Source organism: Amycolatopsis sp. NPDC054798 (assembly GCF_053611505.1).
Genome location: NZ_JBSHAM010000005.1, coordinates 1 through 115,343, shown reverse-complemented (window position 1 = coordinate 115,343; position 115,343 = coordinate 1). Strand labels below are relative to the sequence as shown.

Annotated in this window: 101 protein-coding genes and 1 tRNA gene (1 of these 102 running past the window's edge); 53 read left to right on the top strand and 49 right to left on the bottom strand. The window is 69.1% G+C overall.

Features of this window, described 5'->3' with window-relative positions:
- Window positions 1–146, bottom strand: partial view of a hypothetical protein gene (locus ACWGIC_RS05270; protein WP_452074639.1) — the beginning only. Its footprint begins 340 nt before the window's first position; the window shows 146 of its 486 coding nt (coding positions 1–146); the start codon lies at window positions 144–146; the stop codon falls past the left edge of the window.
- A 146-nt stretch (window positions 147–292) separates the two neighbouring features.
- Here ACWGIC_RS05270 and ACWGIC_RS05265 point away from each other — a divergent pair, with 146 nt between their 5' ends.
- Window positions 293–2,182, top strand: a complete 1,890-nt coding sequence (locus ACWGIC_RS05265; RefSeq protein ID WP_452074638.1) for an ATP-dependent helicase — start codon at window positions 293–295, stop codon at window positions 2,180–2,182.
- Window positions 2,183–2,612: 430 nt separating this feature from the next.
- The gene (locus ACWGIC_RS05260; protein WP_452074637.1) at window positions 2,613–3,008 is read left to right on the top strand and encodes a hypothetical protein; all 396 of its coding nucleotides are present in this window, start codon (window positions 2,613–2,615) and stop codon (window positions 3,006–3,008) included.
- A 515-nt stretch (window positions 3,009–3,523) separates the two neighbouring features.
- Here ACWGIC_RS05260 and ACWGIC_RS05255 read toward each other — a convergent pair.
- Entirely contained in the window at window positions 3,524–4,144 is a 621-nt protein-coding gene (locus ACWGIC_RS05255; protein WP_452074636.1) for a DUF3159 domain-containing protein, read from the bottom strand.
- On the bottom strand, window positions 4,141–5,193 hold the full coding sequence (locus ACWGIC_RS05250) for an FAD-dependent oxidoreductase (RefSeq protein WP_452074635.1): 1,053 nt from the start codon (window positions 5,191–5,193) through the stop codon (window positions 4,141–4,143). Before ACWGIC_RS05250 ends, ACWGIC_RS05255 begins: the two co-directional genes overlap by 4 nt.
- A gap of 103 nt (window positions 5,194–5,296) precedes the next feature.
- Between ACWGIC_RS05250 and ACWGIC_RS05245 the strand changes: the two genes are divergently transcribed.
- Window positions 5,297–5,884 (top strand): TetR/AcrR family transcriptional regulator, encoded by a 588-nt coding sequence (locus ACWGIC_RS05245; RefSeq protein ID WP_452074634.1) that lies wholly within the window; start codon window positions 5,297–5,299, stop codon window positions 5,882–5,884.
- Between the two features lie 4 nt (window positions 5,885–5,888).
- On the opposite strand, the gene ACWGIC_RS05240 is transcribed toward ACWGIC_RS05245, so the two are convergent.
- From ACWGIC_RS05240 to ACWGIC_RS05210, 7 genes are all read right to left on the bottom strand, one after another.
- Window positions 5,889–7,805 carry an acetoacetate--CoA ligase gene (locus tag ACWGIC_RS05240; protein ID WP_452074633.1) on the bottom strand — a complete coding sequence of 639 codons (1,917 nt, stop codon included), beginning with the start codon at window positions 7,803–7,805 and terminating at the stop codon, window positions 5,889–5,891.
- Window positions 7,802–8,617 (bottom strand): SMP-30/gluconolactonase/LRE family protein, encoded by an 816-nt coding sequence (locus tag ACWGIC_RS05235; protein WP_452074632.1) that lies wholly within the window; start codon window positions 8,615–8,617, stop codon window positions 7,802–7,804. Before ACWGIC_RS05235 ends, ACWGIC_RS05240 begins: the two co-directional genes overlap by 4 nt.
- Window positions 8,614–10,077 carry a bifunctional 3-(3-hydroxy-phenyl)propionate/3-hydroxycinnamic acid hydroxylase gene (locus tag ACWGIC_RS05230; protein WP_452074631.1) on the bottom strand — a complete coding sequence of 488 codons (1,464 nt, stop codon included), beginning with the start codon at window positions 10,075–10,077 and terminating at the stop codon, window positions 8,614–8,616. Before ACWGIC_RS05230 ends, ACWGIC_RS05235 begins: the two co-directional genes overlap by 4 nt.
- A 14-nt stretch (window positions 10,078–10,091) precedes the next feature.
- On the bottom strand, window positions 10,092–11,297 hold the full coding sequence (locus ACWGIC_RS05225) for an MFS transporter (RefSeq protein WP_452074721.1): 1,206 nt from the start codon (window positions 11,295–11,297) through the stop codon (window positions 10,092–10,094).
- A gap of 5 nt (window positions 11,298–11,302) precedes the next feature.
- Window positions 11,303–12,217 carry an amidohydrolase family protein gene (locus tag ACWGIC_RS05220; protein ID WP_452074630.1) on the bottom strand — a complete coding sequence of 305 codons (915 nt, stop codon included), beginning with the start codon at window positions 12,215–12,217 and terminating at the stop codon, window positions 11,303–11,305.
- Window positions 12,218–12,294: 77 nt separating this feature from the next.
- Window positions 12,295–13,221 (bottom strand): VOC family protein, encoded by a 927-nt coding sequence (locus tag ACWGIC_RS05215; protein ID WP_452074629.1) that lies wholly within the window; start codon window positions 13,219–13,221, stop codon window positions 12,295–12,297.
- A gap of 13 nt (window positions 13,222–13,234) precedes the next feature.
- Window positions 13,235–14,068: a fumarylacetoacetate hydrolase family protein gene (locus ACWGIC_RS05210; RefSeq protein WP_452074628.1), complete on the bottom strand. Its 834-nt coding sequence runs from the start codon at window positions 14,066–14,068 to the stop codon at window positions 13,235–13,237.
- A gap of 109 nt (window positions 14,069–14,177) precedes the next feature.
- Between ACWGIC_RS05210 and ACWGIC_RS05205 the strand changes: the two genes are divergently transcribed.
- A complete protein-coding gene (locus ACWGIC_RS05205; RefSeq protein ID WP_452074627.1) occupies window positions 14,178–14,855 on the top strand; it encodes a GntR family transcriptional regulator in 678 nt (225 codons plus the stop codon).
- A 100-nt stretch (window positions 14,856–14,955) separates the two neighbouring features.
- On the opposite strand, the gene ACWGIC_RS05200 is transcribed toward ACWGIC_RS05205, so the two are convergent.
- Window positions 14,956–15,186 carry a hypothetical protein gene (locus ACWGIC_RS05200; RefSeq protein ID WP_452074626.1) on the bottom strand — a complete coding sequence of 77 codons (231 nt, stop codon included), beginning with the start codon at window positions 15,184–15,186 and terminating at the stop codon, window positions 14,956–14,958.
- Between the two features lie 148 nt (window positions 15,187–15,334).
- Between ACWGIC_RS05200 and ACWGIC_RS05195 the strand changes: the two genes are divergently transcribed.
- The 8 genes from ACWGIC_RS05195 (at window position 15,335) to ACWGIC_RS05160 (ending at window position 23,153) form a co-directional block, all read left to right on the top strand.
- The gene (locus tag ACWGIC_RS05195; protein WP_452074625.1) at window positions 15,335–15,616 is read left to right on the top strand and encodes a TetR/AcrR family transcriptional regulator; all 282 of its coding nucleotides are present in this window, start codon (window positions 15,335–15,337) and stop codon (window positions 15,614–15,616) included.
- Window positions 15,617–15,929: 313 nt separating this feature from the next.
- A complete protein-coding gene (locus tag ACWGIC_RS05190) occupies window positions 15,930–16,583 on the top strand; it encodes a response regulator (RefSeq protein ID WP_009083595.1) in 654 nt (217 codons plus the stop codon).
- 9 nt (window positions 16,584–16,592) lie between these two features.
- A complete protein-coding gene (locus ACWGIC_RS05185) occupies window positions 16,593–17,213 on the top strand; it encodes a trimeric intracellular cation channel family protein (protein WP_452074624.1) in 621 nt (206 codons plus the stop codon).
- A 131-nt stretch (window positions 17,214–17,344) separates the two neighbouring features.
- Window positions 17,345–18,037, top strand: coding sequence for a response regulator transcription factor (locus ACWGIC_RS05180; protein WP_452074623.1), 693 nt, complete (start codon window positions 17,345–17,347; stop codon window positions 18,035–18,037).
- On the top strand, window positions 18,034–19,473 hold the full coding sequence (locus ACWGIC_RS05175) for a HAMP domain-containing sensor histidine kinase (protein WP_452074622.1): 1,440 nt from the start codon (window positions 18,034–18,036) through the stop codon (window positions 19,471–19,473). The genes ACWGIC_RS05180 and ACWGIC_RS05175 overlap by 4 nt, the downstream gene beginning before the upstream one ends.
- 119 nt (window positions 19,474–19,592) lie before the next feature.
- Window positions 19,593–20,393: a DeoR/GlpR family DNA-binding transcription regulator gene (locus ACWGIC_RS05170; protein ID WP_452074720.1), complete on the top strand. Its 801-nt coding sequence runs from the start codon at window positions 19,593–19,595 to the stop codon at window positions 20,391–20,393.
- Window positions 20,390–21,460 (top strand): galactose-1-phosphate uridylyltransferase, encoded by a 1,071-nt coding sequence (gene galT / locus ACWGIC_RS05165; protein WP_452074621.1) that lies wholly within the window; start codon window positions 20,390–20,392, stop codon window positions 21,458–21,460. Before ACWGIC_RS05170 ends, galT begins: the two co-directional genes overlap by 4 nt.
- Window positions 21,461–21,539: 79 nt before the next feature.
- Entirely contained in the window at window positions 21,540–23,153 is a 1,614-nt protein-coding gene (locus ACWGIC_RS05160) for a trypsin-like peptidase domain-containing protein (protein WP_452074620.1), read from the top strand.
- Between the two features lie 296 nt (window positions 23,154–23,449).
- Here ACWGIC_RS05160 and ACWGIC_RS05155 read toward each other — a convergent pair whose 3' ends face one another.
- From ACWGIC_RS05155 to ACWGIC_RS05135, 5 genes are all read right to left on the bottom strand, one after another.
- Window positions 23,450–23,902: a hypothetical protein gene (locus ACWGIC_RS05155; RefSeq protein WP_452074619.1), complete on the bottom strand. Its 453-nt coding sequence runs from the start codon at window positions 23,900–23,902 to the stop codon at window positions 23,450–23,452.
- The gene (locus ACWGIC_RS05150; protein WP_452074719.1) at window positions 23,899–25,026 is read right to left on the bottom strand and encodes a molybdopterin-dependent oxidoreductase; all 1,128 of its coding nucleotides are present in this window, start codon (window positions 25,024–25,026) and stop codon (window positions 23,899–23,901) included. The genes ACWGIC_RS05155 and ACWGIC_RS05150 overlap by 4 nt, the downstream gene beginning before the upstream one ends.
- A gap of 65 nt (window positions 25,027–25,091) precedes the next feature.
- Window positions 25,092–25,721 carry a methyltransferase domain-containing protein gene (locus ACWGIC_RS05145; protein WP_452074618.1) on the bottom strand — a complete coding sequence of 210 codons (630 nt, stop codon included), beginning with the start codon at window positions 25,719–25,721 and terminating at the stop codon, window positions 25,092–25,094.
- On the bottom strand, window positions 25,718–26,389 hold the full coding sequence (locus ACWGIC_RS05140) for a TIGR04282 family arsenosugar biosynthesis glycosyltransferase (protein ID WP_452074617.1): 672 nt from the start codon (window positions 26,387–26,389) through the stop codon (window positions 25,718–25,720). The genes ACWGIC_RS05145 and ACWGIC_RS05140 overlap by 4 nt, the downstream gene beginning before the upstream one ends.
- Window positions 26,386–27,030 (bottom strand): glycosyltransferase family 2 protein, encoded by a 645-nt coding sequence (locus ACWGIC_RS05135; RefSeq protein WP_452074718.1) that lies wholly within the window; start codon window positions 27,028–27,030, stop codon window positions 26,386–26,388. Before ACWGIC_RS05135 ends, ACWGIC_RS05140 begins: the two co-directional genes overlap by 4 nt.
- A gap of 159 nt (window positions 27,031–27,189) precedes the next feature.
- Between ACWGIC_RS05135 and ACWGIC_RS05130 the strand changes: the two genes are divergently transcribed.
- The 3 genes from ACWGIC_RS05130 to ACWGIC_RS05120 are packed head-to-tail and all read left to right on the top strand — an operon-like array spanning window position 27,190 to window position 30,349.
- Window positions 27,190–28,593: a hypothetical protein gene (locus ACWGIC_RS05130; RefSeq protein ID WP_452074616.1), complete on the top strand. Its 1,404-nt coding sequence runs from the start codon at window positions 27,190–27,192 to the stop codon at window positions 28,591–28,593.
- An 8-nt stretch (window positions 28,594–28,601) separates the two neighbouring features.
- Window positions 28,602–29,303 carry a response regulator transcription factor gene (locus ACWGIC_RS05125; RefSeq protein ID WP_452074615.1) on the top strand — a complete coding sequence of 234 codons (702 nt, stop codon included), beginning with the start codon at window positions 28,602–28,604 and terminating at the stop codon, window positions 29,301–29,303.
- A complete protein-coding gene (locus ACWGIC_RS05120) occupies window positions 29,300–30,349 on the top strand; it encodes a sensor histidine kinase (protein WP_452074614.1) in 1,050 nt (349 codons plus the stop codon). Before ACWGIC_RS05125 ends, ACWGIC_RS05120 begins: the two co-directional genes overlap by 4 nt.
- 18 nt (window positions 30,350–30,367) lie before the next feature.
- On the opposite strand, the gene ACWGIC_RS05115 is transcribed toward ACWGIC_RS05120, so the two are convergent.
- Window positions 30,368–31,249, bottom strand: a complete 882-nt coding sequence (locus tag ACWGIC_RS05115; protein WP_452074613.1) for an MBL fold metallo-hydrolase — start codon at window positions 31,247–31,249, stop codon at window positions 30,368–30,370.
- A 20-nt stretch (window positions 31,250–31,269) separates the two neighbouring features.
- Window positions 31,270–32,331, bottom strand: coding sequence for an NAD-dependent epimerase/dehydratase family protein (locus tag ACWGIC_RS05110; protein WP_452074612.1), 1,062 nt, complete (start codon window positions 32,329–32,331; stop codon window positions 31,270–31,272).
- Window positions 32,332–32,454: 123 nt separating this feature from the next.
- On the opposite strand from ACWGIC_RS05110, the gene ACWGIC_RS05105 reads away from it, so the two are divergent.
- Complete coding sequence (locus ACWGIC_RS05105) at window positions 32,455–32,955, top strand: MogA/MoaB family molybdenum cofactor biosynthesis protein (RefSeq protein WP_037369357.1); 501 nt, start codon at window positions 32,455–32,457, stop codon at window positions 32,953–32,955.
- Window positions 32,956–33,020: 65 nt separating this feature from the next.
- Entirely contained in the window at window positions 33,021–33,194 is a 174-nt protein-coding gene (locus ACWGIC_RS05100; protein ID WP_452074611.1) for a hypothetical protein, read from the top strand.
- Between the two features lie 4 nt (window positions 33,195–33,198).
- Here the strand turns inward: ACWGIC_RS05100 and mscL are convergent, their stop codons facing one another.
- The 4 genes from mscL to ACWGIC_RS05080 all read right to left on the bottom strand — a co-directional run bounded on the left by mscL (window position 33,199) and on the right by ACWGIC_RS05080 (window position 36,198).
- Window positions 33,199–33,618, bottom strand: a complete 420-nt coding sequence (gene mscL / locus ACWGIC_RS05095) for a large-conductance mechanosensitive channel protein MscL (RefSeq protein WP_452074610.1) — start codon at window positions 33,616–33,618, stop codon at window positions 33,199–33,201.
- Between the two features lie 74 nt (window positions 33,619–33,692).
- Window positions 33,693–34,352, bottom strand: coding sequence for an SAF domain-containing protein (locus ACWGIC_RS05090; RefSeq protein ID WP_452074609.1), 660 nt, complete (start codon window positions 34,350–34,352; stop codon window positions 33,693–33,695).
- 129 nt (window positions 34,353–34,481) lie between these two features.
- Window positions 34,482–34,811 carry an FmdB family zinc ribbon protein gene (locus tag ACWGIC_RS05085; RefSeq protein WP_452074608.1) on the bottom strand — a complete coding sequence of 110 codons (330 nt, stop codon included), beginning with the start codon at window positions 34,809–34,811 and terminating at the stop codon, window positions 34,482–34,484.
- Window positions 34,812–35,598: 787 nt separating this feature from the next.
- Complete coding sequence (locus ACWGIC_RS05080) at window positions 35,599–36,198, bottom strand: 5-formyltetrahydrofolate cyclo-ligase (RefSeq protein WP_452074607.1); 600 nt, start codon at window positions 36,196–36,198, stop codon at window positions 35,599–35,601.
- A gap of 24 nt (window positions 36,199–36,222) precedes the next feature.
- Here ACWGIC_RS05080 and ACWGIC_RS05075 point away from each other — a divergent pair, with 24 nt between their 5' ends.
- The 7 genes from ACWGIC_RS05075 (at window position 36,223) to ACWGIC_RS05045 (ending at window position 42,368) form a co-directional block, all read left to right on the top strand.
- Window positions 36,223–37,128, top strand: coding sequence for a UTP--glucose-1-phosphate uridylyltransferase (locus ACWGIC_RS05075; protein ID WP_406638728.1), 906 nt, complete (start codon window positions 36,223–36,225; stop codon window positions 37,126–37,128).
- Window positions 37,125–38,486 carry a molybdotransferase-like divisome protein Glp gene (gene glp / locus ACWGIC_RS05070; protein WP_452074606.1) on the top strand — a complete coding sequence of 454 codons (1,362 nt, stop codon included), beginning with the start codon at window positions 37,125–37,127 and terminating at the stop codon, window positions 38,484–38,486. Before ACWGIC_RS05075 ends, glp begins: the two co-directional genes overlap by 4 nt.
- 3 nt (window positions 38,487–38,489) lie before the next feature.
- Window positions 38,490–39,149: a GNAT family N-acetyltransferase gene (locus tag ACWGIC_RS05065; RefSeq protein WP_452074605.1), complete on the top strand. Its 660-nt coding sequence runs from the start codon at window positions 38,490–38,492 to the stop codon at window positions 39,147–39,149.
- 161 nt (window positions 39,150–39,310) lie between these two features.
- A complete protein-coding gene (gene sepX, locus ACWGIC_RS05060) occupies window positions 39,311–40,132 on the top strand; it encodes a divisome protein SepX/GlpR (RefSeq protein ID WP_452074604.1) in 822 nt (273 codons plus the stop codon).
- Between the two features lie 73 nt (window positions 40,133–40,205).
- Window positions 40,206–40,278: transfer RNA gene (locus ACWGIC_RS05055), tRNA-Ala, on the top strand.
- 458 nt (window positions 40,279–40,736) lie between these two features.
- A complete protein-coding gene (locus tag ACWGIC_RS05050) occupies window positions 40,737–41,303 on the top strand; it encodes a hypothetical protein (protein WP_452074603.1) in 567 nt (188 codons plus the stop codon).
- A gap of 135 nt (window positions 41,304–41,438) precedes the next feature.
- Complete coding sequence (locus ACWGIC_RS05045; RefSeq protein ID WP_452074602.1) at window positions 41,439–42,368, top strand: hypothetical protein; 930 nt, start codon at window positions 41,439–41,441, stop codon at window positions 42,366–42,368.
- 87 nt (window positions 42,369–42,455) lie between these two features.
- On the opposite strand, the gene ACWGIC_RS05040 is transcribed toward ACWGIC_RS05045, so the two are convergent.
- The 5 genes from ACWGIC_RS05040 to ACWGIC_RS05020 all read right to left on the bottom strand — a co-directional run bounded on the left by ACWGIC_RS05040 (window position 42,456) and on the right by ACWGIC_RS05020 (window position 47,992).
- Window positions 42,456–42,968: a DUF1707 SHOCT-like domain-containing protein gene (locus ACWGIC_RS05040; RefSeq protein ID WP_452074601.1), complete on the bottom strand. Its 513-nt coding sequence runs from the start codon at window positions 42,966–42,968 to the stop codon at window positions 42,456–42,458.
- Between the two features lie 139 nt (window positions 42,969–43,107).
- Window positions 43,108–44,868, bottom strand: coding sequence for a chitinase (locus ACWGIC_RS05035; protein ID WP_452074600.1), 1,761 nt, complete (start codon window positions 44,866–44,868; stop codon window positions 43,108–43,110).
- Between the two features lie 112 nt (window positions 44,869–44,980).
- Entirely contained in the window at window positions 44,981–45,793 is an 813-nt protein-coding gene (locus ACWGIC_RS05030) for an ABC transporter ATP-binding protein (RefSeq protein WP_452074599.1), read from the bottom strand.
- A gap of 38 nt (window positions 45,794–45,831) precedes the next feature.
- Window positions 45,832–46,941: a FecCD family ABC transporter permease gene (locus tag ACWGIC_RS05025; RefSeq protein WP_452074598.1), complete on the bottom strand. Its 1,110-nt coding sequence runs from the start codon at window positions 46,939–46,941 to the stop codon at window positions 45,832–45,834.
- Between the two features lie 7 nt (window positions 46,942–46,948).
- Entirely contained in the window at window positions 46,949–47,992 is a 1,044-nt protein-coding gene (locus tag ACWGIC_RS05020) for an ABC transporter substrate-binding protein (protein ID WP_452074597.1), read from the bottom strand.
- An 86-nt stretch (window positions 47,993–48,078) separates the two neighbouring features.
- Here ACWGIC_RS05020 and ACWGIC_RS05015 point away from each other — a divergent pair, with 86 nt between their 5' ends.
- Together ACWGIC_RS05015 and ACWGIC_RS05010 are read left to right on the top strand one after the other, a co-directional pair.
- On the top strand, window positions 48,079–49,842 hold the full coding sequence (locus ACWGIC_RS05015; protein ID WP_452074596.1) for an ABC transporter ATP-binding protein: 1,764 nt from the start codon (window positions 48,079–48,081) through the stop codon (window positions 49,840–49,842).
- Window positions 49,839–51,581: an ABC transporter ATP-binding protein gene (locus ACWGIC_RS05010; protein ID WP_452074595.1), complete on the top strand. Its 1,743-nt coding sequence runs from the start codon at window positions 49,839–49,841 to the stop codon at window positions 51,579–51,581. The genes ACWGIC_RS05015 and ACWGIC_RS05010 overlap by 4 nt, the downstream gene beginning before the upstream one ends.
- A gap of 45 nt (window positions 51,582–51,626) precedes the next feature.
- Here the strand turns inward: ACWGIC_RS05010 and ACWGIC_RS05005 are convergent, their stop codons facing one another.
- Both ACWGIC_RS05005 and ACWGIC_RS05000 read right to left on the bottom strand, forming a co-directional pair.
- Complete coding sequence (locus tag ACWGIC_RS05005) at window positions 51,627–52,250, bottom strand: TetR/AcrR family transcriptional regulator (protein WP_452074594.1); 624 nt, start codon at window positions 52,248–52,250, stop codon at window positions 51,627–51,629.
- Between the two features lie 92 nt (window positions 52,251–52,342).
- A complete protein-coding gene (locus tag ACWGIC_RS05000; protein WP_452074593.1) occupies window positions 52,343–53,842 on the bottom strand; it encodes a BBE domain-containing protein in 1,500 nt (499 codons plus the stop codon).
- 195 nt (window positions 53,843–54,037) lie between these two features.
- Between ACWGIC_RS05000 and ACWGIC_RS04995 the strand changes: the two genes are divergently transcribed.
- Window positions 54,038–55,606, top strand: coding sequence for an aminotransferase class III-fold pyridoxal phosphate-dependent enzyme (locus tag ACWGIC_RS04995; protein ID WP_452074592.1), 1,569 nt, complete (start codon window positions 54,038–54,040; stop codon window positions 55,604–55,606).
- A gap of 27 nt (window positions 55,607–55,633) precedes the next feature.
- On the top strand, window positions 55,634–56,668 hold the full coding sequence (locus ACWGIC_RS04990) for a methyltransferase (RefSeq protein WP_452074591.1): 1,035 nt from the start codon (window positions 55,634–55,636) through the stop codon (window positions 56,666–56,668).
- Between the two features lie 26 nt (window positions 56,669–56,694).
- On the opposite strand, the gene ACWGIC_RS04985 is transcribed toward ACWGIC_RS04990, so the two are convergent.
- Genes ACWGIC_RS04985 through ACWGIC_RS04975 form a run of 3 tightly spaced genes read right to left on the bottom strand, consistent with a single transcriptional unit; the run spans window position 56,695 to window position 60,848 of the window.
- Window positions 56,695–58,314, bottom strand: a complete 1,620-nt coding sequence (locus ACWGIC_RS04985; RefSeq protein ID WP_452074590.1) for an FAD-dependent monooxygenase — start codon at window positions 58,312–58,314, stop codon at window positions 56,695–56,697.
- Between the two features lie 34 nt (window positions 58,315–58,348).
- Window positions 58,349–59,737, bottom strand: a complete 1,389-nt coding sequence (locus ACWGIC_RS04980) for an aldehyde dehydrogenase family protein (RefSeq protein WP_452074589.1) — start codon at window positions 59,735–59,737, stop codon at window positions 58,349–58,351.
- Between the two features lies 1 nt (window position 59,738).
- Complete coding sequence (locus ACWGIC_RS04975) at window positions 59,739–60,848, bottom strand: phenazine antibiotic biosynthesis protein (protein ID WP_452074588.1); 1,110 nt, start codon at window positions 60,846–60,848, stop codon at window positions 59,739–59,741.
- A 274-nt stretch (window positions 60,849–61,122) separates the two neighbouring features.
- On the opposite strand from ACWGIC_RS04975, the gene ACWGIC_RS04970 reads away from it, so the two are divergent.
- On the top strand, window positions 61,123–62,334 hold the full coding sequence (locus tag ACWGIC_RS04970; RefSeq protein WP_452074587.1) for an NAD(P)/FAD-dependent oxidoreductase: 1,212 nt from the start codon (window positions 61,123–61,125) through the stop codon (window positions 62,332–62,334).
- Between the two features lie 184 nt (window positions 62,335–62,518).
- On the opposite strand, the gene ACWGIC_RS04965 is transcribed toward ACWGIC_RS04970, so the two are convergent.
- Genes ACWGIC_RS04965 through ACWGIC_RS04955 form a run of 3 tightly spaced genes read right to left on the bottom strand, consistent with a single transcriptional unit; the run spans window position 62,519 to window position 65,667 of the window.
- Window positions 62,519–63,757, bottom strand: a complete 1,239-nt coding sequence (locus tag ACWGIC_RS04965; RefSeq protein ID WP_452074586.1) for an amidohydrolase family protein — start codon at window positions 63,755–63,757, stop codon at window positions 62,519–62,521.
- Window positions 63,758–63,760: 3 nt separating this feature from the next.
- A complete protein-coding gene (locus ACWGIC_RS04960; protein ID WP_452074585.1) occupies window positions 63,761–65,437 on the bottom strand; it encodes a (2,3-dihydroxybenzoyl)adenylate synthase in 1,677 nt (558 codons plus the stop codon).
- Window positions 65,434–65,667, bottom strand: coding sequence for an acyl carrier protein (locus ACWGIC_RS04955; protein ID WP_452074584.1), 234 nt, complete (start codon window positions 65,665–65,667; stop codon window positions 65,434–65,436). Before ACWGIC_RS04955 ends, ACWGIC_RS04960 begins: the two co-directional genes overlap by 4 nt.
- Before the next feature lie 376 nt (window positions 65,668–66,043).
- On the opposite strand from ACWGIC_RS04955, the gene ACWGIC_RS04950 reads away from it, so the two are divergent.
- The 13 genes from ACWGIC_RS04950 (at window position 66,044) to ACWGIC_RS04890 (ending at window position 90,136) form a co-directional block, all read left to right on the top strand.
- Complete coding sequence (locus tag ACWGIC_RS04950) at window positions 66,044–67,309, top strand: DegT/DnrJ/EryC1/StrS aminotransferase family protein (RefSeq protein ID WP_452074583.1); 1,266 nt, start codon at window positions 66,044–66,046, stop codon at window positions 67,307–67,309.
- Window positions 67,310–67,313: 4 nt separating this feature from the next.
- Window positions 67,314–68,495, top strand: a complete 1,182-nt coding sequence (locus ACWGIC_RS04945; protein ID WP_452074582.1) for an NAD(P)/FAD-dependent oxidoreductase — start codon at window positions 67,314–67,316, stop codon at window positions 68,493–68,495.
- Window positions 68,496–68,527: 32 nt separating this feature from the next.
- The gene (locus ACWGIC_RS04940; RefSeq protein ID WP_452074581.1) at window positions 68,528–75,970 is read left to right on the top strand and encodes an amino acid adenylation domain-containing protein; all 7,443 of its coding nucleotides are present in this window, start codon (window positions 68,528–68,530) and stop codon (window positions 75,968–75,970) included.
- A 46-nt stretch (window positions 75,971–76,016) separates the two neighbouring features.
- On the top strand, window positions 76,017–79,196 hold the full coding sequence (locus ACWGIC_RS04935) for a non-ribosomal peptide synthetase (protein WP_452074580.1): 3,180 nt from the start codon (window positions 76,017–76,019) through the stop codon (window positions 79,194–79,196).
- Window positions 79,193–80,350 carry an acyl-CoA dehydrogenase family protein gene (locus tag ACWGIC_RS04930; RefSeq protein WP_452074579.1) on the top strand — a complete coding sequence of 386 codons (1,158 nt, stop codon included), beginning with the start codon at window positions 79,193–79,195 and terminating at the stop codon, window positions 80,348–80,350. The genes ACWGIC_RS04935 and ACWGIC_RS04930 overlap by 4 nt, the downstream gene beginning before the upstream one ends.
- Window positions 80,343–81,059, top strand: coding sequence for a thioesterase II family protein (locus ACWGIC_RS04925; RefSeq protein ID WP_452074578.1), 717 nt, complete (start codon window positions 80,343–80,345; stop codon window positions 81,057–81,059). Before ACWGIC_RS04930 ends, ACWGIC_RS04925 begins: the two co-directional genes overlap by 8 nt.
- Before the next feature lie 710 nt (window positions 81,060–81,769).
- Window positions 81,770–82,243 carry a response regulator transcription factor gene (locus tag ACWGIC_RS04920; RefSeq protein ID WP_452074577.1) on the top strand — a complete coding sequence of 158 codons (474 nt, stop codon included), beginning with the start codon at window positions 81,770–81,772 and terminating at the stop codon, window positions 82,241–82,243.
- 137 nt (window positions 82,244–82,380) lie between these two features.
- Window positions 82,381–83,058 (top strand): MerR family transcriptional regulator, encoded by a 678-nt coding sequence (locus ACWGIC_RS04915; protein WP_452074576.1) that lies wholly within the window; start codon window positions 82,381–82,383, stop codon window positions 83,056–83,058.
- A gap of 309 nt (window positions 83,059–83,367) precedes the next feature.
- Window positions 83,368–83,904, top strand: a complete 537-nt coding sequence (locus ACWGIC_RS04910) for a YbaB/EbfC family nucleoid-associated protein (RefSeq protein WP_452074575.1) — start codon at window positions 83,368–83,370, stop codon at window positions 83,902–83,904.
- A 15-nt stretch (window positions 83,905–83,919) separates the two neighbouring features.
- Window positions 83,920–84,252, top strand: coding sequence for a type VII secretion target (locus ACWGIC_RS04905; protein ID WP_452074574.1), 333 nt, complete (start codon window positions 83,920–83,922; stop codon window positions 84,250–84,252).
- Window positions 84,249–88,649, top strand: a complete 4,401-nt coding sequence (locus tag ACWGIC_RS04900) for an RHS repeat-associated core domain-containing protein (RefSeq protein WP_452074573.1) — start codon at window positions 84,249–84,251, stop codon at window positions 88,647–88,649. Before ACWGIC_RS04905 ends, ACWGIC_RS04900 begins: the two co-directional genes overlap by 4 nt.
- Window positions 88,650–88,651: 2 nt before the next feature.
- On the top strand, window positions 88,652–89,089 hold the full coding sequence (locus ACWGIC_RS04895) for a hypothetical protein (protein ID WP_452074572.1): 438 nt from the start codon (window positions 88,652–88,654) through the stop codon (window positions 89,087–89,089).
- A 90-nt stretch (window positions 89,090–89,179) separates the two neighbouring features.
- Window positions 89,180–90,136, top strand: coding sequence for a LysR family transcriptional regulator (locus ACWGIC_RS04890; RefSeq protein WP_452074571.1), 957 nt, complete (start codon window positions 89,180–89,182; stop codon window positions 90,134–90,136).
- Here ACWGIC_RS04890 and ACWGIC_RS04885 read toward each other — a convergent pair.
- Both ACWGIC_RS04885 and ACWGIC_RS04880 read right to left on the bottom strand, forming a co-directional pair.
- Window positions 90,133–91,020 (bottom strand): carbohydrate-binding protein, encoded by an 888-nt coding sequence (locus ACWGIC_RS04885; RefSeq protein ID WP_452074570.1) that lies wholly within the window; start codon window positions 91,018–91,020, stop codon window positions 90,133–90,135. The genes ACWGIC_RS04890 and ACWGIC_RS04885 overlap by 4 nt on opposite strands.
- 188 nt (window positions 91,021–91,208) lie before the next feature.
- On the bottom strand, window positions 91,209–91,748 hold the full coding sequence (locus tag ACWGIC_RS04880) for a helix-turn-helix domain-containing protein (RefSeq protein ID WP_452074569.1): 540 nt from the start codon (window positions 91,746–91,748) through the stop codon (window positions 91,209–91,211).
- Between the two features lie 114 nt (window positions 91,749–91,862).
- Here ACWGIC_RS04880 and ACWGIC_RS04875 point away from each other — a divergent pair, with 114 nt between their 5' ends.
- Window positions 91,863–92,843, top strand: a complete 981-nt coding sequence (locus tag ACWGIC_RS04875; RefSeq protein ID WP_452074568.1) for a hypothetical protein — start codon at window positions 91,863–91,865, stop codon at window positions 92,841–92,843.
- Here the strand turns inward: ACWGIC_RS04875 and ACWGIC_RS04870 are convergent.
- Window positions 92,808–93,641, bottom strand: coding sequence for a LysR family transcriptional regulator (locus tag ACWGIC_RS04870; RefSeq protein ID WP_452074567.1), 834 nt, complete (start codon window positions 93,639–93,641; stop codon window positions 92,808–92,810). The genes ACWGIC_RS04875 and ACWGIC_RS04870 overlap by 36 nt on opposite strands.
- 70 nt (window positions 93,642–93,711) lie before the next feature.
- Between ACWGIC_RS04870 and ACWGIC_RS04865 the strand changes: the two genes are divergently transcribed.
- Window positions 93,712–94,029 (top strand): hypothetical protein, encoded by a 318-nt coding sequence (locus ACWGIC_RS04865; protein ID WP_452074566.1) that lies wholly within the window; start codon window positions 93,712–93,714, stop codon window positions 94,027–94,029.
- A complete protein-coding gene (locus tag ACWGIC_RS04860) occupies window positions 94,026–94,760 on the top strand; it encodes an SDR family NAD(P)-dependent oxidoreductase (RefSeq protein ID WP_452074565.1) in 735 nt (244 codons plus the stop codon). Before ACWGIC_RS04865 ends, ACWGIC_RS04860 begins: the two co-directional genes overlap by 4 nt.
- 120 nt (window positions 94,761–94,880) lie before the next feature.
- Here ACWGIC_RS04860 and ACWGIC_RS04855 read toward each other — a convergent pair whose 3' ends face one another.
- Window positions 94,881–96,083 carry an MFS transporter gene (locus ACWGIC_RS04855; RefSeq protein WP_452074564.1) on the bottom strand — a complete coding sequence of 401 codons (1,203 nt, stop codon included), beginning with the start codon at window positions 96,081–96,083 and terminating at the stop codon, window positions 94,881–94,883.
- 23 nt (window positions 96,084–96,106) lie between these two features.
- Window positions 96,107–96,673, bottom strand: a complete 567-nt coding sequence (locus tag ACWGIC_RS04850; protein ID WP_452074563.1) for a TetR/AcrR family transcriptional regulator — start codon at window positions 96,671–96,673, stop codon at window positions 96,107–96,109.
- Between the two features lie 84 nt (window positions 96,674–96,757).
- Here ACWGIC_RS04850 and ACWGIC_RS04845 point away from each other — a divergent pair, with 84 nt between their 5' ends.
- The 4 genes from ACWGIC_RS04845 (at window position 96,758) to ACWGIC_RS04830 (ending at window position 100,181) form a co-directional block, all read left to right on the top strand.
- On the top strand, window positions 96,758–97,906 hold the full coding sequence (locus tag ACWGIC_RS04845) for an FAD-dependent oxidoreductase (RefSeq protein ID WP_452074562.1): 1,149 nt from the start codon (window positions 96,758–96,760) through the stop codon (window positions 97,904–97,906).
- 65 nt (window positions 97,907–97,971) lie between these two features.
- Window positions 97,972–99,303, top strand: a complete 1,332-nt coding sequence (locus tag ACWGIC_RS04840) for a sensor histidine kinase (protein WP_452074561.1) — start codon at window positions 97,972–97,974, stop codon at window positions 99,301–99,303.
- An 11-nt stretch (window positions 99,304–99,314) separates the two neighbouring features.
- Window positions 99,315–99,962, top strand: coding sequence for a response regulator (locus ACWGIC_RS04835; protein WP_452074717.1), 648 nt, complete (start codon window positions 99,315–99,317; stop codon window positions 99,960–99,962).
- Between the two features lie 78 nt (window positions 99,963–100,040).
- Window positions 100,041–100,181: a LuxR C-terminal-related transcriptional regulator gene (locus ACWGIC_RS04830; RefSeq protein WP_452074560.1), complete on the top strand. Its 141-nt coding sequence runs from the start codon at window positions 100,041–100,043 to the stop codon at window positions 100,179–100,181.
- Between the two features lie 41 nt (window positions 100,182–100,222).
- On the opposite strand, the gene ACWGIC_RS04825 is transcribed toward ACWGIC_RS04830, so the two are convergent.
- Both ACWGIC_RS04825 and ACWGIC_RS04820 read right to left on the bottom strand, forming a co-directional pair.
- Window positions 100,223–100,903: a response regulator gene (locus ACWGIC_RS04825; RefSeq protein WP_452074716.1), complete on the bottom strand. Its 681-nt coding sequence runs from the start codon at window positions 100,901–100,903 to the stop codon at window positions 100,223–100,225.
- Window positions 100,900–102,105 (bottom strand): sensor histidine kinase, encoded by a 1,206-nt coding sequence (locus ACWGIC_RS04820; RefSeq protein ID WP_452074559.1) that lies wholly within the window; start codon window positions 102,103–102,105, stop codon window positions 100,900–100,902. The genes ACWGIC_RS04825 and ACWGIC_RS04820 overlap by 4 nt, the downstream gene beginning before the upstream one ends.
- Before the next feature lie 221 nt (window positions 102,106–102,326).
- Here ACWGIC_RS04820 and ACWGIC_RS04815 point away from each other — a divergent pair, with 221 nt between their 5' ends.
- On the top strand, window positions 102,327–104,519 hold the full coding sequence (locus tag ACWGIC_RS04815) for an MMPL family transporter (RefSeq protein ID WP_452074558.1): 2,193 nt from the start codon (window positions 102,327–102,329) through the stop codon (window positions 104,517–104,519).
- A 108-nt stretch (window positions 104,520–104,627) separates the two neighbouring features.
- Here ACWGIC_RS04815 and ACWGIC_RS04810 read toward each other — a convergent pair whose 3' ends face one another.
- Entirely contained in the window at window positions 104,628–106,322 is a 1,695-nt protein-coding gene (locus ACWGIC_RS04810) for a 2-isopropylmalate synthase (protein ID WP_452074557.1), read from the bottom strand.
- A 205-nt stretch (window positions 106,323–106,527) separates the two neighbouring features.
- Between ACWGIC_RS04810 and ACWGIC_RS04805 the strand changes: the two genes are divergently transcribed.
- Window positions 106,528–107,457, top strand: a complete 930-nt coding sequence (locus ACWGIC_RS04805; RefSeq protein WP_452074556.1) for a LysR family transcriptional regulator — start codon at window positions 106,528–106,530, stop codon at window positions 107,455–107,457.
- Here the strand turns inward: ACWGIC_RS04805 and ACWGIC_RS04800 are convergent, their stop codons facing one another.
- The gene (locus tag ACWGIC_RS04800) at window positions 107,458–108,171 is read right to left on the bottom strand and encodes a GNAT family N-acetyltransferase (RefSeq protein ID WP_452074555.1); all 714 of its coding nucleotides are present in this window, start codon (window positions 108,169–108,171) and stop codon (window positions 107,458–107,460) included. It lies immediately after the preceding gene.
- A 102-nt stretch (window positions 108,172–108,273) separates the two neighbouring features.
- Window positions 108,274–109,005, bottom strand: coding sequence for a DUF2786 domain-containing protein (locus ACWGIC_RS04795; protein ID WP_452074554.1), 732 nt, complete (start codon window positions 109,003–109,005; stop codon window positions 108,274–108,276).
- A 135-nt stretch (window positions 109,006–109,140) separates the two neighbouring features.
- Here ACWGIC_RS04795 and ACWGIC_RS04790 point away from each other — a divergent pair, with 135 nt between their 5' ends.
- Window positions 109,141–110,574, top strand: a complete 1,434-nt coding sequence (locus tag ACWGIC_RS04790; protein ID WP_452074553.1) for a phytoene desaturase family protein — start codon at window positions 109,141–109,143, stop codon at window positions 110,572–110,574.
- Window positions 110,575–110,910: 336 nt separating this feature from the next.
- On the opposite strand, the gene ACWGIC_RS04785 is transcribed toward ACWGIC_RS04790, so the two are convergent.
- From ACWGIC_RS04785 to ACWGIC_RS04770, 4 genes are all read right to left on the bottom strand, one after another.
- On the bottom strand, window positions 110,911–111,561 hold the full coding sequence (locus tag ACWGIC_RS04785; protein ID WP_452074552.1) for a response regulator: 651 nt from the start codon (window positions 111,559–111,561) through the stop codon (window positions 110,911–110,913).
- The gene (locus tag ACWGIC_RS04780; protein WP_452074715.1) at window positions 111,558–112,700 is read right to left on the bottom strand and encodes a sensor histidine kinase; all 1,143 of its coding nucleotides are present in this window, start codon (window positions 112,698–112,700) and stop codon (window positions 111,558–111,560) included. Before ACWGIC_RS04780 ends, ACWGIC_RS04785 begins: the two co-directional genes overlap by 4 nt.
- 212 nt (window positions 112,701–112,912) lie before the next feature.
- Complete coding sequence (locus ACWGIC_RS04775; RefSeq protein WP_452074551.1) at window positions 112,913–113,482, bottom strand: TetR/AcrR family transcriptional regulator; 570 nt, start codon at window positions 113,480–113,482, stop codon at window positions 112,913–112,915.
- Window positions 113,479–114,264 carry an SGNH/GDSL hydrolase family protein gene (locus tag ACWGIC_RS04770; RefSeq protein ID WP_452074550.1) on the bottom strand — a complete coding sequence of 262 codons (786 nt, stop codon included), beginning with the start codon at window positions 114,262–114,264 and terminating at the stop codon, window positions 113,479–113,481. Before ACWGIC_RS04770 ends, ACWGIC_RS04775 begins: the two co-directional genes overlap by 4 nt.
- An 84-nt stretch (window positions 114,265–114,348) precedes the next feature.
- Between ACWGIC_RS04770 and ACWGIC_RS04765 the strand changes: the two genes are divergently transcribed.
- On the top strand, window positions 114,349–115,260 hold the full coding sequence (locus ACWGIC_RS04765) for an NAD-dependent epimerase/dehydratase family protein (RefSeq protein WP_452074549.1): 912 nt from the start codon (window positions 114,349–114,351) through the stop codon (window positions 115,258–115,260).
- Window positions 115,261–115,343: the final 83 nt, after the last annotated feature.

The following is a 115,343-nucleotide window of genomic DNA, read 5'->3' as shown; positions in this document are numbered from 1 at the left end:
AGGTCGACCAGGCAACCGTGGCCTCCACCCCGAGCACCCTTGGGACGGAATATCGTGGCGAGATCGTTTTTCAGCGCGGAGTAAAGGCTAGCGGCGCACTCGCTGCCGTTGTAACAGCCAACCGTGGCCCCGGCCAGAGAGTCCATTAACGGGTACTTCGAGCGGCTTCACCCGCCGAACTTAGAAGGAGGCGGCCGATGCCTGCGATGGTGGGTGGGCGTGATCCCTAACCGCTCGGCAACGTCGTAGGGTCTTGATCCGAACAACGCGTGCCAAACCGGGGAGGGTTCAGATGGCTGACGATGTTCAGCAGCAGGTGCTCGACGGGCTGGATCCTGAGCAGCGTGCAGCCGTGCTGGCACCGCCGGGCCCGGTACGCATTCTGGCCGGAGCCGGTACCGGCAAGACCCGGACCATCACTCGCAGGATTGCTTATCTGGCCGTGACCAAGCAAGTCAAGGTCTCCGAGATCCTTGCTGTGACCCACTCCGGCCAAGCCGCGGGCGAGCTGCGAGACCGCATCCGATCGTTGGGAGTGTCCGTGCAGGCTCGGACGTTCCACAGCGCGGCGATGTTCCAGTTGAAACATTTCTGGGCGAGGACCGGCCTTCCCGGACACGAACTGAGGATGATTCAGGACGTCCAGGGCGGGCAGGGATCATTTCTCCGGAAGGCGCTGGAAGCCGAGGTGCGGTCCGTCGCGACCACGGATGTCCGTGACCTCAGGGAGGAAGTTGACTGGGCGAGGCGGAGCCGGATCACGCCGGACCAGTACGCGCAGGCGGCGAACGAGAACGGGCGAAAGCGAAACCTGTCTGCCGCAGTGCTGGCAGCCGGCTACAAACGGTACGAGCAGGCGAAGCGGTCTCAGGCCGTGCTGGACTTCGGCGACACCATCGAGCAGTGCGCACTTCTCCTCGAAAACGACCATGAGGCGGCAGCGCAGTTCCGAGACAGGTGCCGATGTTTCGTAGTGGACGAATACCAGGACACCGACCCTGCTCAGGAGCGCCTGCTGGCCGCCTGGTTGGGGCCAGGCCACAACGTCACCGTCGTGGGCGATCCCAACCAGACCATCTTCTCGTTCAAAGGAGCGGACCCCTCCTTGCTCGTCGGGTTCGCCGATCGTTTTCCCGGCGCGGTCAGCATCTCGCTGGACCGGGACTACCGGTCGACACCTCAGATCGTCGGCTACGCCAACCGGCTCATGGGGCAAGCGTCGCCGGGCGTGGTGCTCAAGGGACAGCGACCCGACGGATCCGAACCGATTCGCCGGACCTTCGACACCGAAGCAGCCGAAGCCGCGGCGCTGGCAGAACGGGCGAATGAACTCGTCTCCGAAGGCGTGGCCGCATCCGAGATCGCCATCCTGGTCCGGACGAGAGCCCAGATCTTGTTCTATCGAAGCGCGCTGCAGGACGCGGGGATCACCACCGAGGTTTTCGACGACGACAAGTTCTTCGCAAGGCAGGAGATCCGCCAGGCAATGACAGAGCTGGCCGATCTCGCCGGACGGTCGCCGACCTTGGCCGGCCTGGACGGGCTGCGTGCGGTTCTCAAGAGCATCGGCTTCGACCCGAACGTTCCGCCAGCAGGTCAGGGCGCTGCGCGTGATCGATGGGAGTCACTAGCGGCACTGCTGCGGCTTGTTGAACGGGCACCGGACGACACGCGGGTAACCGTCGGCATCCTCCTTCGCGATCTGGAACAACGGGCCGCTGCGGAGCACGCACCTCGCGGCGGTGGTGGAGTCACACTGGCCACCATGCACAAGGCGAAGGGCCTGGAGTGGGATGCCGTCCTGCTCCCTGGCCTCGCTGAAGGCTTCCTCCCCATTGCCTATGCGACTTCGGCGAAGGAGATCGACGAAGAACGCCGGCTGTTCTACGTCGCCGTTACACGAGCCAGGGAGCGGCTGGAACTTTCGTACGCCCTGGTAAGCGAAAAGGGGTACTCCAGGAAGCCCTCCCGGTTCCTCGACCAGATCGTTCCGGTCCGACGGGCGGTCCCAGAGACTCCCGCGAGGGCGAAAAATCCGTACTCGGTCGGCGACCGGGTAGTGAGCACGGCGTTCGGCATGGGCAAGGTGACCGCGACGACCAAAACAGCCGTAACGGCCGATTTTGGCAGCCCCTACGGTGTCAAGACGGTGATGGCGGACCACAAGCTGAGCAAGCTGTAACCCGCAGCACTGCACACCATTGGTCGTGTCCACATCACCTATGCGACCCGAAGTCGGTCCAACCCCCCCGCGACTCCCCATGAAGCGATGCGGCCAGCAGAAAGACGAAGCCGCGTCGACCACAACCGGCAACGTTGCCCGGCCAGTCAAGGCATTCATCAACCCGCCATAGCGGCGACGGCTTGCGCTCGCGCCTGTTCAGACAGGGACGAAACTTTCAATTAGCTGATCGGCTCGCGCTATGAAGACCTGGCAGGTGTCGGCGACTTTTTCGGGCTGCGAGACCACGGTTCGTTCTCGCTGCTTCCTTGGCCTTACGTCGAGGGCGCACCGCAGGGCGGCAGCAGTGAGTCCAGTGGGGCGAAGCGTCCTTGCGTCGCTCGGCGGGTGGATGCTACTATTTCCTCAACAAGGAGAGAGGATACGAGTCTTGAAACAGTTAAATCTTGCGGACAGCGACTACAACCGGGTCATGCTGCTCGCACGCGCCTGGAAGATCTCCGGCGGGGAAGCCGTGCGACGCCTGCTCGACGACTTCGTCAGCGTGGACGGAACGGCTGCGGCTGGAAGTGAGCAGCCTGCTGATGACGGCGTGCCTATCTACGCCGACTACGGAGGTGTCCGCGTCGAGGCGATTTACCACAAAGCCACGAAGCGTGTTGACATCACGAGCGGTGTGCTCGCTGGGCACTCGTACAAGAGCCCGAGCGGTGCTGCCATGGGGGTTGTTCAAGCGCTCAACCCCAACGTTCACAACAACCGCAACGGATGGTCGTTCTGGTTCATCGCTAAGAATGGGGAGGCGCTGCAAACTATTCGACCGTAAACGGCGGCCTGGTGGACCGGTGCTCGGCGAAGCATGGCTATCTGTGCGAGCGACCGGTCTCCGCCTAAGTTCTCCGCTGTCTCGACGGTGTTGAGCATCGCGAGTAACAGTCGTTGCCTGCGCTCGCAACCGGGGCGGGGCGCAAGTAGGTAAACAGTTTTATGACAACTGCCAGGTCAAGTGCATCTGGTGATAGCTGCGTTGCAGGCCAGTGCAACGCAGTTTGGTTGTTCGCGTCGTGCCAGCCGCGTCTCGTGTCGGGGCGGGGGCGGTCGTTGTCGACCGCCCTGCGCTGGTGCACCCCGTCGATGCGTGAGCGGCTTCCGTAGCTGAGCGTTCTCACTTTTGCTATTTCTTGCTATTGGAGGCGCTGCCGTAGAACGCGACTGGACCGTAGCTCGTCTGGAAACCTTGCATGGGGGCCGTGATCGTCAAGAGTCGACGGGTCCGTAGCGCTTGCCTGAAGTAGGTGCGACCCTCTCTGCACCGTCCGTGGACCGCGGGGCTCGGACAGTTCAGCGAACCACCACACCCCGAGCCCGCAACACCCGCCAACACAAATACCCGCACGCCCCCACTGCAGGCGCCCCGCCCAGCAACACCGCAGCAATCCCCAGCGGCACCACCCGCTCGCCCAGATACAACGGCACCAACACCGCCGTAGCAACCACATACTTCGCCAAAAAGATCCCCGTACACAGCTGATACCCCCGCCGCCGCGAAGGATCACGACGCCACCCGAACCGTTCCCCGCGCGCGGCCCCCAGCACGACCCCAATCACCGGCACCCGCACCAGAATCGACAGCAGGAACACCCCACCCCCAGCCGCCTGCATCAGCACTCCCGGCAAATAGAAGTCCACCGCCTTCCCAGTGCTCCCAGCCAGCAACGCCGAAGCCCCCACGATCACCAACCCGATCCCTGCCTGCCAGTACTTCCGGTCGGTGAACGCTCGAACCGCCGCGAACACCACCACCCCGCCGACCGCGACCAGCGCGGCAGTCGACACCTGGCCAGCCACCAGATAGGCGACCAGAAACACCACCCGCGACGCGACCCCCTCGGCAACCGTCCGCCAGCCGCCCACCGCAGCGAACAAGGTCAACGACTTCTCGGTCAGAAGTGCGAACCTCATCTGCTCGCCTTTGCCGGAACGGGTACAGAAGCATCTTCGTACGCGCCAATCGCCTCAACCAAGCTGAACTGGCCGCAGTCCGCCGAGATCAGGGCCTCGCAGAGACGGTGCGCGTCCTGCATCGCGAGGTTGCCGCCGAAACCCGGGGCCAGGTGGATGGCATCGCCGAGGACGGTCACCGGGCTGGCAGGCCAAAAAGGTATCGGCGGGATCATCCCTATACGCAGCGTGGACGTCATCTCCGGCCACGACTCGTCGACGACCCGTCGCAGAGCGGCCGGAAGCTCCGCGGCGGGGTCGGGTAATGCCCACATCAGGTAGTCCTCGAGTACGGAGACCGCGCTGTGGCGTAAAGCGGGCAGCAATCGCTGTCGGGCAACGGCTGGCGGGGAGGCGAACCGCAGTGCGCCTAGCACCCCGCGGATCCGTGCGACGGCAGGGTTGTCGCGGATAAGGTCGGGCAGCTCGGCAACTGCCGCCAACGCAGTCGCGCCCATGACCATGCGACGTCCGGTGTCGACCACCCGCGCATGTGGCAGGTATTGCCGACGGATCGCGGAACCGACACCGTCCGCGCCGACCAGGACGTCAGCGGTGTCGGTACTGCCGTCGGAAAACCATGCCCGGACAGTGCCATCGGCTTGCCGCTCGAACCGCGTGAATTCCGCTTCGAATCGGACGGCGTCCTCCAGCCCGGTCAACAAGATCGCCCTCAGCAATGGGCGATGGGCCTGCCGCCCAGGCCGGGCTCGGCCTGCCACACCGTCGGACGGTTGAGCGTCCACGACGGCGAGCGTTCCGTCCACTTCGGACACCGAAAGCGTCTGGTCGCGCAGCCCGCCCATCGTGGCGTCAGCCATCGCGGCGTGCTCTGGGGGCAGGCACCCCTCTAATGCCGCAGCGCCCCGGTTGTCGATGTGCAAGCCGACGCCTTGCGCCCGCCCCAGTGCGCCGTCCGGCTCGTGCACGGCGACGTCGATCCCCGCCTGGCGCAGGCCCTGCGCGAGCGTCAACCCGCCCAGACCTGCGCCGATCACGACCACTCTCATCCCCGAGCCCCGTTTCTTCATCGCTGATGAAGTTCAAGGCTAGCGCGCGTCGGAGGGAAACTCCACCAACGATGAAGAAAGCTCGGCTAGACTCACCGGCGTCATGACAGAGCACAGTTCTTCCGCCCGCCCCGGACGCTGGCGAACCGGGGCGGAGAGCAAGCAGCGGATCCTGGACGCGGCGCGCGCGTTGTTCCGGGAGCACGGCTACGGCGGCACCACCGTGCGCGCGGTCGCGGGCGAGGCGGGCGTCGACCCCGGGATGGTGTTCTACTTTTTCGGCAGCAAGCAGGGCCTGTTCGCCGCCGCGATCGAGATGTCTGCCCAGGTCCCGCCCACCCTCGACGAAGTCTTCGCCGGCGGGCTCGACGGTCTCGGCGAGCGCGTCGTCCGGACGCTCGTGGAGAACCTCGACGCCTCGGGCCGAACCCCGCTCGCGATGCTCACCCGGGCCGACGACCAAGCCGACGCCCTGCTCCGCGAATACATCGACCGCGAGATCACCGGGCGACTGGCGAAGCTGCTCGACACCCCGGACGCCGCGTTCCGGGCAAGCATGGTCAATGTCCAGCTCTTGGGCCTCACCGTGGCGAGGTACGTCGTGCGGATCGAGCCGATCGCGTCCGCGTCGGTCGACGAGCTGGTCAGCCGGTTCGGACCGCTGGTGCAGCGCTGCTTGACCGAGGGGTAGCGCGTCACTCGCGACGATGCTGCTGGTACCAGGCAAGAAGATCGGGTTGGTCCACGCTGCCGGGATCGACCACGGCATCCGGATCGTCCCCGAGAAGCAGCCGTTTCACCGGCACCTCCAGCTTCTTCCCGGTCCGGGTGTGCGGAATCCCCGGTGCCGCAATGATCTCGTCGGGAACATGCCGTGGCGAAGCACCCCGACGAATCGCCGCGAAGATCTGTTGCCGCAGCGCTTCATCGAGAACGACCCCGTCGGTCATCGTGACGAACAACGGCATCCAGTACCCGCCGTCACGCTGCTCTACACCGACGACAAGAGCCTCCTGAATCTCCGGAAGTTCTTCGACTGGGCCATAAATGTCGCTGCTACCCATGCGCACGCCGTGCCGGTTCAGTGTCGCGTCTGAACGGCCGTGGATGATTACCGAGCCGCGGTCGGTGATGGTCGTCCAGTCGCCGTGGCGCCACGTCCCCGGGAACGTGTCGAAATACGCGGCCCGGTACCGGGTGCCGTCGGGATCGTTCCAAAACTGCACTGGCATGGACGGCATCGGACGTCGCACGACCAATTCGCCGACCGTGCCGCGCACCGGCTCCCCGTTGTGCCCCAACGAATCGAGCGCGACGCCGAGACATGGGGCCGACAATTCGCCTGGCCACACCGGGGTGGTGGGCGCGGCGCTCGCGAAGGCCGTCACGACGTCTGTCCCGCCGCTGCTGGACACGACCTGAACCCTCGACCTGAGTTCGTGCTCGACCCAGCGGTGCAGGTCGGCCGGGAACGTCGAGCCGGTGACACCGAGCCGGGCCAGCGCGCTCAGGTCGTGGTCGCCGAGCCGGACCCCGGCCTTGCGGCAGGAAGCCAGGTATCCGGGACTGGTGCCCAGCGTCGTGACCCGCAAACGGGCGGCCAGCTCCCACAACGCATCCGGACGACCGAACGCGGGACTGCCGTCGTAGCAAACCGCCGTCGCTCCGACCAGGAGAGCGCCGACGAGAGAATTCCACAGCATCCAGCTCGGCGTGGTGTACCAGAGGATCCGATCGCCGGAGGTCAGGTTTTGGTGGAACGCGGAATGTTTCAGCTGCTCGACGACCACGCCGCCGTGGCCGTGCACTATCCCTTTAGGACGGCCAGTGGTTCCCGATGAGAACAGAACCCACAGCGGGTGCTCGAAAAGGACCGGCACGGGTGCCAGGGCATGGTCCCCGCCGGTGATCGATGACCACGGAATCGCTCCGGGCGCCGAGGCCGGATCGTCGATGACCACAGTCGCGACCAAAGTGGACAGTCCAGCCCGCAAAGCCGTCACGTCTGCTTGGCGTTCGACGACGCGACCACCGTGCTGGGATCGAATGGCGGTGATCAACACGGTTGGCGCGAGCTGAGCGAACCGGGCCAGCGCAGCCGATCCGGCGTAGTCCAAACCGCATCCGGCCCAGATCGCCCCGAGACTCGCGGTGGCCAGGAACGCCACGATCGCCTCCGCCGAATTGGGCAGATACCCCACGACCCGGTCGCCGGGCGACACGCCCAGTTCAGCCAGGGCCGCGGCGACGGACCCGACTTGACGCCGCAGCTCACCCCAGCTCAGCTTGACCGGAGCGGTGTCCTCGGTCACCGCGATCACCGCGGTGGCGGCCTCATCGCGGCCGCGGAACACCTCGGCCGCATAGTTCAGCGTGCTCCCCGGGAACCAAACGCTGCCCGGCATCGCCTCGACAGCCAACGCTGGCTGCCCCTCCGCACGCGCGGGCAGTCCGAAGTAATCCCATACCGCGGACCAAAAGCCGTCGAGGTCCTGCACCGACCATTCCCACAGCGTCCGGTATCCGCCGGTCAGCTCGCGGCCGGTGCGGGCCGAGGCGTACCGGGCGAAATCGGTGATCCGCGCTTCCGGCACCGGGACCCAGCTGGTCATTCAAGCTCCAATTCCGCGACCGTGGTCTGCACGGCTTTGGCCGCGAGGGCTTCGAGCAGCGGCCGTCCGCCGGTGTCGGCGAGGGTGACGAACAGCCGGTCGCCGTCGCTGCAGCACGCGATGGGGAACGCGGCACCCGTGCTGATCTTGGTGCGCATCTCGTTGTCCTGGACCAGCACGACTGCGTGTCCGGTGGTGGTCGCCACCCAGATTCCTTCGGGCACCGGCCAGATTCCGTCCGGACGAGCGTGCGGGCCGACCAGTTCGGCGAGGTCGGCATAGAGACGCCGGTCGGTCAGCGTCCCGTCCGCGCCCACGGTGAAGGCGGTCAGCCGTTGCGCAGTGGTCTCGGCGACGATCAGGGTGCGCCCGTTGTCGATGAAGGCGAGGCCGTTGGGGAAGTCGATGTTCTCGGCGGCGACGGTGACTGAACCGTCAACGGCGACTCGCAGCAGACGGCCTGGCCGAGGTGCTTGCCCAGCGCCAAAACCGACGTCGTCGACGTACAGGTTGCCCTGCTCGTCGCCGACGAGATCGCCGAGCGGGCCGGTAGCCACTCCACTGAGATCCGCGTAGGTGGCGAACTGTCCGTCGGTCCAGACGCCGATGCGGTTCTCGTGCATCATGGCCGCGGTGAGCCTGCCGTCGGGCAAGAACCACAGCCCGTTAGCCGGGGACTCCAGCTGCATGGCGCTCCAGTTGCCGCCGTGATCCGTCCACAATCGACTGCCCTGAGTGTCCGACAGCCACAGCGCGCCTTGGTGCCAACGCGGTCCTTCGCCCCAGATCATCCCTGTTCTGTAAGGCTTCATGCGCGCACCTCCATGCGCCGCGCGAGTTCCTTCGTCGCTGTTTCCAGTTCCGCGGTGTCGGCGGCGAGGGCGAACGCGTAGCGGTCCGGGCGGATGATGGCCGCGGTTGCCGAATTCGTGGCCAGCCACTCTTCGATCACCGGGCCGGCGTCCTCGACCACTGTGACGTCAAGCTGGTGCCACAACTGCTCGATCTCTGCCGACACGGTCTGCTTGCCCACGACGACGAAGTTGTAGCCGGTGACGTCGTCAAGCCGCGTTCCATCGGCGGCCCGGGGCTGTGGGCTGAGCCGGCCGACCGCGTCGCCGGATTGTCCGTTGAGGCCCGGACCGAGCGGCGGCCGCAGTGGTTCGAGGGTCTGGGGTTCCGCCAGCTCCGGGTGGGTGGCGCCGATGCCGAAGGACTCGACAAGGTTGGCCTGCCGGGCGGATTCGGCGATGTAGGGGCGAACGTGCGGGGCGCGCTCGCTCTCGTAGGTGTCGAGCAGGCTGTCGGGACTGACGCCCTGGACGACCGCGGCGAGTTTCCAGGCGAGGTTGGCCGCGTCGCGGAGCCCGGAACACATGCCCTGTCCGAGCATCGGCGGCATCTCATGGGCGGCGTCACCGGCGAGGAACAGCCTTCCCGAACGCCATCCGTGCACGAGCCGTGCGTGCCATTCGTAAGTACCGGCTCGCATGATGCGGTAGCTGCCCGGTTCGATCCAGCGGCTGAGCGCGTCGTAGACCGCCTGCGGTCGTTCGAGTGCGACTGCGTCGTCCCCGTCGAGAAGCATGAATTCGAACCGCAGCATCGGGGGAAAGATCGGCACGTAAGTAATCGGACGCTGCCCCTGGCACAGGATGAACCCGGATTTCGCGGGAAGCGCGGGCGGATGCTGGAACGGATGGATGTCGACGATGAGCGAGCGTTGGGTGCCTTCCAAGTCTTCGATCTCGGCACCCATTAATTGCCGGACGAAAGAATTAGCTCCGTCTGATCCAACTGCGTAGGCCGCTTTTAGCGTCTTGATCTGGTCCCGGTCGGTCACGGTGAGACTGACTGAGTCGGTGTCTTGGGTGATCGCGGTGACGGACCAGCCGAACCAGAGGTCGACGTTCGGGTCGCTCGCGAGCAGACCTCGCAGCCGGGATTCGAAATCCGGTTGGTGGAACTGGTAATCCGTACGCCAGCCTTGTCCGGATTCGTCTCGGGGGTGGGCGAATTCGAGGAACGGCGTTCCGTCCGGCAGTTGCAGCGTCCACCCGCTCTGCCGCAGGAACCACTGCTCCAGGTCGGCCGCGCCCAGCGTTTGCAGGAGGCGCATCGATTCGTCGTCGAGATGGGTGGCTCGCGGATGGTGGCAGACGATCCGGTTCGGATCGATCGCGGCGACCCGGAGCCCTTTCGCGCTGAGCAACCGTGCAAGGGTCAAACCGACCGGACCGCAGCCCACGACAGCGACGTCGTAAGTGTCCATGACTGTTCCTTCGCTCAAGCCGGTTCTTCGATCGGCTGCGACGTGGGTGTGTCCGCGGCGCGGCGGAAGTTCCCGATGGCAACGGTGGGGAGCGCTCCGAAGATCGCTGGCACCGCGAAAAGAATGAAATTCCACTGTGGTGCGAAACCGGCGGCGAGGACCCATCCGCCCAGTACCGGTCCGGCGATCGCGCCGATCCGGCCGATGCCCAGCGCGACCCCGATCGCGCTGGCCCTGGCGTGCGCCGGATAAGTGCGGGCGATGTACACGTTGATCAGCCCCTGCACGCCGAACGCGCCCGCACCGCCGATCAGCACGATCACGGAAAGCACGATCAACGGCGACCGGATGCTCAAGGCGGCCATCGCGCCCGCGGCGACGACAAAGCAAGCGATGATGGGGACTCTCGACCCTGCCCGGTCGGCGAGCACCGCGATCGCGAGGCCGCCGACGGTCGCGCCGACATTGAGCAGGGTGAGGAACATCAGCGAGGAATCCAGCGGATACCGAGCCGCCTGCATCAGCTGCGGAAGCCAGGTGTTGATCCCGAAAATGAGCAAGAACGAACAGATCACCATGACGCAGAACAGCGCGGTCGTTCCGGTATACGGCGGACGCAGCACAACGCGCAAGCCGCGCGCCCCAGCGGGCTCTCGCCGATATACCGGCGATTCGGGCAGCCAGCGGTAGGTCATCGGCACCAGAATCAGCCCGACGACGCCCCCGACGAGATACTCCGGCCGGAAGTTGTCCCCGTCCAGGAAAGCCGCGGCCACGACGGCGGCCAGCGAACCGCCTACAGTGACTCCACATTGGACTATCGCCGAGCTGAGGTTCTTCCGTTTCGGCGGTGCCAGTTCGAAGATCAGCGGCCCCATCGCCGGGTAGACCGCGCCGACGCCCAGGCCGACGACGAGCCTGCTGGCGCCGAACAGCTCTGGGTTGGGGGCGCACGCGCACGCGAACATTCCCAGCGAGACGAGCGCGATGCTGAGCAAGGTCGTTCGGCGTCGTCCGTATCGATCGGTGAGCGGCCCGACCAGCAGGGCGCCGAAGAGCATGCCCACCGGGGTGAGGCTGCCCAACGTGCCTAATTCAGGAAGGGAAAGGTGCCACGGCTCGTGCCGGAGCAACAGCGGCGTCGTCGCGCCGAAAGCGACGAGGTCGTACCCTTCCAGCGTCATGACGGCCAGCCCGATCGCGATGGCTCGCCACGGCATCGTCCTCACGTGCTTGCCTTGTCCGAGGAAAGGCGCAAAACCCGTTCGGCGTTGCCATGGCTGATCTTTTCCCGGTCCCGATTGCTGATCGGTGCTTGTTCGAGGAACCGGACTGCCTCGGCGGTGTCTTCAAAGGGATAGTCGACGGCGAACATGATCGCGTCCGCGCCGACAGTCAGGATCGCGCCGGCCAGCGCGGCAGGAGAACAAACACCGCTGGTGGTGATCAGGATGTTGGCGCCGAAATACTCCGACGGTTTCCGCGCGAGTGTCCGGTGCTCCTGCCGGTCGTAGCGCGAATCCAGCCGGGCGAGCTGAAACGGCAGGAACTCGCCGAGGTGGCCGAGAATGAGCGTGGCACCCGGATGCCGGTCGAAAACCCCGCCGAAGACTAGCCGGAGAGCGTGTCCGCTGGTCTCCGCTGCCCAGCTCCACAATGGACCCCGCAGCTCGGGCCGCCCCTCGAGCACCTGCCACGGTTCTGCTGGGGGAGCGCCCGGGTGGAGGTAAAGCGGCACGTCCAGCTCCTCGAGCGCGGCCCACACCGGTTCGTAGCACGGATCATCGAGGTAGGTGCCGTTGGTGTGGTCGTTGACGAGCGCGCCGCTGAGCCCGAGCGTGCCGACGGCGCGGTGGAGTTCCGCTACCGCTGCCTCGGGGTCCTGAAGCGGTAATGCGGCCAGGCCGCGGAACCGATCCGGGTGGGCAGCGATGACCTCGCCCAAGTGGTCATTGGCGATCCGGGCGTCTTTGACTGCCCGGTCAGCGTCGGCCAGCCCCTGGATGCCCGGCGCGGTCAGGGAAAGCACCTGGACGTCGATGCCGTGCTCGTCCATTTCCGGCAGCCGGTAAGTGGTGTAGTCGCACAGCCGTTTTCCCCAGGCCTCGACCCACCGCGCGGCGGTTTCCGTCTTGGGCACTGGGTATCCGGCCTGCAACTCAGGAAGCGCGAATGCTTCCTCCATAGCGATGTAACGCAAGACGATGGCCTTTCGGTTCAGCTGCCTTCTGCGTGCGCGCCGGTCATGTGCGCCGCCAGGTCTTCCGGATTGATGAACGACGGCGGGGGCGGCGGACCCCATGCGTAGAGCGACTGGATGCCCTCGAACGACCTCGGCGTCCAGAGCTGGTCGTCGACGATGGCGTCCATATCGGAGTAGTACTCGGCGAAGTTCCCGGCGGGATCCTTGAGATACCAGAAGAAGTTCGACCCGATGTGGTGGCGGCCCAGTCCCCAGACGTGGCGTTCCGGATGGTCGGCGAGCATGCTCATCGCGCCCCGCCCGACGTCGTCCACATCGGACACCTGCCAGGAGGTGTGGTGCAGGAAATTGAGCGGAGCCTGCTGTACCAGCAGATTGTGGTGATCGGTGGAGCACCGCAGGAACGCGGCCCGGCCCGGCACCACATCGCTGACCTTGAACCCGATGCCGTCGGTGAAGAACCGCTGGGTCGACTCCTGCTCGACCGTCCCGATCACGACGTGCCCCAGCGCGAGCGGCCGCACCGGTTCGGTCCGGGAGAGCACGGGCGCCCGGGTGTCGGGGCGGTCCAGCCGACCCGGGCCGTTGTACGGAGTCGCCGGTGCCGGTGCGCGTACCAGCCGCGGTGCGACTACCGCTTCGACCGCGATGTCCGCGATCGGTTCCCGGGCGCGCAGGGCTTCTGCGTCGCGTTGCACCGGAACGCCTAGCCGGTCGAGGTTCGCGGCGATGCGGCCGAGGTCGTCAGCGTCGTCGACAGCGACGGTGAGGCCCAGGAGGCGGCGAACTCGCGACTGCTTGAGCACGAACTGCTCGCCGCCCTCGACCGTGGCGAATCTGCCCGGCGAGAGCTGCGTGAGCCCGAAGTCGGCGTAGTAGCCGGCGGTGCCTGCGACGTCGGGCACGCCGACGGTCAGCGACTTCAATCTGTGCAGTGCCATGGAATTGCTCCTTTCACCCGGCGACGCAGGTCTGCCGGAGCTGTCCGATGCCCTCGATCTGCGTGACCACCTCGTCGCCAGGCCGCAAGTAGCGGCGAGGGGAGCGCGAATGCCCGACGCCCGCGGGTGTGCCCGTGAAAATGAGGTCGCCAGGCAGCAGCGGACACACCGCGGACAGCCGGGCGATCAGCTCGGCGACCGGGAAGACCATGGAGGACGTGCGCGCCTTCTGCACGCTCTCGCCGTTGACGAGGCACTCGATCGCGAGGTCGTCGGGGTCGGCGAACTCGTCGGCGGTCACCAGCACCGGCCCGGTCGGAGCGAACCCGGGGAATGACTTGCCGAGCGAAAACTGCGGCACCGGCCCCGCCGCCTGCACGACCCGTTCGGAAAAGTCTTGCCCCGCGGTCAATCCCGCGACGTGCAGCCAGGCGTCCTCGGCCGCGGTTTTCTCGGCCCGGCGGCCGATCGCGACCACGAGTTCCGCTTCCCAGTCGACAAACTCGCTGGGCAGTCTCAGCTCGGTCTCCGGACCGGCAAGGGAGGTGCCGAACTTGGTGAAAGTGGCCGGCGACTCCGGAAGGCCGAGCCCCGCTTCCTGCGCGTGTTCCCGGTAATTCAACCCGATGGCGAAGATCTGCCGCGGCCTCGGCGAAGGGCTCCCCGCCTGACCCCCGGGTACGGCCGGCCCGTCGGTCGTCGCTCGCGCCCACTCCGCGAACTCGGTCCAGCGCTCGAAAACCGCGAGCGGATCGGCCGGGAACCGCCCGCCGCTCGCCCCCTCGACGTCGATCACCCTGTCGTCGAGCACGAGGCACATCCGGCCCGCCCGAGTCGTCGTTTTCATTTTCCGCGTCCTTCCGCTGCGTCCCGGTCAGTGAACACCGGCTAATCTCGATAAGTCAACTAAATCTCGAGATTCTGCTTGGTCTGCGTAACCGGGTACGATCTGCGACATGACTGCCGCTCGGAGCACGACCCGCGTCGAGGACGTCTACCTGCGTCTTCGCGCCGACATCCTCAACGGCCGGCACGCACCCGGATCGCGCCTGCGAGTGGAAGCGCTCAAAGGCGACTACGACGCCAGCAGCGGCGTCCTGCGCGAAGCCCTTCCCCGGCTCGTCGGCCAGGGGCTCGCGACTTTCGCGCCGCAGCAAGGATTCCGGGTCATCGATGTCGCCCCGGACACCTTGCAAGACCTCACCGAGGCGCGCGTGGTCGTCGAAACGCACGTGGTCCGCGAATCGCTCGCGCACGGCACCATCGAATGGGAATCCGATCTGCTCGCGGCCCACCACAATCTGGCCCGCACCACGTTCACCGACGAGTCAGACGCGATCAACGAGCGATGGCTGGCCGCGCACGCCCGGTTCCATCAGGTTCTGCTGGAGGGCTGCCCCAACCAGCACCTGCGCGCGGTGGCGACGCAACTGCGCGAATCCGCCGAGGTCTACCGATGCTGGGCGCGCGCTTCGAGCGAGGGCGGTCGCCGGGACGTCGCCGCGGAGCACCGGCTGATCTGCGAGCGCGCGATCGAACGAGACGTCCCGGGCACGGTCGAGGCGCTGCGGGACCACATTGAACTGACTACGAAGCTGCTGCTCGACGGATACCGGGAACAGGGAGGCGAATGACGGGGATTGTGCGGTCCATGCCTCAAGTTTCGGCCGCCCGCGAGGTCGGCGTCCAAGACTGGTTCGCTATCCGGCGATAACCGGACGGCATGGGTGCGGTCTACTCCTGGCCGCGTTCGATCAGGTACTGCTGTTTGAGCTCCGGGTAGCTGAGATCGGCGGGGAACTCGTCCTCGGACAGCAAGCCGATCGCCCAGGGGGCCGGGCAGGGCGACCTGTGCTCGGGTTCGGGGCACAGCAGCAGCTTGATCTGCTCGATCAGCTCCCGTGCCCGGTCCTCGGTCGCGTAGAGGCCGACCCTGACCTCGAAAGTCTTGCGCTCGTCCGTCATCGCATGGCCTCCCCGCCTGCTTGTTCTGCTCAGCAGTAGCGAAGGGGGCGGCCTGGGGCAAACGTTTTTGTCAGCTCCGGCGTCCGGCCAGCGATCCATGCCGGGCAAGAAAACGCCTCTGCTCCGCCGCCGCCGACCAGGAGGCCGAATGCCCACAACCAGCGAACGCGGTGGTCCGCAGACGCGCGCCCGGATCCTGGAGGTCGCGAACCGGCTGTTTCTTGAGCGCGGGTACGAAGCCGTCACGGTCGCCGAGGTCGCACGCGAGGCCGGAGTCTCCAGCGTGACCGTCTTCAACCACTTCGCGCGCAAGGAAGACCTCTTCCTGGACCGAGCGGCCGACGTGGCCAACCTGCTGCGCACGGCCGTCCGCGACCGCAGGCCGGACGCCGATGGGGAGAACTGCCCGGGACGCCACTTTCGAGGGTGACGGGGTATTGCTCGCGGCGTTTCATCGCGGGCTACAGCGCCGTGCTGGCGGAACCGTCCGCCGCCGCATCGATGGTGTGCGGCCGATGAACAGCCGTCCTCTCTGGATCGGTTCGGCAACCCGGTGAGACCCACCTCATGAAGTCACTCAAGTGGGTGACCTGCAACCGGGTCGACGGCTGTTCCCAGCCGCTCCGGTGGACCAGTCGAGTCACCTGGTCGTGTCTGGTTTCGAAACCGTGAACAACAGTAGGTAATCTTCCGTAACGGGTGCGGGGAGCCGCCTCCAACCCACGGTCTGCCGGAGGGCTTCGTTGATCAAGCTCATGTTCGCCGACGACGAGGAACTAGTTCGGTCGGGGCTGCGCGCCATGATGTCCGGGGCGTCGGACATCGAGATCGTGGGCGAGGCAAGCGACGGCAGATCGGCGGTCGAGGTCGCCCGTCGCTATCACCCTGACGTCGCGCTGCTCGACATCAAGATGCGCGCCCCGGACGACGGCATTCGCGCGCTTCGGGCCATTCTCGCGCTGCCCGATCCGCCGACAGTCGCCATGCTCACCACCTTCGACATCGACGAGTACGTCAGCCTCGCGCTGCGTCTCGGCGCCAACGGCTTCCTGCTGAAGGACATCGACCCGGCGGCGTTGCTGCGGGCCGTGCGCGACCTGGCCAAAGGCGGCGCCGTCCTCGACCCGGGCGTGGCCGTGCGCATGGTGCAGAGCCACCGCGACGAGCAGCGGGCCGCGCAGCCGGCGCGCAAGCTCCTGGCCTCGCTGTCCGAACGCGAACGCGAGGTCGTCGCGCTGATCGGGCAGGGCCTGTCGAATGCCGAGATCGGCGGGCGGCTGCACCTGTCCGAGGCGACGGTGAAGGGATACGTCTCGGCGGTGCTGTCGAAGATCGGCGCGGCCAACCGGGTGCAGGCCGCGCTGCTGGCCTACCGCGGCGGGCTTCTCGACCAGTAGAACCAGCAGATGCTGCTGACCGCGCTCGAGTTCCTCGGGCTGGTGGCGTTCGCGGCGTCCGGGGCGCTGGCCGCGGTCCGGGCGCGGCTGGACGTGTTCGGCGTCGTCGTGGTCGGCCTGACCACGGCGCTCGGCGGCGGCATCATCCGCGACGTGCTCCTCGGCATCCATCCGCCGACGTCGCTGCGCAACTGGCCGTACCTGGCCGTTTGCGCGGCGACGGCACTGGTCGTCTTCGCCTTCCATCCGCAGGTCGCCCGGCTGCGGCACGCCGTGCTGCTCGCGGACGCGGTCGGGCTCGGCGTGTTCGCGACGGCCGGGACGACGCTGGCGCTCAACGCGGGCGCGACCGGTTATGCCGCGTGCCTGATCGGCATGACCAGCGCCATCGGCGGCGGCGCGCTCCGCGACCTGCTGCTGCGGGAGATCCCGCTCGTGCTCCGCAAGGAGATCTACGCGATGGCCGCGCTGACCGGCGCGGTGTGCGTCTGGGCGGGACACTCGCTGAGCCTTCCGGCCGGAGCGGTCACGACCTTCTCGGCGGTGGTCGTGGTCGCGATCCGCGTGCTTACGCTCTGGCGACACTGGAACGCTCCGGTCGCGCGGCCGCCGGAAGAGCGTTCGTTGTGACTTTCGCGTCCGCGATCCCGGGCGCGGCCAGTGTGAATATGCCTCTTGCCCCGGGGCCGGCCGGGAATGCTCTTTGTGTGTTCTGCGTGTGTTCTTAGGCGGGTCTCAGCACTCTGCGTAAGACTGACGGCATGCGCATCCTCGTAGTGGACGACGACCGTGCCGTCCGTGAATCGCTCAGGCGGTCTTTGGAGTTCAACGGCTACACCGTGGAGCTCGCGAGCGATGGTGCGCAGGCGTTGGAGACGATCCTCGCCAACCGTCCGGACGCGATGGTTCTCGACGTGATGATGCCGCGTCTCGACGGGCTCGAAGTGGCCCGCCGGCTCCGCAGCACCGGCGACGACCTGCCGATTCTCGTGCTGACCGCCCGCGACACCGTCTCCGACCGGGTCTCCGGCCTCGACGCCGGCGCCGACGACTACCTGCCGAAGCCGTTCGCCTTGGAGGAACTGCTCGCCCGGCTGCGCGCGCTGCTGCGCCGTGCCGCGCCGGAGGGCCAGCAGGGCGAGACGTCCGAGGTGCTGTCGTTCGCCGACCTCACGCTGGACCCGGGCACTCGCGAGGTCCGCCGTGGGGGTCGCGAGATCAGTCTCACCCGCACCGAGTTCGCGCTGCTCGAGCTGTTCCTCTCGTACCCCAAGCACGTGCTGACCCGCGGAAGGATCCTGGAGGAAGTATGGGGTTACGACTTCCCGACGTCGGGCAACGCGCTGGAGGTCTACGTCGGCTATTTGCGCCGCAAGACGGAGGCGGAGGGCGAACCTCGGCTGATCCACACGGTGCGTGGAGTGGGGTACGTCCTGCGCGAGACCCCGCCGTGACCGACGATCCGGCGGGCGAGCAGGCCGCGCCGGCGGGGGAGGTCCCCGATCCGCGGGGCACCCGGTGGAGCACCCGCCGGTTCTCGCTGCGCGGCCGCGTCACGCTGCTGGCCGCCGCGTGCGTGGCGGGCGCGGTGGCACTCGTGTCCTTGTGCGCGTACCTCGTGGTGCGCAACAACCTCCTCACCCAGCTCGACGACAACCTGCTTGCCCGCGCACAGGCCGCGGCGAACTCGCCGCAGGTGCCGACCGACCAGCTGCGCGAGGTGCCGGGTGCCTTGCTGGCCAGCGCCGACCTGCAGATCGGCCAGCTCAACGGCATCACCGGCGACCTGATCTACCCGCAGCCGGGCACCCGGCCGCCGGTGGGCCCGGCCGAAATGCGCGTCGCGACCGGCTTGCTGCCGCAGTCGCTGCGCACCGACGCGACCACCGGCATGCGGGTGGTCGCGGTGCCGCTCGGGCACGGGCAGGCGATCGTGCTGGCGCAGTCGATGGCTCCGACGATGCGAGCGCTGAACCAGCTGTCCGTGGTGCTGTTCCTGGTCGGCGGTGCCGGGATCGTAGTGGCCGCCGGCGCGGGCACGGCGGTCGCGCGCGCGGGCCTGCGCCCGGTCGACCGGCTGACGTCGGCCGCCGAGCGGGTGGCCGCGACCGGCGACCTGCGTCCGATCCCGGTGAGCGGCGACGACGAACTCGCCCGGCTCACGCACAGCTTCAACATCATGCTCGGCACGGTCGCGGACTCGCAGGAACGACAGCGGCAGCTGGTCGCCGACGCGGGACACGAACTGCGCACCCCGCTGACCTCGATGCGCACCAACCTGGAATTGCTGCTGTCGGCCAGCCGTCCGGGCGCGCCGTCCCTTCCGGACGAGGACCGCGCCGACATCGAGGCCGACATCCGCGGCCAGCTCGACGAGCTCACCCAGCTGATCGGCGACCTGGTGGAGCTGGCGCGGCAAGACGAACCGCGCGAGCAGGCCGAACGCGTCGACCTGATGGACGTGGTCGAGCGCGCGCTCGACCGGGCGCGCCGCCGGGCGGGCGAGATCGAGTTCGAGGTCGCGCTGCAGCCGTGGGTGCTCACCGGCGACAACAGCTCGCTCGAACGGGCGGTGCTGAACCTGCTGGACAATGCGGTGAAGTTTTCGCCGCAGGGTTCGCGGGTGCGCGTCACTCTGCGTCCGCTCGGCGACGGGACCGCGGTGGTCGAGGTCGCGGACTCCGGCCCCGGCATCGCCGACGAAGACTTGCCCAAGGTGTTCGACCGTTTCTACCGCTCGTCGGAGGCGCGCACCCTGCCCGGATCCGGCCTTGGCCTGGCGATCGTGAAGCACGCCGCCGAACGGCACGGCGGCACGGTTTACGCCAACCGGGCACCGGAAGGCGGGGCCCTGCTCACCATCCGGCTACCGGGGGCGCCCGTCGCCTGAATCGCCCGCCACGCTTGGCCGTCGCCCGGCAGGGGGACGCTTGATCTGCACGTCGCACACACCTGATGTTGAATCGTGTAGGATTTTGTGCAGTTGATGGGTGTGCTTGGGGAGTGGCGGTGCTCGCGCGGCAGCGACAGGCGGTGATCCTCGAGGAAGCACGCCGGACCGGTGCGGTCCGGGTCAGTGACCTCGTCGCGAGGCTCGGCGTCTCCGACATGACGGTCCGCCGCGACCTCGACGTGCTCGCCGGCCGCGGCCTGGTCGAGAAGGTCTACGGCGGCGCGACGTCGCTGGTCGGCAAGAGCACCGACGAGCCGGGGTTCGAGGCGAAATCGGTGCGCCAGCGCGCGCAGAAGGAAGCTATCGCCCAGCTGGCGGCCACCCTCGTCAAACCGGGCACCGCGATCGGCCTGTCCGCGGGCACCACCACCTGGACGCTCGCGCACGCGCTCGACGGCATCGAGGGCCTCACCATCGTGACCAACTCGATCCAGGTCGCCGACGTGCTGCGCAATGCGGGACAGCCGGACCGCACGGTGGTCCTCACCGGCGGGGTGCGTACTCCGTCGGACGCGCTGGTCGGCCCGGTCGCCGTGCAGAGCCTGCGGACGCTGCACCTCGACCTGGTGTTCCTCGGCGTGCACGGGATGGCGGTGGGGCCCGGGTTCACCACCCCGAACCTCACCGAGAGCGAGACCGACCGCGCGCTGGTGGAGGCCGGGCGGCGGCTGGTGGTGCTCGCCGACCACACGAAGTGGGGCACGGTCGGCATTTCCACGATCGCGGACCTGGAAGAAGCGCAGGTCGTGGTGACCGACGACGGCCTGGACGACCGCGCGCGGGAAGATCTCGCGGAGCGGGTCGGAGAACTCATGATCGCCGAAACGGCGGAGAACCTCGAGGCAGAAGAAGCGTGAAACGCACTGTGCGGCACCTGGCCGACGGCCGGGAGATCATCTATTTCGACCACACCGACGCCCACGAGCGGCTCGCCGCCGACACCCGGGACCTGCCGCCGGTCGCCGCGGCCTCGGAGATCCGCCGCGACCCGTTGACCGGCGAGTGGGTCGCGATGGCGGCGCATCGGCAGACGCGCACGTACAAACCGCCCGCCGATCTCTGCCCGCTCTGCCCGACCCGGCCGGGGAAACCGAGCGAAATCCCCGAAGCCGACTACGACGTGGTCGTGTTCGAGAACCGGTTCCCGTCTTTTTCGCAGCAGGCTGTCGGCGAGCCGTCCACTGTAGACGGATTGGGGCTGGTGCCGACCGCGCCGGGCCTCGGCCGCTGTGAGGTCGTGTGCTTCACCAGCGATCACGACGGCGCGTTCTCCCGGCTGACTCCGGAACAGGTGCGCCTCGTGGTGGACGCCTGGGCCGACCGCACCGACGCGCTCGCGCGGACGCCTGGCGTGGAACAGGTCTTCCCGTTCGAGAACCGCGGCGAGGAAATCGGCGTCACGCTCTCGCATCCGCACGGCCAGATCTACGGCTATCCGTTCGTCACGCCGAAGACCGAGCGGATGCTGGCGGTCGCGCGGGAACACGGCGGATCGGTGCTCGGCGAGGTGCTGGCTGCGGAACAGAAATCCGGCGAGCGCGTGATCGCCGCGGGCGAGCACTGGACGGCTTTCGTGCCGCCGGCCGCGCGCTGGCCGGTGCACGTCCAGATCGTGCCGCACCGGCAGGTGCCGGACCTCCCGTCGCTCACCGACGCCGAACGCGACGACTTTTCCCGTGTGTACCTGGACGTCCTGCGCCGATGCGACGCGCTGTACGACCGGCCGCTGCCCTATATCGCGGGCTGGCAGCAGGCTCCGGTACGGCGGGACCGGGAGCTGTCGTGGTTGCATCTGGAGCTGTTCTCCGTGCTGCGGTCCAAGGACAAGCTGAAGTACCTGGCCGGATCCGAGTCGGGCATGGCGGTCTGGATCAACGACGCCACCCCGGAACAGATCGCCGAGCGGCTTCGCGCGGCGGGCTGACCGGAACTCGCGGCATACTCATCTACGAAACACAGGTTCGACTCAGGAACCTCTCAGGCCCAGCCGCTTAGGTGAGGACATGACCGAGAACGACCCCCACGTGCCCGACTCCGCGGCGGGTCGCCAGGACCCGGGTGCCCAGCCGGGCGCCGAAGGCCAGGCGGCCTGGCAGCAGACCCCGGATCAGCCCCCGTCAGCCGGTGGCGACGCGGGACAGTCGGTTTCCAGTTCGACAGGTTCGGCTGCCACGTACGGTTCGGCCGCTGAGGCCTCGGCGGGGGCGTCTGGCCCCGGTACGGCGAGCGGCGACGCTTCCGGTGCGTACGGAGCGCCTGCGGGTCAGTACGGCACCGCCCAGCCCGGCAGCCCGGCGTACGGTGCCGGTTCGGCCGGTGGCGCGCCGAATCCGTGGTCAGCCCAAGGCGCGGCCGCGTCGCCCGCTGGCGCGCCCCAGACCGGTCCGATCCCCGGCGCGCAGCACGCCGCGCCAGGTCAGCCGTACGGCAGCCATTACCCCGGCGGGACGCAGACTCCGCCCGCCGGAAGCCCGGCCAATCCTTACGGTGCACCGGGAACCTCGGTTTACAGCGTCCCCGCGCAGCGCGAGAAGAAGGGCACGGCAGGCAAGCTCCTCGCGAGCGTCGCGGCCATCTCGCTCGTGATCGGCGGCGTGGCGGGCGGGACCGTCGGGTACCTCACCGGCGGGTCCGGTTCGTCGGTGAGCGCGCTCGACGCGCCGAAACCCGCGCAGCAGACCGGCAACGTGCCCGCCGGCTCGGTCGAATCGGTGGCGCAGAAGCTGTCGCCGAGCGTGGTCGAGCTGCAGGTGTCCGGCCGGACCGCGGCCGGCGAGGGCTCCGGCTTCGTGATCAGCAGCGACGGCTACATCCTCACCAACAACCACGTCGTCCAGGTCGCCGCGAACGGCGGCCAGATCCAGGCTGTGTTCCAGGACGGCAAGAAGGCCGCGGCGAAGGTCGTCGGCCGGGACCCGACCACGGACATCGCCGTGGTGAAGGTGTCCGGCGTCAGCAACCTGACGCCGGTCGAACTCGGCCGGTCTGACGACCTGCGGGTCGGGCAGCAGGTCGTGGCCATCGGCTCGCCGTACGAGCTGACCGGCACGGTCACCTCGGGCATCGTCAGCTCGTTGCACCGCCCGGTGCAGGCGGGCGGCGACGAGACCGACCAGACCACGGTGATGGACGCGATCCAGACCGACGCCGCGATCAACCCGGGCAACTCGGGCGGTCCGCTGTCGAACATGAGCGGCCAGGTCATCGGCATCAACTCGGCCATCTACAGCCCGAATTCGGGTCGCGGCCAGGGCAGCGGCGGCGAGGGCGGCAACGTCGGCATCGGGTTCGCCATCCCGATCGACCAGGCGCGCCGCACCGCACAGGACATCATCAAGACCGGGCACGCGACCCAGACGTTCATCGGCGCGAAGGTCACTGACGCGCCCCAGGGCGGTGCCCAGCTCGGCGACATCACGCCGGGCAGCCCGGCGGAGAAGGCTGGCCTGAAGTCCGGCGACGTGGTGACCAAGATCGACAACCGCGTCATCGACAGCGCCAACACGCTCGTCGCCGCGATCCGCACCCGCGCCCCGAACGACCAGGCGACCTTCACCCTCGCTGGCGGACGCACGGTGCAGGTCACCTTCGGCGGCCAGGCGGTACCGGCGAACTAGATCGCTCGGCCGCCGAGGCGCGGCCGAGACCAACCCACGGCTCGACCCCCTCATCCGCGCTGGGGCCGAACCTTTGCAGGCCGCGCGCGACCGGAGCACAAGAGCCGGTCGCGCGTGGCCGTTTTTTGCTGACCAGTGCCCGAAAACCGGCTCCCGCACGAAAATACGGAGAGGCTTTCCATGCCGCCTCCGACTCGGCATGGAAAGCCTCTCCGCGTGCGGTGAAGTTGCCCACGCACACGCTGTTCCAAACGCCGAATCTGCGGGAAAATTCCGGTACCGGAAGAAAACCCAGGTCAGCTACCTGCGCGCGACCGAATTTTCCGTGCCGCGCGATGCCGGACCCGGACAATCCGGACGGCTGCCGCGATCAGGACCCCGCCCCACACCACCGCGAGCGTCACCGTCAGCCCGAGCCACGTGTTCCCGTCGTGCAACCCAGGCTTCGGCGGCACGCCATAAGCGCGCCACAGCAGCGGGAACGCCACGAAACCCAGCACCGCGGTCAGCACCGCGCCGACCTGCACCGGCCCCCGCCACGGCTGCGGCAAGACCCGAGCGAGCAGCAGGCCAAGCACTCCCGCGACCGGAGCGAACACCGCGTCATTGACGAGCGGACCGCCACCAATCCACGCCAGCGTCTGGAAGCTGTCCGGCCATGCCGGTGCCGCGTAGTCGAGGAACAGCACGATCCCGTACGCCAGCGCCGCCAATCCGGGCAGCGCCAGCACAATCCGCGCGGTCTTCACTGCACCTCCAGCTTCGCGACCCACTTCGTCTGCAGCACGCCCGGCCGGCTGGGCGCGATCACGCGGCACGGGTAGCCGTGGTCGAGGTTCAGCACCTCGCCGTTCAACTCCAGCGCCAGCAACGTGAGCGGGTCGGCCGTGTGCTCGCCAGGCAGCACGCTGACGCCGTACAGGCCGGATTTCTCCAACGACGACACCCGCACGTCCACGCCGGGCGAACTGCCCGCGGCGCGCAGCAGGTCCGGGAACGAGATGCCACGCCACGTCGCCATCTGGCTCCATCCCTCGACACACGCGATCGGCAAGTCCACAGTGGTCTGCGGCAACGCCCGCAGCTCGGCCAGCGTGAACTGCCGCGTTCCCGCCGGAGTCACCACGGACAGCCGCCACGCGGGGTCCTGCGCGACCCGCGTTACCTGCGCCGCTACGGCCGTGCGGTTGACCGGCAACTTCTGCGTGCCTTTGTCCGATCGCCACGACAGCCCGGAGACGTTCCGGAGCGCGGGGACTGTCACTCCCGCGGTGGCCAGCACCGCGACTCCGGTTGCGATCCCAGTGGTGGCCAGGAATCCTCGCCGCGACAACCCCGGACCCGGCTGCTCGACCGGCTCACGCTGCCGTGCCAGCGCCCGCCGGATCACCGGGAGCTTCACCGCGACGTGCACGAAGATCGACCCGATCGCCACCCACGCCACCGCGTAGTGCACCTGCGGAAAGTAGAAGTTCCACGGATAGTTCTGCGCGACGTTCAGCAGTCCCGAACTCAGCTCGAAGAACGCCGCCCCGGACAGGACGAGGATCGACAGCCGCTCCACCGCGTGCGGCACCGAACGCACCAACGGACGCTCGAACAGCTTCGGGTAGACGCTCCACAGTTTGGCCAGCAGCAACGGAATCGCCGCGATCCCGGACAGCACGTGCGCGCCCTGCGTCACCCGATACAGCCAGACCGGGCGGCTGGGCCAGAAGAACCACTCCGGCGGATGCTGGATCAAGTGGCTCAGCAGCCCGGTGACGAAGCAGATCAGGAACGCGAGCCCGAGGAAACTGCCGACCCGAGCCGTCGCGCGCTCGCCGTGCGCGCCGCCTTTGAACTGCTCCGCCTTCGGGGCCCGGTCGCCGATCTTGGCTTGCGCTGCGGTGACCCGAGCGTCGAACCCACGCCACGCGGCCGCCAGCCGTCCGCGCTTCACGCGCGTTCCAGCTTCGCGAACCAGCGACGCCCGCGGCTGGTCGTCCACACCACTCGGAACCCAGTCCGTGCCGCGATCTCCGCGATGGCGTCGACGCCGACCCAGGCCCAGGTGAACCACCGTCCGTCAGCGGGATCCGGCCGCAGCCGGACGTGGTCCCGCCGCACGCCGTGGCCTGGTTCCTCCAGTTCCACGAGCACGTCACCGTCCGGCGTGAGCAACTCGTGCACTCGCCGCAGCAGCGCATCGGGATCGCCGCCGATCCCGATGTTGCCGTCGGCCAGCAGCACGTGATTCCACCGTCCCTCGCCGGGCAAGCGGCTGAAAACATTGCGCTGCAACGCACTCGCCCCGCGCCGCCGAGTCAGCCGCACCGCGACCGGCGAACTGTCCACGCCGAGAGTCACCACCCCTCGACGCGTCAACGCGGCAGTAAGGCGGCCGGGCCCGCAACCGATGTCGAGCGTCGGACCCTCGCACGCGTCCAGCAACACGGCGTCGCCCGCACCGCAACCGTCCGCCCAACGGGCGACTGGAAGCTCGACGCGGCCGCCGTTCGCAAGCTCCAGCCAGCAGCGATGGCCAAGCAGCCCACGATCGAATTCCCGGCCGGTCGCGAGTTTCATGCCACCACTCCCACCGCGTCGACCGCGTTCGAGAACCTGCTGTCCCGCCGGATCGCGGCCACTCGCAGCGCGTCCGCCATGGTGTCCACATCGGACAACATCGGCAGCTCGGCTACGCAGAGGCCCACGCTTTCCAGCGCCGCCCGGGTGCGGAACCCGGTGTCCGGACGCGACATCGGGACCCCGGCCAGCACCTGCGCCTGCCGCGGATCGGCAAGCCCAAGCCCCCACCAGCCACCGTCTTCCGCGCCGCCGAGCACCGCGCGGCTGGCTCCGGCGACGACCGGCTCGATCGCCGAGGCCAGTAACGCGGGGGAGACCTGCGGCGTGTCCATGCCGATTTGCAGCACGGGCAAACCGGCATGCACCGCAGCGGTGTCGGCGTGCGCATTGGCCAGCCGGGTGCCGAAATCCCAGCCCCGCTGCGCGATCACGGTCGCCTTCCGCAACGCCCGGCCGATCTCGCTGCCCCGCGCTGCCTTGGCGAGGTCGCCCGTCATCGCCACTACGGTGATCGCGCCGTCAGTGGCGAACGCAGCGTCCAGCGTGTCCAGCAGCGCGGACGCGGCGATTTCCGCTGCCTGTTCAGCCGTCGCCGGCGGACACAACCGAGTCTTCGCGAACCCCGGCACCGGGGCTTTCGCAACCACAAGCAGGCAGAATTTCATCGGACCAGCACCCGCCCGAAGTCCCGCACCGCCCGCAACGTGCCGCGCACCGAACCGGACACCTTCGATTTCGTGCCCTGCGCCCGTTCCCGGTAAGCGACGTCGAATTCCTGGACCACCCAGCCCGCGCGCTGAGCCTTCACCAACAGTTCGAGCGGATAGCCGAACGCACGGTCGGCGACCCCGAGAACGAGCAGTTCCCGCCGGCGCACCGCCCGCAACGGCGCGATGTCCCGCACCGGCAGCCCACGGGACCGCAACAGCAGCGAGAGGACCGCGTTTCCCGCTCTGGCGTGCCACGGCCAAGCTGCCCTGGACACCGGCACCCGCCGCCCGACCGCAAGATCCGCACCCTCCGCGACCGCAGCGACCAACCTCGGCAGCTCGGTCAGGTCGAGCGATCCGTCCGCATCCGCGAAACAGACGATGTCGGCTGTCGCGTTCTCCAGCCCGGTGTGGACGGCGGCACCGTAACCGCGCCGCGGCTCGTCGACGACCTTCGCGCCGTGCGCGGCCGCGACGCCGGGGGAACCGTCGCGCGACCCGTTGTCCACGACGATCGCGCGGTACCCCGGCGGCAGACTGGCGAGCACGCCGGGCAGCGCGGCCGCCTCGTCGAGGCAGGGGAGGACGACGTCCACTCCGAATTCGTTCACGAGGCGTACGGTAAGTCTGGAAAGGACAGTGCAGAACCCTTGCCGTGCTTACCAAATCCTGACGTCCGGCTAGATCTTACCGACTTCTCACGGATCCGCGCGCAACCCGCCGAACCGCCGCCTTCGGGGTTATCGTGACCGGCGATGAGCGAGTCGACGAAGGCTGCCCGGCTCGCCGAGCCGCCGCCCCCGGTTCCCGTCCGTCCCCGGTTCCGCGCGGATCTCGTGACGGTCGGAGTCACCCTCGTGGTGATCGCCGCCGCCACCGCGGTCGGCGTGTACTACAACCGGCCAGGTTCGGATGTGGTGATCTACGCATTCGCGCCGCCGCTATTCGCGCATTGGCTGCCGCACGTCGGCCCCGGCTCGGCGTTCGCCGTCCTGATCGCCGCCGGTGTCGTCCTGTACGGCCCGGCCCTGGCCGCCCGGCTGCGCTGGCGGCGCGCCCTGGCCGCGGGCTACCTGGCCTCCCTCGCCTGGATCTTCTCCCTCGCCATGGTGGACGGCTGGACGCGCGGCTTCACCGGCCGGCTCACCACTCCGCAGGAGTACCTGCACGAAGTCCCCGGCATTACGGACATCCCGCGTTTTCTCCGCGAGTTCTCCTCGCGCATCCTCGATTTCCAGCCGAACTCGTGGACCACTCACGTATCCGGCCACCCGCCAGGCGCGACGCTCGTCTTCGTCTGGCTCGACCGGCTCGGCCTCGGCGGCGGTGCCTGGGCGTCGACCGCGGTGGTGCTCGTGGCCGCACTGGTCGCGGTCGCGGTGCCCGCGACGATCGCCTTGCTCGGCCGCCCCGACGCAGCACGCGCGGCCCTGCCGTTCGCGGTGCTCAGCCCAGGTGCGGTGTGGCTGGGCGTGTCGGCTGACGGTCTCTTCGCCGGTGTGACCGCCACCGGCATCGCACTGCTCGCTCTCGCGTCGGTGGGCTTCCGAGAGCGTCGTGGTTATGCCTGGCCTGCAGCGTTGGCGGCTGGGATTCTCATCGGCTTCGGCATCTTCCTTTCCTACGGCCTTATCCTGCTCGGCTTGATCGCGCTGGCCGTCGCTTTGCTCGGCAGGCAATGGCGTGCCACCGCAGCCGCTCTCCTCGGCGCGCTGGCAGTGGTCGCCGTATTCGCGCTCGCCGGGTTCTGGTGGTTCGACGGCTACCACCTCGTCGTCGAGCGCTACTACCAGGGCGTTGCGTTAGTGCGGCCGTATTCCTACTGGGTGTGGGCTGACCTGGCCGCGGTGGCGGTCGCGTGCGGGCCAGCGGTGGTCGCGGCGGCCCGCCGAGGGGTGGCTACCGCGGTCTTTTTGCCTTCTCGCCGGACGCTCCTGCGCGATCCGGTGCTGCTGATCGTGGTCGCGGCCGTGCTCACGATTGTGTTCGCCGATTCGTCCGGCCTGTCGAAGGCTGAGGTAGAACGGATCTGGCTACCGTTCGGCGCGTGGCTGATCCCGGCCACGGCGCTGCTTCCGGCGGGCCACCGCCGCTGGTGGCTGGCCGGACAGGCGGTGGTCGCGCTCGCGGTCAACCACCTGCTGCTGACGAACTGGTGAGGTGAGGCATGGAGGACCAAGCGGGTCGCGTGCTCGTGGTGGACGACGACGAGACCGTGCGAGATGTCGTCCGCCGCTACCTCGAAACCGCCGGTTTCACGGTCGACCTGGCCGGCGACGGTGCGGCGGCGCTCGCCCAGTTCGCCGAGCGCGTCCCGGACCTGGTGGTGCTCGACGTGATGATGCCGGGACTCAACGGTCTGGAGGTGTGCCGGAGGCTGCGGCAGGCGAGCCAGGTGCCGATCGTCATGCTCACCGCCCTCGGCGAGGAGGAGAACCGCATCGCCGGGCTGCAGCTGGGGGCCGACGATTACGTCACCAAACCGTTCAGCCCCAAGGAACTCACGCTGCGGGTGGCGTCCGTGCTGCGCCGGGCCCGGATGCCCCGGCCCGAACCCCCCGCGGCCGAGCTGGCGGACGGCAATCTCCGGCTCCAGATGACCGCTCGCCAGGCCACGCTCGACGGTGCGGTGCTGCCGCTGACCACGCGAGAGTTCGATCTCCTCGCGTTCTTCCTCTCCCACCCCGGCGTCGCGTTCAGCCGGGCTGACCTGCTGGAGAAGGTGTGGGGCTGGGACTTCGGCGACCAGTCCACGGTGACTGTCCACGTGCGGCGGTTGCGCGAGAAAATCGAACGTGACCCGGCCAAACCGATCCGCGTCGCGACGGTGTGGGGCGTCGGTTACCGCTACGACCGGACGCAGCCATGATCGGGTCGGGCGAGTCGGCGTGGGACATGTTCGTCCACGTCCTGCACATTCTGCCGCTCGCCTTGCTGTTCGCCTTGCCGGTGGCAGCGCTGGGCGGACTCGCGCTTTACCTCCTGCGGCACCGGTCGCTGGCCACCACGATGACCACGCTCGTGCTGACGCCGGTCGCCGCGATGCTGGTCGGGATCCTCGGCGTGAGCGGCTTCATGTTCACCGAGGCCCTGACCACCGAACTGCTCGTGTGCCTGCTCGTGGCACTAGTCGCGGTGCCCGCGGCGATGGTGCTGGGCCGGGTCATCGCGCGGCGCAGCGTTTGGGAACGCGAGGCGCGGGAACGCGAACGCGCGGCGGAGGCGTCGCGTCGCGAACTTGTCGCGTGGATCAGCCACGACCTTCGCAGCCCGCTGGCCGGGATCCAGGCGATGGCGGAGGCACTGGCCGACGGCGTGGTCTCCGAACGCGCCGAGGTGGCCGACTACGCCCAGCGCATCAGCGGCGAGACCACCCGGCTGTCCGGCATGGTGGGCGACCTGTTCGAACTGTCCCGGATCACCGCGGGGGCGCTCGAACTGAGCATGTCGGCGGTCCCGCTGCGCGACGTGGTGAGCGACGCGGTCGCCGCGCAGGCACCGGTGGCTGACCGCAAACGCGTGCGGGTGCTGGAAAACGCGTCAGCTTGGCCGGTGGTGTCCGGCAGCGATCCGGAGCTGGCGCGGATCGTGCGGAATCTCGTGTCCAACGCCATCCGGCACACTCCGCCGGACGGCACGGTCGCCGTGCAGATCGGGATCGACGGCGACCAGGCGCTGCTGGCCGTGGACGACGGCTGCGGGGGGATTCCGGACGACGAGATCAGCCGGGTCTTCGACGTCGCCTTCCGCGGCACGCAAGCCCGCACCCCCGATCGCAGCGGCACCACCAGCGGCGGCGGACTGGGCCTGGCGATCGCGAAGGGCCTGGTGGAGGCACACCGGGGACGGATCGGCGTGCAGAACCACGGCCCAGGTTGCCGCTTCGAGGTGCGGTTGCCGCTGGCGGTGTCCTGATCCGTCTCTTGTGGACAGTCAGGAAGCGGCGACCGCCGAAACCGGTTCCATGGTGCGATCGGCGGCGATCCGGAAGAACGGCTCGTCCGGGAAATGCGCCGCCGCGACGATCGTTCCGGTGCCGACCACCTCGCCGAGCCAGCGACGACGGGTCAGCTCCGCCTGTCCAGGATCGACGTCGGACGCGGCGCCGATCGTCGGATCAGCCAGCTGCTCCGGGATCTGGAAGACATCGCCGAGCAGGACGGCGCGACGGTCCTGATCCGCGACCTCCAGCACGTAATGCCCTGGCGTGTGTCCGGGTGCGTGCCGAACGGTGACGCCGGGAGCGACCAGTTCGCCGTCCAGCAGCGTGCGCAGTTTGCCCTGAGCGTGAAGGGCCTCCAGAGCCACGCGGCCGCGGTCGTGTCGCCCCGCAGGTTCGACGAACGCCGCCCAGTCAGGCGCGCCGTACCGCACTTCGGCGTTGGGGAAGTACGGCTCGCCGTTCGGCGCGACCCAGCCGATGTGGTCGGCGTGCAGATGCGTCAGCACCACCGTGTCGATGTCTTCGCGGGCAACCCCGGCCTCGGCGAGCGCCGCGGGCAAGCCTCCGGTGTGCTCAGGCTCGGCGGCGCTGACCACAGGGTGCAGCTGCTCCCTGGAGTGCTGCGGCAGATGCGGCTCGCCGGACGGACGCGGACCGAAACCGGCGTCGACCAGCACCGCACGGCCGCCCGTCCGGATCAGGAATGCGCCGGTGACCACGGGAACAGTGCTCGGTGCCGAGCGTTTGCCCCGGAGGCCCGGGAAGAACGACGACGGCAGCTGCAGCCGTCCGTCGGTCAGTGCGTGGATTTCGATATCCCCCACCACGATGGAACGCATGCCCAGCATCAAGATCTGGTACGACGCATTCATTCCGGAACGTGATCTTCACCTCATCGGGTGACGGACGCGCGCAGCTCCGCAGTGGCGAACGCGGCGATGCCGTCCGCGAAGGACGTTTCCGCCTGGAACCCGAGCAGCTCCCGTGCCCGGGCCGGGTCGGCGACCACGTGCCGGACGTCGGCTGGCCGCGCACCGCCGACGATCCGCGGCTCCGGCCCGCCGCAGGCGCTGGCCAGTTCCCGGGCCAGGTCGCCGACGCTGTGCGGCTGTCCGGAACAGATGTTCAGCGGCGTGAGGTCTGCCTCCGACGCGGCGTTGCGAAGGGCGAGGACGTTCGCTCGGGCCACGTCGTCCACGTGCACGAAATCCCGCTGTTGCCGCCCGTCCTCCAGCACGGTCGGCGCTTCGCCGCGTTCCAGCGCCGACCGGAACAGCGACGCCACGCCAGCGTACGGCGTGTTCTGCGGCATCCGCGGGCCGTAGACGTTGTGGTAGCGCAATGCCCAGACCGTGCCGCCGGTCTGCCGCGCCCACGCGCCCGCGAGATGTTCTTGCGCCAGTTTCGTTGCCGCGTAGGTGCTTCGAGGCAGCAGCGGCGCGTCTTCGGGCACGAGCCGCCAGGCCAACTCGGCACCGCAGTGCGGGCAGGCGGGTTCGAATCGTCCGGCGTCCACATCGGACTGCCGGCGAGGTGACGGCGGAACGACACCGTGTTCCGCACACGCGTACCGCCCCTCTCCGTAGACCACCATCGACGAGGCCAGCACGAGCTTGCGCACCTTCGCCGCGTGCATGGCGGCCAGCAGCACGGCGGTTCCGTAGTCGTTGTTCAGCGCATACGAGGGCGCGTCGGAGGGATCGACACCATGCCCGACCACCGCGGCCTGGTGGCAGACCGCGTCGACGCCGTCGAGCAGCTCAGCGACGATCTCGGCGTCGGTGACGTCACCGCGCAGGAAGCGGTGCCGCTGGGTGTATCCCGGTGGCGTCGTGGAGCCGTGCGCGGTGGATAGCAGGTTGTCCAGCACCACGACTTCGTCGCCGTCGTCGGCCAGCTGGTCGGCGATCCGGGACCCGATGAACCCGGCACCGCCGGTGAGGAGCACTCGCACCTCACCGACGCTAGGCCGCCTGCCCCGGGGCGCGCGCGGCCTGCGCGGACCACGTCACCGAATCGTCAGAAATCACCGGGCCCGCGGCGGCGGCGGGGGCCCGGAACCGGATACGGTGTCGGCATGGAACGGAGCGCACAGCGGCTGGGCCGGGCACTCGTGGTGATTGTGGACGACCGGGTCGCGCACGGGGAGCACGAGGACACCTCCGGGCCGCTCGTCACCGAGCTGCTCGAGGAGGCCGGATTCATCGTCGACGGCGTCGTGGTGGTCGAGGCCGAGACCGCGGCCATCCGGAACGCGCTCAACACGGCGGTGATCGGCGGGGCGGACCTGGTGATCACGGTCGGCGGCACCGGAGTGTCGCCGCGCGACCGCACGCCGGACGCCACCGCCGGCGTTCTCGACCGCCCGATCCCGGGCATCGGCGAGGCCCTGCGCGCCTCGGGGCTGGCCGCGGGCGCGGTCGACGCCGGGATCTCCCGCGGCCTGGCCGGCGTTTCGGGCAGCACGCTGGTGGTCAACCTGGCCGGCTCGCGCGCGGCGGTGCGCGACGGCATGGCGACCCTCTCCTCGCTGGTCCCGCACGTGATCGACGAGCTTTCCGGCCTCGAAGAGGTCTGAGCCCGGCCGTTTCGGCGGCTGATGTCTCTCTGCACTTGTCAAACAACAGGTGGGACGATGGACCCATGCCGCACGAGGAACGACGTCCCCGCGTGACCGAGGCCCAGCGCCGCCGCCGGGTCGACGAGATCTTCGGCGACGTCCTGCCGGAGACCACGTCCGATGAGCGGGGCCGGACCCCGGAGACCACTCCGGATTCGTGGTACCTCGAGAACCGGCCCCCGCATCACGATCAGTGACCCCTCAGCTGTCGCGGCTGGAGGGGCCGTTGCCCTGCTGCGCGCGCAGCAGGTCGCGGATTTCGATGAGCAGCTCGACGTCGGTGGGCTCGGCGGGACCGGGCTCCTGACCGCGCTTCCGCCGCTCCTGCAGGTGCTTCACCGGCAGCACCACCAGGAAGTAGACGATCCCCGCCACGATCACGAAGTTGATCGCCGCGTTGATCACGCCGCCGAAGTCCATGAAGGTCGCGCCGTTTTCCTTCAGGATCCGGAAACCGAGCCCCTGCGCCGCGTCGGAACCACCGATCGCGCTGATCAGCGGCTTGATCAGACCGTTGGTGAACGCCGTGACGATCGCGGTGAACGCGGCGCCGACCACGACCGCGACCGCGAGGTCGACGACGTTGCCGCGCATCAGAAAGTCCTTGAAACCTTTCAGCACTGCTGCTCCCAGAAGAATCAGGACGGGCGTCTGGCCGCCCTGAGACAGCCGTCGCCCGTCGGGACAGGGTCGGGTTAGCGGAGAGTAACCGTTACCGGTCGTTCGAGCGAGGAAGCGGCGACCTGCGTGGCAACCTGCGACGGCAGCGCGAGCAGCACCAGCGGACCCTTCTGCGGCGGGCCGAGCGCACGGTTCCCAGTGTCGTCGGAACGCCGGACAGTGACCACCGAAGCGCCTCTGGCCAGCACAGACGCGGAATTCGTGGTATCCGCGCTCGCGACGACATCGACGCGCTGGCCCGGCTGAAGCAACTCGGCGACGGCCGCGTCCGCGAGCCGGACGGCGACGGTGACTGTGCCGGGTTCACCCGTTACGGGGAGGTTGTTGCCGAGGAGCCGGACGTCGGTGATGGGCTCGCCGGCGCGGGCGGCACCGGCCAGAAGCCGGCCCACAGCCGCGTCGGACGCCGAGAGCGCGCCGGACGGGCGTAGGTCGTCGGGCAGCGCGATGGTCCGCACGTCAGCAGCACGCAGGACGGAACCCGCGGGCAGGTCGCGCGCCGAGACCACTGTCGAGGTGGCGGGCGCGCCGCGCGCGGACGGCGGGAGAAGCAGGACGAGCAGGCCGGCCAAGACCAAGGCCGCCGCGAGACACCGGCGGAGCATCCGGGCTCGCCGACCGCGCGGCAGCCGGACGTCAGGCAGCGCGGGAAGGCGGCTGAGCAAGGTGTTCACGGTTGTCCCCTCGTCGGTTCCGATGCGGCGGGATGCCGCACGAATCCGACGTTAAGGACGTCGCGAACCGGCCGGAAGGACCGATTCGCGAACCTGTGGACAACTGGCCCCTTGTGGATAACTCGGGGGTCAGGAGGTCGTGGAAGCCGTTTTTGTCGTGCTCGTGGCGGAGGATGTGTTCGAGGACGAAGAAGACGTCGACGAAGAGGAGGTGGTGGACGACGAGTCGGACTTGGCGCTCTCGGTCTTGGCCGGGGTCGCGGAGGCGCTCGACTTGCTCGAATCACGCGAATCCGTGCGGTAGAACCCGCTGCCCTTGAAGACCACGCCGACCGAGCTGAAGACCTTGCGCAGTGGACCGGAGCACTGCGGGCAGACGGTCAGGCTGGGATCGGAGAAGGACTGCACGGCCTCGAAGCGGTGGTCGCATTCTTTGCAGGCGTACTGGTACGTGGGCACTGGAGCTCCTTCATGCACTGGCACTCGACCTACGAGAGTGCTAACCCAATTGTGCTGGACGACATTCCCCCAGCGCAATTACCCCTTGCTCACAGTGCTGTGGCGGAAGGGGCGGCGGCGGGTTAGCGCTGGTCAGGACGTCCTGGGCGGGTGCGGTGGGGTGGTCGGACCGCGGCTGGTGCGGCCGGTTGGGCCCTCGTTGGGCTGGCGACGAGGGCCGGGGCGGTGTCTGTGGGCGGCTCGTGGAGGCCGGTTTGGCGGCTGAGGGAGCGGGTGCTGGCACGGGTTGTGTGCGGATGCGTGGTTTGAGTGGTTCGTGTGGTTCGCGGCTGGATGCTGAGGTGAGGGAGCTTGGCGGGCTGGCGACCTGTCCGGCTGAGGGTGCGCGACGGGCTCGCGAGGGGCCTGGAGCTGACGGCTCTGGGGGCGGTGGGTGATTGGCGGAAGGAGGGTGGCAGTTGGCGGTGGTTGGTGACGTGGCTGGCTGATCGTGAGCAACGGGGCCGCGAGCGAGCTGGACGGAGCTGGTGGGCCGTGAGCTGTGAGCTGTGAGCTGGACGGCGATGGTGGCTGTGTGGGTTGTCGGCTGGACGGGGCTGGTGGCTACGCGGTCAGGCGTTGGCGGAGGCCTGGCGGTGTGACCGATGCCGAGCGTCGGCGGCTGGGCTTCGGTCGGACGCTGGGCGTCGGCTAGGAGCTTCGGCCGGTCGACCGGTCATGGGCGTCGGGCGGCGACGCCGGACCTGGGCACCGATCGAGTGGTCTTGACCACTTCCTCCCCGCTGCTTCACCGAGTCGCGGCGGCTGTCGGCAGCTGGATGAGGCCGGAGGGTGTCAGGACGGCGGTCATGGGCACGTCGTGGGGTTCGGCCGGGAGACGGTCGACTACCTCCTCTGCGCGCACTACAGCCACGCGCGCGGTGTCAGCCGTGGCGGTCAGGGTGCGGTCGTAGTAGCCGGCTCCGCGGCCGAGGCGGGTGCCGTGGCGGTCGACGGCCAGGGCTGGGATCAGCAGCACCTGCGCCGAGGCGACCGCGCTGGTGCCCAGGCGTGGGCCGGATGGTTCCAGGACGCCGCGGAGGCGTCCGGGGATCAGGGTGTCCGGGCCGGTGTACTCGGCCCAGTCGAGCGGGCCGGGCGTGTCCGGGATGACTGGCAGCAGGACTCGCGCGCCTGTCGAGGCCAGGGCGTTCACCAGGGAGATTTGGCCGGGCTCGGTGCCGAAAGGAAGGTACGCGCACACCGTTTCCGCGTGGATCGACGCCGCCGCGGTCGCCAGGGCGGCTGCCTCTTGAGCGTGGGCTTCGGGGGCCAGTTCGGCGCGGGCGCGAAGGATTCGGGTTCGCCACTCCGCCTTGCTCGGGGTCTCATTGCCCGGCTCGTGCATGAGACCAGGTTAGGCTTTGCGCCCATGACGGGCGCCTCAACCACCCAGACCTTCAGAACCGCCATCGTGCCTGCCGCAGGCCTCGGCACGCGATTCCTGCCGACCACGAAAGCGGTGCCCAAAGAGCTGCTTCCGGTGGTCGACACGCCGGGGATCGAGATCGTCGCCGCCGAGGCGGCGAGTGCGGGCGCGAAGCGGCTGGTGATCGTCACCTCGCCGGGCAAGGAAGCTGTCGTCCGGTACTTCGAGGCGAAGCCGGACCTGGAGAAGACGCTCGAGGACAAGGGCAAAACCGAACTGCTGGCGAAGGTCCGCCGCGGGCCGGAGCTGCTGGACGTCGAGGTCGCGATCCAGGAACAGGCACTCGGGCTCGGGCACGCGGTCGCGCAGGCCGAACCGAACCTCACCGACGAGGACACCGCTGTCGCCGTGCTCCTGCCCGACGACCTCGTGTTGCCCGCCGGGGTCCTCGACCGGATGTCGGCCGTCCGCGCCCAGTACGGCGGAAGCGTGCTTTGCGCCTTCGACATCCCGAAGGAGCAGATCTCCCCGTACGGCGTCTTCGACGTCACCGACACTGGCGACCCGGACGTCAAGCAGGTCCACGGCATGGTCGAGAAGCCAAAGCCGGAGGACGCGCCGTCGACCTACGCCGCGGCCGGGCGGTACCTGCTCGACCGGGCGATTTTCGACGCGCTGCGCCGGATCGAGCCCGGTGCCGGCGGCGAGCTGCAGCTCACCGACGCCGTCGCGCTGCTGATCCAGGAAGGGCATCCGGTGCACATCGTCGTCCACCGCGGCGGGCGGCACGACCTGGGCAACCCGGGCGGATTCCTGCGCGCCGCTGTCGATTTCGCGCTCGAGGACCCAGATTACGGGCCTTCGCTGCGCACCTGGCTGACCGAACGGATCGGAAACGATCGCCCATGACGGACTCCCTCGATTCCACGCCAGCAACGCCGATCGAAGACGTCGTCGCGACCGAACCGGCGGTTCAGGCCGTCGCCGCAGCGGAATCGGCAGAAATCGTTGTCCCGGCGGAAGAATCCGCTGAGCCCGGAGACTTCCGCTCGGTCGACGAGCAGATCGCGCTGACCCTCGACGCCGCCGTGCGCCCGCGGCCGGTCCGTGTGGCGATCTCCGAAGCGCAGGGCCTGCTGTGCGCGGAGGAAGTCGTCGCTGAGCACGCGCTGCCCGGGTTCGACCAGGCAGCAGTGGACGGGTACGCGGTTCGGAGCGTCGACGTGCGCACCGCCGGACAGGAACCGGTCCAGCTGCCGGTCGTCGGAGAAATCCCGGCCGGCTCGCGTCAGCCGCGACGGCTGCAGCCGGGCCAGGCGGTGCGGGTCGACACCGGCGCGCCGCTGCCCACGCTGGCGGACGCCGTGGTCCCGACCGCTTACACCGACGGTCACCAGGCCAAGGTCACCGTGAACCGGTCCGTGCCCTCCGCCGGCTACGTGCGGCGGGCAGGCGAGGACGTGCAGATCGGCGACGTCGCGGTGCGCAAGGGCGACACCATCGGCTCCGCACAGGTCGGGCTGCTGGCCGCGGTCGGCCGCGCAAAAGTGCTGGTCTATCCGCGGCCGCGGGTGTCGATCGTGTCGGTCGGCGACGAGCTGGTGGACATCGACCGCACGCCGTCGGTCGGCCAGGTCTACGACGTCAACTCGTACGCACTCGCCGCTGCCGCGCGCGACGCCGGTGCCGAGGTGAGCCGGGTCGGCATCGTGCCGGGCGACCCGAAGCGGCTGCGCGAGGTCGTCGAAGGACGGCTGCTGATGTCCGAGATCGTGGTCGTCGCGGGCGGGGCCGGCGGATCCTCCGGAGACGAGGTGCACGCCGCGCTGTCCGACCTCGGCCACATCGACCTGACCCGGGTCGCGATGCACCCCGGGTCGGTGCAGGGCTTCGGCAGGCTCGGCCCGGACTCGGTGCCGACGTTCCTCATCCCGGGCAACCCGATGAGCGCGCTCGTGGTGTTCGAGGTGCTGGTGCGGCCGTTGATCCGCACCGCGCGCGGCACCCGCAATCCGCACCGCCGGGTGGTCGGGGCGCGGCTGCTGTCGTCGATCACCTCGACGAAGGGCCGGCGTGGCTACCTGCGCGGCCAGCTGCTGCGCGACGAAGCGAACGGCGAGTACCTGGTGCAGCCGCTCGGCACGTCGGGCGCGCACCTGCTCGCGTCGCTGGCGGAGGCGAACTGCCTCATCACCGTCGAGGAGGATCTCACCGAGGTGGCCGCGGGCGACCAGGTCAAGGTCACCTTCCTCGCCCAGCGCGCCTGATCCGTGGCCGCACTCGCCGACTCGGTCGAAAACCGGCACCCCGGCTGGCCCGCCACCCTCGGCCCCCTGCGGATCCCGGCCGGCGTGCTCGCCGTGCGCCCGGTGCGGCTGCGCGACGCCGGCGAGTGGAGCCGCGTCCGGCTGCGCGACCGCGAGCACCTCGAGGAGTGGGAGCCGACCGGGATCGGGCCGTGGGCCGACCGCAACGCGTTCTGGTCGTGGCCGTCGCAATGGGCGGCGCTGCGCGGGCTGGCGCGGCGGGGCCAGTGCCTGCCGTTCACGATCACGGTGGACGGAAAGTTCGCGGGGCAGATCACTGTCGGTAATGTGATCCGCGCCGCACTCCGGTCGGCCTGGATCGGGTACTGGGTGTCGTCCGAGATCGTCCGGGGAGGCGTGGCCACCGCCGCCGTCGCGCTCGTGACAGATCACGCTTTCGATGTAGCCGGCCTGCATCGGCTGGAGGCGACCGTGCGGCCGGAGAACAACGCCAGCATCCGCGTGCTCAGCAAGGCCGGATATCGGCAGGAAGGGCTGTTCGAGCGGTACCTCGACGTCGCCGGGGCCTGGCGTGACCACCTGTGTTTCGCCGTGACGAAAGAGGAGACCGGCGACGGCCTGGTGTCCCGTCTGGTGGCTTCCGGACGCGCCGACCTGGTCTGACGGTGACTACGCGTCCCTCTGCGATCACGCGTTACCACATCCTGTGAGATTCACCTAATGCGGTGATGCATTTTCGTGATCGAACCCGGCGAGTCTGCGCCTCCTGTGTGACTGTTGTGGCTAGCGTGACTACAGCAGAGGATCGGGGGAGGTGACGGGAGATGCCCAGTTCGGTGATCATCGTCGCGCTCGCCGCGGCATGGCTCGTCGTTCTCGTGCCCATGGTGGCTCGCAAACGCCAGCAAGTCGCGCGGACGCCTACCTCCGCGCTGGCCGCCCGGGTAGTGCGAAGGGGCAGTGCTCGCAACGAGGGACAGGAGGACGACGCCGTGTCCGACAATGCGAATCCTTCGGTGGAGGATGATCTCGCCGAACTCGAAGCGGAACTCGACGCTGACCTGGACGAAGAGCCCGAACCCGAACCGGAGCCGCTCCCGCAGCCCGCGCGCGCCGAACGTGCCGAACCGCGCCGCGAACGCCGCAGCTACCGGCCCGGCCGGGGCGGCTTCGACCCGGAAGCGGCGGAGATCGCCGCCCGCGCCAAGTACGCGTTCCGTCAGCGGGTGGTCGTGATCCTGCTGATCGCCGCCGTCGTCACGGCCGCGATCGCCGGATTCGCGTTCTCGCTCGCGTGGTGGGCGCACGGCGCGGTCGACCTCGCCCTCGTCGGCTACCTCGTGTACCTCCGCCGTCAGGTCCGGATCGAGAACGAAATCCGGCAGCGCCGGATGGCCCGCTACTCGACGACGTCTGAGCGCGAGGTTCCCGCTTCGCACGAGGCGTACGACTCTTTCGAGGAGGAAGAGGAGAACGTCGAGGTCATCGCCCCCGAGGTGCCGCGCGACATCGTGGAGCGCAAGCCGTCCCCGATGTCCCGCATCCGCAGGCAGGCAGTCGTCGTCGACCTGGACGACGAGGACCCCGCGTTCGAGGAACTCGCCGAGCCCACCGCGGGTCCGTACCGCCGGGCCGTGGGAGAGTGACCCCCGCTGTTCGGTGCCTGGAGGGCGCTGCTAAGCTTTCCAAGCACTGAACAACAGGGGCTCACGCTCCTGAGGGGCTGTAGCGCAGTTGGTAGCGCGTCTCGTTCGCATCGAGAAGGTCAGGGGTTCGATTCCCCTCAGCTCCACAGCAAGTGAAAGGCCCTCCCCGGATACCGGGGAGGGCCTTTTTCATGCCCGCACCGCAACGACTCATCGGAGGCTTGTCTTCCAGCTTCTTGAGCGTCGCCCGCGTTTGCTCGGACGAGACCTCTGGGGAGATCCCCGTCGTCATCGAGAACTGAGCGTGGCAACGCACGGGCGCAGCGGGCAGTCCAGGGGCGAAGGAAGTTGCGCAGCTCGGCAGGAGTGCCGAGCTGGATAGTGAACAGCTTCGTCCGGGCCCAAGTTGGAAGCCTTCGTCGCACCAAGTCCTTTATTGGCTCCGATAAACATGCCTGCCGTGACGCAGGCTTGGCTGTCGTGGCGAGCTGTAACGCAGCACACGCCAGGGCGACTACTTTCCTGTCGCCTGGCGCTTCTGAACCGTGCCGAGTGCCGCGTCGGAAAATGTTCGTCCTAGAAGGGGGATGGTGTGTCGAAAAGTATGGTCAGCCTGGCCGGTGGGCACCTTGTTTTCGGCGAGGCGGTGTCGAAGATAGCCGAATCGCTGAGTCCACTTGGCGCAGCCGGTCGCGTTATCGCTGAATCCTATGCCCTGGTCACCGAAATGCGCCGGATCAACCTGGAGAAGGTTCAGGCCGCCGACGCCAAGGAGATCACGCTGGCGTTGCTGGAACAGCGCCGCCAGGAGTCCTCCGCGACGCTGCGCCAGATGCGAGAAGGGGTCGGCCAGGCTGATCTCAGCGCGCGGGATATCCGGCAATGCATGGTCAATATGCAGCTGGCGACCGTCAAACCTGGGCTTTCCGCGTCGGAACGCCGGGCGTACAGCGAGCTGACCCAGCATTTCACCACGATGCTTGTTCAGCATCACTCCGACCTGACCGGCGGGGTCGCGGTGGTCGTTGACAAGGTGCTCAACGGCTCCGGTGCAACAGCTCTCGCTCCCGCGTCGCGCGACGCTGGCTCGCGGCAGACGACGCCAAGGCGTGGTTCCGGCCAGCAAGGTGCTAACCGGAACACCGGTCGCGATCGCGGACGGCACCGGTAAGGCATGGCGGGTAACCGTAACGGCTGCAGTGGATGTGCCGTCGCACTGCTCGCCGTATTCTTCGGCCTGCCACTAACGGTCTTGTTGGCGGCACCGGCAGTTGCAGCTCACATCGGGCTCAGCAAGGTGCCGCATTTGGCGTCCTATCTGCCGGAGTGGCGTTGGGCGATGATCGGCTCAGCGCTCCTGGCGCTGATGCTGGTCCGGCTTGCCTTGGCGAAGAGCGGCCGTCTTCGCGGCGGCTCGACTCATCCGGTGAAACGATGGCTCGGGATGACCGGCCGAGCTGCGGTCTTGCTTGGTGCGGTCAACGCCACCGTCTTCGTGCAGTTGGCCCGTGGCGCGAGCACCGAGCACGTCATCTCGGACGGTTTGCCTCTCTTCGGGATCGCGGCCTTGACCGGCATTGCGGTGCTTGTCGTGATCAGGCTGTGGGACCGGCGTCCGGAACCGGTCACCGTCGAGGAGATCCGCGCTTCGACGGCGGAAGCCGACCGTACTCTGCGTCGAGTCCGTGCCGAGAACGAGCGGGTGCGCCGGCAGTCCGAGCAGATGCAAGTGCGGCTGGCGAAGCTTCGTGCCCAGACCGCGCGCGGCAACGGCCACGGGAAAGGCCAGCGCACTGGCCAGCATTCGACCCGCGGCGATGTCGATTTCCATGCGCTGCAAACCTTCCATCGCGAGTCATTCCAGTGCGCCGACACCGCGCATCTCGCCTACCAATCCGCGCAAGCCTCCCTCCGCACGGTGTCGTTCGTGGCGCGCCGTGCGCGGCTCATGCCGCCGCAGTGGCTATCGGCTGGCCGTGCGGCAAAGTTGGCTCGTGCCGAGATGCGTGCCGCCGCGGCGCAACTGGCGCACTCTCATGCTGAGCTGCGGACGCAGGTCGATCGGGGGCTGGGCATGGTGCGGACTCTGAACGCGAACACGTCCGATTTCAAATGCGAAATCCGCGACAGTTGCGGCGAGCCCGGACGGCTGTGGTTCGCGGCCCTGGAAGAGCGCATCGCTCAAGCGCGTGCCGAGCGCCGCGCGGGCAGTACCCGCCGAGATGCGTCGGGGTAACCGCCGGTGGCAGCTCTAGCCGGATGTCGTCGAATCCGATGGCTTAGCAAAAGCTGCAATGCGCGCTAAATTTTCGTCGCGCCGGACTTATTCTCCGCGGTCAAACCTGCGGAAAAGCTCGATGGTCAGCACTGCCGCGCCCCATGGTGCGCCGATAATCGGCCATAAGGTGAACCATGCTGAGTTTGAAGGGAGACCGGCAGCCAGGCATACGGCTAGGTAGGCGGCGTTGACGATGACCCAGGCCGCGATCGCGGCTGGTCCGACCAGCAGGGCTGCTAGGCCGCGCTGCCCAGGTGGCAGTTTGGTCAACCGTCGCAGCCATTCGAGCTGCTGGTATCTGAGAGTGAAATATGCGCCGACCGGATCGGCTGCCTTCGTGGCAGCGGTGGAATCTCGCTCGCTTTCAGCGTTGTCCAGTATCGGGAGGGCTTGCTGGGTGGCTGCTAGCTCCCCGTACGTCCGCGCCGCATAGGCGGCCTTGACTCGCTCCTCGAATTCGGTGACATCAAGCCGACCTTCCGTGTAAGCGGTATTTAACCGGGAAACGGCTCTCTCGCGGTCCGCATTGCTTGCCCGGGCGTCGCTTGGCTGGCTCACGCTATTCCCTCCCCCTCAAGATCTCGTCATCCCAGAGTACCGATCTGTCCGGAGACGGAGCGGGACTCTGGGAATCTGACGGAGACGGAATTGGCGAAAATTGCATGCGGCGGTACGTTTTCCGCAGTCGGGAGACGGCTCAGCCGAGCCCGTCCAAGAACGGCCGGTGCGAGTTCTGGAACTCCCACTTGTAATACCGGTCCCAGTTCACCGACCACGTCATCAACCCCCGCAGCGCTGGCGACGCCCCACCCCGCAGGGTGTACGAGCCGCAGCCGGTTCCGTGGGCCAGGCAGGTTACCGCGGTGTGGACTTCGGCTGGGGAGACGTAGCCGTTGCCTGCGCTGACGGCCGCGGGGAGGCCGACTGCGATTTGGTCTTCGCGCAGGCCGGGGAAGGTCTGGCCGGTGTTCGCGACTTTGAAGCCGGACTTCAGCATGTCGGTCATGGCGATCAGGAAGTCCGCGCCGCCCATGGTGTGGTACTGGTTGTCCAGTCCCATGACGGGGCCGGAGTTGTAGTCCTGGACGTGCAACACCGTCAGGTCGTCCCGCATCGCGTAGATGACCGGCAGGTAGGCGCCGGTGCGGCTGTCTCCGCCTCCGGCGCCTCCGTAGAACTGGTAGCCCACCTGGACGAAGAACGTCTCGGGGGCCATGGTGAGCACGAATTTGGCTCCGTAGCGGGCTTTCAGGGTCTTCAAGGCCGAGATCAGGTTGACGATCACTGGCGTGGTCGGGTTGTGGAAGTCGGTGTCGCCCGAGTCCAGGGACAGGGACTGGCTTTCGAAGTCGACGTCCAGGCCGTCCAGGCCGTATTTGTCGATGATCGCCGCGACTGAGTTGACGAAGTTGTCGCGGGCGGCGGTGGTGGTCAGCCGGACTTCGCCGTTCTGGCCGCCGATCGAGATCAGGACCTTCTTGCCCTGCGCCTGCTTCGCGCGGATCGCGGCGATGAAGTCGGCGTCGCTTTCCACGCCGGGGCATTCGGTGGCTGAGCAGCGGTTGAAGCGGACGTCGCCGGAGGTTACCGAGGTGGGTTCGGCGAAGGCCAGGTCGATGATGTCCCAGGCGGCTGGGACGTCGGCGAGCTTCAGATAGCCCGAGCCGTTCGCGAAGCTTGCGTGGACGTAACCGATCAGTGCGTGTTTCGGCAGGCCGGTGCTGGTGCAGCCGCTGGTGGTCGCGGAGACCGCTGTGGTGCGGGCGGATTCCGCGGTGCCGTTGTAGGCGGTCACCGAGTAGCTGTGCGAGGTGCAGGCGGTCAGGTCGGAAAGCGTGGTGGACGTTCCGGTCACGGTGGCGCGCAGGGTGTTGTCTTCGTAGACGCGGTAGCCGGTCACGGTGCCTGCTGCCGCGCCCCAACTCAGCGCGATCGACGTGTCGGTCACGGTGCCGACGGTCGGGGTTCCTGGAGTGCCGGGTGCGCCGGGGGTGTCGCCGCCGGGGCCGTCGAGGGATAGGTCGTCGGCGTAGTACGTGCCGGCGCCGTACCAGCCGTGCAGGTACAGCTCGGCGGACGTCTGGTTCGCGGTGGTGGTGAAGGACAGCGAAAGCTGGCTGTACGCCGAGGCGTTAGTCCAAGTGGAGGAGCCGCCGGTGACGCCCAGGTAGACCGGTGCGCCGCGCACCCAGGCGGAAACCGAGTAGGTCGTGCTCGGGCGCACGGACACCTTCTGGGTGCATTGGCCGAGGTCAGCCGAGCCAGGGGTGACGGCCAGCGCGTAGCTTCCGGAGTGCACGGGAGTGGTTACGGCCGCGCCTGCCGGGCACGTCCAGCCGGACGTCGAACCGGCTTCGAAACCGGGGTTGGCGAGCAGGTTCACCGCCTGCGCTGGAACGCCGACGACCAGCCCGGCGACGGCTAGCAGGAGCACGACGAGGAAACGGGCACGCTTCATTGCGGTTCCTCCGGTCTGGCACGGCCCCCTGGCAGTTATTGTCTAGACCACTCGGCAAGTTGTCCAGACCTATTCGACCGACGAAAGTCGGTTCCGGCGGGAACGGGAGCCGTCAGGTGCCAGTGTCCATTGTGGAGTCGAGAGCGACGGCCGGGGCGGGCCGTCGCGGGGAGAAGGCGAGCAGCAGCCCGCCGGTTTCCGGGTGGTCCAGATGCGTGCAAGCGACCCCGAAGACCTGCTGCACGAGGTCAGGCTCGAGCACCTCCGCGGGTTTGCCGCTGGTGACGATGCGACCCTGTTGAAGGACGTAGATCCGGTCGCAGTAGGTGGCCGCGAGGTTCAGGTCGTGCAGGACGCACAGGGTCGACCGGTTCAGATCGCGGACCAGTTCGAGCAGTTCGAGCGCGGCGTGGATGTCGAGATGATTGGTCGGCTCGTCCAGCAGGAGCAGCGGGCTTTCCTGGGCGAGGGCGCGGGCCACCAGCACTCGTTGCCGTTCGCCGCCGGAGAGGGTCGAGAGACGCCGGACGCGGTAGTCGCGCAGGCCGACGCGGTTCAGTGCGGAGTCGACCAGGGCGCGGTCGCGGCTGGTGACGGCGCCGAAGGCGGGCAGCCAGGGGCCGCGGCCCATGGTCACGACTTCTTCGACGGTGAAATCGAAGTCCGGCGAGTTGTCCTGTGCGACGAGTGCGGCGCGCCGGGCCACCTGGCGCTGGCTGAGTGTTCGCACGTCTTCGCCGCTGAGTTCGACGAGACCCGCGACGGGGTCGAGCGCACGGTAGATCGTTCGCAGCAAGGAGGTTTTCCCGCTGCCGTTGGGGCCCACCAGCCCGACCCGCTCGCCTTCGCCGACGACGAGGTCGCAGTCGGCGACGATCGGGACGGAGCCGAGCCGGACGCTGACGCCGGCCATCGTGAGTCTCATGCTGTCTCCAAAGGGCTTGCGGGACGCCGGGATCGCGCTCATGCCGTGTCCGACCGGCGCAGCAGCCACAGGAAAACGGGGGCGCCGAGCAGTGCCGTGACGATCCCGACGGGCAGTTCTTCCGGACTGACGGCGACGCGGCACAGCAGGTCGACGGCGACGAGGTAGACAGCACCGGTGAGCAGGGCGATCGGCAGCAGACGCCGGTGGTCCGGGCCGACGACGAGGCGGACGACGTGGGGGACGATGAGCCCGACGAAACCAATGCCGCCGGACGAGGCGACGAGCACCCCGGTCAGCAGCGACGACACGATCAGCAGCCGCACGCGCACCCGATGCACCGCGACGCCAAGGGAAAGCGCCGCGTCCTCCCCGGCGGCGAGCGCGTTGAGCGCCCGGCTTTGGACGAGCAGGTAACCGCCGGCCAGCAGTACGGCGGCGGCGGGCAAGGCCAGATTCGGCCACGACGACTGCGCCAGCGAGCCCAGCAACCAGAACAGCACCGACCTCGCCGCGTTCGGGTCCGCGCTGCGGAAAATGACGAAGCTGGTGGCCCCGCTGAACAGGTAGGAGAGTGTCACTCCGGCGAGAACCAGCCGGCTCGGGACGAGGCGTCCGGCTCGGCGCGACAAGGCGAGGACCGCGATGGTCGCGCCGAGTGCTCCCACGAACGCCGCGGCGGCGGTCGGCAGAGCGGCCAGCGCCGCCGTCGTCACCCCGAACGTGATCGTGATGGAAGCCAGCAGTCCCGCGCCGGAAGAAACGCCGAGCACGTAGGGGTCGGCGAGCGGATTCCGGACGGTGGCCTGCAAGGTGACACCCACGGTGGCGAGCCCCGCGCCGACGACGGCGGCCAGCAGGACCCGCGGGAGCCGCAGGTTCCAGACGATCTCGTCCTGCACCGCGTCGGCGGACGTCCCGGTGCCGAACAGATGCTGGCCGATCACCGTGACGACGGTGGGCAAATCCAGGCCGATCGAACCGATCGACACCGCCAGGCAGACCGTTCCGGCGAGAACGATGAGCAGGATCGGCAGTGCGGTGCGGAGGGAAATCTGCCTGCCGCGGCCATTTTTGGTTCGTGCGCGCGTGTTTCGCGAGTACCCGGCGGGGTTGATGTCCGCCGGAGGAGGTTTTTGCTTTGACATCACAGCCTTACTGCGCGGCGAACGCGCTCGGGTGCAGGAACCGGGCGACCTCTTCGACGCCCTCTACCGGGCGGATGCTCCCGTGTGCGCCGGTTTTGGCCGCGTCGATCACCAGGACGCGGTGCTGCTTGACGGCGTCGACGATCGGGAAAGTCCGCTCCAGGAAGGAGATCGCGTCCGCGCGTCCGCGCTCCGACGCGGTGAAGTCGTCGACGACGATGGTCTGCGGATTGCGTGCGACGATCTGTTCCGCGCTGATGGGCGCGAACTGGCCCGGCTGGTCGGCGAAGAGGTTGGTGCCGCCCGCCCGGTCGAGCACGTCGTTCGCGAGGCCGCCGGAGGTCACGTAAAGCTGGTTGGCGACCTGGGAAACCCCGGCGACAGTCAGCTTCGGTTGCCGAGCGGTGCGCGCTTGCACGTCGTTGAGCCGGGCGCGCAGCTGGTCGGTGAGCGCCTGTGCGCGCGCCGGCACCCCGAAGATCTTGCCGAGCTGCTGAAGGTCGGTGAACAACGAGTCGAGCCCGTTGCCGTGCGCGTCCTGGTCTTTGGCGCAGCCGTTGACGACGTAGGCCGGGATCTTCATCCGTTTCAGTTCGCCGATGGCCGGACCGCCTTGCCTGCCGGAGATTTTCTCGACCTGGTCGCTGATCAGGAGGTCCGGCTTCGCGGCGAGAAGCGCCTCGGTGCCCGGTACGCGCGGGCCGAGGTCGGGGAGCGCGCCCAGGCGGTCCTTGAGCTCGGGGAGCGGGGCCGATTCGCCGCGCGTTTTGGCGACGATCCGGTCGCCGACGCCGAGCGCGAACAGCGTGTCGGCGATGGCGTCGTTGAGGATCACCACTCGGCTCGGAGGGTGGTCGAGGGCGAAGTTCTCGCCGCAGGACGCGAAGCCGATCTCGCCCTGCTTGCCTCGCTGTCCGGTGCTGGTATCCGGGTTCCCGCACGCGGCCCCGCCCGCCGCGGTGAGTGCGATGAGGACGCAGGCAGCGCTGGCGCGGAGCCGGGCATGCGGCCTCTGACCTGCTCGTTCGCGGTCGGCGCGGTGGTGCGACATGGCGGAAGGTTCCCTTCGCTGAGCTGCCCGGATGGGCGACGCCAACATTATTGAATGAGGTTCAGTCAGGATGTTAGGGTAGCCTAATGACAACCTCAACAGCGTCGCCGCCGCCAGGATTGGCGGGCCCGGGCGCGCTTCTGCGCTTGTTCTCGCCGATCCGGACGCACCTCGTGGTGTGCGCCGTTCTTTCCGCGATCAGCGCGGCGGCCGGGCTCGTTCCCTACATCGCCGTCGCCGAGATCGCGCGGGTCATGCTCGACAATCCGGCAGACGCGCGGACGGCGATCTGGCTCTGGGTCGTCATCGGAGCCGTGGGAGCCAGCCTGCGCCTGGTGCTGTTCGTGCAGTCCTCGCGCGTGGGCCATTTCGCGGACGCGAAAATCCTGCACGACCTGCGCGTGCGGATCGTGCGGCACCTCGGGGCCATTCCGCTCGGCTGGTTCCGCGCGTCCGGCTCTGGCCGGGTCAAGCGGGCGATGACCGGCGACCTGGAGGAGATGCACGAGGTCATCGCGCACGCGCTGGGACAGCTGACCGGAGCCCTCACGGTGACTGTCGTCGGGGCCGTCTACCTGTTCTTGGTCGACGTGCCGCTCGCCGCGATCGCGATGGGCGTGCTGGTGGTGATGGCGATCTTCTACCGCGTTTCGATGCGGTCGCTGACCAAGCACGTGAACCGGTTGATCGCGGCTGAGGCGCGGATCAGCACGGCGAGTGTCGAGTACGCCGACGGGATTCAGGTGGTGAAGACGTTCGGCACCGGTGGCCGGGTGATGCGTCGTTTCGACGACGCGGTGGACGAGCACACCAACGCCTTCGCCGCGTGGGTGGCAGAAGTCCGGTACAGCTCGGCGACGTCGCGGTTGCTGGGGTCGGAGATGGCGGTGCTGGCGGTGGTGATGGTCGCCGGGCTGGCGTTCGTCTCCCGCGGCTCGCTCGCGGTCGCGGATTTGGTCGCGTTCCTGGTGGTGGCGATCGGGCTGCCGAACACGATTCTCCCGGCGGTGAAAGCCATGCAGGGCGTGCGAAAGGGCCGGATGGGCGCGGCGAACATCGAGCGGCTGCTCAACCGGGCGCCGCTGCCGGAGCCGGAGCTTCCGCAGTCGCCGCGAGGGCACGGGGTGGAGTTCGATCGGGTGACGTTCTCCTACGACGGCGTGACCAACGCGGTCGAGGAGATCAGTGCGGTGTGCGAGCCGGGCCGGGTGACCGCGATCGTGGGTCCGTCCGGGGCCGGCAAGACGACGCTGGCGAGTTTGCTGCCGCGGTTTTACGACGTGTCCGACGGGGCGATCCGGATCGGCGGCGTTGACGTGCGGTCGATTCCTTCGGCCGAGGTGCTGGGGTCGATGTCGCTGGTGTTTCAGGACGTGGCGTTGTTGCGCGACAGCGTGGCGGAGAACATCCGGATCGGGCGGCCGGGGGCCAGCGACGCGGAGGTGCGCGAGGCGGCGGTCGCGGCGCATGTGCACGAGGTGATCGAGGCTTTGCCGCAGGGGTATGACACGTTGCTGGACGGAGGCGGGGGAAATCTGTCCGGCGGGGAGCGTCAGCGGTTGACGATCGCGCGGGCGATTTTGTCCGGGGCACCGATCGTGGTGCTGGACGAGGCGACCGCGGCGCTGGATCCGGACAGCGAGGCGGCGGTGCAGGACGCGCTGGCGGCGCTGGCGGTGGGCAAGACGGTGCTGGTGATCGCGCACCGGTTGCACACGATCGCCGGTGCGGACCAGATTCTCGTGCTCGACGGCGGACGCCTGGTCGAACGCGGCAGCCACAGCGAACTGCTCGCCCGTGACGGGCTTTACGCCCGGATGTGGGCGGCCCAGGAAGGAGTTCCCGCATGATCCGCCGCCTCTACCGGCTGTGGCCGCAACCCAAACTGCTCGCCCGGCTCTGGCTGCTCGACGCGGCTCAGGCTGTCCTGCAAGGGTTGTTGCTTGCTCTGCTGGTGCCGATTCTGGACGCTGTCGTCCGCCCCGAACCCGATTTCGCTTTGGCCACACCGTGGCTGGTGCTCGGCGCGATCGGGATGGTCGCGTACGCGGTGCTGAGCATCGTCACCACGCCGGTCGGTTTCAAAGCGTCGGGCACCCTCGCGGCACAGCTGCGACGACGGTTGATGCGGCACGTGAGCACCCTGCCGTTGGGGTGGTTCACCTCAGAACACAAGGCACGGCTCGCGCGCGGAGTGACCGCGGACGTCGGCGACGCCGCGAATCTGGCCGTGACGGTCGCCGGACCGGCGATCATCTCCACGCTGCTGCCCGCGACGATCATCGTGGTGACCTTTTTCGTCGACTGGCGGATGGCGCTGCTGTTGTGCGTGATCGCGCTCGTCGCCATCGTGGCGTTGCAGCGCGCGGCGCGGATCTCCGAAATCACCGAGAGCGAGCTGGAGCGGGCCGCGTCCGTGGTCGCCGGCCGGGCGATCGAACTCGGCCAGGCCCAGCCGGTCCTGCGTGCCGCGGGGCACGCCGAGGGGACTCCCCGGATGCACGCCGCGCTCGTGGAACACCGCGAGACCTACCGGGACGGCATGCGTCGCGCGCGGCGTCCGTTCTTCGTCTACACCGCGGTGGTCAACGCCGGGTTCGTGGCGGTGCTGGTGCTGGCCGCCTGGCTCGTGCTCAGCGAGCACGTCCCGGCCCCGGAAATGATCGCGCTGCTCGTGCTGGCCGCCCGGTTCCTGGAGCCGCTCGGCAACCTCATCGACCTCATCGGGGCCCTGCGTGCGATGACGAACAAGATCGGGCGCATCGAGGACCTGCTGAGCAATCCGCCACTGCCCGCGCCTGCCGACCCGGTGCGTGCGATCGGCAAGGCCGACATCGACTTCTCGGAGGTCACCTTCAGCTACCCCGGGGCCAAAACGCCCGCCTTGCGCTCGGTGTCGCTGCACTGCGCGCCGGGCACCACCACCGCGCTGGTCGGGCCGTCGGGCTCCGGCAAGACGACGGTGACCCGGCTCATCGCCCGGTTCTTCGACGTCGACGCCGGACAGGTCCGCGTCGGCGGCGTCGACGTGCGCGACCTCGACCTGGAGGTCCTGCTGGACGAGATCGCGATCGTGTTCCAGGACGTCTACCTGTTCGACGACACCATCGAGAACAACCTGCGGCTGGCGCATCCGGACGCCACGTGGGACGAACTCGAGGAAGCCGCCGCCGCGGCACGGCTCGACGAGGTGATCGAACGGCTGCCCAACGGCTGGGACACCCAGGTGGGAGAGGGCGGGGCTCAGCTGTCGGGCGGCGAGCGGCAGCGGGTCGCGATCGCCCGGGCCATGCTCAAGCGGGCGCGCATCGTGCTTGTCGACGAAGCCAGTTCGGCGCTCGACCCCGAGAACGAAGCGGCGGTCACCCAGGCCATCGCCAACCTCGGCAACGATCCCGACCGCACGGTGATCGTGATCGCGCACCGGCCGGCCACCTTGGCCGTGGCGGACCGGGTGATCTCGCTGGACGCCGGTCAGGTTGTCGAGTCGGGCACTCCCGCGCAGCTGCGCGGCACGAGCGGGGCGTTCGCGCGCATCAGCAAGCAATACGAGCAAGCGCGGCACTGGCGCATCGGCGCGAATCTCTGACGCGCGCAAACGGTCACCGGCGTCCATCCGGCCGCCGGTGACCGTTCAGGACTCGATGCGCAGATAGCGGTGCGCGAGATCGGTGATGTCGGCGATCAGTTCGTCGGCGAGCCGATCCAGATCCCCGGCCTCGTGGTGGAGCAGCGTGTGCGTGGCGCCGTACCAGGCGCTGTAGATCAGGTTCGCCGCCATCGCGGGGTCCGGGGCGTCCGCCGGCGGGTCCGGTCGTTCGGAGATCAGCTGGCGGAACGCTTCGACGTGCGCGCCCTCCGCGGCCACCTGAATCGTGGTCTTGGCGTTGATCGGGGTGTGGTCGTAGAGCACGTCGTGCAGTTCGGCGTGCTCCACGTAAGCCCGCACCGCGCCGCTGAGCCAGGCGTCCACGCGGGCGACCCAGTCGGTTTCCGGCAGCTGCCGGACGGCCGCCTCCTGCCGTTCGAGCAGCCGCTCGATGAACCGGGCCCGCAGCGCGATCATGATGTCGTATTTCGAGCTGAAGTGCAGGTAGAACGTGCCGATCGCGACGTTCGCGCGCTCGGTGATCTCGTCGAGCCGGGCCGCGTCGATCCCGCGTTCGACGAACACTCGCTCGGCGGCGTCGAGGAGATCGGCACGCCGCTCCTGCGCGGGCTTGGTTCGGGGCCGGCCCGGTGATCGGCGCTGACTCATTCCCGGCAGTTTACGCGGCGGCCGGGCGGCGTCCGCGAAGTGTGCGGCGGCCCGGCCGGGTTGTCCATAGTGGACGGCCCGGGCCGGAGCGGTTACGGCGCGGCGGTGACGGACAGGGCGTGGCGGAAGATGTTCAGCGGGTCCCACCTCGCCTTGATCTTCTGCAGCCTGGCGTAGTTTTCCCCGTAGTACAGGCGGTGCCACGGAACGGCCGAGGTGTTCCATTCCGGATCGGCCAGGTCGATGTCCGCGTAATTGAGGTAGGCGCCGGTGTTGACGTCGTCCGGCACGGGCACGCCGCCGGTCGCCGAATGCACGTCGCGGTACAACTCGCGGATCCAGCTCAGGTGCTTGTCGTCCTCGGCGGGGTCTTGCCAGGTCACCATGTAGAAGGTCTTGAGCAGCGCGCCGCGCGGGATGGCGGTCGCGGTGCTGGGCACGGTGTTCACCTTGCCGCCGTAGGAGATGTACTCCAGCGCCGAGTAGGTGCCCTGGTAATCGTCCCGGGTGAGCTGCCGGTAGGCGACGGCGAGCTGTGCCGGGCTGTGCCTTCCGCGAAGGTCCGCGGATTTGACCTTGCAGCGCAAGGTGATCGCCGACGGACCGGTCTCCGGGACCGCCAGGTACTGGGTCGCGGCCAGCCACGGCAGCGACTGCCGCCGGACTCGGGGAGCGACGCTTACGCCGGCGTTGAGCCGGTCGAGGAACTGGTCCATCCGCGCGGAAGCGTTCGGGGTCTCCACCGGGATGTGGGCGTGCATGGCGATGTTCCCCGCCGAGCGGTGCAAGCAGTTGACCAGGGCGTAGAGCCCGATGTTCGGGGAGCCGTCGGAGCTGTTCTCCAGTTGCCAGTCGAGGAAGTTCCCGATCAGCCGGACGAAATCCGGTTCGGACAGGCCCTCCCACGGCCAGCTCGCCTCGGCGACGTGCAGCGCGCCCGGCGGCTGGGGCAGCAGCGCGGAAGGATCGGTGCCGGACGCCTCGGGCGAACGCATCCAGTACCGGGTGATCACGCCGAAATTCCCGCCTCCGCCGCCGGTGTGCGCCCACCAGAGATCGCGGTTCGGATCGGTCTCCTCGCGGGAGGCGACGACCGTCGAGACGGTTCCGTCCTCGGCCACGACCACGACTTCCACTGCGTGCAGATAGTCGACGCTGAGCCCCAGCAGCCGTGCCATCGGCCCGTAGCCGCCGCCGCTGATGTGCCCGCCCGCGCCCACGCCCATGCAGAAACCGCACGGGACGGTGACTCCCCAGCCGCGGAAGAGGTCGTGGATCATCTTTCCCACCGGGGCGCCCGCTTCGATGACGAAGGCGCCCCGCTCCTCGTCGAAATCGACGCGGGACATCGGGGAGAGATCCACGATCACCTTGATGTCGGGCGAGGAGGCGAAGTCTTCTCCGCAGTGTCCGCGCGAGCGCGCGGTGACCCGTTTCCCGGCGGCTACGGCCTTTCGGACCGCTTCCTCGGCCTGTCGCGGCGAATGCACCAGATGGAAATAGTCCGGTTTCGCGATGAACCGGTAATTGTACGCGTGGCACAGATCGGCGTATCGGATGTCCTCAGGCGTGATCATCACGGAATCTGGCACAGTTCTCACCATGGCAGCCGGGGCGGGCTAGGGCAACCTGTCCGAAAGTCGAAACCAGGTTAGACCTCGGGGTTTAAACCATTGCCGATGGCGGATACGCACCGCTAAGGTCGGATATCGGGTAAATGACTCGCCGGTGCTCGCGAGGTTCGGGAAATCACGGCTCCTTGACGGCTGAAAGAAAGAGAGACGGTCATGAGCGGTCCGGTCGTCGAGTCCGTCTTCGCGGACCAGGTCCTGAACGACTGGCTGTCCGGCATGGGGCTCGGGGTCGAATACACCCGGGCGGCGGGAAACACGCTGTACTTCCAGGACGAGAACGACCGGGAAGTCCCGGTGCTCGATCACGTCTGCGGCTTCGGCTCCTTGATCTTCGGGCACAACAACCGGGAGCTGGTGGAGTACGCCAAGGACGTGCTGGACCGGCAGGTCCCGGTGTACGTCCAATTGTCCCGGCAGTCCTGGGCCAACGACGTGGCCGCGCGGCTGAACGAGATCGCCCGGCGAGAAATTCCGGACGGCGACTGCGGTTATTCGGCGATATTCGGCAACAGCGGAGCCGAGGCGGTCGAGATTTGCTTGAAGCACGCTGAATTGGAGCGGCAGGCGCGGATCGCGCGGGTGGTCGGCGAGGTCGCGGATCATCTCGAAGAAGTGCGCACGGCCTTTCGGGCCGGGCGGATCACCGCGGTCGAAGGGCTCGACCGGCTCGCCGGAGGCGAACTTCCGGACGTGCTCGCCGAGGTCGAGCGCCGCAATTCGGAGCTGGTGGCGAAGCAGCCGGTCTACCTGGCGCTGGAAAACGCGTTCCACGGCAAGCTGGTGGCCACCATCCAGCTCACCCAGAACCCGCAGTGGCGGCTGCCGTTCACGGCATTGGGCTCGTCGACCCGGTTCCTGCGCGCCGATCAGCTGGCGGCGATGAAAGCGGTGGCCGAGGAACTTCGGGAAAGCCTGCTGGACATAGTGCTGGACGGCGGCACGGCGACTGTGGTCGAGCGGGACTTCCCCCGGATCGGGGCCTTCTTCGTCGAACCCGTCCAAGGGGCGAACGGGATGCGCCCGCTGACCGAGGCCGCGGCCCGGGAAATCCGGGCGGTGTGCGACGATCTCGGCTGCCCGCTGGTCGTCGACGAGATCCACAGCGGCATGGGACGCACCGGGTCTTTCTTCGCCAGTGCGCACATGGGTTTGCGGGGCGACTACTACACGCTCTCCAAAGGAATCGGCGGCGGCATCGCCAAGAATTCGGTGGTGCTTTTCCGGCAGGACCGGTTCCGCCCGGAATTCGAGGTGATCCACACCTCGACCTACGCGAAGGACGGTTTCTCCGGCGCGCTCGCCGGCAAAGTGCTGGAGATGCTGGAGGCCGACGACGGCAAGGCATACCGGACAGTCGCGGAGCGCGGCACCGCCTTGAAAGCGATGCTCGACGCCGTCAAGACCGATTTTCCGGACGTTGTGGCCGCGGTCAACGGAATCGGCCTCATGCTCGCGCTGGAATTCACCGACCAGTCGAACGCAGCGTCGGACAGCATCCGGGAAAGCGCCGGTTCGGGAATGATCGGGTACGTGATCGCGGGATACATTCTGCGCGAGCACCGGATCCGGGTGCTTCCGCTCGGGCCCGCGGGAAACTCGGTCCGGTTCGAGCCGTCGATCGATCTGACGGACGAGGACATCGCCCGTACGGACGCCGCGTTGCGCGACGTCTGCGCGATACTCCGCGCCCAAGACGGAGAACGACTGTTCCGCGCGAGCTGAACCACGCCGTCGGCAGAGAGGGTTCTCATGACAAGCAGCGCGGCGTCGACCGATTCCCTCGTGACAGCATTGCTGGAGCACGCGCTCAGCGCCGCGTGCGCAGCGTCCGTGCGTGCGGCCGTGACGCTGGGCTTGCCCGAGGCTCTCGGCGAGAAGCCGGCGACGGCTGAGGAACTCGCCACTGCGATCGACGCGGACCCAGCCGCGCTCCGGAGGCTGCTTCGCTCGCTGACGTCCTATGGGGTGTTCGCGGAGAACGACGCGGATTCGTTCGTGCACACCGAAAAGTCGCGTGCGCTCCGCGAAGACTCGCCGAACAGCCTCAAATATCTCGTGTTGTGGTGCACCGAGCCGTGGCTCTTGTCGCTTTGGGGCCATCTCGACGAATCGGTGCGGAGCGGACGCGAGGTGTTCAGCGCGCAGCACGGCCGCCGGTTCTACGACTGCCTGCACACCGAGTGGCCGGAGTCGGCGCGGGTGTTCGAGCGGGCGATGAGCCAGCAGAGCAGGGAATCGGCGAACGCGCTCGCCGAACTGCTCCCGCTGGCGCAGGTGTCCACGATCGCCGACGTCGGCGGAGGACAGGGGCTGGTGCTCGCCACCCTGCTGGAACGGAATCCGGAGCTCCGCGGATTCCTGCTCGACCTGCCCGCCGTGGTGGCGAACGCGGACGCCCGGCTGCGTCCTGGCGGCAGCCTCGCCGACCGGGTGCGGCTGATGCCGGGCGACTGCCTCGAAGAGATCCCGGTCCAGGCCGATCTCTATCTGTTCAAGAACATCCTGGGAGCCGATGACGACGATTCGGTCCGGATCCTGCGCAACGCGGTGCGAGCGGCGCGGCCGGGGGCCCGGATGATCATCGTGGACAACTTTGTCGACGACGGTCCCGGGCAGCAGCTGTCCTCCGCGCTGGATCTGCGGATGCTGCTGGTCATCGGCGGCCAGAAGCACACCAGGGAGGGGCTGCTGAAGATCGCGGAGCGTGCCGGTCTCGTCGTGCACGGGGTGCGGCCGGTGGACTCGTCGCTGCAGATGATCGAGGCCAGTGTGCCGGGCAGTTGAGTCGGCAAGGGACACCACGCGCTTGGCTAGCGGTCGTTTCGGGCGAGGATCCGAAGCAGCGTTTCGCGCAAGAGCGTGCTGGGGTCCGGGACCGCGCCGGATGCTCGCCAGGCGACGAAACCGTCGGGCCGGACCAGCACCGCGCCTCGATCGGTCACCTGATGGGTTCGGTTCCAGGCTTCGGACGGGTCGGAGAGATCCTGGCCGAGTCGGTAAACAGCGAGCGGAACGCCCAGTTCACGCGCGACCTGGTGGCCCGCCTCCGCCCAAGGTTGCCCGGCGGCACCCGCCATCAAGGCGAATTCGTGCGCGTACAGGTCGATGTTCGAGACGAGCGCGCCGTCGCGCAGCAGCCGGAAATGCGGTGCGCGGGTGCCGGGTTCGCCAGAGAGCGAAGCCGGATGAAGCAGGTCGGCGGAACCGTTCGGGCTCTCCGCCCGGACCGCGCCGGAGCGGTAGCGGTGGCCGAAGAGCACGGCGAGGTTCCCGTCCGTGGTGTTGCCGTGTCCGCCTGCCGTGCTCCGTACCCGGAGGTGATCGGTGGCCGCGCCGACGGTGGCGTCGGCGACCGGAATGCGTTCGGCCGCATAGCTTTCCAGCAGCTCCGGCCCGGCCTGGCCGCGCAGGACCAGCGCCAGCTTCCACGCCAGGTTGTGGGCGTCCTGGATGCCCAGATTGGCTCCGAACGCGCCGACCGGCGGCATCAGGTGCGCCGCGTCGCCGATCAGGAACATCCGTCCCCGCTGGAATTCCTCCGCGACGCAGGACCCGACCTCCCACAGTTTCGCGACCGGCGACACGCCCTCGTCGTCGAAGCTGACGATGCGGACGTCCAGCCCGGGTTGACCGATCGCGGTGCGGACCAGCGCCCGGCAGCGGTCCTCGGTGAAGTCCGCCAGGGTTTCGCCGGATTCCGGATCGTGCGGCACCATGAGGATCCAGCGGTGGGGCCGGTCCTGCGGCATGATCACCGACGCGGGCCGCGGCCGGTCGAGGAACCACACGCCGACCCGTCGTCCGCGAAGCGCCTCGGTGAGGTCCGCTTCCCACACGATGTTCACGTACCGGCCGATCACCCGGTTCCCGCGCATCCGGATGCCGAGCAGATCGCGGACAGTGCTGTTCGCCCCGTCCGCCGCGATGAGGTAGTCCGCGCGGACGACCCGGAGTTCGCCCGTCCCCTCCGTCGCGACGGTCGCGGTGACGCCGTCCTCGTCCTGCTCCGCCTCGACCAGCCAGGAACCACGCTCGATCCGGGCGCCCAGCTCCTCGGCGCGTTCGCGCAGCAGCGGTTCGAGGTGGTGCTGATCGATCGGCGCCCACGGGGCGGGGCTGTATTTCGTGGCCTCGTCCAGGCCTTCGATGCTGTCGCGCATCCATTCGCGCCCGGCGACCGTTTCCGCCCTGGCCATCTCCGGGTACTGCCCGATGAGCGACGGCTTCGCCAGGATCCGCTCCTCCAGGCCGGCGGTGCGGAAGATCTCCATCGGCCTGCTCAGGATGATCCTGGTGCGGGGCCACGGGAAAACGGTGGTGCGTTTCTCGACGGCCAGCGTGCGGATGCCGAATTGGCGGAGCAGCACGGCGGCGGTCGCGCCGGTGAGACTGCAGCCGACCACCAGAACCTGTGTGTCTTTCGCGGACAACCTGACCCTCGCATGCGTGGGGGCTGAAGCGGGCTCAGCCGACGATGACTGCCTTGGTGTGCATGAGGAAATCGCCGAGATAGCCCTCGTGCGGCAGCCCGGGGCGGGTCCAGGTCGTCGGATGGTCGCCGATCTGGATCTGGTCGATGCTCGGTTCGGCGACCAGCGCGTCGATGAGTTCGGCGTCGCGGGTGAAGGCGGTGAGCGACAGAGTTTCGCGCAGTGGTGCCAGCCAGTCGCCTTCACGCCGCCAGGGTGCGACCCAGACGCACGGGAAGCCCAGTTCGATCCGGGCCTGCGGGGCGTCCGGCCGGTCGAGCAGGAACACCGCCGGGCGCAGCACCGCCGAACCGTCGCCGAGTTCGTCGACCACCGTATCCGCGCCCAGCACCGGTTTCGCGTTCCCCGCGCTGGACCGCAGGTATTCGTCCATGGCGCGGGCCACGGAGGTCTGCCGGACCGGAAGCACGGCTCGTTCGTCGCCCGGCGGCAGCGACGGAAGCTCGCTCAACCGCCGGGCGAGCGCTTCGGCTACCGGCGCGGGATCGCCCTCGACGAACACCGCCGTCGCGTTCACACAGCCGGTTCCGGCGTTCCCGGCGACGGATTCGGCGATGGTATCCAGATGCCGGGCGACCTCCTCGCCGTCGGTGAGCAGGATCTTCGACCGGCCTGGCCCGAACGGGAGCACGAGCGTGCTGGCTCCGTATTTCCGGACGATCTCGTCGGCCCCGAACGCGATGGCGACGTCCGCCTCGGCGATGAGCCGGTCGGCGGTCGGGTGGTCGGTGGGAAGGAGGACAACCTGGTCGTGGCCGTAGCCCGCCTGCCACAGCGCGGTCACGAGCCGGTGCGGGGTGAACGGTTCCCGCCGGGACGGCCGGACCGCCACGCGATAGCCGAGGGCGAGCGCTTCCAGCCAAGGCGTGTGCACCGCTGGGGCGTTGGCGGGCGCGTGCACCATCAGGACCTCGCCGCGGCGGGTCCACACGCCGGAGCCGAGCTTGACGCGATCCTCCCGCCAGCTGCCCGCCGCGCCGGCCGGACGGGCCTGGTTCGCGTTTTCGTACGCCGCGGCCGCGAAATCGCCGACCCAATGTGCCTGTTCCCGGACAATGGAAACCGGCATGCCGGCGACCTCGGCCACCGTCCGGTGATAGGACGCGGCGGGCACTCCGCCGACCGAACCGCTCGCGAACAGTTCTCCCGCCTCAGCCAGCATTTCCGCACGGCGATCCGGATCCGGCGGGGCGGCTTGGCGCAGTGCCTGGATACTTCGCTGGGCGAACAGCCAGGGCACGAGACTCATCTCGGCCGCCGGGTTCCCGGTGACGTCGGGAACGGATTCGACGTGATAGCTGTGGTAGGGACCTCGGGCGCCGAGCGCGGGCAGCCGGTCCGGCGCGGCTGATGCGGCGCGCACCTCAGTAGACCCCTTCGATCACCTTGGTGTCGCCGAATTCCCGTACCGGGCTCACGTCGGACACCGCGTCGCCCTGATACCCGTGCCGGTGCGGATGCCGGACGGCGGTGTCGCGGTCAAGGTTGTTGGGCAGGAACAGGTTCCGGGTGAGGTGATGGGTGACCACCTGTCCGCGTTCGCCGTACGGGACGTTCTTCCCGGTCTCCGGGTCGATCACCGAGAACATGGCGAACGGCGAAGGCGGGTCGAACACCGGGCTTTCCCCGGCGGCGGCTCCCGGCCGTTCCGGCATGGCGCAGAAGATCATCGTGCTGCCGAAGATGCTGACGAAGTTGACGTCCGGGAAGACCTCGGTGCGCAGGAGATGGCGAGTGTCGCGATCCATCGAGGTGCCGCCGTAGAGGACTGTCCGGACCTTCTCGTTGATCAGCCGCACCAGATGCTCGCGCCGGCAGACCGCCTCGATCAGCGGCGGAGTGATGACCATGACCTGGATGTCCTGGCTCCGCAGGATCCATTCGACCTGATTGACCAGATGGTTCAGGTAGAGCTTCATCTCCTCCGCCGCGCCGCGGCCGGTGAGGAGTTTCGCCCAGCGGGGGTCCAGGTCGAGGGTGAAGCAAATGCCGCCGAAGCGCGCCGCGGTGTCCTGCGCCAGGATGCCCGCCATATGCGGTCCGGTCGGCATGGAACCCAGCCAGTTGCCGCCGTGCGCGATCCCGTGTTCCCGCAGCCGATGGTAGTACCAGGCCCACGACTGTTCGCGGACGTCGGGAAGGACGAAAACGCGTTTGGGCGCGCCCGTGGTTCCGCCGCTTTCCCCTACCGCGGGCGGCGTGGGCAATGCGCTGAGACTTCCGTATCCGGCGGGGATCAGGTCCTCTAACCGAATGTCGCGCAACTCGTCAACTATATTCGGAAACAATGTCAGGTCCGCTGCCGTGCGAATATCCGTGCGCGGGTCGAAGTCCAGCTTCTTCGCGCGCTCCAGCCAGAACGGCGAACCGGTATCCGGGCCGAAATGCCAGGCCATCGCTTCCCGGACGAGGTCGTCCGCGTCCGGCGGGCTGTCCCACGACGTGTCGAGCGCGGATGCGGCGGCTGTCGTCATTGCCTGGCTCCTCGGCGTTCCCGGCGATCGGTGGGGGAGAGCGGCCTCGGCTCCCGGCGAATTCCGGGAGGGTTCTCCCCGGAACGGGCCGCGAGGTCTCCGGACTTCTCTTTCGAAGGTACAAGGAAAACTCAGACCGCGGCTAGTCCTTTCGCGGTATCCGATCGGACTGCTGGGTTTACAACTCTGGATTTAGCCTTATTGCCGCGAGCCGGTCCGCGTGCGTAAGGTCGTCTTCGAGTTTCCGCGGCCGAATGCCTGGCAGGAGGGCACTATGAGCGGAACCGGCTACGACGTTATCGTTGTCGGCGCCAGATGTGCGGGATCGCCGACCGCGATGCTGCTGGCGAGAATGGGTTACCGGGTACTGGTCGTGGACCGGGCGAGTTTTCCCAGCGACACGCTGTCGACGCACCTGATCCACCCGCCGGGCGTCGCGGCGCTGCGCAGATGGGGGCTGCTCGACCGGGTGCGAGCCACCGGCTGTCCGCCGATCCACACGTATTCCTTCGATTTCGAGAGCTTTACCCTTTCCGGCGGTCCGGGCACGGCGGAGGAACCGGTGGCGTACGCGCCGCGCCGGATCGTGCTGGACAAGCTGCTGGTGGACGCGGCCGCGGAGGCGGGAGCCGAGGTGCGCACCGGCTTCACCGTCTCCGAAATCGTTTTCGACGAGAACGGCCGGGTGACCGGCGTTCGCGGGAGAGAGAGCTCTGGGCCGCTGGTGACCGAGCACGCCCGGGTCGTGGTGGGAGCCGACGGGGTGCACTCCCAGGTCGCGCGAGCGGTGGAAGCCAAGCGGTACAACGAGAATCCGCGCTTGATGGTCGGCTATTACGGCTACTGGAGCGGACTGGAGATGAACGGCGTCTTCAAAGCCCATTCCCGGCCGCACCGCGCGTTCGGGGCGTGGCCGACGAACGACGGCCTGACCCTCGTCGGCGGTTGCTGGCCGTACGCGGAGTTCGCCGAGGTGCGCAAGGACATCAAGGGGAACTACCTGAAGAATTTCGAGCTGGCTCCGGCCTGGGCGGAACAGATCCGGAACGCCCGGTGCGAGACCAGGCTCGCCGGCGCGGCACTGCCGAACTTCTTCCGCGAACCGTTCGGCCCCGGCTGGGCGCTCGTCGGCGACGCGGGCTACTGCAAGGATTTCTTCACCGCACTGGGAATCAGCGACGCGTTCCTCTCCGCCGAATGGTGCGCCGCGGCGCTGAGCGAAGCGTTGTCGGGGCGGCAGCCGTTCGCCGCCGCGATGGCGCACTACCAGGCGGTACGGGACCGGCACGAGATGCCGAACTACGAGTTCACCGCCCAGGTCTCGACGCTGGAGCCGCTTCCGCCGGACCTGCAGCGGCTGCTGGAAGGCATCAGCGACCGGCAGCACGCGATGGACGCCTTCGCGCGGGTGAACGCGGGGGTGACGACGATGGCGGACTTTCTCGCCGAATGCGAGGCTGTCGCGGGGACTGCGGAGGGGCGGTAGCGGCGGGCGGGGAGCCGGGGCTGCTGACTTCCGTGACTGCGGCACTGGATTGAGTTCCGGCTTTCCGCACTTGCGTGAGGTGGCTGGGATCGGCCAGGTCGGTCAGCGGGTCGGGGTCGAGGGCGGGAGATCGGCGGTGTGGCCGGGAGCCAGCGAGCCGGACCGGAATGCCGCCGCCCCCCGGTCACCGCGGTACCGGAACTCCGGCCTTCCACACCTGCGTGAGGTGGCCGGGGTCGGCCAGCACACCCAGATCAGCCAGCGGATCCGCGTCGAGGGCGAGAAGATCGGCGTCATAGCCGACAGCCAGCAACCCGGACCGGGGAGCCCGCGGTCCGAGGGTGCCCGGCCCATTGAACGTGGCCGCCTTGATCGCCTCCAGCGGGCTGAGCCCCGCGGTGCGCAGGTGTGCGAACTCGCTCGCGTGCTTGCCCCAGGAAAGCGGTCCGTCCCGGTCGCTCGTGCCCAGGTCGGTGCCGAGTGCGATGGTGACTCCGGCGCGGTGCGCGAGCTGGATCGCCTCGAGATGCCGGTCGGCCATGGCGGCGAAGCGGTCGTGCCACACCGGCGGCAGCGCGGCGGCGTTTTCCCGCAGAGCCTCGTAGACGGTGCGCGTGGGCACCAGGGTCATCCCCTGCTCGGCCAGCCGGTCCGCGCATTCCTCGTCGAGTTCGGTGCCGTGCTCCACGGTGTGGCAGCCTGCCTCGATCGCGGCCAGGATGCCTGCCCGGCCATGGCAATGCGCTGCGACGACCCGGTCCGCTCGCGCGGCTTCGGTGACGATCGCCCGCAGTTCCTCGCTTCGGTACTGCTGGTGCACCGGGTTGTCCAGTTCGCTCAGCACGCCGCCGGAGGTGCAGACCTTGATCACCTCGGCTCCCGCCCGGAGCTGGAGGCGGACCGCGCGGAGGCATTCGTCCACCCCGTCGGCGATGTGCAGCGTGCCGCCGGTCTGGCAGGGGTCGGCGACCCAGCGATAGGGCAGCCGGTGCGCGTCGGTGTGTCCGCCGGTCTGCCCGATGACCTGGTTGGCGCTGTAGATGTTCGGGCCGAGAAAGGTGCCTTCGCGGACGGCCTCGGCGAGCGTGCAGCCGTAGCCGCCCAGGTCTCGCACGCTGGTGAAGCCCGCACGCAGCGCTGTCTCGGCGTCCTTGACACTGCGGGCGACCGCGAGCGCGGTCGGCGTCAACCGCAGCTCCTCGGTGCTGACCCGGCCGCGAATCCCGGCGAAGTGCACGTGGCAGTCCCAGAGCCCGGGAAGCAAGGTGGCGACCCGCGTCGGTTCCAGCGCCCGGTTTTCGCTGTCCAGTTCGGCTGTCGGCCCGGCGAAAAGGATCCGGCCGTCAGCGTGCACGACTGCACCGTCCACAATGGATTTTCCGGATCCGGGGATGAGAAGTTTCGCGTCGATCCGTTGTTTCACGCGCTATGCCTCCGGAGCCGTTTGCCGCGCAAGGTCAGCGCGGAGTGCTTTCTTGTCGATTTTGCCGATCGCGGTCGTTGGCAAGGCGCTGACGAGCTGAAGCCGTTCGGGCAGTTTGTAGGCGGCGAGCCCCTGCTCGCGCAGGAACCGGCGCACCTGCGCCAAAGTCGGTTCCGGACCCGTTTCCGGCACGACGAAAAGGCACACGACCTCGCCGTAGAGCGGATGCGGTGCGCCGACCGCCGCGGAAGCCCGGACCGCCGGATGCCGCGCCACCATCAGTTCCAGATCCTCTGCCGGGATCTTGTCGCCGCCGCGGTTGATGATGTCGCGAACCCGGCCGTTGACGATGACGTCGCCTTTGCGGGTCCGGGTCACCAGATCGCCGGTGCGGTAGAAACCGTCCGGGGTGAACGCCTTCGCGGTCGCCTCCGGGTCCCGGTAGTACCCGGCGACGGTGTAGGGGCCCCTCGTCAGCAGTTCCCCGGTGCCGCCGTCGGGCACCGGCCCGCCGTGTTCGTCGACGATCAGCAGTTCGTCCCAGGCCGAGGCGGGCCGTCCCTGGGTCCGGGCCCGCACGGTTTCGCTGTCGTCGAGCCGGGTGTAGCAGAGAAGTCCTTCGCTCATGCCGTAACACTGCTGTGGCGTCGCACCCAGCACGGAACGGATCTGGTCCGGCAGTTCCGGTGCGGGACGGGCACCGCCGACTTGCAGCACCTGAAGGCTGCGCAGGTCGGCGTCCGACCCGGCCGCCGCGCTCAGCCATTGCATGGCCACTGTCGGGACGAGCGCGCAGTGGGTGACGCCTTCGCGTTCGATGAGGTCGAATGCCTTCCGGGGATCGGTGGGCTGGCCGAGCACGACCGTGCCGCCCTTCGCCAGCGTCCCGAGCACTCCGGGGCAATTCAGGATGAATCCGTGCGCGGCGGGGAGGACGGCGAGATACACCGAGTTTTTGGAGACACCGGCGATTTCGCAGGCCGTCCGGATCATGTAGGCGTACCCGGCGTTGCCCCGGGGAATCATCTTCGGCGGCCCGGTGGTTCCGCCGGAGAGCAGGAAAACCGCGGCGTCGTCCATGGTTCCGGCGGCCAGAGAATCGGTCTCCGGCTCGGCGGGACCGCCCCATGGCGCGTCCGGGTCGCATAACGCGGCGAGGTCGATCTCCCCGGAGGTGTCGTCGCCGAGCGCGAGAATGTGCTGCAGGCACTCGTGTTCCGCGCGCAGACGCCGAGCCGGGCCGGCCGAAGCGGTCCGGCCGCCGCCGGTGGCCACCGCGATCGCGACCGGCCGGGCGGCGCGTACGACGTGCTCCAGTTCGTAATCGCCGAATCCCGGGAGGACCGCTACCGGCGGGGCCCCGATGTCGAGCAGCGCCAGCATCAGGACGAGAAATTCCATGCTGTTCGGCAGCCGCACCGCCACCCGGTCCCCGGGACGCACCCCGAGCCCGCGAAGCCGTTGCCCGGCAGTGGTCACCGCCGTGTGCAGTTCGCCGTGGGACAGCCGGCGGCCGTCGGCGACCGCCGCGAGCCGGTCCGGGGCGCGCAGCCGTGCCGCGCGCAGGGTGTCGGCGATCCGTTCCGCGGTCCACAGGCCGGCTCGCAGGTACTCCTCGGCGCGCCGCCGGTCGAGCACCGGCACGTCCGGGTCCAGGACCCTGGCGTCGACGGCGCTCACCGGGCGGTCTCCCGGATGCTGGCGACCAGCTGGGCGACGGTGTAATCTTCCTTGTCCCACAAGCTGATCCGGGCGTCGAATTGGTCGCGCAGCTGGATCTCCAGATCGGTGGTCTCGGTCGAACTGAGGCCGAGATCGGCGCGCAGCCGGGTGTGCGGGGCGATCCCGGCGACGACGGTTTCGGCGATGCCGATATCCCGCAGCAATTGTTTCAACACGTCCACGGACACGGTGGCGTCCCCCCCGGGTTGGCGATGGCCAAGATCGAGTCGGCGGCGTTTCCGCGTTTTCGCGGGACGGCGCAGGCCGAGGCTAATCGACTTTCCGCGGCGGTGGCAATGGCCCACTACCCGGGTATTAAACCGTCGGTACCGGAGCCGAGGTAGTACAACGTCATTAGAACGACCGGGCTATTCCCGGCTGTCCCGGAATTTGAGACGCTTGTGCCAGGTCGCCCGTGCCGCAGTGGCGGCGCGCGGAGAAGCGCGTGGCGACCCGGTGAAACCGTCCCGATTTCGCAGTGGTGCCGCCTTGGCCGGAGAACGGACCGGCATCCGGTCGATCGGGTGCCGGTGTCCAGGTGGCTGGGGGTCCTGGAGGTGAAAGGTGGAACACTCGTACGCGGTTCCGTATCCGCAAATCGGGTCCGTGCTCGGCGAGCAGGAAGTGCGCGTGATCACCCAGGTGGTGAAGTCCGGGGACAATCTGTCCGGCGGACGCTGGCGCGAGGAGTTCGAACGGCGTTTCCGCGAACATCTCGGTGTTCCGTACGCGCTTTCGGTCACGAGCGGGACGGTCGCGCTGGAGATCGCGATCCGGCTGCTCGACCTCGGCGAGGGCGACGAGGTGATCGCCACTCCCCAAACCTATAAAGCCAGCGTGCAGCCGCTGCTCAACTATCCGGTCGAGGTCCGGTTCTGCGACGTGGACCCGGATTCGCTGAACATCGACCCCGGCCGGATCGAGGAGCTGATCACCAGCCGCACCAAGGCGATCATTCTCGTGCACTACGGCGGCCTGCCCTGCGACATGGACCGCGTGATGGCGATCGCGCGCCGCCGCGGCATCACGGTGATCGAGGACTGCGCGCACGCGCTCGGTTCGGAATACTGGGGCCGCAAACCCGGCGCGCTGGCCGACATCGGCTGTTTCAGTTTCCACTCCAGCAAGAACATCACCACCCTCGGCGAGGGCGGGATGATCACCCTTTTCAATCCGGAGTGGGCCGACCGGGTGGATCGCATCCGGTCCAATGACGCCGACGCGGTTTACCACGAGAAGGGGCGGGCGATCGGGGAGCGCACGAGCGCGCATCCGTGGATGATGCATCCCGGTCTCGCCTTCACCCACGGCTGCGCGTCGATCCGTTACGGCGGCACGAACGCCACCCTCGCCGAACCGAACGCCGCGGTGGGCACCGTCCAGCTGTCCAAATTGGACGAAATGGTGTCGAGGCGGGCCGAGATCGCCGCCGCGTGCACCGAGGTGCTCGGCCAGTTCGAGGGCATCCGGGTGCAAGAGGGCACCGGTGCTGTCCGGCACGCCCACCACCTCTACACCTTCTTTGTCGATCCGGCGAGCGGCGTGCTGCGGGACCGGCTGGTGTCCCGGCTCGACGCGCTCGGCGTGCAGATGCAGTTGCGCTATTTCCCGTTGCATCTGCTCGCCGAATGGCGGGCGCGCGGACACGACGCGGGCGAATGCCCGGTGGCTGAGCGGATGTGGTTTGAACAGCAGGTGAATCTGCCCTGCCATCCGGGGATGACCGACCAGCAGGTCGGACAGCTGGTGTCCCGATTGGACACCGTGCTGCGGCAGGAGACCAGGGGTACGCCGATCGCGGCCGGAACGACGCGGAAGACGGAAGGGTGAACCGGTGTCCGAAACGGAGCATTACGACATCGTCGTGGTCGGCGGGGGCCCGGTCGGGCTCGCCTCGGCGTGGCACGCGGCCCGCCGCGGCGCCCGGGTGGCGGTCTTCGAGCAGTTCGAGTTCGGCAACGAGCGATGCGGCACCAGCGGCGCGGAACGGCACTGGCGGTTGCAGTACACCGAACCCGATCTGTGCCGGCTGACCGGCGAGGCGCTGCCGCTGTGGCGGGACTTGGAGTCCGCGGGCGGGCATCAGCTTTTGCACGCGTTCGGCAGCCTGTGGTTCGGCGACGTCGACGTGGCCACCAACGAGGGGAAGATCTCCGAAACCGCGCGCACCATGGACGAGTTGTCCATCCGGTACGAATGGCTCACCGCCGCCGAGATCGAGCGCCGCTACGGATTCACCGGTCTTCCCAGCCGCTTCGAGGGTTTCGTGCAACCCGACGGCGGCGCGGTCGACGTCCGGGCCACCCTTGCGGTCCTGCGGCGGCTGGCCGATTCGGCCGGGTGTGTGCTGCGGGAATCCGAGCCGGTGCACGAATTGCTCCCCGACAGCGAGGGCGTGCGCCTGCGGACGGCACGCGGATGGTGCCGCGCGGGCAAGGTCGTTCTCGCCAACGGCCCGTATGCCAACCGGCTGCTCGAACCGCTGGGGGCCCGGCTGGAGTTCAACGTGTTCGAAATGGCGCTGGTGACCTTGCGCCAGCGGGATCCCCGCGCGCGGTACCCGTTCTGGTTCGTCTTCCAGGAGCCCACCGAAGAGGACACCAACCTGTTCTACGGATTCCCGCCGAACTCCTGGCAGGACACCGACCGGGTCCGGGTCGGCCCGGTGTTCGAGGTCGACGCGCTCGCCGATCCCGAGCGGGCGACCGGAATCCCGGCCGACCGGCACGTGACCCGCGTCTGCGATTGGGTCCGGAAGCATCTGCCGGGGGTGGACGCGCGGCCACTGGCGCGCGAGACCTGCCTTGCCGTGCTGCCCGCCGATCCCGAGCGGCAATTCTTCCTCGGCCCGGCCACCGGGCTTTTCGACGGCGGGAGCAACGTGATCGTCTCCACCGGCGGGTGGGGGTTCAAGTTCGTCCCGCTCCTGGGCCGGATCTGCGCCGATCTGTGCCTCGACGGCGCCACGGGCTACGACATCGACCGCCTCGCACTTCCCGAACCCAGCCGTTCCTGACCGCGTTCCCTTCTGCCCCAAGGAGAATTCTGGTGACTTTCGCAGGTCCCGCGCCCGGCACGCGGCAGGACGGCGCCGACATCGCTGTCGTGGGGATGGCCGGCCGGTTTCCCGGCGCCGCCGACCTCGACGAGTACTGGCACAACCTCCGGTCCGGCGTCGAGTCGATCCGCCGGTTGCGGGAGGAGGAACTGCTGGCCGAAGGGCTGCCGAGGGAACTCATCGGAGGACCGGACTACGTGCCGGTCGCGCCGACGCTGGAGGACATCGAGTTCTTCGACGCCAGGTTCTTCGGATTCACCGCGCGCGAAGCGGCCTTGCTCGATCCGCAGCAGCGGCTGTTTCTCGAAACCGCTTGGCACGCGATGGAAAACGCCGGGATCGACCCAGCCCGGTGCGGTGCCGCCGGGGTGTTCGCCGGCGGGAACCTGCCCGCGTACCTGATGTCCAATCTCCTCGGCGGCAACCGGATCGTGCTCGATTCGGCGATGTTCGAACTCCAGATCCACAACGACAAGGACTATCTCGCCAGCCGGACCGCCTACAAACTGGGGCTGACCGGTCCCGCGGTGAACGTGCAGACCGCGTGCTCGACGTCGCTGGTGGCGGTGCACCAGGCAGCCGCGGCGCTGCGAGCCGGGTCTTGCGAACTCGCGCTCGCCGGCGGGGTGTGCGTCCGGGTGCCGCATCGCGTCGGCTACCGCCACGAGCAGGGTTTGATTTATTCGCCGGACGGGCATTGCCGTCCGTTCGACGCGGATGGCGCCGGCACGGTGTTCGGCAACGGGGTCGGCGTCGTCGTGCTGCGGCGGCTGGCCGACGCTCTCCGCGTCGGCGACCGGATTCTCGCGGTACTCAAGGGATCCGCGGTGAACAACGACGGCGGCGACAAGGTCGGCTACACCGCCCCGAGCGTCCGCGGGCAGGAAGCGGTGGTCGCCGAAGCGATCGCGGGCAGCGGGATCCCCGCTCGCTCGATCACCGCGGTCGAGGCGCATGGAACCGGGACCCACGTCGGCGATCCGATCGAGATCACCGCGCTCGCCAGGGCGTTCGGCCGCTACACCGAGGACACCCAGTTCTGCGCTGTCAGCTCGGTCAAATCGAATATCGGACATCTTGAGTCGGCGGCCGGGATCGCCAGTTTCATCAAGGCGGTGCTCCAGCTGCGGCACCGGACTTTGGTGCCCAGCCTGCACTTCGAGCGGCCCAATCCGCGCATCGACTTCCCGGCCACGCCGTTCTTCGTCAACACGGAATTGCGGGCGTGGCCGAACGGCGAGTACCCCCGCCGGATAGGTGTGAGCTCGTTCGGCATCGGCGGCACCAACGCCCACGTCGTACTTGAGCAGGCACCGGAGCCGAGCCGACAGCCTCCGCCCCCGGAGCGGCCGCAGCTGGTGGTGGTTTCGGCGAAGACCCCGGCCGCGCTCGACGCGGCGAGCACGGCGCTCGGGTCCCGGTTGGCCGAACTCGACCGGACTCCGCTGGCAGACGTCGCGCACACCTTGCAATCCGGCCGCTCGGCCATGCGCTACCGGCGGGCAGTCCTGGCTTCGGACACCGCCGAAGCGGCAGCTCTGCTGTCCGGTTCCGATCCGGGCCGGGTGCGCAGCGCGGACGCCGGACTCGGTCCGGCGAAGGTAGTGTTCCTCTTCCCCGGCCAAGGCGCGCAGTACCCCGGAATGGGCTGGGGCCTCTACGAAAGCGAACCGGTGTTCGCGGAGGCAATTGACGAGTGCGCGCGCCTGCTGGCCGAGCCGCTCGGTCTCGATCTGCGGACGGTGCTTTACCCGTCCGAAGGCGGAGACGAGGCACTGCGCCAGACCGAGCTGACGCAGCCCGCGCTGTTCGCCACCGAATACGCGTTGGCTCGCCTCTTGCTGTCCTGGGGTGTCGAACCGGACACCATGGTGGGGCACAGCATCGGCGAGTTCACCGCGGCTTGTCTGTCCGGGGTGCTGTCACTGGCCGACGCGGCTCGGCTGGTCGCGTTGCGCGGGCAGCTCATGCGAGACCTGCCCTCCGGGGCGATGATTTCGATCGCGGCACCTGCTGCGGACATCGAGCCCGTGCTGCCGCCCGGGGTGTCCCTCGCGGCGATCAACGCGCCCTCGTTGTGCGTGGCTTCCGGGCCGCACGAAGCAATGGCCGAGCTCGCCGAACAGTTGGCCGCCAAGGAGATCGTCGTCCGGCAGCTGCACACCTCGCACGCTTTTCACTCGGCCATGATGGATCCGATCGTGGAGCCGTTCACCCGGCTCGTCGGGGAGGCAGCGCTCACTGCCCCGCAGCGTCCGTTCGTCTCGTGCGTCACCGGCGAACCGATCGACGCCGAGCACGCGACGTACCCGTCCTACTGGGGCTCGCACGTGCGCCGTCCGGTCCGGTTCGCCGACGCGGTGCGCACCGCGGTCGGTGACCAGCCCGCGGTGCTGGTGGAAGTCGGGCCGGGCAACACGCTGAGCACGCTGGCGCGGGCCGCCGAATGGGCCGGACGGCCCCAGCCCGCCGCCGTCACCACGATGCGCAGGCCGGACGAGTCCATAGTGGACAGACAGCTGCTGCGCACCGCGGTCGGCGACGTCTGGCTGTTCGGCGGCGCGGTGGACTGGGCGGCCCTGCACGACGGGAAGCGCGACCGGGTCGAACTGCCCGGCTACCCGTTCCAGCGGGACCGGTACTGGATCGACCCGCGTCCGGCCGGCCCCGCCGGGGCGTCGGCGGCCGATCTCGCCGAGCAGTTCGCCGAACCCGAGCAACCTGCCGAAACGCTTCCGAAGGCCGCCCGGCCGGGCACGCTGGTGACCGGCTACGTGGAACCGGCCGACGAGCTGGAGACCGCGATCGCCGAGGTCTGGGAGGACCTGTTCGGCATCGCGCCGATCGGCACCCGCGACAACTTTTTCGAACTCGGCGGCCATTCGCTGCTGGCCACCCAGGTGCTCAACCGCTTGCAGGCCGCCGTCGGGGCGACGGTGCCGCTCAGCGACCTGCTCGCCACCCCCACCATCGGCGGCCTGGCCGGACGGCTGCGCGAGGCGGGCACGGCCGCGACCGAGGACCGGCTGCCGGTCGTGGTTCCGCAGCCGCAGCGGCGGTTCGAACCGTTCCCGCTCACCGAAATGCAGCAGGCGCAGTGGATCGGCAGGCTCTCCAGCTTCGACATGGGCGGGGTGGCTCCGCACCTCTACTTCGAGTTCGACAGCCGCACTCTCGACGTCGACCGGCTGGAACGCGCTTGGAACCAGGTGCTCCGGCGGCACGAGATGCTGCGCATGGTCGTGCTGTCGGACGGGCGGCAGCGGATCCTGCCGGACCTGGCGCCGTACCGGTTCGAGGTGCTCGACCTGCGCGAGGCGGAGGCGGGCGAATCCGCGCAGCGGCTGGCCGGGATCCGCGACCGGATGGCCGCCGAGGTGCGCCGCGCCGACACCTGGCCGCTGTGGGAGGTCCGGGTCAGCCTGCTGGCCGGGCACGTCGTCCGCGTGCACATCAGCTTCGACCTGCTCGTCGCCGACGTTTCGTCGTTCTTCTACCAGATCCTGCCGCAGTGGCGGGAGTTCTATCACGAGCCCGAACTGGACGCCACGCCGTCCGAGCTGTCCTTCCGCGATTACGTGCTCGCGGAGGAACAGCTGCGGGAGACCCCGCGGTACGAGCGTGCGCTGGAGTACTGGCGGGAGCGGGTGCGCGAACTGCCGCCCGCGCCGGAACTGCCGGTCAGAAACGGTGCGGAGGGCAAGGACGCGCGGACCTTCGTGCGCAGGCACGCCAGGCTCGACGCCGAAGTGTGGGGCCGGATCAAGGAAAAGGCAGGCGAGTTCGGGGTCACCGCGTCCAGCGCGATGCTCGCCGCGTTCGCGGTCACGATCGGCACCTGGAGCAAAACCCAGCGGTTCACGCTGAATTTCACCGCGGTGAACCGGCTTCCGGTGCACGAGGAGGTCGACGATCTCGTCGGCGAGTTCGCTTCCTTCGACCTACTCGAGGTGGACGCGGTGGCGGCGGACAGCTTCGGCGAGCTTGCCCGGGAGCTGCAACGGCAAAGCTGGGCCGACTTCGAGCACCGCTACGTCAGCGGCGTGCGCATCCTGCGCGAACGGGCCAGGGCGCGCGGCGGCGCCGGCGACGCCATGCCGGTCGTGTTCACGAGCGCGCTCGGCAGTGACGTGGACGGAAAGCCCGCACCGTCCCCAGTGGACTGGCTCGGCGAGCAGACGTATTTCGTCTCGCAGACCCCGCAGGTGACCATCGACCATTTCCTGCTCGAGTTCGAGGGCAATCTGGAACTGGCCTGGCACGCTGTCGACGGGCTGTTCCCGGACGGGCTGATGGCCGAGATGTTCCAGGCCTACCAGGATTTCGTCGCCGGATTGGCCGAGACCAGCGGCTGGGAGCGGGAGCCGGTGCTCGACCTGCCCGGCTGGCAGCTCGAAGCAAGGGCCGCCGCCAACGACACCGAGGGCGAACTGCCGGACGACCTGCTGGCCTCCCGGGTGCTGGCACGCGCGGCTTCCGCCGAGCCCGCGGTGCTCACCGAGGACCGGACGCTCAGCTTCGCCGAACTCGCTGGCCGCGCGGTGGCACTCGCCCGGACGCTGGCCGACACCGGGTTCGGCCGGGGCAGTGTGGTCGGGGTCGGGCTGGCCAAGGGGTGGCGGCAGATCGTCGCGGTGCTCGCGGTCTCCGCCGCGGGCGGCACCTACGTGCCGCTGGATCCGGAGCTGCCGGAAACCCGCCGCCGCTGGCTGGTCGAACAGGCCGGAGCGGGCTGCGTGCTGGCGGAACCAGGGGCGGAGGCGCACTGGCCGAACGCGCCGACGGTGCTCCCGGTGTCGGAGGACGCGGCGTGGGAGGACGCGGACGTCGCGGGCTGGGCCTGTCCCGCCCAGCCGGACGACGTCGCCTACGTCATCTACACCTCCGGTTCCACCGGTACCCCCAAGGGCGTGGCGGTCACCCATCGCGCCGCGCTGAACACCTTGGCGGACATCGAGCAGCGGTTCGGGGTCCAGCCGGGAGACCGGGTGCTGGGGCTGTCCTCGCTGAGCTTCGACCTCTCGGTCTTCGACGTGTTCGGCGTGCTCGCGGCCGGGGGAGCACTGGTGCTGCCGGGCACAGAGCACCGCCGCGATCCAGCCCACTGGGCCGAACTGTGCCGGCGGCACCGGATCACCGTGTGGAACTCGGTGCCCGCGTTGATGCAGATGCTGGTCGAGCATCTCGAAGCGGCGGACTGCCCGGACGCGGTGCCGGCGTTACGGCTGGTGCTGCTGAGCGGGGACTGGGTCCCGCTGGCCCTGCCGGACCGGGTGCGCTCGGCGGCCCCGTCGGCCGAGGTGGTCAGCCTCGGCGGCGCGACCGAGGCCGCGGTGTGGTCGATCGCCTACCCGATCGGCGCGGTGTCGCCGGATTGGCCGTCGATCCCTTACGGACGCCCGTTGCGCAACCAGCGTTTCCACGTCCTCAACGACCGGATGCGGCACGCGCCGGTCTGGGTCCCTGGACATCTCTACATCGCCGGGGCGGGCCTCGCCGAGGGGTATTGGCGCGACGAACAGCGCACCGCCGAATCGTTCTTCCCGCATCCGGTGACCGGCGAACGGCTGTACCGCACCGGCGATCTCGGCCGGTATCTGCCGGACGGGACGATCGAGTTCCTCGGCCGCGACGATTTCCAGGTCAAGATCGGCGGCTACCGGATCGAACTGGGCGAGATCGAGCACGCGCTGAGCCAGGACCCGGAGGTCGGCAACGCCGTGGTCGCCGCGCTCGGGCCGCGCACCCAGCAGCGGCTGGTCGCCTACGTCGTTCCCGCCACCACCACCGCCCGCGACGATTCGGCGTTCGCCGACCGGCTGCGGACGCGGCTCGCCGCGGCGTTGCCGGGCTATCTGATCCCGGCCGATTTCCTGCTCATCGACGAGTTGCCGTTGAGCAGCAACGGAAAGGTGGATCGCGCGGCCCTGCCCGAGCCGCGGCGCGAGGGCAGCGGAGCGGACGAGACGGAGCTGACCGGACCGCTGCGCAGGCTGCTGGTCATGGCGGCCGACCTGCTCGGCGCGGACCAGCCCGGACCGCGGGACAACTTCTTCGAACTGGGCGGCGATTCGATCATGGGCGTGCAGTTCGTCGGCAGGGCCAACGCCGAGGGCATCGCGATCACGCCGCAGGACTTGTTCGAGAGCACCACTTTCCACGAGCTGGCCGAGGCGGTCCGTGCGGCGGAGCCCGCCGGGGAAGAGGGCGCGGCGGTGGCGTTCACCGCGCACCAGGCACTGGCGTCCGCGCAGTACGGCTCGGTGCTGCTGGACGTGCCCGCCGAGTTCGACCCGGTGCTGGCCGGGCAGGCGCTCGGCGCGGTGCTCGAACGCCATCCGGCCCTGCGGTCGCGGGCGACCGGCCCGGGCGATCAGCAGTTCGTGGTGCGGCCCGCGCCGGCGGAACCCCCCGAGGTGCCCGAAATCGATCTCAGCGCGCTGCCCGGGCCGGTGCGGGACGAGGCTGTTCCGGAGATGCTCGGGGAAATGGCCGGCGAACTGGACCTCGTGTCCGGGCCGGTGGTCAAGCTCGCGGTGTTCCGGCTGGGCGAACGGGGAAGCGCGCTGGCGTGCGCGGTGGCACAGGGCCTGATCGACGACGCGTCCGTGCTCCTGCTGTGCCGGGAACTGGCCGAGGCGTACGGGCGATTGGCCGCCGGGCAGCCGGTGGTCTGGAGCACGGGAGCCGGTTCGCCGCAGGCGTGGAACCGCGGCCTGCGCCGGGAACTGGCGCACCCGGGCGGGCTTGCCCAGCCGTCTGCCGCGCGGGAACTGCCGCGTGCGTACCAGACGGAGCTGGACGCCGCGGAACTGTTCGCCACCGCCGCGGCCGCCTACCACTTGGCACCAGGCGAGGTTCTGGCCGCGGCCGCCGCCGCGACACTGGGCCGGGTCCTGCCGCGACCACCGCAATTGCTGGTCGAACGTTCGGTGCGCGCCGATCTGTCCTGCAGCACCGAGCCCGCCGGTCTGCTGGTGGGCCGGGTGACCGAACTGACCACTGTGGACGCGGTCGCCGCGAACACGGCTCCGGCGCAGTTCCTGCCCGAGGTGAAGGCCCAGCTCCGCACCCTGACGCCGGAGCCGGTGCTCGGCGCGGCGGTCGTGGTCCGGGAGCTGGTGATCTGGGAGCGCGGGACGGAGGCAGGCACCGTGTCCGGGGACTTCGCCGGAGTGTCCGGGATCGCGGGCTGGCACGACGAAACAGTCGGGCAGCTGAGCGCGGCGCTGGTCGGCGATGTCCTGCGGATCCGCTGGCGGGTGGCCGAGCCGGTGCCCGAAGCAGAGCTGGCCGCTGCGTTCGACGCGGTACTGGCGGAAATAACCGCGCACTGCCGCGACGCGGGAGCGGGCTCCTACGAGCCGTCCGACTTCCCGCTGGCCGGCCTGCGCGGCGACGACCTTGACGATTTCCTCACCGGCCTGCACTGACCCACGCGCGTCCGATGCGGAGCGACACCAGCGGAACGGGGCTGTCATGAACGACCACGGCGCTACCCAGCGACCTGCCCGCGACATCGCGGACATCTACGAACTCTCGCCGATCCAGCAGGGCCTGCTCTACGAGCAGCTCGCGCAGCCCGGCATCGGCGTCTACGTGGAACAGCTGCGGCTGGAATTCTCCGGGACGCTCCGTCCCGGGGAGTTCGGCCGGGCGTGGCAGCTGGTCGTGGACCGGCACCCGATCCTGCGCAGTTCCTTCCACTGGCACAAGAACGGGACCGTGCTGCAGGTCGTGCACGGCAGCGCCGTCCTGCCGCTGGAAACCCTGGACTGGCGCGACCTCGGCGAACAGGAGCAGGAGGAACGGCTGGCCGCCTCCCTCGACGCCGAACGGACAGCCGGGTTCGACCTGGCCGACGCGCCGTTGATGCGGGCCACGCTGATCCGCCGTTCCGCGCGGTGGTGGACCTTCTCCTGGCGGTTCTCGCATCTGCTCATGGACGGCTGGTCGTTCACCCTGGCGATTCAAGATTTCCTGGACAACTACCGGGCGCTGTGCCGCGGCGAGGAACCGGTCACGTCGCCGGGCCGGCCCTACCGCGACTACCTTTCCTGGTGGCATGACCGGGAAACCGAGGCGGCGCAAGAGTTCTGGCGCGCGGAGCTGTCCGGCTACCAGCCCGTCGAACAGGTGCATCTCGGCGGAAGCACGGTGCCGCCGGGAGAATCCACCCACGCGTACTTCGAACGGATCCTGGGCGGGCTGGCTCCCCGGCTGAACGCGCTGGCCCGTTCGGAACAGCTGACCCTGGCGACCCTCGCGCAGGGCGCGTGGTTCCTGGTGCTGGGCCGGTTCCTCGGCCGTACGGATCTCGTCTGCGGGGTCACCATGGCGCACCGGCCGCCCGATCTGGTCGGGGCCGAAGACATCCTCGGCCCGATGATCGCCACACTGCCGCTGCGCCGGCGGCTTGAGCCGACCGCGGTGCTGCGGTCGTGGCTGCGGGAGTTCGGCCGGAAGGTGGTCGAGGCGAGCCAGCACAGCGCGGTGCCGCTGCCTGCGATGCACTCGCTGCTCGGCCTCGACCCCGCGGTGCCGCTGGTGCCGAGCAGCGTGTCGTACGAGAACGTGCCGATGCCGGACTTCGACCTCGCCGACGTCGGGGCCGAGATGACCGGTCTCGCCTACGACGGCAGGCCGCATTTCCCGATCACCATGGTGATCATGCCGGGGGACGACATGCCCCTGCGGGTGGTCTACGACCGCAGGAAGGTCGCCGACGACGTTGCGGAGCGCTTCGCCGACGAGGTCGTCGGGGTGCTCACCCAGATCGTCGAACATCCGGAACTGACGCTGGGAGAGCTGTCCTTCGGCGACGGTCCGGCCGCCGAAGCCGCGGAGTTGATCGAGCCGGCGGCCGAATGCCTGCACGAGACTTTCCGGCGGCATTCGCGCGAGAATCCGGACCGGATCGCCGTCCGCGACGGGGAACGGGTCCTCACCTACCGGGAGCTGGACGAGTACTCCGACCGCATCGCGGGCGCACTGCACGACCGGTGCCCGGGTGCCGCGCGGGTGGGTCTGTGCCTGCCCCGTTCCGCCGACCTGGTCGCCGCGATGATCGGGGTGTTCAAGGCGGGCGCGGCCTACGTGCCGCTGGATCCGGAGTATCCGCCGGAGCGGCTGGCCGAGACGCTGGCCGATTCGGGAGCCGAACTGCTGCTCACCGACGATCCGGTGCGGACGTCGTTCGCCACGGGCGAGGCGCGGGTGGTCACGCTGGCGGAAGCGGCCAGCCGGTCCGAAACCGGAAACCTGCCTCCTGCCGCGGATCCCAGCGCACCCGCCTATCTGCTTTACACCTCAGGCTCGACCGGCCGTCCGAAGGGCGTGCCGATCACTCATCGCAACGTGCAGAGCTTGCTGACCGCCGGCCGGGCGGTCTTCGGGTTCACCTCGGACGACGTGTGGACGTTCGCGCACTCCTTCGCCTTCGACTATTCGGTGTGGGAAATCTGGGGCGCGCTGGGCAACGGTGCCCGGCTGGTCGTGGTGCCGGGAGAGACTGGGCGTGACCCGCGCGAGCTGGCCCGGTTGATCGCCGAGCAGCGGGTGACCGTGCTCAGCGAAACCCCGGCGTTGTTCGAGCACCTGGTGCCCGAGCTGGCCGGGCTGCCCGGGAATCTGGCCCTGCGCAAGGTATTCCTCGGCGGCGACCGGCTGGAACCGGCGAGCCTGCGGCCGTGGTTCGCCCGCTTCGGCGACCGGGGCGTCGAACTGTACAACCTCTACGGCGTCACCGAAGCCACGGTGGTGTCGACTTATCACCTGGTCCGCGCCGAGGACGTGCGCACCGACCAGCCCATCCCCATCGGCCGCGCGCTTCCCAACCAGCGCGCGTACCTGCTCGACGAGCGGGGCAACCCGGTGCCAGCCGGTGCCACCGGACAACTGTGCGTGGCCGGGCACGCGGTCGCCACCGGCTATCACGCGCGGAATGAGCTGACCGGCCAGCGGTTCGGGCGCGATCCGCTGACCGGCGACCTTCCGCTGTACCGCACCGGGGATCTGGCCACCGCCACGCCGCACGGGGAGTTCCGTTTCCTCGGCCGGGCCGACTCCCAGGTCAAGGTGCGCGGGTTCCGCGTCGAACTGGGCGAGATCGAGGCGGTCCTGCGCGAAGCCCCGGGTGTTCGCTCGGCCGCGGTCGCTGTGCACGGCACCGGAAAGGCGAACCGCATCGTCGGTTACGCGGTCCCGGACGGAGAACTGCCGGAAAGCCCGGACGCCGGACCGCCGATCGCCGAATCCGTGCTGGCCTTCCTGCGGACCCGCCTGCCCGAGCACCTGCTGCCGGTCACGGTGTACTGGCTCGACCGGATCCCCACCACCCCCGGCGGGAAGGTCGATCCGGCGGCGCTGCCCGCCCCCGAAACACTGACCGCCGAGGAGTTCGTCGCGCCGCGGACCGAAACCGAGCGGCTGCTCGCCCAGCTGCTGTCCGAGGTGCTGGAGGTGCCGCGGGTCGGAGCCGGGGACGCACTGGGAGAGCTGGGTCTGCATTCGATCGGCGCGATGCGGCTGACCGCCCGGCTGCGCAGCGAGTACGCGCTTGATCTCGCACCGGTCGATCTGCTGACCGCGCGCACCGTGGCCGAGCTGGCGAGCGCGGTGGACGCGAGCGGACCGGTGCCTGCCGGGGAGGCCCGATGAGCCAGCCGGAGCGGCACGACAGCACGGCGAACCGGCAGTGGCGGGAGCGGGTCCGCCGGTTCGCCGAGGAGAAGATCGCCCCGCTCTCGGCCAAGATGGACAAGTCCGCGTCGCTCGACCCGACCCTGCGCGAGCAGTTGTTCGCCGAGGGCCTGATGGCGGTGGAAATCCCCCGGGGCTACGGAGGCACCGGCGGCACGCTGCTCCAGCTGATCCTCGCGATCGAGGAGGTGGCGCGGGTCGACCCGGGGGTCGCCGTCGGGGTCGATGTCCACAATGTACTGGTCGCGGGCACGGTGCTGCGGCACGCCACCGGCGACCAGCGCAGGACGTATCTTCCGCTGCTGGCCACTGGAAAAATCGGTGCGTTCGCGCTGTCGGAAAGCCAGGCGGGCAGTGACGCCTTCGCGCTGAGCACGACCGCCCGGCCGGTCGAGGGCGGGTATCTGCTGGACGGGCGCAAGCAGTGGACCAGCAACGCACGCAACGCCGATCTGTTCCTGGTTTTCGCTCTCGTACCGGACAGCGGGCCGACCGCTTTCCTTGTGCCTAAAGATACTCCCGGAGTGTCCACTGAGGACCGTAACGAGCAGCTCGGGGTACGCGCCGCGCACACCGCCGACGTAGTGTTCGAGGGCGTCCAGGTCCGGACCGCGCAGCGGATCGGACCGCAGGGCGGCGGGCAGACGGTGGCGATGGCCGCGCTCGATCTCGGGCGGCTCGGCATCGCCGCGCAGCTGGTCGGCCTCGCCCAGGGCGCGCTGGACATCGCGGTGGACTACAGCCGGTCCCGCGAGCAGTTCGGCAGCCGCATCGCCGATTACCAGGGCGTGCAGTTCCCGCTCGCCGACGCGGCCAGCAGGCTGGCCGCGGCCAGGGCGCTGGCGTACGAGGCGGTCGACGTCTTCCTGCGGGACGACGACCCGGTGCGGCGGATGCGCTTTGCCGCCATGGCGAAGTACACCGCGTCCCAGGTGGCGGAGCTGGCCGCGTCGGCGGCCGTGGAAACCCTTGGCGGCAACGGGTTCACCGACGCCTTTCCCGCCGAGCGGTTCTACCGGGACGCCAAGGCGGGCAAGATCTACGAGGGCACGTCGAACATCCTGCTCCGCAACATCGCCTCGATCATGCTCGGGGTGAACCCCGGTGACTGAGCGGGTCCGCCTGCTGTGTTTTCCCTACGCGGGCGGCAACGCGCGGAGCTACCACCGCTGGCAGCGGCCGGTGGGCGAGCACGTCGAGGTCTGCCCGATGCAGCTGCCCGGGCACGGGGAGCGGATCGGGGAGCCGCCGCGGTCCCGGTGGGAGGATCTGCTCGCCGACGTACGGGCGAGGCTGGCGGGCAAGACGGACCGGCCGGTCGCGTTGTTCGGGCACAGCCTCGGAGCGCTGCTCGCCTTCGAATGCGCCAGGATGCTGGCCGGCCAGGGAATCCGGCCGGTGCGGCTCGTGGTTTCCGGTCACCGGGCACCCCAGCTGCCGATGCGCGAGGAACCGTTGCGGCATCTGCCTGATCCGGAATTCGTGGCCCGGCTCGGGCAGCGGTCGCGCGCGTCGCGCGCACTCGCCGATCCCGCGTTCCGCAAGCTGCTGCTGCCGATGCTGCGGGCCGATTTCACCGCCTCGGAGACCTACGTCTTCGACGGCGGGCCGCCGCTGGACTGTCCGGTCACCGCGTTGTGCGGCGAGCAGGACGAGGACGCCCGCCCGGCGGAGGTAGCCGCGTGGGGCCAGCGGACCACGGCCGGGTTCGAGATGGTGGCTTTCCCCGGTGATCACTTCTTCGTCGACGACGATTGGGAGAACGTGGCGGCCGCGGTCGGTGCGCGGGTGCGGCCGCGCACCGGAAGCGTGCCGCAGTGACCTCCGCTTCCCGGGAACCCGCCTGACTCGGGGCTCGGCCGCCGTTTTGTACCAGCCCGCGCTCTCGCCGCGGAAGACTGGCGGCCGGGTGAATTCCGCGATTCCCGGTACGGAAAGTCCCCGGAATATTCCGTAACTCGCGGAGCGTGCGGGAGTAATGCGCCGGTTGCCCCGGCGATTAGCCTGATCGGCCAATAACCGGCTCCGCTGAAGTGCTGCCCGGGCGAATTCACGGAACGCGTGATTCGGCCGCTGTGCGCGGGAAAGGATCGCCCGGAGAATAATTGGTTCAAACCAATATGATACCAGAAGTGAGCGCAGGGCCGGTTTTCGTCACCGCCGTTCGCGTATTTCATCACTTCTGTCCATCGCTTCCCAAATCCTCACCGTGCGGGCTATCGTGGGAAGGGGCCTGGTCTTGCCTGGGGCGGGCCACCTCGCCGGGGGCAGGCGGAATTCGCGCGCAAGCGCCGATCCCCATCGAGGGAATGTCGGTGGCGAACGGCAGTGTGCTTTTCAGCGGCTATGGAATCGTGGGCGGTCGGCCTGACGCGCGTGTTCCCGGTCCGCGATCAGCCGATTGCCCGAGTGGCGCGGGCGGCGGGGGTCCCGCGGAGGTGCCGCACGAGGCGGAAGCACGAGGCGGAAGCGCGAGGCGATGGTCAAGCAACAGCTTGGACTACCAGCATGACTCCTTCTGGGGGAAACGAGTGAACGGAATACCCGATCAGGAACGCACCCAGGATGACGACGTCCGTGCCGCGATCGAGGTGATGGACAAAATACTCGCCTGCTTGCAGGAGCTGGGCGATTTCGCGCGGGAAACGCGGGGCGCGCTTCTGGCCGCGGGCTCCGGTTCCGCCGGGGCGACGGTGCGGAGCGTGCGGGAGCGGACGCAGGGCGGAGCCCGGGCGGAACCGCTCGCGCGCCCGCTCCAGCTGAGCCGGTCCGGATCGGGGTCCTCGCCGGTCCCGCAGCTCACCCAGCGTCAGCAGCAGGTGCTGAAGCTGCTCGCGGAAGGGGCGTCCAACCGGCGGATCGCCCGGCTGCTGCGGATCACCGAGCAGACGGTCAAGGCGCATCTGCACATGGTGTACCAGAAACTCGGCGCGGCCGACCGGACCGAGGCGGTGGTCATCGCGATGCACCGGGGTCTCACCTCCTCGATTTCCGAGACCGGCTGAGGGAAGGATGGCGGTGTCTGTCCACAGTGGAGGGTCTGGGGCGCGCGCTTTCCGGTGCTTCCCTCCTGTCGTCCGTCTCGGGAAATAGGTAAGGCTAAGCTTGCCTCTTGAAGTCGTCTTGATGTCAAATAGAGGTCATGACATCCGGCTCGGTACGCATTGGCGAAGCTGCGGCCCTCTACGGTCTGACCCCTTCCACCCTGCGGTGGTGGGAAAAACAGGGGGTGCTCGACCCGCCGGTCCGGCACGGCGGGCGCCGGTTCTACGGCGATCGCGAACTGCGCCGGATCGGGCTCGCGTACCTGTGCTGCGTGACCGGCGGGATGCGGCTGGAGGATGCCGCGGTCGTCGCCTCCGGTGCGCCCGGCCAGGAAACCTGGCGGTGTACCGTGCGGCAGCAGGCCGCGCGCATCGAGGATCAGATCGACCAGTTGCAGGCCGCTCACGGTTATCTGCGGCATTTGCTGCAATGCACGGACGACGACATCGCGGAGTGCCCGTATCTCGACAACGAGCTGATCGCGCGGACCCCGAGGGGACGCGCTCCGGACTCGGATCTGGTAGCCGCCGCGCGGATCGCCGCGGATCGCGCGGCGGCGGATCGTGACGTAACTGCCGTGCCGAGCCGGCCTGGTGACGAAATCAAGCGGCAGACCTCGTGCGAGTACTGCGCGGAACTGGTCCTGCAGCCTTCGCGGGGCCGTCCGCGCAAGTACTGCTCACACGCTTGCCAGCAACGCGCCTACCGGCTGCGGCGCCGGGAGGGTCGCGACGGCGAGGAGGAGTCGAAGCCGCCGTTGCGTCGAGCGGGCTGACGGGCGCTTCGCGTCAGGTCCGTGAGGGCCACCCTGAAGGAATCAGATTCCTTCAGGGTGGCCCTCACGGCACGTAGCGGGTTCGGCTACGGCAACCCTCACCCCGTGGCCTCGATCAGGCCACGGAGATCCTCGGCCGGACCAGGAATCCGCCCGCTGGGCGGAGCGCACCGGACAAAACTCCTATCCTGTCGTCAATGCGGCGAAATGGCTTCGGCTATTCGAGTTAATTCACGCCAACCTGCCCGTCCGATCCGGAACCCCGATGGTTTCCTCGGGTCTCGAAACCGGAGAACGGGGGAAGCGGGGATGAGCGATCCGCTGTCCGGCGAGGCGGGCGACGCGGCGGCGCGAATAGACCAGATGGTCGCGCAGGCGAAGCAGAAAGCCCAGCGGTACCAAGCGATGCAAGCCGCGGTCGGGCAGGTGTCGGTGACCGAGACCGGCAAGGACGGACTGGTCACGGTCACGGTGGATTCGGCGGGGAACGTGACCGATCTGCGGATCACCGATCAGGTCCGGGAACTGTCCGGCGCGCAGGTGTCCGCCGCGGTGCTGACGACTTTGCGGCGGGCTCAGTCGCGGTTGCCGGACCGGCTCGGCGAGGTCATGGCGGAGACGATCGGCGACGACCGGCAGACGATGGACACGATCGTCGGCAACTACCGCGCCAAGTTCCCGGAACCGGAGCCGGAGGAACCGGAGCCCGGCGAGGGGCAGCACGTCCGGAATCTCGGTGCTATCGAGGAGGAACCCGCTCCGAAGCCGCCTCCCGTGCGCAGGCCGCCGAGCGACTCCGATGACGGTGACGACGGTTTCGGCCAATCGTTCATGACACGCGGGTGACTCCGGGGGGATCCGATGGCGGGTGACGGTTCAGGCGGCTACGAGGTCCATCCGGACGAGCTGGCCAAGCACGCGAAAGCGGTGGAGCAGGTCGGCAAAACGCTCGGGCAGGCGCTGTCCGCGGCCGAGCAGGTGACGATGGGCGTGCAGGCGTACGGCATGATCACCGGCCCGTTGTTCGTGCCGATCGTGCTCGCGGTGAGCGCGCCGGGGCTGGCGACGCTGGCGTTGGCGCAGCAGGCGATGGGGCAGGTCGCCGAGTCGGTGAACCAGGCCGTGACGACGTATCAGAACGCCGAGCACAACCACACGCAGACCATCGCCGGTCTCGGGAAGAAGCTCTCGTGAGCAACCCGTTGGTGGCGCAGCGGCAGGATTCGACCACCTGGCACAGCGGGATCAACATCCTCGACGACGCCGCCGGGGTGTACGACGGGGTGCAGTCGGGTTCGTGGGTCGACGCCGGGATTTCCGCGCTCGGCGCCGGACTGGACATGCTGACCATCGCGATGAACCCGGTCGGCACGCTGATCTCCTACGGGCTGAACTGGCTGATCGAGCACGTGAAGCCGTTGCAGGACGCGCTGAACCAGCTGGCAGGCGACGGCGACCAGATCGCGGCCTACGCGGAAACCTGGAAGAACATCGGCAAGGCCACCCAGCAGGCGGCGAAGGACCTGGCCGCGACCGTGCAGCAGGACACCGCGAACTGGAAGGGCGCGGCCGCCGACGCGTACCGGGCCAGCATCGGGAAGAAGATCGACCACATCAACGCCGCTGTGACGTGCGCGAACACGATCAGCACAGTGGTGGAGGTCGTCGGCGTGCTCACCGCCGCGGTGCGCTGCCTGGTCCGGGACATGATCACCCAGGCGGTCGGCGATTTCATTCAGGACGCGCTGGAAGAAGTGTGTTCGCTCGGCCTCGGCACGCCGGTCGTGGTGGCGCAGGTCGTCGAGCAGGTGTCGGCGTGGCTGGAGAAAATCGGCGCACTGCTCAAGAAACTGATCAACTCGGTCGAGAAATTGCGGCCGCTGATGTCGAAGCTCGAAGAGATCTTCGCTTCGATCAAGAAGGTTCTCTCCGAACTGCACGGCCGCCCCGGTGAAGGCGGCGAAGGGACCCACGTGTCCTCGGCCGACGAACCGCACTCCGGCAAGCCCGGCGAGCACGCTCCCGGCGAGGGCGATCCGCCCGGCGGCAAGGACGGCACCGACCCGGCGAGCGCGAACTCGCCGGGCGACGACGGCGCCGGTTCCGGCAAGCCGAAGGGGAAAGACTCCGATCCGCTCAGCGAGGACGGCAAGAAACCGGGAGCCGAGCAGGAAGCCGACGGACGCTGCGGCGGCCGGGAACCGATCGACCTCGCCACCGGCGACATGTTCCTGGAGCAGGTCGACGTTTCGCTCGACGGCGTGCTGCCTCTCGTGCTGGAACGCACGCACATCTCGGCCTACCGCTCCGGCCGGATGTTCGGCTCGTCTTGGGCTTCGACGCTCGACCAGCGAGTGGTCGTCGAGGGCGACGCCGTTTACTACGCCGCCCCGGACGGCGCCATCGTGACCTACCCGGTGCCGCCTGCTGACGCGCGGCCGGTGACCCCGCTGTTCGGGCCTCGGTGGCAGCTCGCCCGGCTGTCCGGCGGCGGCTTCGCGATCGAACGCACGGCCGAGGGGACCACTTTGTATTTCCCCGCCGCCAATGGAAATACCGCGTACCTCAGCCGGATCGCGGATCGCAACGGCAACGAGATCTCGTTCGTGCGCGACGAAAGCGGGGTCGTGACCAACGTCCGGCATTCGGGCGGATACGAGGTGCTGGTCGAAAGCTCGGCGGGGCTGGTGCGTTCGTTGCGGCTCGCCGGAACCGCCGCCGAGCCGATTCCGCTGGCGAGCTTCGGGTACGACGACGAGGGCAGGCTGCGCGAGATCGTCAACTCCTCGCGAAAGCCTTACCGGTTCGAATACGATCACGCCGGCCGGGTCACGAAATGGGTGGACCGGAACGGGGAATGGTATTCCTACGAATACGACCACCGCGGCCGGTGCGTCGCCACCGACGGGTCCGGCGGCGCGGTTTCGGGCACCATCGAATACGACGACGAGAACCGGCAGACCGTCGAGACCGATTCGCAGGGCCGGATCACCCGGCATTTCTTCAACGAGCGGCGGCAGCTGATCCGCCAGATCGATCCGCTTGGCAACGAGACCCGCCAGGTCTGGGACGGCTACGACCGGCTGGCCGCGACGGTCGACCCGCTGGGCCGGACCACCTCCTACACCTACGACGAGCGCGGGAACCCGGTGGCGGTCACCCGGCCGGACGGCAGCCAGACCCTGGTCACCTACGGCGAGTTCGACCTCCCGGTGGTGCGGATCGACCCGGACGGCGGCGTCTGGCGCTACGCCTACGACGAACGCGGCAATCCGGCCGCGCTGACGGATCCGTCCGGCGCGGTCGTCAGCTACGGCCGCAACGATCGCGGGCACCTGACCTCGGTCACCGACGCGCTGGGGAACGTCCGGCGGCTCCGGGCCGACGCGGCCGGGCTGCCGGTCGAGATCGTCGACCCGCTCGGCGGGGTGACCCGCTGCGTGCGCGATCCGTTCGGCAGGCCGAGCGAGATCAGCGATCCGCTCGGCCAGGTGCGGACCTTCCGGTGGACGGTGGAGGGCAGGCTCAGTTCCCGGACCATGCCCGACGGGAGCGTCGAGCGGTGGATCCGCGACGGGGAAGGCAACGAGGTCGCCTACGTCGACGCGCTCGGGCAGACCACCAAGACCTGGCTGACGCATTTCGATCTCCCCGCCGTGCAGATCGAACCGGACGGCGGCCGGTACGAATTCCGCTACGACACGGAAATGCGCCTGCTGTCCACGACCAATCCGCAGGGGCTCGTCTGGTCTTACGAGTACAACGAGGCCGGGAAGCTCGTCCGGGAGATCGACTACAACGGCCGGGAAGTGCGTTATTCCTACGACGCCGCGGGACAGCTGACCAGTCAGACGAACGGAGCCGGCGAAACCGTCGAGATCAGCTACGACCTGCTCGGCAACGCTGTCGAACGGCGGCACGCGGGCGGGGTGTCCAGGTTCGAGTACAACGCGGCCCGGCAGGTGGTGCGCGCGGTCAACGAAGTGTCCGAGGCGATCCTTCACCGCGATCAGCTCGGCCGGGTGCTTGAGGAAACGGTCAACGGACGGACCGTCTCGTCCCGCTACGACGCGGCGGGAAGGCGGATCGCGCGGCGGACCCAGTCCGGTTCGGAAAGCTGGTGGGGCTATGACGCGGCGGGCAGGCCGACCTCGCTGCGCACCACCGGGCAGACGATGTCGTTCAGCTACGACCCGGCCGGGCACCTGGTGGAATGGCTGCTCGACAGCGGAGCCATGCTGGCCCAGTCCTGGGACGGCAACGACCGGCTGGTCGCGCAGACCGTGAGCACCGCCGCGGGGCGCGGCGCGGCCGGATCGGTGCGGCGCACCCAGCAGCGCGAGTTCCGGTTCCGGGCGGACGGGGTGGTCTCGGCGATCGAGGACCAGCTGGCCGGTCCGCGGCAGTTCGATCTCGACCCGATGGGCCGGGTGACCCGGGTGCTGGGGACCGGCTGGCACGAGTCGTATCAGTACGACGCGAGCGGAAACGTGCGGCACGCCGAGCACGGACATCCCGCGGCAGCGAGCGAATTGTCCGGCCCGCGCGGCTATACCGGAACTTTGCTGCACGAGGCGGGACCGGTCCGCTACCAGTACGACGGACAGGGCCGGGTGGTGCTGGCGCACAAGAAGCGGCTGTCCCGGCCGCCCGCGGTCTGGCGCTATTCCTGGGATCCCGACGATCAGCTGGTCGAACTGACGACCCCGGACGGCACGCGCTGGCGGTACCTGTACGACCCGTTCGGCCGCCGGATCGCGAAACTCCGGCTGGCCGCCGACGGTTCGGTCGCCGACCGGGTGGATTTCCTGTGGGACGGCCAGGTGCTGGCCGAACAGGCCGGCGGCGGCCGGGTGACGACCTGGGACTGGAACGCCGCCGAGTTCCGCCCGCTCGCCCAGCGAGAGCGGACGCTCGCCGCGGACAGCACCCAGGACCGGGTCGACGAGGAGTTCTACGCGATCGTGACCGACTTCGCCGGTGCCGCGACCGAGTTGATCGACCCGGGAGGAAACGTCGCCTGGCACGCCGACCGGTCGCTCTGGGGATACCGCGCCGCGACGGCGACGGGCGGCCTTTCCGTGCCGATGAGATTCCCCGGCCAGTACCACGACGAGGAAAGCGGGCTGTACTACAACTACTTCCGCTATTACGACCCGGAAACCGGCCGGTACGCCTCGCCCGATCCGCTCGGCCTGCACGGCGGCGACAACCCGCACGCCTACGTCGCGAATCCGACCAGCTGGCTCGACCCGTTCGGGCTGTCGGCCAATCAGCGGCGCTGGATCGACCACGGCGACGGCTGGCGGCTCGGCATCGACCGGTTCCCGATCGGCGGCGGTTCGGACTTCGAGATCCACGTGTACCGCAACGGGGAGGAGAAGGGCCTGTTCGGCAGCGAGGGCTGGTTCAACAAGCACGGCAAGCCCGCCTCCGCGCCGGAGGACCTTCCCCCGCATCTGGACGGCAGGTTGCGTAACCTCTCCATCGAGGAGATGCGCCGGGACGGACGGCTCCCGGAGAAGGGCCGCGCCGATCTGTCCGGCGACAAGTGGAAGCGGCCAAGGATCACCGGCAAGTGCAAGGACTGAACATGAAGTATGTGGCGCTGCCCTTCGACGCGACCCAGTACCTGGAGAAACTGCCGGAGCTGGCCGGCGAGCTTCCGCCGGGGGCGCGGGAATTCGCGACGGACCCGCACCACTACGACTTCAGTTCCGCGTACTCGGTGAAGGACCTGAAACTGGCCGGGATCGACTACGCGGACCAGGGCGAGACGGTCGATCTCGTGCTGCGGTTCGCGCACAGCCCGTTTTCGCACGCCGCTCCGCTCGAGATCCGGTATGCGGACGTGCGGACGTTCTCGGTGGAGGTCGGCGAGAAGCAACCGGAGATCGTCCGGCTGGGCACTCTCGCGCTGGACGAGATCCTCCCGCACGAGCACGGCTGCAGTCACGAGATCGGCTTCCACGCCGGATCGGTTTCCGTGGTGTGCCGGGATTTGACCGCGACCTGGCTGCCGTCGGAGTGATTTCGCGTCCGGGTACCGACTCGCGTCGGTAATTCCTCACGATCTTCGGCGTTACAGTGACCAGGCGAGGGGGTTGCGGCCGGAGGAGTCATGGAGCTGGAACTGCGCCATCTGCGCGCACTCGTGGCCATCGCCGACGCGCACAGTCTCGTTCGCGCGGCCAAGGTGCTGCACGTTTCCCAGCCGGCGTTGTCCGGGTTGCTGCGGCGCGTCGAACGGTCGGTCGGCGGGAGCCTGTTCGCGCGGTCGCCGACGGGTTGTGTGCCGACGGCGCTCGGGGCGGACGTCGTCGCGGACGCACGGGCGGTGCTGGCCGGGATGTCCGCGCTGACCGAGCGGGCGGGCGCGCGACGAGGGCCGGCTGGGGCGGTGCGGGTCGGCGGGTACAGCGGGTTTCTGCATCTCGCGCTGGCGAGGTGGCTGCGGGATCAGCCGTGGTGCCCGGCGGTCCGGGTGCACGAGGAGCAGGACGAGGCTCGTACGCTGGCGGCGCTCGCGGACGGGGAACTCGACCTCGCGCTCGTTTACCTCGCACCGCTTCCGGACCGGATCGTTCCGGACGGCGTCGAGAGCGTCGTGCTGCAGGCGCGGGAACCGGTTTTCGTGATTCTGGCCGAGGATCATCCGCTGGCCTCGGACGGGGATATCCCGCTGGAAGCGCTTGCCGCGTATCCGTGGGCGGACGATCCGCCGTGGACCACCCGGTGGTCGGTGTACCTGCAGGAAGTCTGCCGGCAGCGCGGGGTGGTGCTCGATCAGCCGCATCGGCCGCAGTGCCTGGCGACCTTGCTGGACCTGGTGCGCGAGGGCATGGCGGTCGCGCCGGCGCTGGCGACCCGGGAGGACCGGCAAGGCGGGATCGTCGTGCGGGCGATCGAGGACGCGCCGCTGTGGCAGGAACTCCGGCTCTGTTACCGGCCGGGCACGGCGGCCGCGGATCGGGCCGGCGAGATATCTCAGCGGGTGGCTCGTGATTACGCCAACCGGCAGGGGTGCAGTGCCGCGTTCGACCGCTGGCGGCACGCACTCCTGCCGGCCGGGGCTTAGACGGTGACGCGCCAGTTGCTGTTCGGCGTCGGCACCTCGAACTGCAGCGACGAGCAGCTGTAATCACTCGGGTTCGGGTTGGCGGTCGGCTGCAACGGGGAGTTCGACTCCGTCGCCGGGGTCCACTGGCCGCCGATGCGCAGCTGGAGCGAGCTGGATTCGAACACCTTGCCCTTGGCGTCCGAGCAGTAGTAGGCCTGGCCGGTCGACGGGTCGACGGTCGAGTACAGCTCGAAGATGTCCCAGCCCTCGTTGAGGGTGCTCTGGTCGCTCCCGCTTTGCGTGAACAGGTCGTCCCACTTGCCGGTCTTCACGTTGTAGAGCGAGGCGGTCCAGCTGTTGGCTCCCGCGTCGGTCCGCACCTCTTGGACGGTGAACGCCGGGTGTCCGTCCACTGTGGACGTGTAGTTGGAGAGGAAGGAGCTGTCCAGCGGAACCACCTTCGCGGGGCCGATCGTCCCGCACCAGTCCCACGCCCAGACTTGCCCGCCCTGGTCGAGGCCGTACGCGGTGACGACTTCGATGCAGGAATGGCCGGTGGGCTTGACGGTCGGGGCGTAGACGACGTCCGCGCTGTTCGAGAGGCGGAGGTCGGGGACGACGCTATGGGTCACGAGAAGTCCGTCCGCCCCGCTGGACAGTTGCGGTTCGGGGCCCCAGAAGGTGTGCTGCTGCGCGTAGTTCCTCGGTTTGACGGCGCGGCCGGCTTTTTCGCGGCGCAGCTGGAGGAACCGGTCCGCCGCGGTTCCGGCGGCGGCCTTCGCGGCGGTGCCGGTCAGCCCGGGCACCACCCCGCTGTCCGGCGCCGCGGAAACCGGCGGGCTGCCGGCGACGACAGCCGCGGCCGCCAGGGCGGAAGTGAGCAGGGCAAAGAGTTTCCGCATCGGTGCATCTCCTCGTCGTAGGCGAAGGAAACGCGCGGAGGGAAAAGGGTGTCCGTCCGCGGGACACGGAGTTAAGCCGGGATTGTTCTTGCCGGGCACCGACTTTCGACGGTGCGCTCAGATCAGCGCAGGTCGCCCGGGGTATAGGTTTCTCGTCGGCGGAGAGGTTATGCCGCCGAACGGAGCAGTCAGCGCGGCCGGGCCCGGACGCGGAGACGCTCGCCCTGCTTGCCGAACATGCTGAGGATTTCGACCGGGCCCTCGCCGGTGCTGCCGAACCAATGCGGGATCCGGGTGTCGAATTCGGCGACCTCGCCCGCTTTGAGGACGACGTCGTGCTCGCCGAGCACGAGCCTGCCCTTGCCGCTGAGCACGCAGAACCATTCGTGGCCGGGGTGCGTGCGCGGAGCGGGCTCGCACTGGGTGGCGTCGAAGATCATCTTGAGCGACTGCAGCCCGCCGGGGCGCTCGGTGAGCGGCACGACGGTCCGGTCGGCGCGGGCGACCGGTTTCAGCGGGGCGGTGCCGACCAGTTCGTCCAGCGGGATCCGGTGGGCGCGGGAGATCGGGAGCAGCAGTTCGAGACTGGCCTTGCGCTGGCCGGATTCCAGCCGGGAGAGGGTGCTGATGGAGATGCCGGTCGCGGCCGACAGCTCGTCCAGGGTGCAGTTCCGCTGCCGCCGGAAATGCCGGAGCCGGGGCCCGACCGCGGCGATGATGTCCTCCACGCAAGCCAGCATGACACTCCTAGCCCCAGGACTGAACGCAATTAGCCCGGCGGCTATCCGCGATCGACCGCGGACCGATGTTTCGCCCGCCCGCCCCTGCCTAGCCTGGACCGCGTGACCAAGCAGGCACTCGCCCTCTTCTTCCTCGCTCCGCTGGTGGGCGAGTACCTGCTGGGCAACACGCCGGTGACCGACGTCGGCTCGCTGCTGCTGTTCGCGCCGATGTACGGCGGCGGCGCGCTGCTGATCCGCGAGGTCGCGCGGCGCACCGGGCGGGGCTGGGCGGCGATCGTCCCGTTCGCGGCGGCGTACGCGCTGCTGGAGGAGGGGCCGATCGACATGATGCTGTGGAATCCGGCTTACGGCGGGTTCGACATCGCAGCCGCCTACTCCGAAACGTACGTCCCGGCGCTGGGGACGAGCGTTCAGATGCTTCAGGACGTGCTGACCATGCACACGGTCTGGAGCATCTGCGTGCCGATCGCCGTCGTGGAAGCCTTCTGCCGCGACCGCACTCAGCCGTGGCTGGGCAAGGTCGGGCTGCCGGTGGTCGCGGTGGTGTTCGTGGCCGGGTCGGCGGCGTTGTGCGCGATGCAGACCGCCTCGACGGGGTTTGTGGCTTCGGCCGGTCAGCTGGGCTGGTCGTTCGCGGCCATCGCCGGGTTGGTGGCGCTCGGGTTCTGGCTGGGCAGGAGGCCGGTGCCGCAGCGGGACGGCGTCGCTCCCGCACCCGCGGTCGTGGGGGTCGCGGCGTTCGGGGCGACGAGCCTGGTGTGGTGCCGGGAATTCCTGCCGGACGGGGTCTCGCAGTGGGCGGTTTCGGCCGCGTGGTGCTTGCTGGTCGCGGCGGCGGTCGCGCTGGTGGTCCGGTGGTGCCGGTCCGCCGGATGGAGCGCGTCGCACCGGCTCGCGCTCGCGGCGGGGGCGCTGGTGACCTACGTCTGGGTCGGTTGGCAGCACGCGCGGGACATGGACATTCCGCGAACGACGGCGGTGCTCGGCAACCTCGGGTTCGCGGTCGCGGTGGCGGTGTTGCTGCTGGTGGCCTTCAAGCGAGTTTCATCGGACCGAATCCAGCGCGGCATTGACGAATGAGGCCACCTGCGGCCGCCGGTCCTGCTCGTTCCAGGCGAGCACCAGCTGACTCGGCGGAGCGTCCGCGATCGGCACGCAGACGACGCCCGGCGGGACCTGGTCGACCAGCGACCGCGGGAGGACGCCGACCATCCGCTCCAGCGAGATGAGGTGCAGCAGCTGGACGACGTCGGCGACCTCAGGCCCGGTTCCCTCGGCCCCGGGAACCCCTTTCCACGAGGGCAGGGTCTCTCCGTCCAAATCGGACAGCCGGACGGACTCGCGCCGCGCCAGCCGGTGCGTGCCGGGGACGATGGCGACGCGATCCTCGGCGTGCAGGGTTTCGTGGGCGAGCCCGGTCAGGTCGTCGAACGGGACGAACAGAAGGCCGACGTCCGCGCGCCCGCTGAGGAGGAAATCGGAACGGTCGGCGGGACCGCTGAACAGGATGTCGACCTGGTGGGCATCCGGATGGCGGGAGTACTCGGCGAGGATTCCGGACAGCAGCCCGGCGTCGCCGCCCGGTTTGAGCACCAGGCGAAGGTGGCTCTCCCCGGCGCGGCGGGCGTTGCGGGCGGCGGCACTGACCGCGTTGAGCGCGTGCCGTCCGTGTTCCTGCAGCGCCTCGCCGGCCGCGGTCAGTTCGACGTGGCGGCTGGAGCGGGTGAACAGTTGCACGCCGAGCCGCGTTTCGATGCGCTGGATCGCCTTCGACAAGGCAGGCTGGGCGATCGACAGCCGCACGGCGGCCCGGCCGAAGTGCAGCTCGCTGGCGACCGCCAGGAAGTACTCGAGTTCGCGGGTCTCTAGCTCAGCCATGCCTCCAGGTTATCGCCAAATAGCGAATCGGTCTTGGACGATCGGCGCTAAAGCGAGCAAAACTTGAAGCATGATCACGCACACGATGATTGTTTCGTTCGAAAAGCCGGTGCCCGACTCCGAGCTGGATCAGTACCTCACCGATATCAAACAGGCCATGCTGGCGACCGGCTTCGCCGAATCGGTCGAGACCCGCAAGCACCTGCCGATCCCCGGCGAGGACGCCATCCCGGCGCTCATCGCGACGGCGATCGTCCAGGTCACCGTCGCCGACCTCGACACGCTGGCCAAGAGCTTCACCGCCCCCGAGCTGCACGCGGTGATCGACCGGTGGCAGGCGCGGCATTCGTACCGCGTGGCCTGGGCGAATCACGAGTCGCTGTCGTGAGCGGCCGGCGGAGCGGGCTCGTCACCGGGGCGGGCAGCGGGATCGGCCGGGCGGCGGCGATCGAGTTCGCCCGGGGCGGGGCGGCGGTGGCCGTGCTGGACATCGACGAGGCCGCAGCGGCGGAAACTGTCGAGCTGATCAAGAAGGACGGCGGGGAGGCGCTGGCCGTCCGGGTCGACATCGGCGACGAGCTCTCGGTGCAGGCCGCGATCAAGCAGACGGTCGAGGCGTACGGCGGGCTCGACTTCGCGGTGAACAACGCCGGTTTGTCGTCTCATGCACGCGTCGACCAGCTGACTCTCGCCGAGTTCGAGCGCGTGGTGCGGGTGAACTTGTCCGGGACCTTCCTCTGCATGAAATACGAACTCCCGCACCTGAAGGGCGGCGCGATCGTGAACGTCGCGTCCAACGGCGGGTTGTACGCGATCCCGAACGCCCCGGCTTACGTCGCGGCGAAACACGGGATCGTCGGCCTGACCAAGGTCGCGGCGGTGGACTACGCGGCGGACGGGATCCGCGTCAACGCGGTGTGCCCGGGACCGACGCGGACTCCGGGGTTCGACAAATGGGCGGACGACCCCGCCATGATCGCCCGGCAGGAGGCGATCACCCCGCTCGGCAGGCTCGCCACGCCGGAAGAAGCCGCCGCGGCCGTGGTCTGGCTTTGCTCGGACGCCGCGTCGTACATCACCGGGACGACGCTGTCAGTCGATGGCGGACGGCGGGCGTAATTCCTCGCGAGCCAGCTCGCCTGCGATGAGCTGGGCGGTCTCGGCGGGGGATTCGACGTGGAAGTGGTGGCTGCCGAGGTCGACCAGCACGACCGGCTGGGCGATCTCGCGCAGCGCCGCTCATTTCCCGGCGGCGACGTGCGGGGCCGAACGCCAGTGGATCCCCGCCACGACCACCCCGACGACCGCGGCCAGCGCTCCGGAAAAGACGAACGTCGTCCCCATCCCGACGGCGTCGATCACCGGTTGCGCGATCAGCGGCGAAGAGAATTGCCCGAGGAACAACGCGGACGTCAGCAAGCCCAGCGACCGGGTCCGTGTGCCGGGCGATGCCGTCGAGACGAGCCATCCGTTGATCGTCGGGTTCTGCAGTCCCACGCCGAGCCCGACCACGACCATGCCCAGCGCGGCCGTCCACAATGCGCCGGCGGTGCCGAGCACGACCAGTCCGACGGCGAACGCGGCGAACATCGCGATGGCCAGCATCGGGAACGACCAGCGGGCGCGCAGGCGACGGAAGTTCAGGCCCACCAACGTCATCACCAGATTGACCGCCGCGATCAAAGCTCCCGCGACGGCCGGTCCCGCACCGCCGACCTCGGCCAGCCAGAACGGGGCCTGCGTCGGAACGGTATAGAAGACCACGACGCCGATGAAGATCAATGCGTACAGGCCGAGCAGTCGCGGCTGCCACGGCGACGCGGCCGTGGTGGTGTCCGTCGGATCGACTGGCTGGACGGGCGCGTCCGGAACGAAACGCAGCACGAGCACCAGCATCGGAATCGCCAGCAGGTAAACGGCGAACGGCCCCCGCCAGTCCACCGCGGCCAGCAAACCGCCGAGCAGCAACGCGACGACGCCGCCGAAACCCATTGCCGCGCCTTGCAATCCGAGCACCCGGCCGTGCTCGTCGGCGTGGTGGTGGTCGGCGATCAACGCGGTCGACGTGGTCATGATCCCGGCGATGCCGATCCCGAGCACGGCCCGCCCGACGAGCAGTGCGGGCAGGGAATCCAGCAGCAGACCGGATCCGCCGCCGACGGTGTAGAGGGCGAGGCAGGCCAGCAGCACCGGCACGCGTCCGGTCCGGCCGCTCAGCTTGGCCAGCAACGGCGCGGACACCATGATCGCGAGCCCGGGCAGAGTGAGCACCAGCCGGACGAGCAGTTCCGCGTGCGGTTCGGCGGCGAAATGCCGTTGCATGCCCGGCAATGCGGGCGTGATCGTGGCGCTGGCCATGATGGTCATGGTGCTGACGCCGAGGAGCGTCGCCAGCAAGGGCTTGGGTGGGCGCCGCACTCCGGCGTCAGTCGTTTCGGTCACGCCGCCGAAGATAGAACTTCAACTTAACTTGAAGTCAACGCCGAGACTGCGGCTTGGAACTGGCCGGCGGCCGGGGCGGAATCCGGTGCGGCGAGCCAGATGAGGGACGCGCCGTTGATCACGGCGTGGTACAGCTGCGCCAGCCCGTCCAGTTCGGGCGGCGGAAGCTGTGGATGGACGGCACCGAGGATTTTCGTGAGCGCATCGGTGCTTTGCCGCATCGCCGGTGCCATCGTCGCCTGCGGCTCGCCGGTGCGGACGAGACGCGTGAGGTGTTCCAGCGACGTCAGCAGGTGGGTGTGCACGGAGGCGAACGCTTCGGGCAGCCGTCCGCAGAACTCGGCGAAAGTCTTGCCAGGGTCGGCTCCGGTCGGAGTCGCGCGGAGGGTTTTGTCGATCCACGCGCCCAGCGCGTCGCCGATCGCTTCGTTGGCGGCCTGCGCGAGCAGTGCGTCTTTCGTACCGAAGTGGTAGCCGATCGCGGCCAGGCTGACTCCCGCTTCGGACGCGATATCACGCGCGGTCGTGCTCAGGCCGCGCTCGCGCAAGCAGACGCGAGCGGCCTCCAGAAGATCCTCTCGGTTGCCCACGGAGCACACCTTACCCGGGCGTCTCAGACGATGTTTTGCACAACGTCTTGCACATTGTACTAATCCGGCGCTACCGTCTGACCGGTGAAAACACCACGGATCGTGATCAGCGGAGGCGGGATCGCCGGCCACGCGTTGGGGGTGGCGCTAGGCCGTCGCGCGATCAGAGCCACCGTGCTCGAACGAGCTGACGGCCCGCGGACCGGCGGTCATACGGTGGACCTGCGCGGGCACAGTCAGGAGGTGCTTAGCGAATGGGGACTGCTCGACGACGTGCTCGCCCTGCGGGTCGAGGAAGAGCGCATGGTCGCGGTCGGCCGGGACGGGCGCGAGCTGTGGCGGATGCCCGCGCAGGCCGGCGGGATCGTGGCTGACGTCGAAATCGGCCGCGAGGACCTGAACACGGTGCTGGAGAAGGCGTCCACTGCGGACGTCCACTATGGAGAACATCTCGTGCACGCCGACGTCACCGCTGCTGGCGTGCGAGTGGAGACGAACCGCGGTCGCCGGATCGACGCGGACCTCCTAGTGGTCGCCGAGGGAGCGCGGTCCGCGACCAGGGCACGATGGTTTCCCGCGGCGGAGGCGCGGTACTTGGGTGGCTATCTCGCCTTCGTCGCGGTGCCGTACCCCCGCGAATTCGGTGCGGACATGCGGATGTTCGCCGTTGGAGGCGGGGTGATGGCCGCCGTCCGGCCCGGACGCGTCGGTGGCCAAGCGTTGATCGCGGTCCGGGCTCCTCGGCGCGAAGAGCTGGTCGGAAATGTTGGGGCGCAACGGAAATTTATCTCAGACAGCGTCAAGCGGGCCGGGATCGCGGACGAATGGCACCTGCCGTCGGTGCTCGACGCGATCGCGCACGACCCCGGTTTCTTCTGCGACGAACTGGTGAAGGTCACCGCTCCGGCGTGGTCGGCCGGGCGGGTGGTACTGCTCGGCGATTCGGCGTGGGCGGGTTCGCCAATGACCGGCCTCGGCACCGCGATGGCGATCATGGGCGCGGAGGCGCTGGCCGAGGCCGTTGCGACCGGCGACCTTGGCCGGTACGAAACCCGGATGCGCCGGTTCGTCCACTGGGGACACCGGGACGCGACCCCGGCGATGCTCAAGCGATGGGCCCCCAGCACTGCTTGGGAAGCGCGGCTGAACGCGATCGTGATGCGGATGTTCACGCGTCCGCCACTGCGCCGGTTGCTCACCCGGGCGGACAATCCGCCGCCGTGGTATGCCTAGCCCTACCTCCGAGACTACGGGCAAACCGATCGAGACCGGCCAACGCGCTGGCTAGTCTGGATCGCGTGGCTACCGTCTCTCCGACCGCGCAACCGCGCACTGTGCTCGATGCCTTGTCGCGTCGGACGTTCCTGATTTCCTCCTGGCCGTGGCGAGCGTTGCTGTACGGGTTCAGCACCGGCCCGATGACGCTGCTGTTCGGGCTTCCGTTCGGGTTCTGCCTGCTGCCGCTCGCGGTGCTGGTCAGCCGGGTCGTGCAAGGGCAGACGTCCGACCTGGAGCTCGTCGCGGTTGCCTCGGTGTTCGGGATCCTGCTGTTCCTGACCGCCGGCCCCGCGTGGGCGGCGGTGGTGGCCGGGGTCGAACGGCAGCGGCTGCGCATGGTCGACCTCAATCCGGTGAGTGTCCCGTTTGGACCGGCCAGTGAACCGGGCTGGTGGCCCCGAATGCGGGCGCGGTACACCGAACCGGCCGCGTGGCGCGAACTCGGCTACGCGGTCCTGTTGTGCACCGCGATTCCCGCGCTGTATTCCGTGGCCGGCCTGGTCGCGTTCTTCGCGCTGATTTTGATAGCCAGTCCGCTGCTCGTGAATGCCAACGACACGATTTCCGTTGGCTTCGCCGAGGTTTCCACTCCGGGAGGGGCCGTGCCGTTCGCGCTGGCCGGGGTGGTGCTGCTCGTGCTGGCGGGCTACCTGCTGTCCGGATCCGCCGGCCTGCACGCGATGCTGGCCCGTTCGTTGCTCACGGCCGGTCCGGCCGAGAAGCTTCGCGGCGAGCTGACCGAGGTGTCGCAATCCCGCACCCGGCTGCTGTCGGCGTTCGACGCGGAACGCAAGCGCATCGAACGCGATCTGCACGACGGCGCGCAACAGCGGCTGGTCGGGCTGAGCCTGCAGCTTGGGCTCGCGAAGGTCGATCTGCCGCCCGATTCAGCGGCGGCGAAGGCGGTGTCGGACGCGCATGATCAGGCCAAGAAACTGATGGTCGAACTCCGTGAGCTGATCAACGGCATCCATCCGCGAGCGTTGGCCGAACTCGGTTTGCCCGCTGCGTTGGAAGAACTCGCCGACGGGTGCGCGGTGCCGGTCACCGTCGATGTGGCGGTGCCCACGCGGTTGGCGGAGTCGGTGGAATCCACTGCGTACTTCGTGGTGGCCGAGTCGTTGACCAACGTTGCCAAGCATTCCGCGGCCACCTGCGCCTCAGTGACCGCCAAAATTGTCGGTCCGCTCCTTACGATTGAGGTGTGGGACAACGGAGCTGGCGGTGCTGATCCGGCGCGCGGCACGGGGATCACCGGGTTGAGCGACCGGATCGCCGTGTTGGGCGGCCGGATGTGGGTGCGCAGTCCGGTGGGCGGGCCGACCGTCGTGCGAGTGGAGCTGCCGTGCTGAAGGGAGAGCCGATGCGGGTCGTCCTCGCCGAGGACGAGGTGCTGCTGCGCGAGGGATTGTGCGGTTTGCTGGCGCGGTTCGGCTTCGAGGTCGTCGCCGCGGTCGGCGACGCCGAGGGGCTGCACGCCGCCGTGCGCGAGCACGAGCCGGACCTGGTGCTCACCGACATCCGGATGCCGCCCGGGCATTCGGACGAGGGCCTGCGCGCCGCGGTCGAGCTGCGGCGCATCCGGCCGGAGCTGGCTGTCGTGGTGCTGAGCCAATACGTCGAACACCACCACGCGGCCGACCTGCTCGACTCCGCCGAGGGGCGCGGGGTCGGCTATCTGCTCAAGGACCGGGTGGTCGACGTCGAGGAATTCGTCGCGACGCTGCGCCAGGTCGTTGACGGCGGAACGGCGGTGGATCCGCAGGTGGTGCGCCAGTTGCTGCGCCGAAGGGCCGATCCGCTGGCCCGGTTGTCGGCGCGGGAGCGAGAGGTTCTGTCGTTGATCGCCGAGGGCCACTCCAACGCGTCGATCGCCCGGCGGCTGGTGGTGTCCGACGCCGCGGTGGGCAAGCACGTCGGGAGCATCCTGGCGAAACTCGACCTCCCGCCGACCGACGACGGGAACCGGCGAGTGCTGGCGGTGCTGACGTATCTCCGCGGTAGCGGCTGATTCCCGGCACAGCGCTCGCCGAGGACCGCAGGCGGATTTCGTTAGGCGCTGGGCGGTTCCGCGGTCGCCGTGCGGGCGGTGACGAGCCCTGATTCGTACCCGCTCGCCCGGCTTTCGGCGCGGGAGCGTGAGGTTCTGTCGTTGATCGCCGAGGGACACTCCAACGCGTCGATCGCCCGGCGGCTGGCGGTGCTGACGTATCTCCGCGGCAACGGCTGATTCCCGGCACAGCGCTCGCCGAGGACCGCAGGCGGATCCCGTTAGGCGCTGGGCGGTTCCGCGGTCGCCCCGCGGGCGGTGACGAGCCCTGATTCGTAAGCCGCGATGACCGCTTGTGCGCGGTCGCGAACGGCGAGCTTGTCGAAAAGCCCGGTGATGTGGTTTTTCACCGTGGAGAGGCTGATTTCCAGTGCGCGGGAGATCTCGGCGTTGCCGAGGCCGGTGGCCATCAACCGCCACACCTCGACCTCGCGGGGAGTGAGGCCGTCGACGCCGGTGGGGGTCTGCGGAGCGGCGGAATGCGGTCGCACGTAGGCAGCGATCAGCCGGGTGAGCAGGCGCGGCGCGACCGCGGCGTCCCCGGCGTGGACCGTGCGGATCGCCGCGGCCAGTTCTTCCGGGGAGCTGTCCTTGGGCAGGAAACCGCAGGCCCCGGCGCGCAGGGCACCGACGACGTACTCGTCAAGATCGAAGGTGCTCAGTGCCAGGACCCGGCAGCTGGGCACGGTGGCGGCGAGTTCCCTCGTAGCGCTGATCCCGTCGAGGACCGGCATCCGGACATCCATCACCACGACGTCCGGGCGCGACTGCCGGGCGAGTGCGACGGCCTGCGCGCCGTCTTCGGCCTCGCCCACCACCTCAAACGAGGGGTCCGGGGAGAGGATCAGCGACAGTCCTCGGCGGACGAGCGGCTGGTCGTCCGCGATCAGCACCCGGATCACCATCGCGTCGTCCCTTCGTGCTGGACGGCCGCGTCGGCGGCCTGGTCCGTGGTCAGCGGCAGGTCGGCCACCACAGCGAACCCTCCGTCGGCTCGCGGGCCGACAGCAAGGGTGCCGTGGTGCAGGGCGACGCGCTCGCGCATGCCGATCAAGCCGAAGCCTCCCGGACCCGGTGCGGAGTCCTGCGGTGAGGTGCCTCCGCCGTCGTCTCGCACCTCGACGGTGACGCTGTCTCGGCGGTAGGTCAGCTCTACGAACGCGTGGGCCTGCCCAGCGTGCTTGCGGGCGTTGGTAAGGGCTTCCTGGACAATCCTGAACACCGTGAGGCCGACCGTCGGCGGCAGTGGACGCGGCGATCCGTGGACGCTGAACTCGGCAGGCAGTCCGGCGAGACCGGACTCGGCCACGAGACGGTCGAGCCCGTCGACCCCGGGCTGGGGCAGCGACGGCGAGGCCTGCGGTTCGTCGTCGGCGCGAAGCACGTCGAGGAGCTGGCGCATCTCGCTCAGTGCGAGCCGGCCGGAGGACTCCAATGCAGTCAGCGCCTCCCGGACAACCTCCGGTTCGGCGAGGTTGGCCCGCGCCCCGCCCGCCATCAGCTGCATCGTGGTGATGTGGTGCGCCACGATGTCGTGCAGTTCCCTGGCGATGCGGCGGCGTTCGTCGGCCACTGCGCGGTCGGCGAGGAGCCGTCGGTTGGCCGCGACCTCCCGCTGCCAGCGGTTGATCACCAGTGCGGTGCCGACGACGAGCAGTGCGGTCAGGAGCGGGGTGACGACGTCTCGCCACAGCGGGATCCGGCCGTCGCTCTGGCTCAGCAGCGTCAGTGACACCGTCGCGACAGCCGCGGCCGCGGTCACCCATCCGGTGCGTGACCGGGCGACCGAGTACAGGGCGACTATCAGCACCGCGCCGAAATGGCTCGGCAGCGGAACGATCAAAGTGGCCGTCGTGTCGAGCGCCAGCACAGCGGCGAGCACCGTTACCGGGTGAGTGCGCCGGGCGAGCAGCGGTACCGCAGCCAGCGCGACGAGAAGGAATCCGGTGGCACGCACGTCGTAGCGGCCGTCGGGGGTGCTGAAGAACACGTAGCTGAGCAGGTTCATCACGCACGCGCCGCCCGCCACGAGCGCGTCGTTGCGAGTCCACGGCGGCTCGATGCCGTGCGACGGCACCCGCACGTCTGGCCGGCTCCTGGACATGTCTGTTCTCCCTGCGTCCGGCCTCCCGGCCCAGGACAGGGTCGCACGGAGCCCGCGGCGGTCCGGGACTAGGACCAGGGTCCTAGTCCCGGTGCGGGGAAGGGACCGCGGACCCCGTCCCGGATCATCCGCCGCGACGACGCTTGCTTACCCGTCGGAGTGCTGGACTGAAAACCGGCCGGGAATCCCCGGCGGACAAGCACTTCTGCCGGAGGAACCTCGTGATCCGCGCCCTGACCGGATACTCCACCCGACGACCGTGGCGGGTGATCGCCGCGTGGGTGCTGCTCGGCGCCGCCCTGATCGCGCTGACCCCGACCGTGCTCGCCCGCGTGACTCAGCACCAGTCGGCGGACTTCCTTCCCAGCGGATACGACTCGGCCGCAGCGCAGCGGATCGCCGAGGAAAAATTCGGGACGAACCCCGACGCCACCACGGTGACGATGCTCGTCGCCCGCGCTGACGGCAAAGCGCTCGGGAGCGCGGATCAAGAGCGGATCGAGGCCGAGGCGGCGAAACTGGCCCGGCGTCAGGTGCTCATGCCCACCGAGGACGACATGCCGCGGTTCCTCGTCCCAGACCGTTCCCAGACGCCCCGGATCGTCCCGGCCATGACCGCGCCCGACCGGAGTTTCGCACTGCTTTCCGTGCAGCTGACGGGAAATCCCTCGGACAAGGGGGTCCAGGGGGTCTACCGGACCTTCCGGGACGCCGCCCGGACGGAGTTCGCCGAGGCGGGGATGCGGACCGGTTTCACCGGAAGTCTCGCCGAGCGGGTCGACACGACCGATGCGCACGCGGTCGCCGCGAAGGTGGGCAGCGCACTGGTCATGGTTTTCATCATCCTGCTCAATGTGCTGGTGTTCCGCAGTGTGCTGGCGGCCTTGCTGCCGCTGCTGGCGGTCGCCCTGATCGGCGGTGCCGCGGCCGGAGCCGTGGCAGGTGCCGCGCTGCTCGCCGGGCACAAGCTCGACGCGGGCACCCCGGACCTGATCTCCGTCGTCCTGCTCGGCATCGGCATCGACTATCTGCTGTTCCTGCTGTTCCGTTTTCGCGAGCACCTGCGCGACCGGCCCGACCAGCCCGCCCGCGAGGCAGCCGCGCAGGTCTCCGCCCGCGTAGGCACCGCGATCGCTTCGGCGGCGCTGACCATCGTGGCCGCGTTCGCGACGTTGGGAGCGGCGACCTTCGGACAGTTCCGCTCGCTGGGTCCGGCGATCGCCGTCGCGGTACTGGTGATGCTGCTCGGCAGTCTCACCCTCATGCCCGCGCTGCTCGCGGTCGCTGGACGCAAGATGTTCTGGCCCTCCGCCGCGTTGAGCCGCCAGCCCGCGGAAGGCCGCGCCGCCCGACTGGCCTCGCTGGTCACGCGACGGCCGCTGATGATGGCGGCCGCCTCCGTCGCGCTGCTCGGCGCACTGGCGCTGGGATTGACCGGAATCCGGATGGACTACGGCCGGCCCAGCTCCGGCGACTCGACTCCCGCAGCGGCCACCGCGGCTGAGATCTCTCGCGCACTCCCCGCCGGAGTGTCCGATCCGACGAGCGTCTTCGTCACCACCGAGGACGGCTCGACCCTGACCGTCGAACGGCTCGACGGACTCGCCCAAGGTCTCTCCCGAGTCGGCGGGGTGGGCCAAGTCGCGCCGACGGTCCTGACCGAGGACCGCCGTGCGGCCCGGATCGACCTCTACCTGACCGTCGGCTCGCAAAGCCAGCAGGCCCGCGACCTCGCCGCCGGACCGGTCCGGACCGCCGTCGCCCGGAACACGCCCGGCGGAACGACGGCGCACGTGGGCGGGACGGCGGCGATCTTCGCCGACATCTCCACCGCCGTCGACCACGACTTGAAGATCGTGTTCCCGGTCGCGGCCGTGCTGATCGCGCTGATTCTGCTGCTGCTCCTGCGCAGCCTGCTCGCGCCGGTGCTCCTGATGCTGTCGGTCGGGCTCGGGTTCGCCGCCACCCTCGGCGCCGCCACGCTGCTGTTCCAGCACGTCGCCGGCGAGCCCGGCGTCAACTTCACGCTTCCGCTGGTGCTGTTCCTGTTCGTCGTGGCACTGGGCACCGACTACAACATCCTTATCACCGACCGGATCCGCGAGGAGACGCGACGGCCAGGCCCGGCACGAACCGCAGTGGCCCGCGCGGTCCGGCACACCGCCCCGGCCATCGCGACCGCCGGTGCGGTGCTCGCCGGTTCTTTCGCCACGCTCGCCACCAGTCCCGGCAACGAACAGGTCGCCTTCGCGATGGCCCTCGGCATCATGCTCTCCGCGCTCGTCCTTTCGCTGGTGCTGGTCCCGGCTCTCGCCGCGCTTTTGGGCAAGGCGCTTTGGTGGCCGCTCCGTCCGCGACCGGCCGGGGACCGTCAGGCGAGCGCGCCGGTGCTCGACCGCGGCACGAACTGCTGAACCCTGTCGGAGACCGCCACGCGACCGCATCCGCACCGGAACCCGGCTCAGTTCACGAACTGCTGAGCCCCGGCGGGATGCGTTCGCGTGACTGGGCGAGGCCCTGAGTCACCGCGACGCGGCGTTCACCACCGCGGTCAGGCTGGCCGCGAGCACCGAACGGTCCCGCCCAGCTGTCCACTGTGTACCGCCGTCAGTGCGATACTCCAGCAGCGTCAACGCTTCACTGTCGTTGCCGGAGCCGATGCTCGTCTGGTGCAGGGCCACGATGTCCACCTTCCGCCCGTGCTCGCCGAGCGCCGCGGTGAGCGCTTCGACCGGCCCGGTTCCGGCGTGCGTGGTGGTGTGCTCGTTCCCGTCGACGCGCAGGGTGATGCTGGTGTGTTCGTCGGCCGAGTTTTCGAAGCGGGACAACGTGATCGCCGGGCTGGGCTGGAGGTACGCGGACTCGAAGAGCTGCCACAGTTCGGTCGCGGTCACCTCATGCCCGGAGCCGTCGGTGTGGTCTTGGACGCGGCGCGCGAAGTCGATCTGCAACCGGCGCGGCAGCGTGATGCCGTACTCGCTTTCCAGCAGGTAAGCGATTCCGCCCTTGCCGGACTGCGAGTTGACCCGGATCACGGCGGCGTAGTCGCGCCCGAGGTCGGCCGGGTCGATCGGCAGGTACGGCACGCGCCAGTCGAGTTCGCCGGCGGGCACGCCGGTTTCCGCCGCACGCGCGTGATGTTCGGCGAAGCCCTTCTTGATCGCGTCCTGGTGGGTGCCGCTGAACGCGGTGTGCACGAGGTCGCCGACGTACGGATGCCGCGCGTGGACCTCGATCCGGTTGCAGTACTCGACGGTGCGGCGGATCTCGTCGATGTCGGAGAAGTCGATCATCGGGTCGACGCCCTGTGCGTGCAGGTTCAGCGCCAGCGTTGCCAGATCGACGTTGCCGGTGCGCTCGCCGTTGCCGAAAAGGCAGCCCTCGACGCGTTCGGCCCCGGCCAGCACCGCGAGTTCGGCGCAGGCGACGCCGGTGCCGCGGTCGTTGTGCGGGTGCACGGACAGGATCACCGAGTCGCGGCGCGCGAGATTGCGGTGCATGTACTCGATCTGGTCGGCGTACACATTGGGCGTCGCGATCTCGACGGTCGCCGGGAGATTCAGGATCACCGGACGGTCCGGGCTCGCCTGCCACGTCTCGGTGACCGCGTCGCACACCTCCAGCACGTACCCGGGTTCGGTGAGGTTGAAGACCTCGGGGGAGAACTCGAAACGCACGTTCGGCAGGTCGCCGGCCGCGCGCAGAACGTCGCGGGCACCGGTGAGGATCAGTTCTTTCAGCGACGCCTGATCGTGGCCGAGGACCACCGTGCGCCAGGTCGGCGCGGTGGCGGTGTACAGGTGGATCACGACGTCGTTGCGGATGCCGCGAATGGACTCGACGGTGCGCTCGATCAGGTCGCGGCGGGCCGGGGTGAACACGACGATGGTGACGTCGTCCGGGGCCAGATCGGTGTCCGCGAGCAGCCGGACGAAGTCGTAGTCGGTCTGCGAGGCGGACGGGTAGCCGACCTCGATTTCCTTGTACCCCATGGTGACCATCAGCTCGAAGAACCGGCGTTTGCGCGCCGGGTCCATCGGTTCGGCCAGCGCCTGGTTGCCGTCGCGCAGGTCGACCGGCACCCAGAGCGGGGCGTGCGTGATCCGGTTGCCGGGCCAGGCCCGGCCGGTGTTGGGGACGTCGACGCGCTGGTAGACGTCGCGGTAACGGTGCGAGGGCATGCGGGAGGCTCGTTGCCGGTTCCACACGGTGTTCATCTGCGGTCCTTCTCGGGAGGTCGGAAGACGACCGGCGCGCGTGCTCGCCCCACGGCGGGGGGCCGGTCCGGTCAGGCCCCGCCGTGGCGGCGAAGGAGAAGGAATCGCGTGAACATCGAGGCGGAGCGTAACACAACTCCTCAGACAAGTAGCGGGGTTGGGTCAGGTGCCCGCGCCGGGCGGCGCGAGCGCTTAGGATTGGCCCGTGGAGCTGGAATTCGTGCGGACCTTCGTCGCCGTCGTGGACGGGGGGCAGTTCCAGGAAGCGGCCGCGGAGCTGGGGATCACGCAGCAAGCGGTGTCGAAGCGCGTCGGTGCGCTGGAGCGCGAGCTAGGAGTGCAGCTGTTCACCCGCACCGCGCGCGGAGCCCGGTTGAGCAGTGACGGCGAGGCGTTTCTGCCGCACGCGCGAGTGCTGCTCGACGCCGAGAAGCACGCGCTCGCCGCGGTGCGTCCGGAGAAGCGCCCGCTGCGGGTAGACGTGCTGAACCGGCGGACCAAGTCGGCGCATCTGGCGCTGAGTTTCCACCGGGCGTTTCCGGAGGTGGAGCTGGAGGTGGTGACCTCCGGCGCCGAGCTGACCTTCGACGCCGCCGTCGCCGCGGTCGCCGCCGGTTCCGTTGACGCGGCGTTTCGCGGAGTTCCGAAGCGCGCTTTGCCGGGCGGCGTAACGAGCGGAGTAGTGGACTACGACGCGCACGAGCTGCTCGTCGGCCCGCGCCATCCGTTCGCCGACCTGCCGTCGGTGCCGATCGCGAAGCTGGCCGGGCACCGGATCTGGATGCCGGGATTGTCCGCGAGCACGGAATGGGGCGCGTACTACGCCGAGCTGTCCGAGGCGTTCGACCTGACCATCGACGTGTCCGGTCCGGTCTTCGGCAACGAGACGATGCTGGACGAACTCGCGACCTCGCCGGACCTGTCGACCTTCGTCGGCGCCGGTTCGCGCTACTTCTGGCCGGACGAGTACGACCTCCGCCGGGTGCTGGTGGTGGACCCGACGCCGGTGTACCCGATGTCGCTGCTGTGGCGGCGCGAGGCCGCGCATCCGGACGTGCGGAAACTGCGCGATTATCTGGTGACGGGGCAGGAACCGGGGGACGGGGTTTGGCTGCCCGGCTGGGAACAGGTCTAGTCAGAGCGGGTGTTCGTACCAGACGTTCGGCTCGACGTACACGCCCAGATCCTGTGCCCGCGACGCGAGTACCGGCGCGATCCCGCCGGGAACGACGGTGTGCCCGTCTTCGAGGCGGATGCCGGTCCACTCCTCCCACTGCGCGAGCGTGCCGGTGACGGTCATCGCGAACGGCGCGATCTTCCGGAACTCCGCGCCGAGCCGTTCGTGGCTGCGCAGCCAGGGATCGGTGTCCCGGCCGAGATAGTCCACAATGGACTCCAGGGGCGGCTTCCCGGTCGGCCGCACCGGCACGACCAGCCGGGAAAGCCCCGCCCGGCGCGCCCGGTTCTTCAACTCGGCCAGCGCTTGCGCGGCGATCCCTTGCCCGCGTGCGGTTTCCGCGACGTACACCTCGAGCGCGACCAGCGCGGTGGGTTCCCGCCCGTCGAGGTGGTCTTCGGCGGCCCAGGCGAGGGCGCCGTCCCAGCCGTGGTCGGGCAGCTCAGGCCGTTCCGGGGCAGGGAAGGCGACGGGTATCGCCGCCGCTCGCGCGACCGGGGTGTTGTCGCGGAGAAGAACCAGAAAGAACTCAGGCCAGTGCGCGGCGATCCGTTGTGAACTGGCCAGCCCGGCGGTCAAGCCATTGCCGAGGAACTCTCCGCCGACGAAGCCCAGCTGAAGCGCGGGAACGCGCAGGTCGGGCCGGGTGGTGAGGTCTTCAACGCGGAGCACGAGATCTCCCATAGCCGCCCAGCGAGCCTGTCCGGATGGTTCCCCTCGCGGGCCGCTGCTCCGCAACCGCTCTCACGGGCCGCTGCTCTGCAACCACTGTCCTCACCGCACCGGTAGCGCTGGCCTCCGCCGCCCCAGCGCCGCCGGGTCGAGATTCGCCCGGGTCCCGGCCCGGTGCCCCTCCCGGTACCCCGACCCCGACAACCGTCGCGGGGCCGCCGAGCGCAGATCCCCGTACTCCCGGTCGAAAGCCTGCTGCACCAACGCGGTCCGATCCCGCACCACCAGCTCCGCCGATTTCCCGGCGACCTCGGATCGGTACGTCCGCGCAGCGTTTTCCTCCGCCGCAGTCAGCCGCTCGTGCACCGCACGCGCGAAACCGTGCAGCCACGTCCGCCGATACGCCGCCAGCGATTCGCGGAAAACGCGTTCCTCCGGCCGTACCCGCGTCAGCTGCGTGCTCGCCTGCAGCAGCAGGCTGGTGTACAGCAGCTCGACCCGCGCGAGGTCGGTGCGGAAGCCGAACACGGTGACCTCTTCGACCCCTTGGCCGACCCGGTGCAACAGCGTCCGGCAGCGCAAGGGATAGGCGATGCTGGTGAGGAGGCTGGCCTTGTCGCGGCTGTACGGATTGGCGATCGGCAGCTTCAGCACCGTGATGTCGTCGCCGCTGTGGCCGGACGCGGCCAGCATCGCGTTGTCGATCCCGTGCCGCGCGATCAGCTGCGCCGCTTTGGTGTTGTACAGCTCGGCTTCGGCGGGCGTGACGGCCGGGTCCTCGGCCTTGGCCAGCAGCTTCCGCACGCGCTCCAGCAACGTGTCGTGGTCGGGCATGACCCCCCTCTCCAGCAGGCGCGGCCCGTGCGGACCGGCTTGGGGTGCACGGTAGGCGTGGGGTACGACAATATTCGATCAGATGTTCGGGAGTGACACTGGGCGCCCGGTTCGTCGCAACCCTACGATCGGGACATGTCTCCGCCTGTCACGCTGGACGCCGCGGTCGTCGGCTCGGGGCCGAACGGCCTGGCCGCGGCCGTGGTGCTGGCGCGGGCCGGGTTGTCGGTCGAGGTGTTCGAGGCGGCGAGCGAACCGGGTGGAGGCACGCGGTCGAAGCGGTTGTTCGACGCCGACGTCGTCCACGACATTTGCTCTGCGGTCCATCCGATGGCCGCGGCGTCGCCGTTTCTGCGTCAGTTCGACCTCGACCTCTGCCACCCGGAAATCCCGTACGCGCATCCGATCGACGAGAAGACCACAGCGATCGCGTACGCGGATCTCGACCGCACCTGCGCGCGCCTAGGAGCCGACGGGCAACGGTGGCGGCGCTTTATGGCGCCACTGGTTGAGCACACCGCTGAGATCACCGAAGCGCTTCTCGGCGACCTTCGACACCCGCCGCGCCCGCGTACAGCGGCTTACCTCGCGACGCGCACTCTCGCCGCGACAGTGAATTCCTTCCAGGGCAAGGAAGCGGCGGCGCTCCTAGCTGGCGTCGAGGCGCACGCGCTTGGCAAGCTGCCCTCACTCGTAGGCGGCGGTATCGCGGTGCTGCTGAGCCATCTCGCGCACACCACAGGTTGGCCGATTCCGCGCGGCGGTTCGCAACGCATCACCGACGCCCTCATCGCTGACCTCGAGGCACACGGTGGTCGCGTACGCACCAACGCGCGCGTCGCCGACGTACGCGAGCTAGCGCATGCGCGCGCCGTCCTGCTGGACTTAGCGCCGAAAGGCGTCCTAGAGCTGGCTGGACCGTTGCTGCCTCATCGGTACCGCAGAGCGCTGGAGAAAGTCCGCTACGGACCGGCGGCGGCGAAGGTCGATTTCCTGGTCTCCGAAGCGATCCCGTGGCGCGAGAAGGAACTCGCCCAGGCCGGGACTGTCCACATCGGAGGAACGAAAACCGAGGTCTACGCGGCTGAGAACGCGGTCGCCGCCGGAAAACGGGCACGGGACCCGTTCGTCCTCCTCTCCCAGCCGATGGCCGCCGACCCGTCCCGCGGTCTCCCCGGCAAACAGCCGATCTGGGCCTATGCCCATGTCCCGCACGGAGATCCGCTGGACCCGACCGCCGCGATCATCCGCCGAATCGAACGCTTCGCGCCCGGCTTCCGCGACACGATCCTCGCCTTGCGGTCGATCCCGGCGAGCGAATTCGAGGCGTACAACGCCAATTACGTCGGCGGCGACGTCGCGGCCGGTGCGGTTACGATGCGCCAGTTGCTGGGTCGGCCGGTTCTGCGGTGGGATCCTTATCGCACCCCGTTGCGCGGTGTGTACCTGTGTTCGGCGGCGACTCCGCCGGGTCCGGGTGTGCATGGGATGGGCGGTCAGCACGCCGCAGAACGCGTGCTGCGCAACGAATTCGGTTATCAGCCGGGCCGTACCGGGCCGGTTTTGTAAGCGACCTCCCCGGCCTGCGTGGTCTCGATGCGCCGGTTGCTGGGCCGCCCGGTTTTGCGGTGAGACCCTTCTCGCACCCTGTTGCGCGGTGAGTATCTGTGCTCAGCGGCGACCTCGCCTGGCCCGGCCGTGCACGGAATGGCCGGTCAACACGCTGCGGAACGTCTGCTGAGCAACGAATTCGGCTATCGCCCCGGGCCGGGCCGGTTTCGCAAGCGGCCTCCCCGGCCTGCGCCGTCTTGATGCGCCAGTTGCTGGGCCGATAGGTCCTGCGCTGGGCCCTTACGGAATGCCTGGTCAACACGCCGCAGAACGCCTGCCGCGCAACGAATCCGGCTACCGCCCCGGCCGAACCAAACCGGTTTCGTAAGCGACCACCACCGCCTGCGCCCGGCTGGAAATCCCCAGCTTCGGCATCAGCCGGTTGAGGTGCGTCTTCACCGTGGCCTCGCTGACCAGCAGCCGAGCCGCGATCTCCCCGTTCGGCATCCCGGTGCCGACCAGCCGGAGCACCTCGCGTTCGCGTTCGGTCAGCCCGCTCAGCTCCGGCGCGGGCTCGGCGGGTGGCGCGCTCGTGTACGCCTCGACCAGCCGCCGCGTGATTGTCGGGCCGAACAGCATGTCCCCGCGCGCGATTGCCTGGATGCCGGAGATCAGCGTTTCCGGCGGACTGTCTTTGAGCAGGAATCCGGCCGCGCCGGCCCGCAGCGCGCGGTACACGTATTCGTCGAGGTCGAAGACGGTCAGGATCAGCACTCGCGGGTTGTCCGGCCCGGCGAGGATGCGGGCGGTGGCCGACACTCCGTCGAGGCCGGGCAGCCGGATGTCCATCAGGATCACCTCGGGCCGCAGCCGCGCCGCCTCGTGCACGGCCTCCAGCCCGTCCCGTGCCTCGCCGACGACCTCGACGCCCGGCGCGGCGTCGAGCAGCGCGACGAGGCCGGCGCGGACGAGGTCCTGGTCGTCCACCACGAGCACACTGGTCACTTCGGTTCTCCAGCGGTCCGGCCCGGGTACGGGAGGGTCAGCACAACCTCGAACCCCGCCGGTTCGCGGGGCCCGATTTCGATCTCGCCACCGTACATACGCGCCCGCTCCCGCATGCCGACGAGGCCGTGACCGGCGGGATTGCCGTCGGCGGCCGGTCCGCCGCCGGAGTCGGCCACGCTCAGCCGCAGCGCGTCGGCCAGGTACTCGACCTCCAGCGAGGCGAACGAATCCGGCGCGTGCTTGAGGACGTTCGTCAGCGCTTCCTGCGCGACCCGGTACGCGCACAGCTGCTGGCCAGGCGGCAGCGTCCGCGGCGTTCCGGTGACCCGCAGCCGCACCGTCAGCCCGGCCTCGCGGACCCGGCTGACCAGCGCGGGGAGCTCTTCGAGACCCGGCTGCGGCCGGTATTCGCCCGGCTCGTGATGCGGCGGCCGCAGCACGCTGAGCAGGCGGCGGAGTTCGTCCAGCGCCTCGGTGGTCGTGCCGGTGATCGTGTCGAGCGCGCTGCGCGCGGTGTCCGGCGCGGACTCGAAGACGTACCGCGCGAGGTTGGCCTGCACGGAGATCACCGAAAGGTGGTGCGACACCACGTCGTGCAGCTCGCGCGCGATGCGCAGCCGCTCCTCGACGACCGCCAGTTCGGCGCGGTCGGCACGTTCCGCGGTCGCGTGCAGAGCGAGTCCGCGAAGGTAAACCGAGTGTCCAATAAGGATAGTCGCGGACGCTTGCAGCACCGCGATCACCGTGTCGCCGACCGGGTTCGAACTGTCGCCGACGAGCATCGTGACCTCGAAACCGGCCGCTGCGAACAGCGACGGCGGCCAGGCTTGCCGCACCGGATAGCGCGCCCACACCGTGTACGCGGCGATCAGCACGTCGGGACGGCCGAGCGTCGCGCGGTACCCGGCCAGCGCGAACGCACCGACCATCAGGGTCACCACGATCAGCACGCTGATCGGGTAGCGCCGCCGGAACGCCAGCGGCACCGCGCCCGCCGCGGCGAGCAGCAGCCCGGGCAGCCCCGGCCGGTCGCCGAGCGAGCCGTGGTGGACCGCCGCCCCGGCGAGGAGGAAGAGCGCGACGGCGGCGGCCAGCAGCGAATCCGTGAGGAGCGGCCGCGCCCGCAAGATCCGCATCACGCGCCCGAAGCTACCTTCCTGACCGGCGGTTTCCCAGTCAGCTACCGCGGTCGCGGCAGGCGGGCTACCGCCAGGGTTTACCGGGGATGCGGCGGAGGGTGGATCCCGGGGAAGGATCGAGCGGTTACGGTCGGTTCTGAATGGTTATCCATTCCCGCTGCTCGGCGGAGAGCCAGGGGTGGGGAGGATTCCGGGCTCTCCGCTGAGCTTCACCCCAGATACGCGTCCAGCGTCACCGCCAACGCCGCTTCCGGCGAAGGCGCGAAGCTCGCTCCCGCCAGTCCGCCCCACAGCCACAACTGCGCCAGACCGTGCAACGCGGCCCACAGCGACGCCGCGACGAGCCGCGGATCCGTACCCGGGCGAAGCCGGTCGTCGTCCGCTTCGGCGCGGTCGAGGCGCACTAGCTTCGCGAAGGTGTCGAAGACGGCACTGCTGGCCGCGACCAGCCCCGGTTCCTCAGGGTCGATGAGGTCGCGACGAAACATCAGCTCGAACATGGCGGGGTTTGTCACCGCGAAGTCGACGTACGCGTGACAGGCGGCCGTGATGCGCTCGCGCGGGCTTCCGTCGGGCAACTGCGCGCCTCGGTGCAGCAGCTGCGTGAAGCCGAGCGTCGCTACGGCCGACAGCAGCTCCGCGCGCCCCGAGAAGTGGCGAAGCGGCGCACCGTGCGACACGCCAGCCGCCTTCGCGATGCCGCGCAAGGTCACGGCCTCGACGCCGGAGCCGACGAGCAAGTCCGCGGCGGTGCTGATCAACCGCTGCCGCGCGCTCATACCTGAGCTTCGGAGAAGGCCACGGGAAGCAGCTCCGGACGCTTCGGCAGGAAGCCGTCGCCAGGGGACCGGCCGGTGAGCCGGTTGCGCAGCCGCGTGATCCCGACCGGCAGCACCTCCTGCCACAGCCAGCGCAGGTCGGCGATCGCACTGCCCTGGGCCGGAGCGCCGGACAACGGCTGCAACCAGCTGCCGTCGTGCGCGACACCTAGCCGGTCGAGTACGTGGCCGGCCACCCGCAAATGCCCGGCCTGTGACAGGTGCAACCGGTCTGGCCCGAAGTAGCGCGAATCGTGCGCGGCCTGGTCCGGCCACAGGTCGACGAGCTTCGCGCCGTAGCTGACCGAAGCCTCGCGGATGGCGTCGTTGAGCGCGGTGACCCTCGGCCGCATCCGCGCGCCCAGCGGCATGCGGTGCGCGATGTCGCTCAAGGTGAAAGTGACGACGTTCGGCGCGATCTGCGTGCACTGGCGGATCGCGGTGTCCACGCGGCGCGCGACCGTGCGGGCGTCCCAGCCGCGGCTCATCACGTCGTTGCCGCCGCCGAACAGCGCGATCAGATCGGGTTCGTGCCGCTCGGCCGACGGCAGCTGCTCCGCGGTGATCTGGTCGAGCCGCCGTCCGCGAACGGCGAGGTTGGCGTAACGGAACCCGGTTTCGTCGCGCGCGAGCCGCCCGGCGACGTAGTCCGCCCAGCCGCGGTACTGGCTGTGATCCGGGTAGGGATCGTCCAGCCCCTCAGCGCAGCTGTCGCCGACGGCGACGAACGTGTGGAAACCCATTCCGCTCTCCGTAACCCCTGGTTCATCTTGTAGACACTGTCTATCAAAGTATGTAGACGGTGTCTACCTGGAAAGATCGGGATCATGAAGATCTTGGTGGTGGGCGGCAGCGGGCTGCTGGGCCAGCACGTGCTCGACGAGCTGCGGAAACGCGGCCACGAGACGACTGCGGTCGCGCGTACGGCACGTGAGGGAGTCGACAGGACGCTCGACGTCTCGAAGGCTTCTCACGACGAACTGCGCTCAGCGCTCGACGGACATGACGGTGTCGTCTTCGCGGGCGGCATGGACGACCGTGCGGTCGGACGCGGACCGGTCGAGCCTCGGCTGCGCGCGGGCAACGTCGCACCCGTCGCCGCGTTGTTGCGCGCGGCGCGCGAAGTCGGCTGTACGCGAGCTGCTGTGCTCGGGTCGTACTACACGTACTTCGACCGCGTACACCCTGAGTGGGGGTTGGCCGCGAAGCATCCGTACGTGCGCAGTCGGCTGGAGCAGGCTCGCGTCGCGCGCGAAACCGCGGGGCCAGAGTTGCCGGTGGCGGTGATCGAAGTGCCGTTCGTCTTCGGCGTCGCGGAGGATCGGGTGCCACAGTGGTCGGTGCCGATCGTGAAGTGGGTCCGCTCCGGCTCGCCGCTCTTCGCGCCGCCCGGAGGTACCGCGGCGACGAGCGCGCGCGGGGTCGGCGTCGCGACGGTGGATGCGCTGGAGCAGGCGTCGGGCGCGGATGTCCCGGTGGCAGAGGAAAACCTGCGGTGGACGGACATGTTCACCCGGCTGGCCGCGGCGGCTGGGCGACCGCGCCGAGTGCGGCCGATGCCGTCGTGGCCGGTGCGGGGCGCGTTCAAGCTCGGCGGGTTTCTCAACGGGCTGACCGGGAAGCAGCCTGGTCTGACGGTGCAGCACATGGACGGGTTGTTGTTGCGGGAGCTGTATTTGGAGCCGACCCGCTCGGTGCCGGTGGACGCCGCGCTCCGGGAAACCGCCGTCGCCCGCTGAAAGCGCCCCAATGTGGCATTGGGTGCATGCGACGCACCCAATGTGGCGTTCGGTGCGTCGGACGCACCCAATGCCACATTGCG

Coding starts and splice junctions, on each gene's coding strand:
- ACWGIC_RS05265 (WP_452074638.1), top strand. CDS start 293: ATGGCTGACGATGTTCAGCAGCAGGTGCTCGACGGGCTGGATCCTGAG.
- ACWGIC_RS05255 (WP_452074636.1), bottom strand. CDS start 4,144: ATGAGGTTCGCACTTCTGACCGAGAAGTCGTTGACCTTGTTCGCTGCG.
- ACWGIC_RS05250 (WP_452074635.1), bottom strand. CDS start 5,193: ATGAGAGTGGTCGTGATCGGCGCAGGTCTGGGCGGGTTGACGCTCGCG.
- ACWGIC_RS05245 (WP_452074634.1), top strand. CDS start 5,297: ATGACAGAGCACAGTTCTTCCGCCCGCCCCGGACGCTGGCGAACCGGG.
- ACWGIC_RS05240 (WP_452074633.1), bottom strand. CDS start 7,805: ATGACCAGCTGGGTCCCGGTGCCGGAAGCGCGGATCACCGATTTCGCC.
- ACWGIC_RS05235 (WP_452074632.1), bottom strand. CDS start 8,617: ATGAAGCCTTACAGAACAGGGATGATCTGGGGCGAAGGACCGCGTTGG.
- ACWGIC_RS05230 (WP_452074631.1), bottom strand. CDS start 10,077: ATGGACACTTACGACGTCGCTGTCGTGGGCTGCGGTCCGGTCGGTTTG.
- ACWGIC_RS05225 (WP_452074721.1), bottom strand. CDS start 11,297: ATGCCGTGGCGAGCCATCGCGATCGGGCTGGCCGTCATGACGCTGGAA.
- ACWGIC_RS05215 (WP_452074629.1), bottom strand. CDS start 13,221: ATGGCACTGCACAGATTGAAGTCGCTGACCGTCGGCGTGCCCGACGTC.
- ACWGIC_RS05210 (WP_452074628.1), bottom strand. CDS start 14,068: ATGAAAACGACGACTCGGGCGGGCCGGATGTGCCTCGTGCTCGACGAC.
- ACWGIC_RS05205 (WP_452074627.1), top strand. CDS start 14,178: ATGACTGCCGCTCGGAGCACGACCCGCGTCGAGGACGTCTACCTGCGT.
- ACWGIC_RS05200 (WP_452074626.1), bottom strand. CDS start 15,186: ATGACGGACGAGCGCAAGACTTTCGAGGTCAGGGTCGGCCTCTACGCG.
- ACWGIC_RS05195 (WP_452074625.1), top strand. CDS start 15,335: ATGCCCACAACCAGCGAACGCGGTGGTCCGCAGACGCGCGCCCGGATC.
- ACWGIC_RS05185 (WP_452074624.1), top strand. CDS start 16,593: ATGCTGCTGACCGCGCTCGAGTTCCTCGGGCTGGTGGCGTTCGCGGCG.
- ACWGIC_RS05180 (WP_452074623.1), top strand. CDS start 17,345: ATGCGCATCCTCGTAGTGGACGACGACCGTGCCGTCCGTGAATCGCTC.
- ACWGIC_RS05160 (WP_452074620.1), top strand. CDS start 21,540: ATGACCGAGAACGACCCCCACGTGCCCGACTCCGCGGCGGGTCGCCAG.
- ACWGIC_RS05145 (WP_452074618.1), bottom strand. CDS start 25,721: ATGAAACTCGCGACCGGCCGGGAATTCGATCGTGGGCTGCTTGGCCAT.
- ACWGIC_RS05140 (WP_452074617.1), bottom strand. CDS start 26,389: ATGAAATTCTGCCTGCTTGTGGTTGCGAAAGCCCCGGTGCCGGGGTTC.
- ACWGIC_RS05130 (WP_452074616.1), top strand. CDS start 27,190: ATGAGCGAGTCGACGAAGGCTGCCCGGCTCGCCGAGCCGCCGCCCCCG.
- ACWGIC_RS05125 (WP_452074615.1), top strand. CDS start 28,602: ATGGAGGACCAAGCGGGTCGCGTGCTCGTGGTGGACGACGACGAGACC.
- ACWGIC_RS05120 (WP_452074614.1), top strand. CDS start 29,300: ATGATCGGGTCGGGCGAGTCGGCGTGGGACATGTTCGTCCACGTCCTG.
- ACWGIC_RS05115 (WP_452074613.1), bottom strand. CDS start 31,249: ATGAATGCGTCGTACCAGATCTTGATGCTGGGCATGCGTTCCATCGTG.
- ACWGIC_RS05105 (WP_037369357.1), top strand. CDS start 32,455: ATGGAACGGAGCGCACAGCGGCTGGGCCGGGCACTCGTGGTGATTGTG.
- ACWGIC_RS05100 (WP_452074611.1), top strand. CDS start 33,021: ATGCCGCACGAGGAACGACGTCCCCGCGTGACCGAGGCCCAGCGCCGC.
- ACWGIC_RS05080 (WP_452074607.1), bottom strand. CDS start 36,198: ATGCACGAGCCGGGCAATGAGACCCCGAGCAAGGCGGAGTGGCGAACC.
- ACWGIC_RS05075 (WP_406638728.1), top strand. CDS start 36,223: ATGACGGGCGCCTCAACCACCCAGACCTTCAGAACCGCCATCGTGCCT.
- glp (WP_452074606.1), top strand. CDS start 37,125: ATGACGGACTCCCTCGATTCCACGCCAGCAACGCCGATCGAAGACGTC.
- sepX (WP_452074604.1), top strand. CDS start 39,311: ATGCCCAGTTCGGTGATCATCGTCGCGCTCGCCGCGGCATGGCTCGTC.
- ACWGIC_RS05050 (WP_452074603.1), top strand. CDS start 40,737: ATGGTCAGCCTGGCCGGTGGGCACCTTGTTTTCGGCGAGGCGGTGTCG.
- ACWGIC_RS05035 (WP_452074600.1), bottom strand. CDS start 44,868: ATGAAGCGTGCCCGTTTCCTCGTCGTGCTCCTGCTAGCCGTCGCCGGG.
- ACWGIC_RS05030 (WP_452074599.1), bottom strand. CDS start 45,793: ATGAGACTCACGATGGCCGGCGTCAGCGTCCGGCTCGGCTCCGTCCCG.
- ACWGIC_RS05025 (WP_452074598.1), bottom strand. CDS start 46,941: ATGTCAAAGCAAAAACCTCCTCCGGCGGACATCAACCCCGCCGGGTAC.
- ACWGIC_RS05020 (WP_452074597.1), bottom strand. CDS start 47,992: ATGTCGCACCACCGCGCCGACCGCGAACGAGCAGGTCAGAGGCCGCAT.
- ACWGIC_RS05015 (WP_452074596.1), top strand. CDS start 48,079: ATGACAACCTCAACAGCGTCGCCGCCGCCAGGATTGGCGGGCCCGGGC.
- ACWGIC_RS05010 (WP_452074595.1), top strand. CDS start 49,839: ATGATCCGCCGCCTCTACCGGCTGTGGCCGCAACCCAAACTGCTCGCC.
- ACWGIC_RS05005 (WP_452074594.1), bottom strand. CDS start 52,250: ATGAGTCAGCGCCGATCACCGGGCCGGCCCCGAACCAAGCCCGCGCAG.
- ACWGIC_RS04995 (WP_452074592.1), top strand. CDS start 54,038: ATGAGCGGTCCGGTCGTCGAGTCCGTCTTCGCGGACCAGGTCCTGAAC.
- ACWGIC_RS04990 (WP_452074591.1), top strand. CDS start 55,634: ATGACAAGCAGCGCGGCGTCGACCGATTCCCTCGTGACAGCATTGCTG.
- ACWGIC_RS04975 (WP_452074588.1), bottom strand. CDS start 60,848: ATGACGACAGCCGCCGCATCCGCGCTCGACACGTCGTGGGACAGCCCG.
- ACWGIC_RS04970 (WP_452074587.1), top strand. CDS start 61,123: ATGAGCGGAACCGGCTACGACGTTATCGTTGTCGGCGCCAGATGTGCG.
- ACWGIC_RS04935 (WP_452074580.1), top strand. CDS start 76,017: ATGAACGACCACGGCGCTACCCAGCGACCTGCCCGCGACATCGCGGAC.
- ACWGIC_RS04930 (WP_452074579.1), top strand. CDS start 79,193: ATGAGCCAGCCGGAGCGGCACGACAGCACGGCGAACCGGCAGTGGCGG.
- ACWGIC_RS04915 (WP_452074576.1), top strand. CDS start 82,381: ATGACATCCGGCTCGGTACGCATTGGCGAAGCTGCGGCCCTCTACGGT.
- ACWGIC_RS04910 (WP_452074575.1), top strand. CDS start 83,368: ATGAGCGATCCGCTGTCCGGCGAGGCGGGCGACGCGGCGGCGCGAATA.
- ACWGIC_RS04905 (WP_452074574.1), top strand. CDS start 83,920: ATGGCGGGTGACGGTTCAGGCGGCTACGAGGTCCATCCGGACGAGCTG.
- ACWGIC_RS04895 (WP_452074572.1), top strand. CDS start 88,652: ATGAAGTATGTGGCGCTGCCCTTCGACGCGACCCAGTACCTGGAGAAA.
- ACWGIC_RS04890 (WP_452074571.1), top strand. CDS start 89,180: ATGGAGCTGGAACTGCGCCATCTGCGCGCACTCGTGGCCATCGCCGAC.
- ACWGIC_RS04885 (WP_452074570.1), bottom strand. CDS start 91,020: ATGCGGAAACTCTTTGCCCTGCTCACTTCCGCCCTGGCGGCCGCGGCT.
- ACWGIC_RS04870 (WP_452074567.1), bottom strand. CDS start 93,641: ATGGCTGAGCTAGAGACCCGCGAACTCGAGTACTTCCTGGCGGTCGCC.
- ACWGIC_RS04865 (WP_452074566.1), top strand. CDS start 93,712: ATGATCACGCACACGATGATTGTTTCGTTCGAAAAGCCGGTGCCCGAC.
- ACWGIC_RS04835 (WP_452074717.1), top strand. CDS start 99,315: ATGCGGGTCGTCCTCGCCGAGGACGAGGTGCTGCTGCGCGAGGGATTG.
- ACWGIC_RS04820 (WP_452074559.1), bottom strand. CDS start 102,105: ATGTCCAGGAGCCGGCCAGACGTGCGGGTGCCGTCGCACGGCATCGAG.
- ACWGIC_RS04810 (WP_452074557.1), bottom strand. CDS start 106,322: ATGAACACCGTGTGGAACCGGCAACGAGCCTCCCGCATGCCCTCGCAC.
- ACWGIC_RS04795 (WP_452074554.1), bottom strand. CDS start 109,005: ATGCCCGACCACGACACGTTGCTGGAGCGCGTGCGGAAGCTGCTGGCC.
- ACWGIC_RS04790 (WP_452074553.1), top strand. CDS start 109,141: ATGTCTCCGCCTGTCACGCTGGACGCCGCGGTCGTCGGCTCGGGGCCG.
- ACWGIC_RS04780 (WP_452074715.1), bottom strand. CDS start 112,700: ATGCGGATCTTGCGGGCGCGGCCGCTCCTCACGGATTCGCTGCTGGCC.
- ACWGIC_RS04775 (WP_452074551.1), bottom strand. CDS start 113,482: ATGAGCGCGCGGCAGCGGTTGATCAGCACCGCCGCGGACTTGCTCGTC.
- ACWGIC_RS04770 (WP_452074550.1), bottom strand. CDS start 114,264: ATGGGTTTCCACACGTTCGTCGCCGTCGGCGACAGCTGCGCTGAGGGG.
- ACWGIC_RS04765 (WP_452074549.1), top strand. CDS start 114,349: ATGAAGATCTTGGTGGTGGGCGGCAGCGGGCTGCTGGGCCAGCACGTG.